We start from the raw sequence: 109,838 nt of genomic DNA on the forward strand, positions 1-109,838 counted from the left end.
ATTGCGAAATATGATGTCTTAAAGAAAAAGAAGGATAGCCTATTCAGAGAAGGAGCTACTGTTTTGGAAGATGCATTAAAATTAAACCCTGATAACCAAGGGATTTTAACGCAGTTGAAGAACATCTACGGCGCCTTGGGTGACAATGAAAACTTCATGAGACTTAAGAAGTTGTTGGGAGAATAGTTCCAATAACACAAAACATAAAAAAAGCCTTCGAATTTTCGAAGGCTTTTTTATTTATATAATTTTCTTGATGACCCGGAGTTGATGGGTATAGCTTCTGGTTTCCGTATTAAAAATTCCCGTATGGTCTATGCGATCTATTCTTACCTTGCCCTGCGCGTGGATTACATAGTTGTTTTGCATAATGATACCTACGTGGTCAATAACCCCATCATTATTGTCAAAAAATGCCAGATCCCCTGCTTCGCTTTCTTCTATAAAACTCAGGGGCTCTCCTTGAGTGGACTGTTGGGCCGCTGTGCGTAGGAGTTGGTGCCCATTTATTTTATAGACCATCTGGGTAAGTCCAGAAGCGTCGATGCCAAATGGTGTTTTACCGCCCCATAAATAAGGGGTGTTCAAATAAAGAAGGGCCGTATCCAATAACGTGCTCTTTTCTTTGATGCCTCCTATAAAGTTACCCTCAAAATGGTGGGAAACCAAATCTATATTTTGGATAGTGGATCCAAGGACTATGGGAATGAGAATGTCAGATTCCGTACTTACAAAGGAAACGAGATCCGCGGTGTTTTTAATATCCGGATTGGTATGCGCCTGTTGGTAAACTTCCTCTGAAATAAACAGGAATTGATTGTTGCTGACCCAGCCTTCGGTAGCATCAAAGGCAATGCGGATCCTGCTCCAATGTTTGCGATGTTCCAATACCTTAAAATGGTCCCCATACAAAAGTTGGGTGACCATTTCACTGACATCGTCGGCAATTGCTCTTACAGGAACAATACTAAGGTGGCAAATACCGTATTGCATAGATTTGCTTTACAGGAATATATTATTTTTTCTCCAATACAATTGCAGAAGCACCACCACCACCGTTACAAATAGCTGCTGCACCTATCTTACCATTGTTCTGTTGCATTACACTTAAAAGGGTGATGATAATCCTTGCACCGGAACATCCCAACGGATGTCCTAAGGAAACAGCACCGCCGTTTACATTTACGTTTGCATCCGTTAACCCAAGTATCTTCATATTGGCCAATCCAACTACTGCAAATGCCTCGTTGAATTCAAAATAATCTACTTGGTCCTGGGAAATACCTGCCTTGGCCAAGGCCTTTGGTAGGGCTTTGGATGGCGCTGTTGTGAACCACTTTGGTTCCTGAGCAGCATCGGCATAACTTTTTATGGTCGCAAGTGGCTTTAGATTTAATTCTTTTGCCTTATCGGCACTCATTAGAACCAATGCTGCTGCTCCATCATTAATGGTAGAGGCATTGGCGGCGGTTACGGTACCGTCTTTTGAGAAGGCGGGACGCAAGGTTGGTATTTTATCCAATCGAACGTTTTTGTACTCTTCGTCTTCACTTACTATAATAGGTTCCCCTCTTCGTTGTGGTACTTCTACCGGAACTACTTCATCATTGAACTTCCCAGCCTTCCAAGCCGCTGCCGATCTCTCGTAGGACTGTACAGCAAAGGCATCCTGGTCTTCCCTTGTAAATTTATATTCAGTAGCACATGCGTCGGCACATGTGCCCATCGCGTTTTGATCATAGGCATCTACCAAGCCGTCTTTTTGCATGCCATCAATCAAAGTGGCAGGTCCAAATTTATGTCCATTTCTCATATGCACATAATGCGGTATGGAACTCATGTTTTCCATTCCTCCCGCTACTATGATAGAAGCATCTCCCAAAGCGATACTTTGAGCCGCTTGCATTACGGTCTTCATCCCGGAGGCACATACCTTATTGATGGTAGTACACGGCACGGTATCTGGAATTCCGGCAAAAATAGCTGCTTGTCTGGCAGGAGCTTGTCCTGTACCTGCCTGCACTACATTACCCATTAAAACCTCTTCGACCAGTTTGGGGTCTAAATTGATTTTATCTAAAGCCCCTTTGATGGCTATGGCGCCTAATTTAGGAGCTGGAATACTGGATAAGGCCCCCATAAAACTGCCTATGGGAGTTCTCGCAACAGATACAATAACTACTTCTTTCATGACTATTTTTATAAATGATATTGCGAAATTAATAAATTAAAGTGCAAAGAACATGGTTCTCTTGGTAAAAGCCTTTTATAAATATATATTTTTCTATTTTTGGTGGAGATACCAAGATATATGAGGAAATTTTTAGATCGGCTTTATAAAAATCAATCACTCATATATAAGTATATTTTATATGCTGTCTCAATTTTTTTGGTCGTATTCTTTTTCCCTAAGGGAGGCAAGTTTAAGTATGAATTCCAAAAAGGCAAACCATGGCAGTATGATAATTTGTACGCTCCATTTGATTTTTCGATCAAAAAAACGGACGAGGAGATCGCCATGGAAAAGCTGAATATCCAGAATAACCTCATTGATTATTATGCTTTTGATGAAGACTTGGAAAAAGAAGTCTATTATGCTTTTGAAAGAAAGTTCGATACCATCTTTGCGGGATATAAGTTAAAAATGGGTCAATTTACCTCCTTGAAAAAGGTGGGTTATGAAATTCTTGATGAAATCTACGCAAACGGGGTTCTTAAGTCCAACGGCATAACTACTAAAAAGACCCTTTATTTGGTTAAGGGCAATGAAGCCCGTCGGGTTAATATGGACGACTTCTATAGGCTTCAGGATATATCGGGCCTCGTTGATCGCGATTTAAGCAAAAGAGGACTTAGTAATTATACATCCGAATATCAAGAACTATTTTTCAATATCATAAAGCCCAACGTTTTTTATGATGAAAATCTATCCCAAAAGGAGCTGGAGAATGAGTTTTCGGAGCTCTCTACTACCCGTGGCAATGTAGATGAAGGGAAGCTCATTATTGTTAAGGGGGAAGTTGTAGAGGCTGATAATTTTAAGATTCTCAACTCTTTAAAGGAGGAGTATGAATCTGAGTTATGGGCAGCCAATAATTATTATTTTATTCTCTTTGGATATACGGTCCTGGTAGCTCTGGTCTTGTTGATGCTCCTATTGTTCCTAAAAAAATACAGACCTATAACTTTTAAAAACAATACCAAGGTCACATTTATTTTCTTTAATATATTATTGATGGTGTTTGTGACCACCTTAGTGGTCAAGTACGATGAAACCTATGTCTTTGTGGTTCCGTTGTGTATTCTTCCATTGATCATAAAGACCTTTTTTGATGCGCGCTTGGGTTTGTTTGTGCATGTACTTACGGTACTTATATTGGGATTTGTAGTTCCCAATAGCTTCGAATATATATTTCTTCAGATTATGGCGGGTATCGTGACCATTCTAACGGTGTCTGAGCTATATAAGAGGGCCAATCTATTTATTTCCGTAACAGAGATTACCCTTATCTATATGGTTGGCTATTTTGCCTTCCATATTATCCACGAAGGCAATTTAGAGGATATCCATTGGTTGGTATTTGGGTTGTTTTTATTGAATGGAATGATTACGCTTTTTGTGCAACCCTTGATCTATATCTATGAAAAAATCTTTGGATTGGTCTCCGATGTTTCCCTTCTAGAGTTGTCAGACACCAATTCCAAGCTTTTAAAGGAGCTTTCCAATAAAGCTCCCGGCACCTTCCATCATTCCCTTCAGGTCGCTAATTTGGCCGAGGCTGCTGCCAATGAGATTGGGGCGAATGCCATGTTGGTTAGGGTAGGGGCCTTGTACCATGATATTGGGAAAATGAACAATCCCACTTATTTTACGGAAAACCAGATCACCAATGTGAACCCCCATAATGAATTGCAGCCTTTGGACAGCGCAAAGATTATTATAGACCATGTTATAGAAGGAGTGGAGATTGCAAGGAAAAACAACCTTCCTGACCGTGTCATAGACTTTATAAGGGTACACCATGGAACCACCTTGGTCTATTATTTTTATAAAAAACAAATGGAATTGGAAGAAGGGGCGGACGAAAAGGATTTTAGATATCCGGGGCCTATACCTTTTTCCAAAGAGACCGCAATTTTAATGATGGCCGATTCTATAGAAGCGGCATCCAAAAGTCTTAAAAATCCGACATTCTTGATCATCGATGAGTTCGTGGATAAGATAATTTCGGGCCAAATGAATGCAAATCAGTTTTTAAATGCCAATATTACCTTCAAAGAAATAGAGACCATAAAGAAGGTATTGAAACAGAAACTCATTAATATCTACCACCTTAGGGTTGAGTACCCCGAATAGATTTTAAGGGCGAAAAATATTCCGATAAAAAAAATCAAAAAATAGTTGCGTTCTAGGATATGAAAAAGTACATTTGCAACCGCATTTTTATATGCGCGATCTTAAAGATTATTGGAGAGGTGCCGGAGTGGTAACGGAGCAGATTGCTAATCTGTCGACGGGTAACTGTCGCCAGGGTTCGAGTCCCTGTCTCTCCGCTTTTTTTCTTTTTGATTTGACATATTGACATATCCACATTGTCGGTTTTCGGGGTGTAGCGTAGCCCGGTTATCGCGCCTGCTTTGGGAGCAGGAGGCCGCAGGTTCGAATCCTGCCACCCCGACAATGGTCGCGTAGCTCAGCTGGATAGAGCATCTGCCTTCTAAGCAGACGGTCCCACGTTCGAATCGTGGCGCGATCACAAGAATATCAAGGCTTTCAGGAAACTGGAAGCCTTTCTTGTTTTAGGTCATCAACCATCTAAATTGGATTTTCATACCGAACTATTATTGATTATTTCTAGATATTTCTCTAATAAGTCACCTTTACTTTTTTTCTTTTTGATACATCCTCCATGTTCTTCAGTGAATTATCGATGATGTAAAGTCAGATTCTTCAGACTACATCGGTCTAATTATGGCAAACGCGGACAAACAAATATCTAAAGGCCGACAATAATTTAGTTTTATATACTTTTACCTGAACTGCTAAGTGAAATACTAAGTCGACATGAAATTGAGATTATTGTTTCTACTTCTTGTAATAAATTTTCCCATTTTATTAAGTGGGCAGGAATTGCTGCCACCAATCCATAACTATCCAATTTTTGAGTACAATGCCGCAAGTCAGAATTGGGGACTTGCAGTTAATGAAGATGGAGAGTTGTTTGCGGGTAATAACAAAGGCTTGCTTCATTTTAATGGGGAACAATGGAATTTATATAAACTACCAAATAAGACTGTTATTCGTTCCGTAGTCATTATTGGGGACAGAATATATACTGGTTCCTATGAAGAATTTGGATATTGGAAGAAAAACGATAAGGGCTCATTGCAATATTATTCACTTACCCATTTAATCAAGGGTCATACCTTTAATAGTGAGGAATTTTGGCAGATAGTCCCAAGTGGTAAAAACGTATATTTTAGATCTTTTTCCAGAATTTATAAGTACCATGAAGGTGAAATACAAGTAATAAACCCACAAACAGTTGTTACCAATATAGTTGCTTTTAAAGATGAATTATTAGTAGCTGACAATTATAGTAGAATTTATAGGCTAGATCAAAATGAGTTAATCCCAATAATTGATAAGGAACAGTTGGAAAATGGTAATATCGTAGATCTGGTTCAAATTAAAGACGGTCTTCTCATTGGCACAAAACAAAAAGGCTGTTTTCTTTGGAAGAACAATGAGCTTGTCCCTTGGGGCAGTCAGTTGACTCCTCTGTTAAACCAACATCAACTTAATAAGATCTTTGAGCTCTCCAGTGGTAAGATTGTTTTTGGCACGATTAAGCGAGGGATCTACATATACGATAGCACTACAGATAGGGTAGATAATATAAACAGGGAGACAGGACTGCAAAATAATACAGTCCTATCTATGATTGGCTACAAGGATCAATTATGGCTAGGGCTGGATAATGGGATAGATCGACTACAGTTAGATACTCCTATAACATATTATACCGATGATACAGGAGTCTTGGGGACGGTGTATGATATGGCTTTTTATAAGGGTACTTTATTTTTGGGTAGTAATACTGGGGTTTACTATTTTTTGAATGATGAACTCAAATTTGTAAAGGGCTCCCAAGGTCATGTTTGGGATTTGCAAGTTATAGGTGATGAACTTTTTTGTGGGCATAATTCCGGTACGTTTAAAGTAGGTAAAGATAAATTTGAAGCAGTTGTCGGGTATTCTGGAGGGTATACCATGGTAAGAATCCCTGAAAGGTCAACTACCTATTTACAAGGCACCTATAATGGAATAGTGCTTTATGAAAAGGAGGATAGTGGCAACTGGAAAGTTAACCGTGTTACAGGATTAAATTTCCCTATAAAACAGCTATGTTTTGAAAATCCTAATACGATATGGGTGGCTCACCCATACAAAGGACTTTATAGAGTTAAGTTTGGCAAGGACTACGCCAGTATAAATAAGGAGGATATTCAGCAAATAGATCAAAAGGAGATTCCAAATAATTATAACGTTAAGTTATTCAACATAAAAAATCAAATCGTAATTCGAAGTGATGGTCATTGGTTTAAATACGATCCTATTCCAGGTAAAATTGTCGAGTTTACAGAATTTGAACCATATGCAAACAAGGACCTTGTAAGCTTTGATGAAAACCATTTTTGGTTTGTAGACAATGACGATGACAAGGAAATAATGCATACCGATCTGAAAAACGAAAAGTTAGTGATCGCTGGAAATCAAATGGTAAGAAGATTGGTTCCAGATTCTGAAAATGTCTTTAAATTAAATGATTCCATCCATTATTTTACCCTTGCAGATGGTTTCGGCAAAATAAACCTTACCAAATTAAAAGGGCAACTAGGCCGCAATGAAATACCTTCCCCAAGGTTAAGCTTTTTTAAGGCCCAAGATTCCTTACTTCCCATTTTTGATCAGCCTATTTCAATTAATTTTAAATCATCCAGAGAAATAACAATTCAGGTAGCTTCGTCTATTTTGGTTCAACCTCGATATTATTATGAATTAAAGGGAGCCGAACAACAAGCAAAATATACGGATAATGGCACCCTTAGTTTTCAAAACCTCCCTTTTGGAAGTTATACCCTTAAGGTTTATACCGTAAACATTAATAATGAAAAATCATTACCCTTAATGATTTCCTTCGACATAGCACCACCTTGGTATTGGTCAGATTTCAGCATTGTTGGCTATGTGTTATTGATTTTTTTGATGTTGTTCTTAATAAGGAAATACAACCGTAGGAAATTAAAGAAAGAACAAGATAAGTTAATGGACCGGATGCATAAAGAGCAAGAGGAGCGGTTGCAGGAACTGGAAAAGGAAAAATTGGCCAAGGGGATTAGGCAAAAGCAGAAGGAACTGGCCGGAAGTATATTAAATGTCACCAAAAAGAACGAATTAATATTAGAGCTAAAGAGTATCCTATTGTTGAATAAGGAAAAATTCAGCAATCAAAAAAGGTATAAATCATTCATCAAAAAATTGGATGATTCTATTAATAATGATGATGATTGGAAGAGGTTCGAAATAAATTTCAAAGAATTGCACGAAGACTTTTTTGAAAGACTGTTGGTATCTTATCCGGATTTGACCCCTAAGGATCTTAAACTTTGTGCTTATTTGAAAATGAACCATTCATCAAAGGAAATTGCACCATTAATGGGGATTTCAACTAGAGGGGTGGAGATACATCGTTATAGATTGCGCAAAAAACTAAACATGGATGGGGACCAAAACATAACAAACTTCCTAATTACCTTTAAATAAGTGTCATAGGCCTTAGGTGCAACTCCTGCCCAGAATCTTCAAGCCTTAACTTTTACACTACATCATTACTACATCATTTTGGTATTTCTTAACATAAAATTTAATTTTTAACTACAACAATCCTAGTGGATATGGGTGTTTTTGAGGCTTACACGGCTTTGATGTAGTTTTTATGTATGCTTATAAATTTTGTAAGCACATCATTTTATTAATTTAGCATTAAACCAACACAATTATTATAATATTATGAAAATAAGAGGTTTAATTTTGTTAATCGCATTTCTAATGTTCCAAGCAGGAACCTATGCACAAAACAATATTTCTGTTTCAGGAAGTGTTGGGGATGTAGATGGGATACCATTGCCTGGGGCTAGTATAGTTGTGAAAGGATCACAACGAGGAACACAAACAGATTTTGACGGAAACTTTGTCTTGGACAATGTTTCACCAGAAGCAACTTTGGTCATTAGTTATATAGGATTTATAACCAAAGAGATCTCAATTGCTGGGAGGACTTCCTTAAATATCATTCTTGAGGCGGATGCCCAAGCATTGGATGAGGTAGTATTAATAGGTTATGGTGCCATGAAATCCAAGGATTTAACCTCAGCTATTACCACGATTAAGTCGGAAGAACTTTCTGCTACACCAACCGGACAAGCCATGCAGGCATTACAAGGTAAGGTCGCAGGGCTACAGGTAATCAGTAGTGGTGGACCAGGACAATCCCCAACTATTAGAGTTAGGGGTATTGGTTCGTATGACTCTGGAGCTTCGGGTCCATTATACGTTGTTGATGGGATGTTCTTCGACAACATCGATTTTTTAAACACCTCGGATATTACTTCCATTTCTATATTAAAGGATGCATCTGCAGCGGCCATTTATGGTGTTAGGGCAGCAAATGGCGTTGTTTTGATTGAAACTAAATCGGGCAGTTATAATAAAAAGGCCGAAATTACATATGATGGTTATACGGGATATCAAGTGGCCCAAAATGTTCTGAAAGTGGCAAATGCCGAGCAGTTCACCACCATTGCCCTGGAATCTGGATCTGCTCCCGATGCCCAGTTTATTTTGAACGCCATGCAACGATACGGTCGTAGCAGGGTTAATCCAAATATACCGGATGTCAATACAGATTGGTACAATGAAATAATGAGAACTGCTCCAATCCAAAACCACAGTTTTGGTGTCACGGGAGGAAGTGAAGATGCCTCTTATGCCATAGGAGCAAATTACTTTGGTCAAGAAGGTATTCTTAAAATGCGCAATGAATATGAACGTTTTAACCTTAGGAGTAAGATAGATTTTAAAGCCAATGACTGGTTAACTGTTGGTGCAAATACGGTTATTAGTAATGCTACAAGGTATGATGCAGAGGATTCTGCATGGAGACAAGCGTATTTTGCGGTTCCAATTTTACCCGTTTTTGATCCATTAAATACAAATGCAACCCCTACGGCATATGCTAACGCCCAGGATTTAGGGTATAGAGGGGGGCAAAATCCATTTCCAACATTGGATTTTAGCGAGAACCGTTCAAAAATCAGGAACGTATTGGCCAATTTTTATGCCCAAATTGAGTTGGTGCCCGACAAATTAACCTTTAAAACTGCGTATAACCACAATTTCGAAACTAGGGAGAAAAGGGAAGTTCGTTTGCCGTTCTTTATAGGTAATAACTTTCAGAGAGAAGATGCTTCTTTATTTAAAGGCAATGAAACATACTCCAATCAAATTTGGGACAATACTTTGACCTATACGGATACTTTCGGGAAACATAATTTAAGCATATTGACCGGAGGATCTTTTAGGGACGAGGCTTTTGAACAATTGAGGGCAAGAGGATTAAACTTCCCTTTATCTGGAGAAGAGGCATATTACTTAGACCTTGCACAAACAATTATTCAGGAAGACGTAGGCGATGATGGAAGAAGGGAATATGGCTTGTCTTATTTCAGTAGGGTATCCTACAACTACGACAACCGCTATTTGCTCTACGGAACTTTTCGTGCAGATGGTACTAACAAATACCAAGAAAAGTGGGGTTATTTCCCAACTGTTGGGGTAGGATGGGTATTGTCAGAAGAATCTTTTATGGATAACAACGGAGTTTTCGATTTTCTTAAGTTAAGGGGAAGTTGGGGGCAACTAGGTAATGATAATGTACCGGGAAGTGAAGGTTCCATTACATCACAAGTGGTAACAACTGCGCTTGGAGACACCTTATTTAGTGGGGTAAGCACCAGTAGTGATTTTACTTCCTTAAAATGGGAGGTCACAGAGGAGATCAATGGTGGTATTTCTGCTAATTTATTTGACAGTCAATTATCCTTGGAAGCAGATTATTATGTAAGGGACACTAGGGATGCCATTATACCAGTGCAACGCCCATTAATTCCAGGAAGTATAAGAAAAAATGTAGGGGAAATTAGAAATTCAGGATTTGAGATTGCCCTAAATTGGAATAAAACGGTCAATGATAATTTTACCTATAGCATTGGAGGTAATTTCTCTTCCCTTAAAAATGAAGTACTAGACCTTGGAGGGCAACCTTTTATTGATGCTGGAACCGCAGAATTTCGCCAAAGGTCAATAATAGGAGAATCTATCTTTGCCTTTTATGGTCGTGAAATAAATGGAGTTTACCAAAATGATGCAGAAATCCAAGCAGATCCGATAGCTGTGGCAAATAATCTGGTACCTGGAGATTTCAAGTACAAGGATTTAGATGGCAATGGAGAAATTAATGATGATGACAGAACCGTTTTGGGCTCATTTTTACCTTCCTATTCTTTCGGATTAAACTTTGGACTTGCTTATAAAGGCTTCGATGTGTCTGCCAGTGCAATTGGTCAAGGTGGGAATAAAATATTGAACCGTAAAAGAGGTGAGGTGATTTTTACCAATGACACCAATATTGACAGGGATTTTGCAATCAATCGTTGGCACGGGGAAGGAACATCCAATAGTTACCCATCCGCAGCGGGAATTAGAAAAGGATGGAATCAAAAATTAAATGATTATTTTATAGAGGATGGGGACTTTTTTAGAATCCAGAATATCACCTTCGGATATACCATCAACAAAGATGGATCAAAACCTGGCTTACCGAATATAAGGCTCTATGTAACGGCAGAAAAGCCATTGACAGTCTTTAGATACAACGGGTTTAATCCTGAAGTGGCCAATGGAGTAGACAATCAGACCTATCCTATTCCTTCTGTATACACTTTTGGAGTTAACATTAAAATTTAAAAAAATACACGTATGAAACTGTTTACTAAAAATATCATTTTAACCCTTATGGCAGCCGCAGGATTTGCCATGGTTGGGTGTACTGACAAGTTGGATGAACCGGAATTGAACAATAATTTTGCGGGAGGTACAGATTTTACCAAGACGGCAGATATGAAGCTTTCCATTATTGGGGTGTATGAAGCGTTTCAATCCAGGGGATGGGAACAGCCGTTATTGATCTCTGTTAGGGGCGATGATGTAAATGCCGGAGGCCTTGGGGATCAACAAGATTTTGCAGAGACAGATCTCTTCAATTACAATAAGGATTACTGGATGTACAATTCCCTGTGGGAAAATATCTACGTGGATGTTATTTCGGCACACACGGCGATGGAACAAATAGAACGGTATCAAGAATTTGCTGATGAATCTGGGGTTGCCCTAGGGAATCAGTACATCGCTGAAGCAAAGGTTTTGCGGGCGATGATGCTTTTCAATATTTCTCAGGTTTGGGGAGATGTATTCATTACTGAATCGTCTGATACTGGAGCGCTTTTATCTCTAACAAGTGTGCCAACACAGCAAGAGGTAATGCAGCATATTTCTGATCAAATGGATGAGGCTATTCCTTTCTTAACGAATATGAGGCCCAATGAACGTACGGATCTGCCAGGTGGAGCAACCATTTATACAGCATATGCTATCAAGGCCTTGGCGAACCAAGAATTGAAAAATTACCAAGCCGTAGCCGAGGCTGCTGGCAAAATTATCAATTCAGGAGTTTTTAGTCTTTACCCAGATTATTACGAGCTGTTTAAAACACCTGGAAAATTGAGCAATGAGAGTATTCTGGATTTGCAGTATTCCGATTTTGGTCAAGGTGAGGGAGATAGTGAAAGTCATCTTTATGCGCCTTATGGTCCACAAAACTGGACTCCGGCCGTTGAAGGTGCTTCCAGCGGATGGGGCTTTTTTGAACCAAGTATGAAGTTCATTAAATTTATGTTGGACAGGGGTGAAACTACCCGTCTGGAAACCAGTGTGCTTTTTACAGATCGCGGGATAGCGGAACTACAGGCTGATCCCAATTACAGCAACCTTCCAAACTTTGTATCCAATACTACAAGGGATGGGGATATAATCAATGATTATGCCAGGGCACTTTTCGCCAGTGGGAAGCATTATATGCCTTCTAATCAATTGATCCCAGGAAGAACTGGGTATGGCAGCAATAAAAATTATTCCATAATCCGATATTCCGAAATATTGTTAATGTATGCTGAAGCTCTTGCTCAGGGTGCCAGTGGAAACGTAATGAGCGCGGATCAAGCAGTAAACCAGGTTAGGGCACGTGCTAACATGCCTGCATTATCAGGAGTTACTCTAGATCAGGTTTTGGACGAGAAATTCGCCGAATTGAGTATGGAATGGGGGAAAAGGTATTTTGATATGGTTCGTTTAAAACGATTTGATGAGTTGAGCTATGACGGTAGGACCTTTACAGAAGGTAAGATATTCCTGCCTTATCCTCAGGCTCAAGTTGACCAGTTCCCAATATTAGGTAATTAATCAAAGATTTAATTTAGACCAGATGAAAAATATAAAACAACTAATTACCATTGTTACCGTACTTTTTCTTGCTTACTCATGTGATCAGGGAATAGACGGAATAACAGAAGTTGAACCGGGAATAGATGCATCTGCCCCCGCAGTGAAAATCATATCCCCAACAGAAGGTACTAAGATAAAAGTACCCCAGGCCATCACATCCGTAACTATTGAAATTGAGGTGACCGATGATATTGAAGTAGCCAATGTGCAAGTGTTGATTGACGATGTGAATATTGGTCAATTCAACGATTTCAAGGACTATAGAAGGGTATTGATAAAGGATCTTGTTTATGATAAGGTCACCGATGGGACACATGTTTTAACAGTAAACGCTACAGATATAGAGGGAAAAACTACCGTATCTACGGTTACCTTTGAAAAGGAACCCGCGTATACCCCATTGTTTGCAGGAGAAGTCCTTTATATGCCTTTTGATGGCGACTATGTTGATTTAGTAGGTCTTAAAGCTGCAACCAAAGTAGGGACACCAACATTTGCCGGCCAGTCCGTTATTGGTGCCAACGCTTATAAAGGAGCTGAAAATGCCTATTTAACCTATCCAACAGCTGGCCTTTTGGGTACAGAATTTACAGCTGCCTTTTGGTATAAGGTAAATGCAAGCCCAGATAGGGCAGGTATATTGGTTATTGGCGACAATGCAGACGACCGTAATCAAGGATTTAGATTGTTTAGGGAAGGTAGTGGCGCCTCACAAACCATTAAGTTGAATGTGGGTACAGGAAATGGAGAGAGCTGGAATGATGGAGGTGTATTGGATGTAGCCGCAGGAGAATGGGTTCACATTGCCTTTGCAATTTCGGCCACACAGAGTACTGTTTTCTTTAATGGGGTTGAAATGCGTACAGCATCATTATCTGCTCCAATTGATTGGACAGGTTGTGAAAACATGACCATAGGTGCTGGAGGTGAAACTTTTAGTTATTGGGATCATTTGTCAGACAGAAGTCCTATGGATGAGTTGAGGGTGTTTAATAAAGCCCTAACGGCAGCGGACATTCAGAATATGATCAATGTGACCAATCCATATACCGGTAAATACGATGGGGAGATGTTCTATTTGCCATTTAATGGCGATAATAAAAACTTGTTCACCGGGCAAGAGGCTACAATTGTAGGTACGCCTGGTTTTGCAGGGGAAGGGGTAAGTGGTTCCGAAGCATACGCAGGAGCAGTGGATTCCTATCTGACCTTTCCTACAGATGGACTAACTACAGAAGATTTCAGTGCCAGTTTCTGGTACAAGGTAAATGCAGCTCCAGATAGAGCTGGTATATTGGTCATGGGACCTCCTGATACGGAAAGGCCTGAATATCCTACTGTCCAGAACCTAAGAACAAATGGATTCAGATTCTTCCGGGAAGGAAGCCCAACGAACCAAATATTTAAATTGAACGTGGGTAACGGTACTGCGGATACTTGGATCGATGGAGGGGCAGCCGCTTCTTTGGATCCAGCTACGGCAGGATGGCAACATATTGCGTTCACCATTTCTGGTACTAAAGCTATTGTTTATATCGATGGGGTTCAGGTTGCGACAGCTGATATTACGGGAGTAGATTGGACCGGTTGCGACATTCTGTCCATTGGATCAGGTGCCCCGAGATTTTCAGAATGGGGACACAAATCGGATGCAAGTTTTATTGACGAGCTACGATTGTTCAATAAAGCCTTATCCCCTGAAGAAGTCCTTACTATTAGAAACGACAATTAAAAGTAGTTCTTAAAAACGTAACACAAATTTTATGAAATTTCAAGTATTGATAATGGCCCTGGCAACCTTGTTTGTCGGGTGCAAGGGCCATAATACACCCAAAAATGAACAGGAATCTGAGACCAAAAGTTCCCAGATGACCAATCTTTCGGACCTTGCTTTACTGGATACGGTTCAGAAGCAAACCTTTGAATATTTTTGGAGCGGTGCGGAGCCTACTTCAGGATTGGCAAGGGAACGCATACATTTGGATGGTATATATCCTTCACATGACCAGGATATAATTACCATTGGCGGTTCTGGTTTTGGAGTGATGGCATTATTGGTTGGGGTTGAGCGTGGCTTTATAACCAAGGAACAGCTTACAGAACGAATGGTCAGAATCCTTGATTTTTTGGAAAAGGCAGATCGTTTTCATGGCGTATGGCCGCATTGGTTAAACCCAGATGGATCCACATCTCCATTTTCTAAAATGGACGATGGTGGCGATCTGGTAGAATCTGCATTTATGATCCAAGGTCTACTTACCGTAAAAGAATATTTTGATCAAAATCAGAATGATCCCAAAGCAAAAGAAATTAGTGACAGAATACAACGTCTTTGGGAGGAGGTAGAATGGGATTGGTATACCAAAGGAGGAGAAAATGTATTGTATTGGCATTGGTCACCAAAACATGGTTGGGATATGAATTTTCCTGTAGGGGGTTATAACGAAGCCCTTATTATGTATGTTTTGGCCGCTTCTTCACCTACTCATCCAATTAAGAAGGATGTTTATGAGCAAGGATGGGCTAGAAACGGGGCTATTGCAAAAGATACGGTGTATTATGGACTTGAAACGGAACTGGATCATTATGAACATGACGCAGCACCGGTAGGGCCATTATTCTGGGCTCATTATTCCTATTTAGGATTAAACCCTAATGGGTTAAAAGATCAGTACGGGGACTATTGGAAATTGAACCAAAACCATGCCTTAATTCATTATAAGCATGCCGTTGCCAATCCAAATAAATTTAAGGGTTATGGGGAAGATTGCTGGGGACTTACCTCTAGTTATTCCATGAAGGGTTATGCCGGACATAGACCTGATCAAGATCTTGGGGTAATTTCACCTACTGCGGCACTTTCTTCTATGCCATATACTCCATTTCAAAGCTTGAATTTTTTGAGATATATGTATAAGGAACAAGATTCCTTAATCGGTAAATATGGACCATATGATGCTTTTAGCCTGGAAGAAAACTGGTCGTTACCGAGATATTTAGCGATTGACCAAGGTCCTATCCCTGTTATGATAGAAAATTACAGGACAGGACTCCTGTGGAAACTCTTTATGAAGAACGAAGAGGTTCAGGAGGGATTGTCAAAACTAGGGTTTACATATACAGAGACCAATGAGTAAGTTTTTTTACATAGTATCTATAGTACTTTTTTTAACCTCTTGCACATCTCAAGATGATTCAAGCCCTGTTGGTGTTTCCGAGTTGCCGGATAAACCTGAAGAGCCTACTGTTGTTATTTCTGATGTGGAGCTTATGGATATTGTCCAAAGAGAAACCTTTAAATATTTCTGGGATTATGCAGATGCAGATTCCGGAGGAGCAAGGGAACGATATCATCCCTCGGAACCTAATTTAGGAAAATCAGTTGTAACCTCAGGGGGCACTGGTTTTGGGTTGATGAGTATTTTAGTGGGAATCGAAAGAAGTTATATATCCAGGGATGAGGCCGTAGTAAGGTTGTCCAAAATTTTAGCTTTTTTAGAAAATGCTGATAGATTTCATGGAGCCTGGCCACATTGGATAAATGGGACAAATGGGAGTGTGATACCCTTTAGTAGCTTGGACAATGGTGGGGATTTGGTAGAAACCGCTTTTTTGGTGCAAGGTTTGATCTGCATCAAAGAATATTTTAAAACCGGCTCTACGGAAGAAAAGGCATTGTCACAAAAGGCTGATGTCTTATGGAAAGGGGTAGATTGGCAATGGTATACCAAAAATGAAAATACCTTGTATTGGCACTGGAGTCCGTCCAATCAATTCGCAATGAATATGCAGTTGAAAGGGTATAATGAAACCTTAATTCCTTATGTTTTGGCAGCAGCTTCACCAGATTATTCCATTACTCCAGAGGTTTATTCCAATGGGTGGGCCTCTAACGGAGCCATAAAATCAAATAATACACAATTTGGATTCCCATTATTGGTCAAACATTCGGGCAATGAGCAATTTGGAGGCCCGCTCTTTTGGGCTCATTATTCATATTTGGGATTAAATCCAAATGGGCTAACGGACCAATATGTCAATTATTGGGATACCAATGTCAATCATTCCAAGATCAATTACAGCTATTGTGTTTCAAATCCAAATGGGTATAGAGATTATGGTAAGGATTGTTGGGGGTTAACCGCAAGTTATACCAGAAACTCTGATGGAGGGATTGGATACAATGCACATAGTCCAAATAATGACACAGGTATTATTTCACCCACTGCGGCAATAAGTTCCATCCCATATACCCCAACAGAATCGTTGGCGGCTATGCATTTTTTCTATGGGAAAAAAGATAAACTCATGGGTCCGGCCGGTTTTTATGATGCTTTTAGCCCTTCCAATGATTATTGGGTAGCCAAAGCATATTTGGCAATTGATCAAGGACCAATTGTAATTATGATAGAGAATTATAGGTCCGGTTTGTTGTGGAACCTTTTTATGCAGAATGAAGAGGTGCAAAATGGGTTGGTTAAATTAGGGTTTAACACAGCCCCATAAGGGACAGAGCTATTAATTGAGATATTAAAATTTCAATTGCTGTCGCACATATTAAAGTAGCGTAAATAGCTGTCGTTTTCACTTTTAGAAATTGGCCAAGGGCCTATTTCTGGGCAGCCCTTTTTTAGAAATCAACATAATAATAGAAACACTATATCACAAGAATGATATATCGTTTTTAAATCCTTATTTGAGATGAGAAAGTTTTATAATTCATTGAAAGTGTTTCCTTATTTGTTTTTGGTACTAGTTTTTTCAGGAAAATCATATGCCCAATCCAATTCACAAAAAACCTATTGCAATCCAGTTAATATAGATTACGGATATACTCCCTTCGAATCTTTTTCCCAAGAAGGGAAACATAGGGCTACCGCAGACCCCGTTATTGTCAATTTTAGGGAGAAGTATTTTTTATTTTCCACAAACCAAGAGGGGTATTGGTGGAGTGATAATATGCTCAATTGGAATTTTGTTTATAGGAAGTTCCTATTGGATGATAAATACATCCACGATCTAAATGCACCTGGGGTATTTGTGATGAAGGACACTTTATATGTACACGGGTCTACACATCAAAAAGATTTTCCCATTTGGAAAAGCGGTAATCCAACCCTTGATGATTGGAGCATTGCTACAGATACCTTAAAAGTTGGCGCTTGGGATCCTGCCTTTTTCTATGATAAAGAAAAGGACAAGCTCTTTTTGTACTGGGGATCGAGCAATGAATTTCCATTAATGGGCACAGAACTGAACACAAAGACTTTTCAATCAGATGGCTATGTAAAACCAATGATATCCTTAAAACCGGAAGATCATGGGTGGGAGAGGTTTGGAGAGTATAACGATAATACCTTTTTAAGGCCATTTTTGGAAGGGGCATCGGTCACAAAGTATAACGACAAATATTATTTGCAATATGGCGCGCCCGCTACAGAATTCAGTGGATATGCGGATGGGGTATACGTAAGTGACAATCCCCTTGATGGTTTTCAATATCAATCACATAATCCCTTTTCCTATAAGCCAGGTGGATTTGCCAGAGGCTCTGGACATGGTTCTACCTATCAAGATAATTATGGCAATTGGTGGCATACTTCAACCCTGATTTTAGGCGTCAAAAATAATTTTGAGCGCAGATTGGGAATCTGGCCAGCGGGCTTTGATAATGACGGAATATTGTATTCCAATACGGCCTACGGGGATTACCCAACTTATTTGCCACAACATAATGCCGACCATCTCAATGGCATGTTTGCTGAGTGGATGCTCTTAAATTATAACAAACCCGTACAGGTATCATCAACTTTGGGAGGGTATCAACCAAATTACAGCGTAGACGAGGATATGAAAACCTATTGGTCAGCAAAAACAGGGAATATGGGCGAATGGATTCAGACAGATTTGGGGGAAGTCTCAACGATCAATTCCATTCAAATTAATTATGCAGACCAAGATGTGGAATATAGGGGTAAAACCAGGGGCAAATTTCACCAATATAAAATATACAGCTCAACGGATGGTAAAAGCTGGAAAATTCTGGTGGATAAGAGCAACAATACTACCGATGTCCCCCATGACTATATAGAGCTTACAAAACCAGATAAAGCGAGGTATCTTAAATTGGAAAACATAGCTATGCCAACTGGTAAATTTGCAATTAGCGGTTTTCGAATATTCGGTAAAGGGTCTTCACAAAAACCGGAAATGGTACAAAGGTTTATAGGTTTAAGGGCCGATCCGAATAAGGATGGTGAGAGAAGGAGTGCTTGGTTAAAATGGCAGCAAAATCCATCTGCAGATGGTTATGTCATTTATTTTGGGAAGGAAAAGGACAAATTGTACGGTAGTATTATGGTTTATGGTCAAAACGATTATTTTTTCACAGGAATGGATAGAACGGATTCCTACTATTTCCAGATAGAAGCTTTTAATAATAATGGTATCTCGGAAAGGACGGCAGCCATTTTTGTGAAGTAGCGTTTTCATATGGTCGACCCCAACCAATGTCGCCCATCAAAATCGAAAATTAAAGTAAGATTTATAATGAAATACAAAGATAGTTTAGTTGCTTTTTTAATTCTCATGGCTCCATTTTTTGCGGTGGCACAAGTATCTGCTTTATATGAAAGTGAAATTTTCATAGATCAGCAAGACACCTTACGTTACCGCATTATGTGGCCTGAAAATTTTGAGCCAACCAAAGAATACCCAGTAGTTCTTTTTCTGCATGGTGCAGGGGAACGAGGTAAGGACAATGCAAGTCAATTGGCACATGGTAGCTCATTATTTGCAGATGTTGCCAATAGACAGGATTATCCTGCAATCGTTATTTTTCCACAGTGTCCCAAAGATGACTATTGGTCCAATGTTAAGGTAGATAGGAGTCAATCTGGGTTAAAGAAATTCAAGTTTAGAAATGAAGGCACACCAACAAAAGCCATGGGTATGTTATTGAAATATTTGGATGATTTTACGGGTAAACCTTTTGTGAAAGAAGAGCAGATATATGTTGTCGGGCTGTCGATGGGAGGAATGGGATCCTTTGAAATTATAGCAAGAAGACCACATCTTTTTGCTGCTGCAATACCTATTTGTGGGGGAGGCAATCCCAAAAGTGTAACCAAATTTGCCGCTTCCGTTCCCATTTGGGCATTTCATGGTGCCAAAGATGATGTGGTATCCCCAATTTTTTCTATAAAAATGATAGAAGAAATAGTAAGTCAAGGCGGAACACCAAAATTTACCTTGTATGATAATGCCAACCACAATAGTTGGGATCCGGCATTTAAAGAGCCTGCCTTTTTGCCGTGGCTCTTTTCCAAACAGAGGAATACAAATATTCAAGAATAACAGTATCGGAGTATTTGCTGAATATGGTGAATTGCCGAAAGTATATAATTAAAGGACCATAAGACAAGAACTAAGAAAAACATCTTTATTATACCCTATTTCTTCTTCTCTCTATTGAAAGGATCAATTAATAGATGTTAAAATAAATAAGCCAAATGAACAAGAACATTATTACCGAGAAAAATTCAATTCTTTCTGTATGTGCCATCCTATTGGCCTTCGCAACTTACGCTCAAACGAGCGGAGGGGGGACAGAAAGGTTACTTCCCAAATTGGAGATTGATTATGATTCGTGGGGATCAAACGAAAGTGCTATTCAGAAAAAGGTAGACTCCTTACTTTCTATCATGAGCTTGGAAGAGAAAATAGGTCAGACAGTTCTTTATTCCAGTGGGTGGACAGTTACTGGTCCTACCTTGGACGAGAACTACACGGATTATTTAAAAAAGGGAATGGTTGGAGCTCTATTTAATGCAAAATCTGCTAACTATACCAGGGAGATGCAAAAAATTGCAGTTGAAAATACTAGGCTCGGAATACCGCTTCTTTTTGGTTATGATGTTATCCATGGCTATAAGACCATATTCCCAATTCCTTTAGGGGAGGCGGCATCATGGGATCTAGAACTTATGGAAAAAACTGCCGCGATAGCCGCTGCAGAGGCTTCAGCAGCTGGTTTGCACTGGACGTATGCCCCAATGGTGGATGTTGCGCGTGACGCACGATGGGGACGGATTTCTGAAGGGTCTGGTGAGGATGTTTTTCTGGGAAGTGCCATTGCAAAAGCACGTGTTAAGGGATTGCAAGGGAAAGACCTTTTCGACGTAAATACAATCCTTGCATGTGTAAAACACTATGCCGCCTATGGCGCAGCTCAGGCAGGAAGGGACTACCATAGTGTAGATATGTCGGAACGTGAGCTTAGAGATTCCTATTTACCACCATTTATTGCAGCCACCGAAGCAGGTGTAGCGACTTTTATGACCTCCTTCAATGAAATTTCAGGAATACCTTCTTCAGGAAACGACTTTTTATTGGATGATGTATTACGCGGAGAATGGGGTTTTGATGGTTTTGTCGTGACAGATTATACCTCTATTAATGAAATGGTGGCCCATGGCTTTTCCACAGATGATAAGCATGCGGGAGAACAGGCAATGAATGCAGGAGTGGATATGGATATGCAAGGGGGTATTTTTCTGAACCACCTAAAACCACTTGTAGAGGAAGCAAAGGTTTCTGAGGAAAGAATAAATGAAGCGGCCAGAAAAATATTGTTGATGAAATACAGATTGGGATTGTTTGAAGATCCTTATCGGTATAGTGATGAGGTCAGGGAAGAAGAAACAATATACAAAGATGAATATTTGGTTGTTGCAAAAGAAGCAGCTTCTAAGTCGATGGTATTGCTGAAGAATGAGAACAAGACCTTGCCACTCAAAAAGACCGCAAAAATTGCATTAATTGGACCGTTGGCAAAGGATGAGGCACATATTTTGGGCTCTTGGGCAGCAGAAGGCGACAGACAGGGAAAAGCTATCAGCGTTTATGAAGGATTGGAAAATATGGGCATTTTGGGCAATATTACCTATGCCAAAGGATGTGAGATAGATTCTGATTCAAAGGAAGGATTTAAAGAAGCTCTGGAAGTAGCCAAGAAATCTGATGTTGTAGTAATGGTGCTAGGGGAAAGTGAGCATATGAGCGGGGAAGCAGCCAGCAGGACAAATATTGATCTACCTGGTGTTCAAAGGGACCTGATTACCGAAATTAAGAAATCGGGGAAACCAATTATTTTAGTGTTAATGAATGGAAGACCTCTTACCCTTGAATATGAATCGAGGACAGTAGATGCTATTTTAGAAGCGTGGCAACCAGGAACCATGGGCGGTGCGGCTATAGTGGATAATTTATTTGGAGTTCATAATCCTAGTGGAAAATTACCGGTAACCTTCCCAAGAAATGTCGGCCAGATTCCCATCTACTACAACATGAAGAATACCGGGAGACCTATAGACCCGAACAGTCCAAACCAAGATTATAGATCAAACTATATTGATGCGCCCAATACCCCTTTGTACCCTTTTGGTTACGGACTTAGCTATACAGAATTTTCTTATTCAAAAGTTTCATTGGATAAAAACAAGATTGGGTTTGATGAATCGCTAAAGGCATCAGTTACCGTTAAAAATACTGGTAGAGTGGCGGGAGAGGAAATTGTACAATTGTATATCCGTGATTTGGTTGGTTCGGTGACACGACCTGTTAAAGAATTAAAAGGATTCAAAAAAATTAGGTTGGAACCAGGTCAAGAACAAACTGTGGAATTCGCCATTTCATCCAAGGACCTTCGTTTTTACAATCGTCAGATGGACTTTACTGCAGAGCCTGGGGATTTTGAATTATTTATTGGAACAAATTCTGATACGGGAAATAAAACTTCCTTTGAACTTATCAAATAAATTAATGAAAGCCCGAGCTTTTAATTTATTTTGAAGCTTGGGCTTTTACAATTACTTGTCGCTTTCCATATCGCTCCGCTATAAATGCGATGATCAAAAGCTGTGACATATGATAGATCATGACCGGTAAAATATAGATACTTGCATTGATGCTATGGCCGAACATGATTTTGGCCATTACAGATCCATGGACCAAAGATTTTTTAGATCCGCAGAACAAGGCGGTAACACGATCTTCTGTGGAAAAACCCAATTTTTTGGAAATGAGATTCACCACTAACATTACCAAAAGGAAAAGTGTCAATATAGCTGCATACAGTAATAAAAGCACTTCTAATTGCATTCCAGAAAATAGGTTGGCATTGAAGGAGAGGCAAAAACTTGAATAAACAATAAGAACGATGACTGTTTTGTCAAAATAGCCAATCAAAGTACTCTTCTTGACCGCAATATGACCTATTTTATGATGTAGCAAGATTCCCAAGGTCAACGGCAAGACAATCTGTAGGAGCAATTTCGTTATTACTGTTAGTACAGAAACACCTTGTGCATCATCTACAACCAGTCCTAACCAGAGAGGTGTCAAAACTACCCCTAGTAGACCTGATAGGCTGGCATTGAAAATGGCAGCAGGAATATTTCCCTTCGCAATGGAGACCATTACCACGGAGGAGGAAACTGTAGAGGGCAACACGGCCAAAAAGAACATGCCCACCCATAATAGTTGAGCGGTTTCTCCGGCCATTAGGCTCTTGAACGGTAATACTAATAGAGGGAAAAGAACGAAGGTGCTCAGGTGAATTAGCAAGTGCAATTTATAATTGCGTACGCCACTTTTAAAAGTACTCATCGATAATTTTAAACCATAAAAGAAAAAAATAAGTCCGATCCCCACATCGGTAACCTCGTTTAAATGAAGAATAGCAGATCCTTTAGGGAATAGATAGGCTACAGGGATAGCCATTAACAAGGCTATTATAAAGCCATTTACCTTAAATTTATTCAGTAGCACAATACTATTTTTCAGCAGTTGACAAATGGGATAAACTAATTGGCCAAAAGTAACGTATTTATACCAATCCAGTAAAAATGTAAATAGAGCAGGATAAATAAGTGGACTTTAGGAATGTTTTTTGTTGTAAAAGGTACATTCTGTGTTTAATCCATTGAAACAGAATACTGTAGTAAAATATAGTCTATTGTTTAAAGGTCCAAAAAATAGTTTATGATCCGATGATTTTTAATTACAACCAAAGCATCTATTTAATACTTTTGTCGAAATTTTAGAGAACTAATAATCAATGAGTTTACGCCCCATTTTATTCCTAACCCTACTAATGGTATTGTCCCTTTTGCAAGGCTGTAGTGCCCAATCTCAGCTACTTGAAGACGAGCAACAAACCATTACCATTGAAAACCTAAAATACTATTTATATTATCCACCTGGCTACGAGGCCGAAAGCTCGGAAAAGTTTTCATTGCTTTTGTTCTTGCATGGAGGAGGTGATTCTGGAGATAGCATTGCCCGTGTAAAAGCTAGTGGTCCGCCAAAATTAATTGCTGATGGAAAGGATTTTCCATTTTTGATCCTAGCGCCCCAAAACCCACATAAAAAGGAATGGTGGAATACAAAAGCGGTAGTCCAATTGTTGGATACAGTAGTAGCGAATAATAATGTAGATACCAAAAGAATATATTTAACTGGCTTAAGCAGGGGAGGCGGAGCAGCTTGGCAATTAGCGGTGCAGTATCCCGAAAAATTTGCCGCCATGGCAGTAGTCTGTGGAATGACCCCGGTACCCTATGCAGCTTGGATAGATAAAAAAATGCCCATTTGGGTATTCCACGGGGAAGAGGATAAGTCAATTCCTTTCTCAGAATCTGTGCAAATGGTAGATAGGCTCAAAGAAATGGGCTATGATGTGAAGTTTACAAGATACAAGGGGGTAGGACATAATTCTTGGACAAGAGCCTACAATACGCCTGAACTTTATGATTGGTTCATTGAGCAAAAGAGGAAATAACGACAAATTCCTTAACGTTTCAACTTATCCTAATCTATTTACATTGAATCACTATAAAAATGACTCTTAGTCGGGACGAGCTCTTCTTTACCCAATTACATTTTGGTGATATATCTATTTAGGCTTAGTCCTTTATATCATTGCCATTTCTCCATATTTTTAGTTAAATTCTTGTGATTATGAGCATTTGATAATGTTTTAAGTGGTTGATTGTTTTAATAAAAAGAGTAACTTAATGCTCTTAAAGAAACAATCAACCAACTAAATTCTACACATGCAAATAATTGAATCATCTACTGTTTATGATGTAATCATTGTAGGCTCAGGTGCTGGTGGTGGCATGGCAACAAAAGTCCTGTCAGAAGCCGGACTTAAAGTGGCTGTGGTGGAAGCCGGACCTTATTTTGATCCTGCGGCCCCAGAACAACAGACCCAATTAAAATGGCCCTATGAATCTCCGCGAAGGGGCGCAAATACTGTGAGACCATTCGGGGAATTTGATAGTGCTTACGGAGGATGGGAGATAGAAGGGGAGCCTTATACCCATAAAAATGGAACAAAATTCGACTGGTTTCGATCCCAAATGCTGGGAGGGCGTACCAACCACTGGGGAAGAATTTCCTTGCGCTTTGGAGAACGGGATTTTAAACATAAAAGTTACGATGGTTTGGGGGATGATTGGCCTATAGGATATGAGGATGTGAAACCTTATTACGATAAGGTAGATAAATTGATAGGTGTTTTTGGAAGCAAAGAGAACATGCCTAACGAGCCCGACGGTTTTTATCTGCCAGCTCCTAAGCCCAGGCTTCACGAGTTGTTTTATATCAATGGTGCCAAAAAATCGAACATTCCTGTGATTCCTTCAAGGATGTCGATGCTCACCAAAAAAATCAATAAAGATAGAGGGGTTTGCTTTTATTGCGGACAATGCTCAAGGGGTTGTTCCGTATATGCCGATTTCTCTGCTGGGACCTGTTTGATTTTTCCCGCTCAAAAGAATGGAGGGCAAATTGACCTGTTTGTTAACTGTATGGTCAGGGAAGTGACCACTAATGAGGAAGGAAAAGCAACAGGAGTTTCCTATATCAATAAAGAAGATAGAAAGGAATACAGATTAAAAGGCAAAATTGTGGTATTGGCCGCTTCCGCCTGCAGTAGTGCAAGGATTCTGCTAAATTCCAAGAGCAAACAACATCCCAATGGCTTGGGCAATAGTGGGGATACTGTTGGTAAGTATCTTCACGATTCCACCGGAGCCAGTAGGTCTGCTTTTGTTCCCGGACTCATGAACCGTAAAAAATACAATGAGGATGGGGTAGGAGGCATGCATGTTTATACCCCTTGGTGGCTCGATAATAAGAAGCTTGACTTCCCCCGTGGGTACCATATAGAAGTATGGGGAGGAATGGGTATGCCAAGCTATGGCTTTGGGTTCAATCCAAATGATTTTAATAGGTTCTTCAATCAAAGTGTAGGGGGGTATGGAAATAGTCTTCGTGCAGATGTTCAAAAGTATTACGGGTCTGTCGTAGGCTTCGGAGGTCGAGGAGAATCGATACCTATGAAGGACAATTACTGCGAAATTGACCCTACAACAGTTGATGAGTTTGGGATTCCCGTTCTAAGATTCCATTATAAATGGTCCGATTTTGAGCGAAAACAAGCCAAACACATGAATGAGACCTTTGAGGAGTTGTTTCATAATATGGGTGCTGAACCTTTACAGTCCAGACCATCAAAAGAACAAGATTATGGTTTGTTAACGCCAGGAAGGATTATCCATGAAGTGGGTACTACCCGTATGGGAAATGATCCAAAAACATCAGTAGTGAACAGTTACCAACAATTGCATGACGCAGATAATGTTTTCATAGTGGACGGTGGTCCCTTTGTTTCCCAAGCTGATAAAAACCCTACTTGGACCATTTTGGCATTATCATGGCGAACTTCTGACTTTATTGTAGAACAATTGAAAAAGCAAAACATCTAATGTTATGGATAGGAGAAAAAGTATAAAATCAATCTTTCTTGGATCGGTGGCCGGTGGCCTGGCATTTACCGGATGCCAACCGGGAACTGAGCGGGAAGCGGAGGAAGCAATAGCCCAGTCTGCAGAGAAATATTTTGGCCGTACGCCCGAAGAAAAAGAACTCATTGACGAATTGAACGCAGAACAATTTTTTAATGAGCATGAAATGGACACCATTAAAGTGCTCTGTGCCGTCATATTACCTGCCAATGAGAAATTTGGAAGTGCCACTGATGCGGGAGCCCCAGATTTTATAGAATTCATGTCGAAAGATTATCCGCCATTTCAAACCCCCCTTAGGGGAGGACTGATGTGGTTGGACCATAAATTCAATACAGAATTCAATACAGAATTTATCGCTTCTACTCCAGAACAACAAAAACAAATTCTGGATACCATCGCATACCCGGATATTACTATTCCAGATGCTGAACAGCCCTTAGAAATTCAATTTTTCTCATTGATGCGAAATCTAAGCCTTACCGGGTATTATACCTCCAAAATGGGGATAGAAGATTTGGGTTACAAAGGTAATATGCCCAATGTTTGGGATGGGGTACCCGCCGATGTTCTTGAACAACATGGGGTAGCCTATGATGAGGCCTGGTTGGCGAAATGTGTTGATCAGAGCAAAAGGGGAGATATAGCGGAATGGGATGAGAATGGAAACTTGTTGACATAACGATTAAAGAGCAATTTTAATTATGAAAAGGGTATTCGCTTCTAGTTCATGGGTTGTAATCTTATTTTTTTCACTTTTCAATGTTGCCCCAATAGAAGCCCAGGAGATCGGATTACAACTCTATAGTCTTAGGAAGCAATTTAAGAAAGATGTACCTGGGACCTTAAAATTGATCAGCGATTGGGGTATAAGATCTGTGGAAGGGGGGGATTCTTATGGAATGCCCGTTGATGATTTTAAAGACCTATTGAAAAAAAACAATCTTAAGGTTGTCAGTATAGGGGCATCCTTCGAAGAACTTAGGGATAATCCAAAAGTTGTAGTAGACCGCGCCAAAACCTATGGGGCAACCTATGTGATGTGTGCATGGATCCCTCATTCTGGCAATAAATTCGGGATCGAAGAAACCAAAAATGCGGTAACTGTATTTAATGCGGCCGGAAAGGTGCTGATGGCAAATGGATTGCAATTGGCCTATCACGCACATGGGTACGAATTTCGTCCCTATAAAGCTGGAACTTTGTTTGATTATATGGCAGAAAATGCTGTTGATTTCAAATTTGAAATGGACGTCTATTGGGTGCAGCACGCTGGTGAAGACCCTTTGAAACTGCTAAAGAAGTATCCGGAGAAATTTGTGTTGATGCATTTAAAGGATATGGCAAAAGGAACGCGAAAGGATGATACCGGATCTGCCGATGTGGAGTCAAATGTGGTATTGGGAACCGGGGAGGTAGATATAGCGGCCCTTGTTGCCGAGGCTAAAAAGATTGGCTTGCCATATTTATTTATTGAGGACGAATCTTCACGAGTGGTAGATCAGATACCCCAAAGTTTAAAGTATCTTAAAAGCCTTTAAGGCTGGATGTAAAATATAAAAGGGCTTCAAATGAAGCCCTTTTATTATGTTTATTTTGATGTATTTTAGGTTTATGCTATCAGATTAATTCTCTTTTATGGCCAAACCTACCATGGAATCCGCTGTGCCATAATAGAGGAACCACTTTCCTTTAAAATAGACCAATCCTTCTATAAAAGTAGTACCGGCTGCATATTGCCCAGAAGTTTCATGCGGTAGGTCAGGACATATGAAAGGTGTTTCCAAACGATCGAGCATTTTGGTAGGGTCAGTCTTGTCAAATAAGACCTGCCCGCCACAGTAAGTGCTGGGTGCTACTTTGGTGCTGGCTCCTTCTCCTTGTAGGTTTTTGCCATTGTACAACAGTAAAATACCATTCTCTGTATATAAAGCTGGTGGTCCCGGTTCGGTAAGGTGACTATCGAATTCTCCAAGGGTAGGCTCAAAGACCTTTAAAAGTTCCCCTTGGTCATCCACCATAGGCTCCCAGTCGACTAGGTTATCCGATTGTGCTAGGTTCACAAAGAGTTCTCCCCAATACATCAAATATTTCCCATTCACCTTCTTGGCGATAATTCTACCATCTTTCAGTTCTGTGACAATAGATCCAGATTTGCTCCAAACGTTCAGAAATTTACCATCATATGCATTTTCAAAGGCAGGACCGTGTTTGGTCCAGGTTTTTAAGTCTTTTGAGGTAGCACTGGAAAGTCGGGCCACATCCTTGTTCCAGCTGGTATAGAGGATAACATAGGTGCCATCTTCCTTTTCTACTATTCGCGGGTCTTCGCATCCACCCGGAAATTCATATTTTAAATTATCATCCTTGGAAGGATAAAGCACAGGTTCTGGATATTTTGTAAACGCTATTCCGTCCGTACTGTAAGCCAGACCAATTCTAGAGGTTCTGCCCCCTAAAATGGCTTCAGGATTATCCTCTGCCCTAAAAAGAACAAAAACGGTATCGTTTCTTACGATGGCTGCAGGATTAAAGACATCGGCTTTCTGCCACTGTACCAGTTTTTCCTCCATTGGGCAATTGAAAACAAAACTCGAATCAGCTTGCATAACCGGATTTTGTGCAGGTTTTTCAAAACCCAACATCCACTTGTCTTGGGCTTTGGTTTTACATTGGATAAAAAATGTGCATGCCAACAGGATAAATGAGGTTGTTTTTATCATTTTCATAATTATATATCTTAAGGTGATTTTTTTATTGATTCAAATGATTGGTGTATTTTGCCAACGGTTGTTTTTATAAAAGGATATGATAAGCAAGTTAAGTTATTTCAGGATACTCTGGGTGGTTGTCCCATTAATTTTAATGGCTTGTAAGGACGTTACGCCCAAAAAGAAGGAAACTATAAAGGCAAAGCAGGAAACGATGGTAAAGGATACTGTAGCCGCTTCTAAGCCGTTGAGAAAAACGACACCCTTACATCTGTTGGCGGATACCACCTTTGTTAGATTAGCCGATTACAGTGAGGATTTTTATTATGATTTGCGATATGCCACAACCAATAATTTTTTAAAGTCCAAGGTCTATGATTGCCCTGAGTGCTATACTAGGGTAAAAACAGCAAAAGCATTGCTTAAGGCCAATGAAGAATTGATGGAAAAAGGCTTTAAAATTAAATTCTTTGACTGCTACAGACCCAATTCGGTGCAATACAAAATGTGGGAAATAGTTCCCAACCCCCAATATGTTGCCAATCCGGTTAAGGGATCCATTCATAACAAAGGAGGTGCCGTGGACATCACCTTGGCCACACTGGAAGGGCGGGAATTGGATATGGGGACCGATTTTGATTTCTTTGGTAAAAGGGCCTATCATGACAATTATGATCTGCCACAAGAGATTTTGGAAAATAGAAAGCTTCTGAAAGAAACGATGGAAGCCCATGGCTTTTGGTCCATTCGTACAGAATGGTGGCATTACAACCTTTCTGCGGCCACAAACGATAAGATTGCCAATTTTAAATGGGAGTGCACTGATTAGCTTAGTGGAGTTTTGAACATTGCAGTACGCAATAGTTGCCGTCATTGTTTGTGGTGAAGAACAAATAAACATCCCCTCCATCTTTTAATTTGTGCTTCTTTCGAATACTCGCAACACTTTCTGGAAAGTTCCTGGTGGTTATATTGGCCTTCCTGATTCCTAGCTGTTGGATGGCTTTTTTGTTGTAGGGAATCACTTTTCCGATCTTAAAAGACCTACCAGGGAAATCAATTAAGGTATCGGAAGTATACAAATGCGAATGCTCATGGAGTTTTTTGAGTCCGAATAAATTCCCAACCGATTTGAAGGCTCCAGATTTTAATATGGCGGCATTGGGTTCGTATAGATAGGTTTGTGGAGCGCCGAAATGGGATATGTTTCTTTTTTCATCTACCCAATCAAATTGGAATTTCTCATCCCTCTCCGTATTAAAATTGACGGTCTTAATGTTTATCTCTCCGTTGTAACCTTTTTCCAAAATCCAGAGTAATTCCTTGACCTCATTTTTAACCGCGACCACATGAATTTCTTTAACAGAATCCAGTTCGTTTTTCCCAATGGTAAAATCTAAAAGGGGAGAGGTTTTGATTAAAATATTGGAGGCTTTATCAAATAAAAGGGACAGATTGTTGGGTACATCTGGAAGGCAATCGGAAAGCATAAAAACTTTTCCCTTGGCATCATTTCGTCGAGATGGGTCAATATAGATCCAATCAAATTTTTGTGTCGATCCTTCCAAAAAATGAAGTCCGTTTTCAGGGATACATTGAATGTTTTTAGCCCCTAATATTACATAATTATGAGCGGCAATTTCAGAAAGGTTTTTATTGATTTCACAATGGATAACCTGTTCAATTTTTTTGCTAAAAAAATAGTCGTCCACACCGTACCCACCAGTGAGGTCTATCATTGATTTTCCATTAACCAGATTAGCCTTATATTGAGCTGTGGTTTCGGACGATGTCTGTTCAATGTTCAACTTGTCCGGATAGTAGATGCCGGTGGTTTGGAACCACGTAGGGAGCTTTGACTCGCACTTTTTCTTGGCTTCTATCTGTTGCACCAATTCTTTGGTACTAACCCCTTCAAATGTTACTTTTTTTAGTAATACTGACACGATGTCAGTATTCATATTTTTATTTATAAATTCCTGTACACCAGTATGTAATATATTTTTATTCAAAGTAAAACTATAAGTTTTTAGTGAGAGACATCACAATCTTGTTATCGGCCAAAAACTCCTTTAAAATCACCTTTATTGCGGTGTAACCAGGGACTGCAATGATCATACCGACAACCCCAAAAAGGAGTCCGGCAATTATAATGATCAGGAATATTTCAAGGGGGTGCGACTTCACGCTACTGGAAAAAATGAAAGGCTGTGAAAAGAAATTGTCAACCAATTGACCAATCACAAGACCCAAAAATACCCACCCTGTTTTAGGTAGAATTACTGCGCTAAAATCTGCGCCCAAATTACTGGTCATGGTCAAAATAATCATGATGCTGCCGCCTATGATCGGACCCAGATATGGGATGATATTGAACAGCGCACAGAGGAAGGCAATGACGACCGCATTTTCAATTCCAACTATGAGTAATACCACCGTGTAAATAACAAAGAGAATGAAGATTTGTAACAGGAGTCCAACAAAGTATCTGGACAGCAAGTTTTTGATTTTGTCAATAGAACTGATCATCCCACCTTCTTTATCATTTGGAATAAAAATAAGAATCCCTTTTTGGAATAATTTACTGTCCTTTAAAAAGAAGAAGGAGATAAATAGAACGGAAAATAGACCTATGCTAACGGTACTTAAAACATCTACAAAGGAGTTTAGGATTTTGGGAATGAATCCCATATTAAAATCTTTTAAAATAGTAGTTTCAATATCGGCTTCCTCTATCATCTCATTGACCACTCTTGGTGATGCTCCAAAATACTCTGTTGCTTCCCAGTATAAAGAATCGAGGCTTTTCTGTAAGTTGTCAATATCCAAAAGGGAGAGGTTTTTGCTCTGTTCTGTGATCAAGGGCACAAAAAGAGCTACTATCCCAGCAAAAATGGACACCATTAATAACATAGTCATAATTACGGCTATAATATTTGGTAGCTTTAACCTTTTTCTCAAAAATATGACAATGGGTCTCCCGATCAAGGCTACCACCGCTGCAATAGCGAGATATGCAATGACAGATTGGATGGTGTAAAGAAAATAAAGCAATAATAGGACACCTGTAATGATGGCCACTGCCCTTATTATGCCATAGGCAATTGTATTTGATGTCATAGCTTTAACTTTTAAATACGTAAGAAATAATATTGGCGCCCATCTGTAGTGCTTTAAGCCTCACCTCTGAAGGGTCATTGTGGACGGCTTCATCCTCCCAGCCATCACTGAGGTCGCTTTCAAAGGTAAACAACAGTACCAAGCGTCCTTCGTGGAAAATTCCAAGGGCTTGAGGTCGCTTGCCATCATGTTCGTGAATTTTAGGCAGGCCATCCGGGAATTTATAGTGTACCTGGAAAATTGGGTGGTCTTTTCCCAATTCCTCCAATTCCTTGTCCGGAAATACTTTGATAAGCTCTTTTCTTAGATAAGGCTCCATCCCGTAATTATCATCAATATGTAAAAACCCGCCGGCAAGTAAATAGGTTCTGAGATTTTCTGCCTCTTCTTGGGAAAAGAATACATTCCCATGTCCGGTCATATGTAAAAAGGGATATTGAAATAAATTGATATCGCCAACCTCCACGGTTTGTGCTTTGGAATTTATCCGTGTTCCTATTTTGTCATTGCAAAATTTTATGAGATTGGGTAAGGCTGTAGGATTGGCGTACCAATCTCCACCTCCGTTGTATTTTAAAACTGCAATTTCCTGAGCCTCAATGTTAAAACTCACAAAAAAAGTTAAAATTACAGCAAAACAAGCAAGTTTTTTCATTGAGTTATGTACCTTTAAGTACTTCAAATTTACTAATAAAAGAGGCTCAAAAAAATCATTATACCCCAATACTTTTTAAGTGGGTTGTGATTCACAAATTTGATGGGATAAAAAGCATTTGGTAGCAGTATTCCACTTTTGGAAATAAGCTATCATCAATATAGGTAATGAAAGTATTTTGCTGGTCGATTATTGCCTGTATATAAAGAGATTATTCGGTGTTCATCTTACTGGATAAGTTAGTAAGTGTTTATTGTGGTTCCGCATTTCCAATTATGTATAGTTGGAAGTGCGGAATTTTTTTACTGGTTAATTAAGGCTACCGTGGCACAGGCAAAAATAGCTGCAGTTTCGGTGCGTAGCCTGGTTTGGCCAAGGGCAACGGGGAGGAATCCCTTTTCTATGGCCAAGGCTATTTCATTGGTGGAAAAATCCCCTTCAGGGCCTATAAGAATAGTGGTTTGTGATTTTGGTCTCATCCGTTCTTTTAGCTCGGTTTTCCCATTTTCTTCACAATGGGCTATAAATAGATCCCCTTGCATGGAGGATGCTAAAAATTCTTTAAACGTAATGGCCTCATTTAGTGTTGGCAAATACGTTTGTAGTGACTGTTTCATTGCAGCTTGGATCACCTTATTCATTCTGTCCTTTTTGATTACCTTTCTTTCTGAATGTTCACAAATCAGTGGGGTAATTTCATCAACACCTATTTCCGTAGCCTTTTCCAAAAACCACTCAAAACGGTCGTTGAGTTTTGTTGGGGCCACTACCATATGTAATTTGTTGTCTTTGGGCTCGTAATGCTTCTTTTCAATAATCTTAGCCGTACATTTTTTGTGATCTGGAAACAAAATTTCTGCTTGGAACATATCTCCTTGGCCATTGGTTATCTGAAGAATGTCCCCTGTTTTTTTACGTAATACTTTAACAATATGCTTGCTTTCATCAGTTGGGAAAGTAAACTGCTCGGTTTCTAAATTAAGATCTGGATTATAAAAGAGTTGCATGAATTATCTTAAAAATTATAAAGCGGGCCAATTAATTGTGATATCTGAAGAACCCTCAAAAAGAGCTAAATATAATTTTAATAACTAACAAAATCAAACTCCACCATCTGAAGACCTAAAATAGTCATTATTTCTAATTTTAAGGTGCATGTTGTGGTCATGTATAGGTGAAATAATTGTAAGAAATAAATTGTAGGGCTACTTTGTGAGGAATTAACAATTTAACCGCCAAATTATGAAGAATTTTACAATTAAAGCGCTTAGGAATTATTTATTTCTCATAGGCCTTCTTTCGAATCTGCCGATGGTTTTTTCGCAATGTCCAACAGTAGTTTGGGCCGATGAATTTTCTGGAACTTCCCTGGATGTTACCAAATGGAATTATCAGACCGGGGATGGGTGTGCAGAAGGAATATGTGGATGGGGAAATTCTGAACTCCAATCCTACCAAGAAGGTAATGTTACCGTGAGCAACGGTACTTTAAAGATCACTGCTAAAAAGGAAAGGACCCGTGGATCAAAGTATACCTCTGGAAGGATCAATTCCAAGGCAAAGGGAGATTTTACCTATGGGAGATTCGAGGCGTCAATTAAGTTGCCTTTGGGGGATGGACTTTGGCCGGCCTTTTGGATGTTGTCGACCAATGAGGTGTATGGAGGATGGCCTCAGAGCGGGGAAATAGATATCATGGAATTTGTGGCTTCAGATCCCGCCAGAATATTAGGGTATATACATTATGGCGATCTCTATCCCAACAATCAATCCCAGGGTAATACGTATACGCTTCAAAATGGAGTTTTCCCAGATGCATTTCACGAATTTGCTATTGAATGGGAGCCAGGTGAAATAAGATGGTTTATGGACGGAACATTGTATTCGGTAAAAAAGACCTCAGATGTTGATCCCTTTTTCTGGCCCTTTGATCAGGATTTTCATTTTCTGCTGAATGTGGCTGTTGGAGGTAATCTTGGGGGTACTGTGAATGATAATATGCTACCTGCAACCATGGAGGTGGACTATGTTCGGGTTTATGATGGTTTTAAAGCCTTTGTTAATGGAGAAAGGGTTGTTGCTAACCAGGCTCAAGGGGTTACCTACAGTTTGGCCAATGTTCCGGCCAACACAAATGTGTCATGGTCGGTGCCACAAGGGGCTACTATAGTATCAGGGCAGGGATCCTCCTCTGTTGTGGTGGATTTTGGTACTGAAAGTGGCGCTATATCAGCCTCGTTCAACGATGGATGTGGAGCCCAACTTTTAAACCTTTATGTTGAAGTGGAGCAACCGTATGTTAAAGCTTTTTCTTTTGAAAATTTTGATGAACCCTCTACTGCGAGCTATTCTTCGGCTACAGGCACATTGTCAGAGGTTGCCAATCCTGCGCCTAATGCCCTTAATGGAAGTGCTCTTAGCGGAAAATATGATCGTAATGCCCAAGAGCAATATGATATTTTGGTGTATGATGTGAATAACATTACAGATGCGTCCCAATATGTATCCAAGGAAAAGAAATTTTTTATGGATGTATATACATCTGCTCCCATAGGAACAGATATTATCTTACAGTTGGAAACTTCAGTAGCAACACCTTCAAATTACCCCAGTGGGCGTCATAGTCGCTATATAGCCACCATTGAAGAGACCAATACCTGGCAACGTTTGGTTTTTACATTGTTGGACAAACCAGACGGCACTGCCTCATCAACAGATGTGGGTAATATGATCTTGTTGTTCGCCTCAAATAGCTTTACCTCAGATACCTATTATTTTGATAATTTGGATAGTTATAATGTTGATAACGGAGGAGGGGGAAATCAAGCTCCAGTAGTAAGCGTTACTAGCCCAACTGATGGAGCAATATTATCACAAGGTGAGAGTATTATCATAACTGCCGATGCTTCAGATGCCGACGGATCCATAGCTCAGGTTGAATTTTATATAAATGGAAATTCAATTGGAGTTGACACAACACAGCCTTACAGTGTCAACTGGCAGGTAGTAGCAGGTAATTCAACCATTACCGCAGTAGCTACAGACAACGAGCTGACTTCTACCACCTCACTGAGTGTTGGTATAACCGGCCAAAGTACGGGTGATCCTGTGAGTGTTCATGTTGCCTCAATAACTACGGGGACCGTGGACATGGGAAAAGGCAGTAAGTCCGGCTCAGCTACGGTCACTATTTTGGACGATCAAGGAGGTGCTATTTTAAATGCCAACGTTACAGGGACTTTTTCAGGTACGTTCAGTGAACAGGTAAGTGCGGTTACCGATAGCAATGGTGTGGCTGTCTTACAGACCCTAGCCAGTTCCAAAGGGGGCATTGTGGTCAACCTTTGTGTGGATAATGTGGTTTATGCATCATTACCTTATGATTCTGCTCAAAATGTTGTTACCTGTTCAAGTGCTTCTGCAAAGTCAGGGACTGTTTCCACCCTTCCCGGTGAAGGTGATATAAGTATTGTGCAGGACACGAATATCAATTTCATGATCTATCCAAATCCGGCTAAAGATATCGTTAAGGTTACTTTTGGAGACTTAAAAAATGCAAAAGTAGCGCAAGTCTATAATTTAAGTGGCAAGGTATTGATGACCAAGCAAATGAATGGAGTTGAAGGTGAAATGGATATATCCTCATTGCCAAAAGGATTATACATTATTAAAATCATAGATAGTTCCAATACGATTAAAACGATCAGATTGGTTAAGTAATGATTTATTTTGATAGGCCGTTGGATTTTAGAATCTAACGGCTTATTTTTTTTGGTGAATCTGAATAATAGGTAGTTACGTCTTTAGGTTATATAACTTACCATGGAATTAGCCTTACCCTCTCTGAATTTTGTGCTTTGCGTGCTCCAACCCCAATTCTATCCAGGATAAAAGCTCTTCTTCTGTCTGAATAGCCTCCTTCATGACGAATACAAATTCCTTCATGGGCCGATTTGTGAAATCCATGGGCCGGGCATGTGGATTTTCTAAAACCATTTCCATTTTATCACCTATGACCCTAACAGCTAGTTCGTCTTTTACAACACCAACCGTCATTTTTCCTTGGTAGAGAAAGGAAAGTCCGCCAAACATTTTCTTTTCGGTAAACTCTTCCGGAAACAATTTTAAGGTTTCCCTTATTCTATTTGCCAAGTCCTCATTGAAAGCCATGCCGAAGTGTTTATATTACATAACGGGCCTTTGCGGTAATACTTTGGTCGCTAAAGTTACCTTCTAAATATTTTAAGTATCCTACGATTCCTATCATTGCGGCATTGTCCGTACAATATTCAAATTTGGGAACATAGGTAGTCCACCCATACTTGTTTTCCGCATCTTTGAGTGCTTGCCGAATTCCTGAATTTGCGGATACCCCACCACCAATTGCGATTTGTTTGATTCCTGTTTGCTTGGCGGCCTTTTTAAGTTTGCTCATCAGAATGTCTATAATGGTATACTGTATGGAAGCACAAATATCATTAAGGTTTTCTTCAACAAAATTTGGGTTTTCCTTCACCTGCTTTTGTATAAAGTAGAGGATACTGGTTTTTAACCCACTGAAACTAAAATTGAGATCCTTCACTTTTGGTTTTGGGAAAGGAAAGGCCTTCGGGTTGCCCAATTGGGCATATTTGTCAACCAGTGGCCCTCCGGGATAAGGCAATCCTAAAATTTTAGCACTCTTATCAAAGGCTTCACCAACAGCATCGTCCAAGGTTTCTCCCAAGATTTCAAGATCAAAATAGCCCTTGACCAATACTATTTGGGTATGTCCACCACTTATAGTGAGCGCTAAAAAAGGGAACTGCGGTTTTGGGTTATTTTCTTCATCTATGAAGTGCGCCAAAATATGGGCCTGCATATGATTAACCTCTATTAAAGGGATGTCCAAACCCAGTGCGAGCGACTTGGCAAATGAGGTGCCAACCAATAAAGATCCCATAAGTCCAGGACCACGTGTAAAAGCTATGGCGGATAACTGTTTTTTATCGATATTTGCTTTGGCCAATGCTTGGTGGACCACAGGAACAATATTTTGTTGGTGGGCCCTAGAGGCAAGTTCGGGTACAACACCCCCGTATTCCTCATGGATATGCTGCGTTGCCACAACATTGCTCAGTTTCTTGTTGTTGTGTAAAACGGCCGCTGAAGTATCGTCACATGAAGATTCTATAGCAAGAATATATATATTTTGATGTTCCACTTAGTTTTGGAATAAAATTTGAAAACAACAAAGGTAAAACAATAAAGCCCTATCAAAAAATTAAGAAAAATACTCCTTAGGATACTATTGGTGATCTTGCTGATATCAGTTCTAGGTACGGCTATCTTGTCTTTGCCCATAGTTCAAACGAGATTGGCAAAATTTGCCACGAATACAATCAACACAGAATTTGGGACAAATATTAATATAGACCGATTAAAATTTTCTCTCATATCCTGGGATACATCCTTAAGGGGAGTTTTTGTGCAGGACTATCAAAAGGACACCCTTTTTTATATCGACAGGCTTTCTACTTCTATTCTTAATATTAGAAACCTAGTGAATGGAAAATTGGAGTTTGGGGATATAAAAGTTGAAAAGCTCAATTTTAAATTGAAGACCTATAAAGGGGAGGGCAGTAGTAACCTCGAGGTATTTATTGATAAATTGGATGATAAGAAACCTAGGGATCCAGGAACACCACCATTTTATTTTTCATCTTCGGATGTGAAAATATCCAATAGTAAATTTAGGCTGATTGATGAGAACAGGGAGACATATGAGGTCCTTGATTTTAAGGATCTGAACATAAATGCCAACAATTTCTTGATATTGGGTCCAGAAGTGACCTCAGAGATCCAAAAATTAACATTTTCCAGTCAAAAAGGGCTAAAAGTGGAAAATATGGGGACTTCCTTCAAATATTCCAAACAACAGATGAGGTTTGATTCCCTTCGGATAAAAACGCCGAAATCCAATATCAAAGGTAATTTGGTCTTCAACTATAACAGGGAAGATTTTGCAGACTTTCTGAACAAGGTGAATATTATCGCGAATTTTGAAGAGTCTACAGTGTCCTTTGACGAGGTGAATTTATTGTACAGCGAATTTGGCAAGGGTAAGGAGGCTTATTTTTCCGCTACCGTAAATGGCGTACTGAACGATCTAAATACGACCGATCTTTTTTTGCAATCGGATAATACCGGGGTAAGGGGCGATTTTCATTTTAAAAATCTATTTACCAAAGCGGATCCCTTTGTGATCAATGCGCAAATGAGGAACGTGTCAACCAGCTATTACGAACTTAGATCTTTGATGCCTAAAATGCTCGGAGATAATATCCCTTCTATATTTGAAAAATTGGGCCAATTTACCATTAGGGGAACGGCAGGGATCACCCAAAAGGTCATTGAGGCAAAAGTGAACATAAATACACTTATTGGTAGTAGTTATGCCGATCTGACCCTAACCGACATAGATGATATAGACAATGCATCCTACCAGGGATTTGTTTCCTTGATAGATTTTGATCTGGGTGAAATAGTCAATAATGAGAAATTGGGTAAAACTAATTTGGATGTCAATGTAGAAGGAAAGGGATTTGTTCAGGAAACTTTGAATACTAAGGTCACTGGGGAAGTATACAACTTGGAATTTAATGATTACAACTATCAAAATTTAAATGTATCGGGGATACTAAAAGACCAGTTGTTTGATGGGTCTTTGGTATCTGCAGATGAGAATTTCAAATTTGAGTTTAAAGGGCTGGCCGATTTAAAAGAGAGGCGCAACAATTTTAACTTTGTGGCATCAGTGGCATATGCCGACTTTAAGAAGCTGAATTTTATAAAAGACAGCGTTTCTATTTTTAAAGGGAATATCGCCATGGACGTTTCCGGAAATAGCGTGGACAACTTTATAGGGGACATCAATTTTACCAAGACCAGCTATCAAAATAAGAATGAGATCTATTATTTCGATGATTTTAAAATCTCATCAACGTTTGAAAAAGATACCGTAAGGGTCATAGATATAAACTCTCCAGATATCATTACCGGCTACCTAAGAGGGAACTTTAAAGTAAATGAACTGGGCAAATTGGTCCAAAATGCTATTGGAAGCATTTACACCAATTACAAACCCTATCAGATTTCAGACGGGCAACGCTTGGCTTTTAATTTTAAAATTTACAATAAGATCGTAGAGGTCTTTTTTCCCGAGGTGGAGTTTGGTCCCAATACTTTTATCAAGGGAAGCGTTATTGCTGATGAGGGCGATTTCAAACTTACCTTTAAATCGCCCAGTATTACGGCTTTTGGGAATGTGCTGGACAGTATTGATGTGAAGGTGGATAACAAAAACCCCCTTTTCAACACCTTCGTTTCGGTGGCTGATGTCTCAACAAAGTACTACGATGTAAAAGATTTCAACCTGATCAATACGACCATTAACGATACCCTGTTCTTTAGGACGGAATTTAAAGGGGGCAGTGAATACAATGATAGTTATAACCTAAACTTTTATCACACCTTCAATAATCAAAAGAAATCCGTAATTGGTCTAAAAAGGTCCGACCTTAGTTTTAAGGGCAATACTTGGGTGCTGAATAATGAAGGTAACAATAAGAACAAGGTCATACTAAATAGTAAGTTGGATAGTATTACGATTGAGGAAATCGTAATGAACAATGAGGAAAATGAACAGATAAGGCTTAAGGGGCAATTGGCAGATTCTACCTATAAGGACCTGGAGCTTCAGTTTAAGATTGTTTCCTTGGATAAAATAACGCCCAATATAGATAGCCTAAACTTAAAAGGAGAGGTGAATGGGGTTTTAAATGTTCGCCAAAAAGACGGAATCTACCTACCGTCCTCCAACCTGGATATCCGTGATTTTACCGTTAATGACATCCGACAAGGGGATCTTTCAATAGGCATTGTTGGAAATCAGGACTTGACAGATTTTGTGGTCAACGCCCAATTATCCGATAGAGGGGTGGATAGGATGAGTGTGTTTGGTAAAATATCCAATAGGACCGAAATTCCGCAGGCAGATCTTTTGGCAAACTTTAATGACTTTAGTTTGGAACCTTTCAGTCCCCTGGGAGAAGGGGTTATTGATCGCATTCGGGGAGATGTTTCCGGGAATGCACGAATTACGGGAGATTTAAATAATTTGGATATCAATGGGCAGCTCTCATTGAACAATGCAGGCATTGCCATCCCATACTTAAATGTGGATTATGCCTTTGCCCAAAATTCCCAAGTGCGCCTCTATGACCAGACCTTTTATTTTGAGAACATTGGATTAACAGATATATCACAAAACACCCAAGCCAGCATTGATGGTAGTATTACGCATCAAGCTTTTAAAGAATGGAATCTGGATCTAAAGGTGGATACCAAAAATGATCGGTTTATGATCATGGATAAGCCATATAGCGAGGACGAATTGTACTATGGGACTGGATTTCTGAACGGGACAGGGGAGATCTATGGGTCTACCAAGGCTTTGACGATAAAGGTAAATGGAAGCACTGCTAGGGGTACCTCTTTGAAGATTCCTTTGAGCGATGTGGCCAGTGTGGGCGATTTTTCTTTCATAACCTTCATTGAAAAAAACAGTAAAAAAACGATAGAGGCCCAACGTACCATTAAAACAACGGAAGGTTTGGAGCTGGAGTTCGATCTCTTGGTTACCCCAGAGGCTGAAGTGGAGATTGTGGTGGATCAAAAAACGGGGAGTTCTCTTAAAGGAACAGGGGAAGGGATCTTGTTGATAGAGATCAATACCTTGGGTAAGTTCAATATGTATGGGGATTTTGTGGTTGTAACAGGGGAATACCACCATAAATTCGGGGGAGTAATCGATAAAAGATTTAAAGTGAGACCTGGTGGAAGTGTGGTTTGGGAAAGGGATCCTTTGGCGGCTACTTTAAATTTAGAAGCCGTTTATTCCTTGAATGCCAATCCGGCGCCCCTTTTGGACGATCCCGGATATACCAGAAGAATCCCTACGGATGTTGTAGTGAGATTAAATGGTAGATTGGAAAGTCCTGAAATCAATTTTGATATTGAATTCCCAGGAACCAATTCTGTAGTAAAATCAGAGCTGCAGTACCGTCTACAGGATCCAACGGTGATGGAGAGAAACGCCTTTTTCTTGATGGCTCAGGGCACATTTGTAAATGAGGTCTCGGGCATTAACCAACAGGCAGTAACCGGAAACCTGATACAGACTGCCTCCGGATTGTTGAACCAAGTGTTTGATGGGAACAGTGATAAGTTCGATTTTGGACTCTCCTATGAGCAAGGACAGCTGGCCAAGAGTGCGGACATACAGACAGAAAATAGGATAGGAGTGACCGTTTCCACCCAGATCAGTGATAAGGTGCTGATCAATGGTAGGCTGGGAGTGCCGGTTGGCGGGGTAAGTGAAACCGTGGTGGCCGGAGATGTTGAGGTGCAGGTATTGTTGAATGAAGAGGGGACCCTTAGTCTTAAAATATTCAATAGGGAGAACGAAATACAGCAGTTTTTGTCTAATAATCAGGGATATACGCAAGGAGTGGGCTTGTCTTATGAGGTAGATTTTAATACCTTTGAACAATTGCTTGGCAGATTATTTGGGAAAGACAAAAGGAAGGAAAAGAAAAAGGCACTACAACCAAATTCCACAGCTATAATAGAAAAAGATAGTATTATCCGATTTACAGAAAAAAACGGGGATAACTAAATCCTTAAAATTCTAAATTTTCTGTTGCTTAATTACCCAAATAGCTAAAAATTGTTAACGAAAACGTTTGAGGTTTAGTCAGTTCGTAAAATAACCTTTACTTCAATTAGTTTATTGGAATAAGTTTCCTAGTTTTACTTTTTTAAAGATTTTAATGGGTTCAAATATAAAGAAAATAGGGGTTTTTACCTCTGGTGGAGACTCTCCAGGAATGAACGCTGCCATTCGATCGGTTGTGCGTACTTGTGCGTATATGAAAATTGAATGCATGGGTATTTACAGGGGGTATGAAGGGATGATAGAAGGCGATTTCAAAGCCATGGATGCCCGTAGTGTAAACAACATCATAAATAAAGGGGGTACTATCCTAAAGTCGGCTCGTTCTTTGGCATTTAGAACCAAGGAAGGACGTCAGCAAGCATATGATAAGTTAACGGAAGCAGGTATTGATGCTTTAGTGGTTATTGGTGGTGATGGTAGTTTTACCGGAGCTTTGATCTTCAACCAGGAGTTTAACTTTCCAATAATAGGAATTCCAGGAACCATAGATAATGATATTTTCGGAACTACCTATACATTAGGATATGATACGGCTTTAAATACGGTTGTAGAGGTAATCGATAAAATTAGGGATACGGCCAGTTCCCACAACAGATTGTTCTTTGTTGAGGTAATGGGTAGGGATGTTGGTCATATTGCATTGAATGCCGGTGTTGGTGCAGGTGCAGAGGAAATTTTGATACCTGAGGAAAACTTGGGATTGGAACGTTTATTGGAATCCCTTAAGAGAAGTAAGGCATCAGGCAAATCATCGAGTATAGTGGTGGTTGCTGAAGGTGATAAAACAGGTAAGAATGTTTTTGAGCTTAAGGAATATGTAGAAACCCACCTACCGATCTACGATGTTAGGGTTTCTGTATTGGGACACATGCAAAGAGGAGGTTCGCCTTCTTGTTTCGATAGGGTATTGGCAAGTAGAATGGGAGTAAGGGCAGTAGAAGCCTTATTGGAGGGAAAGACCAATCTTATGGTAGGCATCCAAGATAATAAAATTACAATGACCCCAATAAGTAAAGCCATTAAAGGGCATACTAAAATAGATTTGGAGCTCATGAGAGTATCCGAAATAATGACAACATAAAAATTTAAAATTAGAGAAATGTCAAATTTGAGAATAGGAATTAACGGATTCGGTAGAATAGGAAGATTGGTCTTCAGAGCTACTGTGAAAAGAGATAATGTGGATATAGTAGCGATCAATGACTTGTTGGATGTAGACCATCTTGCATATTTATTGGAGTACGATTCTGTTCACGGAAGATTCGATGGAACTATTGAAGTTAAAGATGGAAATCTTATAGTAAACGGTAAAACTATCCGTATTACTGCAGAAAGAGATCCTAAAAACTTGAAATGGGATGAAGTTGGTGCTGATGTAGTTGCAGAATGTACCGGTATTTTCACCACTTTGGAAACTGCACAATATCATATTGATGGTGGTGCCAAGAAAGTAGTTATTTCAGCTCCTTCTTCTGATGCGCCAATGTTTGTAATGGGTGTTAACCATAAATCAGCTAAAGCATCTGATAAGATTGTTTCCAATGCATCTTGTACAACCAACTGTTTGGCTCCTTTGGCCAAAGTATTGCACGATAACTTTGGAATAGAAGAAGGTTTAATGACTACGGTTCACGCTACAACCGCTACACAAATGACTGTTGATGGTCCTTCTAGAAAAGACTGGAGAGGTGGACGTAGTGCTTTATTGAACATTATACCATCTTCTACAGGTGCCGCTAAGGCAGTAGGAAAGGTAATTCCTGAATTGAATGGTAAATTAACAGGTATGGCATTTAGAGTGCCTACAGCAGATGTGTCTGTGGTTGATTTAACAGTGAAATTGGAAAAAGCAACTTCTTACGAAGAGATCAAAAAAGTAATGAAAGCAGCTTCTGAAGGGCCACTAAAAGGAATTTTGGGCTACACGGAAGAGGCAGTAGTTTCTCAAGATTTTATCGGTGATACGCGTACAAGTATCTTTGATGCCGGTGCTGGAATCGAATTGAGCTCTAAATTTGTTAAAGTAGTATCTTGGTATGATAACGAAACAGGATATTCTCACAAATTGGTAGACTTGGCAGAGTACGTTTCTAGCCTTTAAGAATAATTTTTAATTGAAAGAATTCCTGAAGGTGGACATTAGTCCGTTTTCAGGTTTCTTTTTAAATATGGGCCTATGATATTAATTGTTGATAGTGGAGCTACAAAATCGGATTGGATCGCCCTAAATGATAAGGGGGAACAGTTGTTTACAACCCAAACATTGGGGTTGAGTCCAGAAGTGCTGACCAGGCAGGTGATTGAGGACCGTATGGCCAATAACTTTGAAATTTCAAAGAATAAGGATAGCGTAACCGGACTTTACTTTTACGGTGCGGGATGTGGTACAGAGCGCATGAAATTATTTTTGAAAGGCATTTTCAAGGATTTCTTTCCCAATGCCAAAATTCAAGTAAAGGAAGATACATATGCCGCCATTTATGCTACTACCAAAATAGGGCACCAAGGGATCGTTTGTATTTTGGGAACCGGATCTAACTGTAGTTATTATGACGGTCACCAACTGATACAAAAAGTAACTTCCTTGGGGTATATCCTAATGGATGACGGTAGTGGAAATTTCTTTGGACGAAAGCTTTTGAGAGATTACTACTTTCATAAAATGCCACAGGATTTGGGGATAAAATTCGCCAAAGAATATGATCTGGATGCAGATGTGATCAAGGATAACTTATACAAACAGCCGAACCCTAATACCTATTTAGCCAAGTTTGCCCGCTTTATCATCGAGAACAAGGAACATCCATATTGTCGTGGGGTTATAGACAAAGGCCTGCAACAATTTGTGAACAACTACATTATGCAGTTTGAATTGGCCACAAAAGTCCCTGTGAATTTCGTAGGCAGTATTGCACACTTCCTTAGGGATGAATTGGCCACGGTTTTAGACCGTAATGATTTAATCCTAGGGGTCATTCGCCAAAGACCTATTGAGGGTCTCATGGAATTCCATAAGGATACTATTTAATGGCGATCATGGAGATTTCCACATTTACAAACTTAGGTAAATTGGCAACTTCCACTGTTTCACGGGCAGGTGCAGTTTCTGCATCGAAATATGCACCGTAAACCTCGTTTATTGCCGCAAATTGATGCATATCTTTCACAAATATGGAAGATTTCACAACATTTTCAAAGGTCATTCCTGCTTCGGTAAGAATGGCCTTTAAATTTTCCATGGATTGTGCCGTTTCTTTTTTAATATCCCCTTCTATTAATTTCCCGGTGGCTGGATCCATGGGTATTTGTCCAGAGATATACAGTGTATTGCCAGTTAAAATTGCTTGGTTGTAGGGTCCAATGGGTGCCGGCGCATTTGGGGTAGTGATTACTTTTTTCATCTTTGATTTTTTTAGTTGTTAATACTACGTTGTGCTAACGTCTCTGACTTCTATTTTCCCATTTCAGATCCTTAAGCAGGGAGCTCTTTATCCCAATAAAGAAGTACCAACGCTCATAGGTCCCAAATGGCGTCCAGTTGAAATTCAATCTAAAACTCTCTAAATCCCTTTCAAACCTAAAAGAAGTTAAGGTGAAGCCCTTGTTTGCAAAGTCGTATCCCGAGGATACCCCAACGTTCCACATAGGGGTTAGGGAGATGTCCCCAGAAAACATTAGGGAGTTATTGGTGATTTGGTTCTGCCTATTGTTATTGTTGTACGTTACGGCATAGGCGAGATTAAGGTTCCATGGAAGTTTGTTGCCATAGCTAGTCGTTTCCTCAGGCTCTTTATTGTCATCTTCTCTAAAACTTCGTTGATTGCCAAAGTCATCTGCCCTACCAAAAAGATCATCGGTCCGTCCTCCACTGGCAGCAACATAGTCGTCCGTAGGCTCCTCTTCATCGTCCTTTTTGTTTTTACCAAAACTGGTGCTGCTGATACGATAGCTTACATTGGCATTTGCCCTGGTCAATCTAAATAGGCTTCCTCCGTTATCCTTGTTCCATGTATCTATACGTATCCCATTGTTGTCTATGGCGTAGGGATCCAAGCTGGAAGAAAAATTGATGGACATTTTATTGTTGAGGATGGTGGTTCCTCCAGTGATGTTCAAGGGGCTTAATTTTAAGGAATCCGCTTCAAAATTGTAGGCCGTGGATAGGTTAAAGCTATTGAGGAGGGAAACTTTTTTGGGTTCCAGAGCTGTTGAATCCTTATCCCGCACCTTTGCTTCTAATGTATTGGCCAAATTAAAGCTCATGGCGCTCGTTTTGTTCAGTCCGGGGGCTCCATTCAAGGTGTTTTCAAATTTACTATACCGTTGGATGTCTCCATTGGCGTTAAGAATCTGGTCCCCATTCTCATCTAAATAGTCTTGGTAATATTGATCAAAGGCTGGGGTGTACCCATAGCTCATAGATGGTCTCATAGTGTGCCTAATGGCCTGTATTTTTTTATCCTCCCCAAAATTGAAAGTTCCATATAGGGTGGTTCCAAGGCTAGCGGTCAAATTGTACTCACCATATCTCGCGAACTCAGAGACTGTATCAGTGACCACGCCACGTCTAGCATCTTCATCATATTCCCTTTCATAGGTTTGAAGGGTCCACACGTCATTGTAATTTCCCCCTACAGTAACACTAAAGTGCTTGGCAACTTTGAAGTTGGTGCTGATGGGGATGGTATGTATTGCTCCCACTTTGGCGCCCTCGAACATTTTGGAAGTGAAGAACAGTGAATCTGTGGTGGTAATTCTATTTTCTGCCCTTAGGTTGTACTGAAAGTTGATGTTCTGTATAATTCCCTTCTTTATCCCGTCCCGTTTGGCAAATGGATAGATACGCTCCACACTGGTGGTCAGTGTTGGTAAGGTAAGGTTTACTGCCTCCGTATTGGTGTTTTGGTTATGTGTGGCCGTTAAGCTCATGTTTACCGAAGGATATTCTGGAAACGTCTTGGAATAGGAAATGGAAGATGAAAGGTTATTGTTCTGTGTATTGGGAACGTTGAACTGGTTCAATGAGTTTCTATAATACTGGCTACTACCAAAGTTTACCGATGCTGAGAACCTGGAATTGGGACTCGCCTTGGTGTCCTGGGAGTGGGACCATTGGATGTTGTAATTAGTGGATCTGGAGTAATCATCAAAGCCTTTTTGACTGTTAATGATGTTTTCGTACCTGATATTTACATTTCCCCTAAACTTGTAGCGCTGTATATATTGTGATTCCCCTCTAAGACCGTAACTACCGTTGGTATACACGTCTCCTTGAACACTCAGATCCACATAATCGTTGATGGGGAAATAATACCCACCATCCTGTAAAAAATATCCCCTCGTTGGATCGTTTCCTATGTTAGGAAACAATAATCCTGCGCTGCGACCTTCCGTCAATGGAAAATAAGCAAAGGGCAATGCAATGGGGGTAGGGACATCGGCAATATACATATTGCTATAACCAGCAATAATTTTCTTTTTGGGAACGAACTTTGCTTTTCTCACCCTAATGTAATAGTCTGGATCTACAGTGTCCTTGGACGTGGTGAGTTTGCCTTCGTATAGGAAGTAAACGGAGTCGTTCTCCTTTTTGGTGATCTGTGCATATACCTTCATGGCATCGCTTCCCAGTGCTCCTACATCTGCCTGTTGTTCCGATCGGGAATTGAAGATCAATGCTTTTTGGGTATCAAAATTGAAGCGGATGGAATCGGGTCTTACCTCATTGGTACCTTGCTTAAAATACGGGATCTGGGAATAAGCACCTGTTGAATCTTTAATTCTTCCTGCGTATACCTCATTCTTTTCGTAATCCATGACGATGACACCAGCTTTTAGCTCCGTATCCTGATAATAGATTTCGGCCTCATTATAAAGGTATATTTTATGGTCTTTCTGACTGAGTTTTGCGTAATCCTTGGCCTTGTACTTAATTTTGTCCAACAAAAGGGGCTCTTTTTTGGGTAAAGAATCTTTTTGAACAGAATCTACAGCAATTGTATCCTGTCTTATGATCTTCGGTAGAGGAGAAGCCACAATGGTGTCTTGCTCAGCTTTGATGGGCACGGGGGGTACTGGGATATCTTGTGCAAACAAGGAAGTTGCTGTCAGCAACAACAGGAAATATAAAAGTAAATGATGTTTGTTTGATTGCAAGACTATAAATCCTATTTTTGTAATAGTTTGGCTTAATTTTTGGAATCCAAACTTACATATATTTTTTGTTCCCCCTGTACCTGATTGCAATAAATTTAACCATATTACGTACGCATGTGCGCAAATGGTTAAAGGAATCAGGAATGGCCAAAAATACCACCTAATTCTGGAGGAATTGAAAAAATAATGTATAAAAATTCAAAACAAGTATAACAGCATTATGGTTAAATATATTGGATACAAGCTTTTTTATGCAATCACTTTTTTGGTGCTAGCTGTATTATTGTCGGCTTTCAGTGATCCCGGAGATAAGACGCCCAAGGAGAAAACGTTTGTAGTGGTTTTGGATGCAGGCCATGGCGGTCATGATCCAGGTAACTTGGGTAATGGATATCTTGAAAAAAACATAGCCCTTAACATCGTTTTGAATATTGGTAAATGGTTGGAGAAGAATCCCAATGTTAAAGTGGTTTATACCAGAAAGGACGACACCTTTGTTGATCTTTATGTTAGGGGTCAAATAGCCAATAAGGCCGATGCGGATCTCTTCGTTTCCGTTCATTGTGATTCCCACAACTCTGATGCCCATGGAGCTGGAACCTTTGTTCTTGGGCTTCATGCCAACAAGCAGAATTTTGAAATAGCAAAAAAGGAAAACTCGGCTATCTATTTGGAGGACGATTATGAGACCAGATATGCAGGATACGATATAAATTCCCCTGAATCTGTCATAGGGTTCACCATTATGCAAGAAGAATTTCTCGATCAGAGTATTGCCTTGGCTAAATTGATACAGGATAACTTCACCAATAAATTAAGACGGGTGGATAGAAAAGTGAAGCAGGCCGGCTTTATTGTACTCCATCAGACTTTTATGCCAAGCGTTTTGGTGGAAACAGGATTCCTGACCAATAAAACGGAAGGAGCTTATTTGAATTCCAACAAGGGACAGACCGAAATGGGGAGCGCCATTGCTGCTGCCATATTGGATTATAAGAACACCCTTAACGGGAATACGGCAATGGAATATGTTAAAAAGGAAACGGCCAATGTTGCCGTTGCATCCAAGGAAGAGGTAAAGAAGCCAATAGAGGTGCCCAAAAAAGACCTGCCCAAAGAAAAGATGGTAAGGGTGAAACAAGTGGTTAACACGCCTGAAAAGCCCAAAGAATTACCTAAGGAAACGGTGGTTAAAAGTAAAGAAACCAAAAATGAGCCTCAAGAAGTAGCTGCAGCAGATTCAAAAGAGGAAGGCACGGATCCCATAGAATTTAAAAAGAAAAGCAACCTTATTTATAAGGTGCAACTTTTTGCCAGCTCTAGAGAAATACCGTTAAATTCGGAAAATTTCAAAGGGTTGAACAAACTTACGAAAGAACCTGTAGGCAAACTTTATAGATATATGTATGGCAATGCCGAGTCTTATTTTGATGCCAAGCTATTGAAGTCCAATGCAGATGCTAAAGGGTATGACACGTCTTATGTGGTGGCATATAAGGATGGAAAGCGGATATCATTGGACGAAGCTTTGAAATACGTCTCTGAATAATAGCACCTCTTCTAAAAATTATTTCTAATTTTGTTAAGAACAGTAAATCGATCTCTTTGAAAATATCTAGGGAAATTAAGACAGGAATTATCGTTTTAGGCGGTATCTTGTTGTTTGTTTTAGGTTTTAGTTATCTGAAATCTTCACCAATATTTGACAATAGTAAAACATTTTACGCGGTATATAAACATGTTGGCGGACTCCAACCTGGTACCCAGGTATCCATCAACGGTTTTGCGGTAGGAAAGGTCAATGACATCAGGTTTAAAGATGATACTGGAATGTTGTTGGTCACTTTTTCGGTGGAGAATAAATTCCAATTTTCTAAAAATAGCAAGGCCGAACTTTATGATACAGGAATTATTGGAGGTAAGGGGATACAGATAAAACCTGTTTTCGATAATGCTCCAATGGCAAAATCGGGAGATACGCTCCAAACAGAAACCAAACCGGGACTCACAGAATTGGTACAACAACGATTAACGCCTTTACAATTAAAAGTAGAGGATGCAGTTTCCAACGCAGATTCCTTATTGATTAATTTTAATGAAATCCTCGATGACAAGACCAAAAAGGATCTACGGGAGAGCATCAGTGGGTTGAATGCCTTGGTCAACAGTTTTCAAGGGAGTGCAAATACTATGAATGCATTACTGGTGGGCAATAAGGATAAATTGAACGGATCTATTGAGGATTTGAGCAATATAACCGGGAATTTCTCAAAATTATCGGACTCCATTGCTAATTCAGGTATTGTGGAAACCATGGAAAGTCTTCAATCTACCCTTAAAAATTTAGATGGTCTTATGGCCAAAATGGAAAAAGGAGAAGGTACCTTGGGTAAATTGATGAAAGACGAAGCCCTTTACGCTAATTTGTCCAGTGCTTCTAAAGAGCTGGACCTATTGTTACAAGATTTCAGATTAAATCCTAAACGATATGTGAATGTATCGGTTTTCGGTAAAAAGCAAAAAGAGTATACATTACCGGAAAACGATCCGGCAGAAAAAAGCAACGATTAGGATATGGAATACCTTCCCAATATTTTATTTGCAATAATACTAGTAGGTGCACTAACTTTTTTTACCAAAAATGTAAAAAGGTTGTCCCGTAACATTAAGTTGGGTAGAGATGTGGATGTTAGTGATAACAAACCGCTCCGATGGAAAAACATGGCCAAAATTGCCTTGGGACAAACCAAAATGGTAGTAAGGCCCATAGCTGGGATAATGCACGTAATTGTCTATGTTGGTTTTATTATCATTAACATAGAGGTGCTCGAAATTATAATAGATGGACTCTTGGGGACCCACCGTATTTTTGCCCCTTTGGGTAGTGTTTATGATTTTTTGATTGCTTCCTTTGAAATCTTGGCATTCTTGGTTATCGTCGCAGTTGTTGTTTTCTGGTTGAGACGAAATGTGACTCGAATTAAAAGATTTTTGAATCCAGAAATGAAGGGTTGGCCTAAGAATGATGCCAATTTGATCCTTTATATAGAATTGGTTTTGATGATCTTGTTCCTGACAATGAACGGCGCCGATTATCAATTACAACAGTTGGGAGCTGATCACTATACCCAAGCGGGATCCTTTCCTATAAGTCAATTTTTGGCGCCTATTTTAGATGGCATGAACATACCATCCTTGGTTCTGGTAGAAAGGAGTGCATGGTGGCTTCATATTGTAGGTATCCTGTTCTTCCTTAATTATCTGTACTATTCAAAGCACTTACATATCCTCTTGGCATTCCCGAACACTTATTTTGGTAAAATAAGACCAAAAGGGCAGTTCGATAATTTAGAAGCTGTGACTAAAGAGGTGAAATTGATGATGGATCCTTCAGCTGATCCGTTTGCCGCGCCTGTGGAAGGAGCAGAGCCTCCAGCAAAATTTGGGGCTTCTGATGTGATGGATCTCAATTGGGTGCAATTATTGAACGCCTATACCTGTACAGAATGTGGAAGGTGTACAAGTGAGTGCCCGGCGAACCAGACAGGAAAGAAGCTTTCTCCCAGAAAGATCATGATGGACACCAGGGACCGTTTGGAAGAAGTAGGGAAAAATATAGACGCCAATAATGGGGAGTTCAAAATGGACGGCAAGGAGTTGTTGGGTGATTATATTACCCATGAAGAACTATGGGCCTGTACCACTTGTAATGCCTGTGTGGAAGCATGTCCGGTAAGTATAGATCCTTTATCGATCATTATGGATATGAGGCAATATCTCGTAATGGAGCAATCCGCCGCCCCATCAGATTTGAACAATATGATGGGCAATATTGAAAACAATGGAGCACCGTGGCCATTCAATCAAATGGATAGGCTTAACTGGGAAAAAGAATTATAAAAAACAGCTTGAAGATATGAGTAATGAACTAAAAGTGCCAACCATGGCAGAACTGTTTGCAGCTGGTCAACAACCGGAAGTATTGTTTTGGGTGGGATGCGCAGGAAGTTTTGATGATAGGGCAAAAAAGATCACAAAAGCATTCGTTAAAATCCTGAACAAGGCAAAAGTGAGTTTTGCTGTTTTGGGTACTGAGGAAAGCTGTACTGGTGACCCGGCCAAAAGGGCGGGAAACGAATTTTTGTTCCAAATGCAGGCTGTGACCAATATTGAAGTATTGAACGGTTATGGTATTAAGAAGGTCGTAACTGCATGTCCCCATTGTTTTAATACGATAAAGAATGAATATCCAGGATTGGGTGGTGATTACGAAGTTGTGCACCATACCCAATTTTTAAAGCAGTTATTGGATGAAGGACGAATCACCATGGAAGGTGGTCAGTTCAAAGGAAAGCGCATCACATTTCATGACCCTTGCTATTTGGGAAGGGCGAACAATGTGTATGAGGCTCCAAGGGATCTGATAAGAAAGCTCGATGCCGAACTGGTAGAAATGAAGAACTGCAAGAAAAAAGGCTTGTGTTGCGGTGCAGGAGGAGCTCAGATGTTCAAGGAACCAGAAAAAGGAGATAAGGATATCAACATAGAAAGAACAGAACAGGCTCTGGATACTAGACCTGAAATTATTGCAGCCGGTTGCCCATTTTGCAATACGATGATGACCGATGGGGTAAAGAACAAAGAGCAAGAAGGAGCTGTGGCGGTAATGGATATTGCAGAACTGATTGCCACTGCCGAAGATTTATAAAAAAAGAACAAATGTTAGTAGAATTCAATTCATTATCAGAGACTTCAAGGGTATGGATCTATCAAGCCAGTAGAAGCTTCAATGCAGAGGAATTGGAAGAAGTGAAAGCTGGACTGGACCAATTTATCAAAGAATGGACGGCCCATGGAAGCGAATTGAAAGCGGGATATGAGATACGCTATAACCGATTTATCGTAATAGCCCTGGATCAAACAAATACCACGGCCTCTGGATGCTCCATTGATGCATCCGTGCGGTTTATACAGGCTTTGGAAAAGAAATACGATATAGATCTATTGGACAAAATGAACGTTTCCTATAAGCAAGGGGAGTTTGTAGCCTATAAGACCCTTATCGATTTTAAAAAGATGGCCAAAAATAAATCGGTCTCTAAAAACACCATCGTGTTCAATAATTTAGTAACCAATAAGTTGGAATACGAAAATCATTGGGAGGTGCCTGCCGAAGAAAGCTGGCACGGTCGTTTTATGTAATCCTTGTCGCTAAATTGAAGTCATAAATGTCTCTTAAGTTTATGACCCCCAGTGTGTTTATTAGTATCTTTTTACTTAAGTTAGTACCTTAGAATACATGTTTTTATGAGGTTAAAATTCGTATTCCACATTCTCTTTATATTTTTTTTCATTGGAAGTTCAGTCCGGGGTCAACAGGACCCTCTGGTTTCCAAGGATAGTCTGGATCAGGCCCAATGGGTCAATGATGTGTACCAGTCCATGACCTTGGATGAAAAAATGGGGCAGCTCTTTATGATGAGCGTGGCATCGGACCAAGCTAAATCTGGCACCGATCAGATTAAAAAAATGATTGAGGAGCATAAAATAGGCGGGGTCATATTTTCCACAGGCGGTCTTGTCCGGCAGGCAAAATTGACCAATGAATATCAGGCGGCCTCCAAAATTCCCTTACTTATTGGAATGGATGCCGAATGGGGCCTAGCAATGCGGTTGGATTCAACTTATGCTTTCCCATGGAACATGACCTTGGGAGCCATTAAAGATACCGCGGTTGTGGCCAAGGTAGGTCGACAGATTGGATTACATGCCAAACGAATGGGAGTGCATATCAATTTTGCCCCTGATATAGACATCAATATAAATCCCAATAATCCCATTATAGGAAATAGATCCTTTGGGGAGGATAGGGACAACGTTGCCCTAAAAGGAATTGCCTTTATGAAAGGCATGGAAAGTGTTGGGGTTTTGGCAAGTGGGAAACATTTTCCGGGGCATGGAGATACTGCCACAGATTCCCACAAGGCACTGCCTATCCTAGAGTTCACTGCAGAAAGATTGGACAGTATAGAGTTGTACCCTTTTAAAAAATTGATCAATAACGGTCTTAGCAGTGTGATGGTGGCACATTTAAGTATTCCCAGCTTAGAGAAAAGAAAGGAATATCCTTCTTCCCTTTCCAGTCGCATCATTACTAATTTACTGAAAGATGAATTGCAGTTCAAAGGCTTAATTTTAACAGATGCCCTAAACATGAAAGGCGTTGCGGATATAAAGGGACGTTCCAACTTCAAAGAGGCAGGGGATGTGGAGCTCACGGCCTTTTTAGCGGGCAATGATATTTTATTGATGCCCAAAGAAGTTGAGCCGGCCAAAAAGAAGCTAATTGAAGCCTATGAATACGGTATTATTTCGGAAAGGCGATTGGCTACCTCCGTTAAAAAGATCCTTAAGGCAAAATATAGGGTTGGACTTAATACCTACCAGCCAATAAAAATGAATGGCCTTTATCAAGATTTAAATTCATTGGAAAATGATCTGGTCTATGAGGAAGCCATTGAAAACGCACTGACAGTTGCCAAAAATGATGTAAATCTATTACCCATAAAAAATTTAGAGAACAAAAAAATCGCCTATGTCAAATTCGGTGATGCCGATGGGAGTGTGTTTTTGACTGAGTTAAAAAAATACGCAAGTGTTACCGAGGTTAGTGGTAATGACATTAATAGCCTGAAAAAGAATTTGGAAGGTTACAATATAGTAATTGTCGGTTTTCATAAAAGCGATGAGAGTCCTTGGAAACCTTACAAATTCTCTTCAAAAGAAATAGCGTGGTTACAAGAAATAGGAGACTTAAGAACCTCCAACCTTGTACTTGCCACTTTTGCCAAGCCCTATTCCTTGTTGGAGTTGCCATCTTTGGATAATATTAATGCCATTATGGTAGGCTATCAAAATAGTGTTTTGGCTCAGGAGAGGGGAGCTCAGTTAATTTTCGGGGCAATTCCTGCAAAGGGGGTACTGCCGGTTTCTGCGCATCCTGAACTACCAGTAAATACCGGAGTAATATTGAGTGATATATCTAGGTTAGGTTATAGTTTCCCTGAAAGGGTAGGGATGAGCACCTCCAAGTTGGCTTTGGTGGATAAGATGGTGAAAAATGGTCTAGATTCCCTTATGTTTCCTGGAGCACAGGTATTGGTTGCAAGAAGGGGGAAAGTAATTTACAACAAAGGGTTTGGTAAACCTACTTATGATTCCGATCAACAAATAACAACAGATTATCTATATGATTTGGCATCCCTCACCAAAATTTTGGCTACCCTTCCAATTCTAATGAAAATGGAAGAAGACGGGAAGGTAGATTTAATAGACACATTTGATAAACTGAACCCCGACTATGCCAATACAGAACTCAAGGATGTAACTGTATTAAAAGCATTATCGCACTATGGCAGGCTGCCGGCTTGGATTGCATTTTATTTAGATACCCTGGATAAGAATAGAAAACCATCCCCACAATTGTATATGAGTTCTCCTGTTCCAGGTTATACAACCCATGTGGCGGATGATATGTATCTGGCAGACATGTATCAGGATTCGATTTACAACAGAATTGGAAGACAAAGTTTAAAATCCAATAGGTATCGATATAGCGACCTTTCCTATTATGTGTTTAAGAAGTTTATTGAGGGCAATTATAAAACAGGATTGGATAAGATCACCAATGATAATATCTACAGTCATTTAGGGGCTGATCATACCAGTTACAATCCCTTGGGAAAATTCGCCAAAAATAAAATAGTACCTTCTGAGGAAGATGATTATTACCGATACGGTACAGTTCAAGGTTACGTTCATGATATGGGTGCCGCAATGCAAGGTGGGGTAGGAGGTCATGCGGGCTTGTTCAGCAACTCCAATGATGTGGCCAAAATAATGCAGATGTACTTACAGGGAGGCTATTATGGGGGAGAACGTTTTATGGAGGCAAGGACAGTAAAAAAATTCAACACCTGTTACTTTTGTGATCAGAATGTCCGCAGGGGCGTAGGTTTTGATAAACCAGAACTGAAGAATGGCGGTTCAACCTTTAAAGGAATTTCACGAAAAAGTTTTGGACATAGCGGCTTTACGGGAACCTTGGCATGGGCAGACCCAGATGAAGATCTGGTTTATGTCTTCTTGTCCAATCGTACTTATCCTTCAGCTTCCAATACACTTCTTATTAAATCTGGATTGAGAACTAGGATCCAAAAGGTAATTTACGACGCCATATTAAATTAATTGGTAGTTTTGTAATAGAGGAATTAACAGGAAATCAGAGCCTTATGAATTTGATGGGTTCTTTTTCCTCTTAAAAGGAAACAAAACGGATATTTCATTGAAATGTTACGGATGTTATATCGACTGAATAAGGAGATAAAGTAAGGAAATGATTCTTTTTAAGGAGGAATCAACTACGTTAAAAGCCAAGATAATAGAATGAAGATAGCGATTGTTTGTTACCCAACGTTTGGAGGAAGTGGTGTTGTTGCCACAGAATTGGGTATTGCCCTTGCCAATAGAGGGCACGAAATTCATTTTGTTACCTATAAGCAACCGGTTCGATTGGAATTGTTGAACAATAGGATACATTTTCATGAAGTACACGTTCCGGAGTACGCATTGTTCCATTACCAGCCCTATGAACTCGCTCTTTCCAGTAAATTGGTGGATACTGTTAAATTATATGGAATAGAACTTTTACACGTTCATTATGCCATTCCCCATGCCTATGCTGGATATATGGCCAAAAAGATGTTGGAGGAAGATGGGATATATCTGCCCATGATTACTACCCTTCACGGAACTGATATTACCTTGGTGGGGAAACATCCCTTTTACAAGCCAGCGGTAACCTTCAGCATCAATAAGTCCGATGTGGTAACCTCTGTCTCCTCTAGTTTAAAGAAAAACACCTTGGATTTGTTTGATATCAAGCAGGATATTGAGGTAATCCCCAATTTTATAGATAAAAGAAAATACAGTACCAAGTTCACGGACTGTCAGCGTTCCTTAATGGCGACGGATGAGGAGCGTATCATAACCCATATCAGTAATTTTAGAAAAGTAAAAAGAATCCCCGATATCATCCACATTTTTGATAAGATCCAAAAGGAAATTCCTGCCAAGTTGATTATGGTAGGGGAAGGGCCAGAAAAGGAAGGTGCTGAGTTATTGGTAGAAAAATTAGGGCTTTCGGACAGGGTAGTATTTTTGGGGAATAGCAACCAGATTGATAAAATCCTTTGTTTCTCAGATCTGTTTTTATTGCCATCGGAATCTGAAAGTTTTGGTTTGGCTGCTTTGGAGGCCATGATCAATAAGGTGCCGGTCATTTCCAGTAATGCCGGAGGTATAGCAGAAGTGAACCAGCACGGAGTAACAGGATTCCTTAGTGATATTGGTAATATTGATGAAATGGCAGCCAATGCCCTGAGAATTCTGAGGGATGATAATGAATTGGAGAAATTTAAGGCAAATGCAGTCAAGGTTGCCGAAACCTTTGATATTGCCAATGTCTTGCCCTTATATGAAGCGGTCTATGAAAAAGCATATAAGGCCCGTTTTAAAACTTCCTATTGATATGAGAATATTCCTTGTTAGTTTGTTATTGGTTTGTTTATCCTGTAAAAGTCAGAAAAAGGGTAATCAAAATAATTCAGAAAACGTTCAAATGGAAAAACCCATCTTGGTACTGGAAGATAACTACTCCAATATTGATAGTTCACAGATTAGCATAATAACAGATCAAAAAGCGCTACAAAAGTTTTTTGTGCAAGTGAACAAAACAAGAAAGCCGGGATTGCCAGTTCCTGATATAGATTTTTCAAAGGAAATGTTGATTTTGATTTGTGCAGGGGAACAACATGGCAAATATGAACCGAATGTTACCATTTTAGAGCCAGATGCTGAGAACTTGACCGTTGATGTAGAGCGAAAACTGCCTTCTGATTCTGTAGAAACGGCCATGTCCACTCCTTTTTTCTTATATAAATTACCTCTTACAGAAAAGAAAATTACCATTAAGAAAAGAGATAATTAATTGAAAGAAAATTCCTAAACCGTCCTACACCGAGTATTATTACATTTCATAGCACTTTATTTGAACCATATCCATTTCGCAGTAATTTCACCTCTTAATTATCCCAAATTTTACGGTAATGAAAAATTTTAACTTTAATTTATTTGTCGCGTTTTCTCTTGTTGTAACCTTAGTTTCCGCTCAGGAAAGTATGGAATTGACCGCTAAGGACAGTATAGTCAAAAGTTCCTGGGTTGCTGGTATTGGCATTAATATAGTAGATGACACCGCTTCACCTTTTGATGGCAATTTATTGGATATAAAGGATAGCTGGAACGCTGTACCTTACCCTTCCTCATTAAGTATAGCAAGAAATTTCAGTAACGGAATAGGCCTAAAAGCTGTTGGTTCTTACAATAAATATAAGGTTGGAAAACTGATTGATGGAGCAATCAATATGGCCGAAAGGGATTACTATGCCATTGATGGGATGGTAAGCTATGATCTAAATAAACTATTTGGTGAAACAGGCTGGTTTGATCCATTTCTTCAAGCTGGTGCAGGTTATAGTTCTATAGGGAATATAGGAAGAACAACAGGGAACGCAGGTTTTGGGTTTAATACTTGGTTCAGTGATACTTGGGGCCTTAATTTCAATACCATGGGAAAATGGGGTATAGAAGAAGGGTCTACAAAACAAGTACAACATTCCGCTGGGGTAGTATATCGCTTTGGTGTTGAAAAAGAATTGTCCAAAAAAGGAATGGAGCATTTGGCTTTAATAGACGCCATCAAAAAAGAACAGCAACGGGTTCAAGATTCCACGGATGCAGCTGACAGAGCTAAAGAATTGGCCAAACGTATGGCCGAGGAACAAGAAGCTGCCAGACTCGCTGCAGCTGAGAAGGCTAGAATAGATGCTGAAAATAAAAGAAAGGCACAAATAGAAAATGATATTAAGAATCTAGGTAAGATTTACTTCGCTTTCAATTCCAGTGCATTAAATACCGAATCTAAGGCAACATTGACCCAATTGGCGACATTAATGGAAGCCACACCATCCATTACCTTAGAAGTAGCCTCATATACAGATAGTAGAGGCCCAGCCAATTACAACCTTATGCTATCGGAAAAAAGGGTGAAGTCGACCATTGATTATTTATTGGGTCAGGGTCTTTCGTCTGATAGATTGGTTCCTAAAGCCTATGGTGAGACCAATTTGGTCAACGAGTGTGATGATAACACGCCTTGTTCTGCTGCCAAACACAAGTTGAATAGAAGGTCTGAATTTTTGGTAATCCGTTTTTAATTTAGTTTAAATTCTTATTGAATTGATAAATTCACCTAGTTAATTAAGCTCATATCAACCCCCGATTTTGATTTGATTATATGATAATACTTGGCCTTAACTATTATTTCCACGATTCTACAGCATGTATCGTCAAAGATGGAAAACTTATAGCTGCTATTGAAGAAGAACGTTTGAATAGGGATAAGCATACCCAGGCATTTCCTGAGCTTGCGATCAAAAGATGTTTAAAATTAGCAGGATTAACTTTTGATGACATTGATCATATAGCAGTGTCCATTAAGCCAACCACACATTGGTTTAAGAAGTCAATTTATGTTTTAAGACATCTAAAGAGTTTTGTGCCTTTTATGGGACATCATGTGGTCAATTCATATGCCAAACAAAGAAGATTTTGGATATGGTATAATGGGAATTGGAATAAGGATAAAGGACCTAAAGTTCACTTTATTGAACACCACCTTACCCATGTGGCCGGTACATTTTTTGTTTCTCCCTATAAGGAAGCAGCCCTACTAGGTATAGATGGATCTGGAGAATGGGCAACTACTTGGCTAGGGTATGGTAAAGAAAATACTATTGAAAAATATGGTGAAAGCTTTTTTCCACATTCTTTTGGGTCATTTTATGAGGCCGTTACCGAGTTTTGTGGATTCAAGCCTAATTACGATGAAGGTAAAACTATGGGTCTTGCGCCCATGGGGAATTCTGAAATCTTCATAAAGCAAGTTAGGGATATTGTTAAGGTAACTCCGGAAGGGCAGGTAAGAATTGATTTGAGCTATTTTAACTATCAACATATCGTAGGAAAGAGATGCTCAAATAAATTCTATAAAACTTTTGGGGAACCAAGGATGCCTGATGGTCCATTTATGCAATATCATATGGATGTTGCAGCCGCATTTCAAAGGGTGTTGGAAGAACGAGTATTGGAAATCTGTTCGATTCTACATTCAAAAACAAAAGCTGACTATTTAGTGATCTCTGGGGGCGTTTCTTTAAATAGCGTTATGAACGGAAAGATTGTTAGAGAAAGTCCGTTCAAAGATGTCTATGTGATGCCAGCGGCAGGAGACAATGGGACGGCAATAGGTGCAGCGTATTATTTGTACAACGGAATATTTAAGAAAACTAGGAACTATGTACACGATAATCCATATCTAAGTACAAGTTATACCAATGAGGAAATCAAGGCGGCCATAGACAGAGCCAAATTGAAGGCAGAATACGTAGAGGATATTGGGGAGGTAGCAGCACAATTATTAGAACAAGGGAAAATAATAGGATGGTTCCAAGGGACCATGGAAATTGGTCCAAGGGCATTGGGCAGTAGGAGTATTTTAGCCAACCCAGCCTTTCCACAGATGAAGGACAAGATAAATGCTCAGGTAAAATTTAGGGAAGCGTATAGGCCATTTGCTCCATCGGCCACATTGGAATCCTACAAGGAATATTTTGACCTTGAGGTAGAAGATCCATTTATGCTCAAAGTTTGTAATGTATTAAAAGACAAGCAACATATTTTACCAGCCATTACCCATGTGGACGGTAGTGCACGTTTGCAAACTGTAGATAAAAATATACATCCTTTATATCATGATGTAATTACCAAGTTGGGTTTAAAAACGGGGGTCCCTGTTGTTTTGAACACTAGTTTTAACGTGCAAGGAGAGCCCGTGGTGGAGTCGCCATTTGATGCATTAAGATGCTTTTATTCCAACGGATTGGATGCGTTATGTATTGGGAATTATGTAATTGAAAAATAGAATTGGCAATAGTGCTAAGGAAAACAAAAGTCTGAGTTTGGATGCAACACCTTTTGTTGCCAAACTCAAATACTTTTAAGGCCAATAATATATTCCTATTGTCCTAGGTGATCCATTGTTTTCGGGCTTAAGAAGGACTGCTCGACTTTGTGGTCTTGGGATTGGGTTAATATTAATCCTGGTACCCTTACCTTTTAAAGACGATTTTCTGAATGTTTTTTTGCCCTTTGATGATATATGAGCTGTTGTCTTGTATTTCATATACCTCCACCTTTTCAATGTGCTCTAAATTCGTATACAAATAATCATATACTGGTTTTTTCAGAAAGGAATAGCTGTCATTGTTTATAAAATCTATACGTTTTTGATTTTTATCATCAGACAGATCTTCAGGTGTTCCGTCAATATAATATTCAATTTCATCACTTTCAGGTTTCTTACTAAATTTGGACCTGAAATTATGATAATGTTTATTCACTCCTTTGGATACCAAAAAATTGACCAATTTGGTCTTTAAGGAAATAAAACTGACCATGATTGGGACCATGAACGAATTTTGTTCATAAAATAAATGGTGTTCAAAATTATAGGTATGATTGCACCATTTTAATTTATAATCGAAGGCTCCATACCCCATGTCGAGCATTTGGTAACCGTTGTTGATGCACCATTCCAATAATTTCTGTACAGCAATGTTTCCCAAACCAAATTTGGCATAATCTATGTCGTAGGATGGGATCGCTAAAAACACAATCTTATCACAATGGTAGTTCAAAGAAATTTGTATAGGTCTCTGATTATCATAAATGACATAAAGTGATGCTTTTTTCTCATTGATGAGTTCAAAAACACTAGTTACATAAGAATCCCAACGCTTTAAAGAGTCATGTTGATCATCTCGCTGGTTAAATCTGCGTACAAGCATATGATGTAGGGACTGCATCAGAAAATCATAGTCTTCCTTGCTAATTTGTCCATAAAAAAGCCTATATCGGATATCAAAACTAGTCTCTAACCCTTTTATTTTTCGTTTTAGTACGGTCCGTAAATTACTCTTGATATTGGCTCTGATATAACTATTAATATCCTTATGATCATTGATTTTGATACAGAAGCCATTGATCCGAAAAATCTTTTTGACTTTAACCCCTTTAGGGACTTCAATATTTGCATCAAAATAAGATGGGAAGAGCTCAATGCATATTATTGGAGTTCTATCTGAAAGTTTATAGTTGTTGTGGTATTCAGATACGGGCAATACATTGCCATTATAAGAAAGCGCTTTATATTGCAAAGGCACTACTTGTTTTTCAAAAAAAGTAAAATAAAAATTCTTTTTAATTATGAATTTTGATACCATCATTTTAATTACAATGCAGGCGATGAATTAACATACTTAATATAGAAAATAAAGCGTAAAGTAAGGCTACCTTAAGTTAGTAACCAAATATTAATTTCTATAAGTTATCTGCTGCGCATTGTTTTTTCCTCTGATCAAAAATGATTTTGGGCTATCAGAAATCATAAAAATAAAGGTATTGTCCTTATGCTCAACTGTAGAGTATAAAAACTCGTATAACAAGGTACGCAGAAACTTGTATTGTTCTATCTCGGGATCAATTTTCACCATATTTTTAAATTTATCTGGTTCCGTAATAGTTCTTTTTTCAAGTGAGGATTCAGAACCATCAATTGGTTTAGAACTATTTATTGAAAATTTTTCCCTGATGTTGTTGTAGATTAGATTGACCTGTTTCTCTTTTAAAAATTCCTTAATGGATAATTTAAAAAGCTCAATCTTGGCCAAAATTGGAATTATACGGGACTGTTGGTTATAAACTACCTGATATTTAAATTGATAAATATGGTTACACCATCTTCGTTTATATTCCAAATCACCGTATCCCAATTCTAAATACTCAAATTGGTCTTTTAGGCACCATTCTACCAATTTGATCATTTCTACATGTCCAACCCCAAATTTATGATAGTCGATATCATAGGAGGATAAAGCACTAAAAACTATCTTGTCAAAATGATAATTTAAAGAAATATCAATGGGCTTCTTAGCATCATAAATTATAAATAATGATGCTTCTTTACGGTTGATTTGATCAAAGGTTTTATCAAGAATAATGTTCCATTCTCTCAATTTCTTGTGCTCATCATTGCGTTGGGTGAATCTTCTAACCAGCATTTCCTTTAATGTAGACATTAAAAAGCTATACTCCTCTTTGGAAATACTGCCAAAGAATGTTTTATAATTGATGTTGAAACAAGATTCGAGTCGGTTAAGACTCCGCTTAATGACCTTATGGTTGGATTTGAACTGGGATTTTAGATAACTGTCTATATTGTTCACATCCTTCATACGGATGGCATATCCAAGATTGTTCTGATAGTATGTTTTTTGGACAAACTGATTGTCCTTTTTTAGGACAGTATTCAAATATTCCGGGATCAAGGCCACTGTATACAAATGATACTTTTCTTGTCCAAACTGGTCCTCGGTATCAGCCTCATAAAGGGATTTGTTATTATCTACGTATTCTATTTTTTGATAGATATCGGGTATTTCTCTTTTTTCAAAGAGGGTCATAAAAAAATTAGTTTTAAAATTTCCTTTTAAATCCATCACAAAAATTAATTAGAACAATTGATTTTAAGGTCCCGTTTTACGGAATTTATTTGAATATCCACAACGTAGGTATGATTCTTCCTTTGTACTTAACATAAATGCTCGAAAAAACCAGTTTATTATGAACGCGTTATGGAAGTGATTGTTGCTTTTCGGTTAATAGTTTTCCCACTGATGATATAAACTTCTTTTTGATTTTTAACCTGATGTACTTTTATGTCTTTCAATTCTTCATTATTTAGATATAAAAAATCAAAGACTGCAGTTTTCAATACGCTATATTGAGGCATCTTAAAATCAATATTAATTAACTCCAATTCCTTCATTTCCTGAATTAGTTCAGAAAATTCATAGGTTAGATTTGAAGAACTTTCAACTTTATCGCTTTTTAGTAGGAATCTAAGCTTATGGAGCTTTTCGTTTACCTTTTTATCGCGCAGCTTCTGCTTTAAGGAGAAAAATGCTATTATGATCCAAGCGATAATTTTGGCAGTAAATGAATTAGAATCGTGATAAACATGGTAATCAAAATGATATTCTTCATTGGCCCATCGTTTTTTATAATCAAAGTACCCTTTGGAGAAATCAAAAACTTTGATATTATGCTCCAAACTCCACTCAATTAGTTTCATAATGGTAACGGAGCCCAGATGAAATTTTTCGTAATCAATATCAAAAACGGTAATGGCATCAAAAAGAATATTTTCAGAAAAATAGCAAAGAGTAACTCCTATTGGAGTGTTTCCTTCATAAATAACAAAAAGGCTTGCTTTCTTTTCATGGATCAAAGGATAGGCAACCTCATGGTAGAAATTCCATTCTTTCGGATCAAGGTTGTTATTGGTTATCCCTTTGTCCAAAAAGCGTTTTTCCAATAAAATTTTAAAATGCTCAAAAACACTTTCATATTCATCTCTTGAAATATCACCAAGGAACATTTTATAAGAGATTTCAAATGAATCTTCCAGTCTTTTTTTGTATTTGTTGAGCTTATACCTAGAACTTTTACTAAAACTCAAAGACATATAATGCCCCAGATCGGTATACTGGTCCAAACGAATCAAAAAACCGGGATATTGCTTAATTTTTCGTAATTGTAACGAACTATTTGATTTTGAAAGGTCTATGTCAAAAAAAGTGGGAACATCATAGATTAACAGTACCTTATTGTTTAAATCCACTTGTTCATTTTGATTGATAGAATATGACACCCCTTTAGTATGTGTCCGTCCAATGTTAACATATACTAATGGCAGCCAGCTTTTCACAAAAGAAATTCCTTCTATGCTTTTAAAACCAATAGGCATACACTTCTTGCCAAAATGCCTAAGCCATATATATGAAAAGGTCTTTGAGGTAAAGGGATTTGACGTAATATGCACAACAGTTTAATTTAGATCTAAAGAACGGTATAATGGAAAATAATTGGTTTGTGAATCGATGCTTTTTTCCAAAGTCAATTGATCATAAACTTCTTGGTTTACTATGACCTTCCAAAGGTTAAAATCCTTAAAATCTTTAGAAAATCCCGATTTAAAGTGAAATAGCGAATCTTCTTGGTTACCAACCCCCCCTCCAAGGTTAAAAAACCTACAGTTTTCTTGGGTAGCAATGATTCTCATTTCATCAATTAACAATTTATTAGGGTAGAGGTCTAGTTTTTCTTCATCCGTTCCGGATAAATGATATTGCACAATTTCGTTAGTTGTTATGAACATTGCTCCGGACACAATTGCATTGGTTTCGTTTTCAATAGCCAATAATATTCTGGTATTATAATCCTTGGAATTTAATAGGTCAAAGAAGTATTTCTCGTCAAAAAAATAATATTTTTTAGCGTTTACGCGTTCCATAGTTTTGTAATATAGGTCTATAAAGGCCTTCACCTCTTCCTTGGATTCTGCAATTTTAATGGAACAAAGCCTTCTTGCTTTATTTATATGGGTTCTTAGTCTTTTATGATAGGCTCTTAGCTGCTCTTCAAGATCCAACGTAAGGTCTATATTGACCACTTTGCTCAAACTAGTAATTTCTCCCAGACCTTGAATGCATAAACGTTGGTTAGCGATAAATGGATTGAGCCTAGAAAAAATAGAAATAATATTTTGAGAAGTAAGATATATTTTGAAATCCTTTATATAGTCACCGTTGTCGAATTGTGTATTAATGTTTTTTGTAATAGGTCCAGAATAACCATATACGGAAGTAAGATCGTAATAGGGAGTACCATAAATTGGGCGCATTAAAAAAGGAATGGCAATAATGTAGTCCTTTTCTGTGTATTTCACCAATATGGGCTCGTCTAATTTATTTTTGATAATATGATGATAATCATAGGTGTGATAAAAATCGTAGATATCTACCATTTTTAATACGGCATCCCATTTTTTTTTGCTTCTAATAATATCGATCATCTATCTTATTATTTTTTAATACAAAATTTAGAAATCCTACAACAGTAGTTATTATTTTTAAAAACCGTGGTGAAATTCAATTTGGTTAAACAAAATTCTTTTCAAAGCCCTTCAGCTACAAATTTCACCCATGCGCTTAGAATAACTGCTTTAAGCAGGTAGCAATCTCAAAAGTTTTAGAACTAACAATAGAAATGTCTTATTGTTGAAAAATGGGATGAATATTGTTTTGGAGAAAACACGTTTCATACCACTTCCTACTACTCCTTTCCTATAATTAATAGGGTATGCTTCAAACATAGTTAACTTCATCAATATTTTTTTAAAATCTTCGGTACTAAGAAGACGGTACTTTATCGTCCTTATTATTAGCGCAAGACCAAAGGCTTGCTGTCTACTTTTTAATTGCTTAACCACTTTGTGATAATTCACATGTGAACCGTCTAATCCTTTGATCAATTCATGAAAATGTTCTACCGCAGTAACCATTCCGTGGATAAATTTTAGGTTATGTGCCGGATCCTTGCTGGTCACTATAGAATTTTCAACCACAGCATATCTATGAACATCCAAGTTTACTTTAGCAAGCTTATTTGCTTTTAAAAAAATACTCGCCGTAAAAATGGCATCTTCAAACAAAGTGCCTTCCATAAACCTTATTCCAGTAGCCACTAATTTTTTTTTCTTAATGATATAACGCCACGCTTCGTTTTTGAAACCATGTTCTGAGACATAAGACATACCGTCCAAGATTTTTACGGATACGTCTTGGTGATTCTGAGATGACTTTTCGGGTATTGAACCCTCTACTATTTGTTTGGTATTAAACTCCAATATATCGAGTTCATTTTGCAAAGCTAATTCAAGAATAGTATGTAAAACATAGGTAACCAAATAATCATCAGCATCCAAAAAATACACGTAATCTCCCTTTGCTGCCTCCAGGCACCTATTTCGGGCAGCACTTGGCCCCTGGTTTTCTTGACCTATCAACCTAATGTTTGCGTGTTTTTCAGTATAGTTTTTTGCGATTAGGGGGCCGGAATCTTTTGAGCCGTCATCAACAATTATAATTTCATAATCATTTGGTGATAGATCTTGAGCCAGTAGACTTTCCAAGCAACGTTCAATATATTTTTCCTTGTTATATAAAGGAATAAGTATGCTTAATTTCATTGCCATCTCGATTAACTTATAAGGTTATATTTTAAATATATTTATCGAAAAACTATGTTGGATGAATGTGCTCAAAGACTATAAAAATTTCGATTTTTAAGTCTTAATCTACATTGAAATATATAAATCCAATTAAAATTATTGAATCACCCCTATTACAACTAATAAAATTGTTTTTATGTCAGGTTTATGCGGTAAGACACTCCTGACTGATTGGAGCCAAACCAAAGTTTTTCTAATTAGAAAAAAATATCATCTAAAATTATCGTTTATAATCATCGTCATTAAAGGGTTTTAACCATTCTAGAATCATATTTTCTCCTTTGGAGTCAGCAATTTTTAATAAATTTTTAAATTTATCGATTTTAGTGTTGACAGCAACAATTGACGGAGCTACGAGATAAATTCTAGCAAAAACTTGCTTTTCAGTTCCTAACATTTCAGGCGCTATAATATCACCAACTTCAAATCGTTCTAAAATAAAGATAACAGTTTCGTCAGCTTTTATCTCATTTAATCCTTGTATCGAATCAATCTTTCCTCCTGTTAAAAGTACCCAAATGGTACAGGCAATTTTTCCTTTGAACATGTAATCGTTCTTCTCGGCAAAATTATCATCACCTAAGACCCCTGTAAACGCATAATTTATAAGCATTTCACGATGGTCAAACCTGTTGATATGGGCCAAATGAATATGAGGTGCCTCACCTTGCAATCTAAATCCCGGATCGTAAGCATAAACAATATTGTTCTCTACAAAGAACTGAATATTGAGTACTCCGTTCTTAATCTTCAGCCCTTTGAATAGTTCACACAATTTTGGATGAACATCCCTTACAAACAACTCTGTATGTTTGGAAGGATATATGGCACCAATACAAACCGGACTAGCATCTCCTTGCTTTTTAGTGGTGACTCTATCTGAAATGGCTGAAATATAGGGAATACCATTTCTAAAGGTATAATATGCGGCCATATCATCGCAATCCATATATTTTTCAACCAGAACCACGCCCATTTTTGAAAACTTTAAGGCCGTTTTTATAGATTCTTGATAATCCTGGTCGTCTCTACATATTTTCATGCCAACACCACCACCGCTATCAACGGGCTTTATCATTAAAGGATAGGCTATATTTTTTGGTTTCTCGATGCTAGATGTCTTGTCAAGATAGATGCCCGGTATGTCTTGTATGTTATATTCTTGGCAATATCTTTTGAAACCATCTTTACTACAAAAAGCTTCTACAGCCTCAGGGGTAGCATAACAAGGCATGTTTAGTTTTTCACAAATCTCTCTATAAGGTTTTACCAAGATATCTGCAACTCCCACTAAGACAGCATCGACCTTAAGGTCCTTGGCCAGTTGTACAATTTTATCGACTTCAAAACCATCTATATCGTGAGATTCGGACGCGTTTTTTTTTGCGGGAGCATCAGGATTTGGATCAATGACAATGGTGTAAATACCCATTTTTATTGAGGTATTCACCAAAATTGCCGTCTCTGGATTTCCACCTAGAATGATGAGTTTTTTCATAAATAAAACCGTATTTATATTTTATAGAATTGCAACTATGTGTTGCCTATATTTAGAATTAAATCCTATTTGTTCTAAATAAAATTTAATTCTTTTGATATTTAAAGTCAGCATCAAACCCCAATTGAAATAATAGTTTGCTGATTTCGTTTACATCTGTGTTAATTTTCACAATCTTTTTTTCGTCAGCACCCATTAGAATCAACTCTTTTTTGATCCAATCATAATAGGATGGGTTTATGGTCGCTATGATTAAATAGTCATATTCAGCGTTATTAAAAGAACTGATCGGTTTGACAAAATTTTTACCAATATTCAATTTATGATAATCTAAATCTATCCATTTTATAATCTCAAAAAAAGGGCTTTTGATATTTGTTGATAGTATATGTTGCCCAAAAGACCCAGAGCTATAGACAACTACCTTTGATTTGGGTGCTACATTTAAAAAAGGGTTAAAAATCATATCCCCTTTTTCATCGTAAATCAAACCGCCGGATCGAACCAAAATTTGTGAGTATAAATAATACGTAATCTGTTTATTTAAGTTGTGTTCATCTAATATATGACTCAATTTTAATTTTAAAAAATTCATCAGTAATCCTAATCTGTAATATTCAGTTTTCGGATTTTCAATGGATTTTACAATGGAATCATGTCGCTGCCTATAATAATAAAGTGGAATTCTACTTATAACTAGACTTTTTGAAATGGATAGGTAGGCGTAGGTAATTGCCGCATCCTCTCCCATAACAATTTCGTCAGGTACATCAAAAAGAATCTTACAAAGCAATTCTCTTTTGAAAAGTTTATTCCATACATAGGTCGATATCCCATGTGCACAAAATTCGCCATTGTAAATGGCATTGGGGAGTATTAAAGATTTTAATTCTTTCTCATTGTATATTCCTGCCATTTGTGGCTTAACGGTTTCAATTTTTCCGTTAAATTCCCTAAAACGACCGGTCACCACAAGGTCAGCATCATTCGCCTCCGCAAGTTTGAATAAAATATCTAAATAAAATTCGTCTACCCAATCATCACCGTCAACAAAAGAAATATATTTTCCTTGAGCATTTTTTAAACCTTCTTTCCGTGCACTTACAAGGCCTCCGTTTTTTTTATGGACAACTTTTATCCGATCGTCTAATTTAGCATAATCATCACAGATTTTCGGACAATTATCAGGACTACCATCATCTACCAAAATTAACTCGAAGTCTAAAAAAGACTGATTTAAAAGGCTATCAATACATTTAGGTAAATACTTTTCTATTCGAAAAATAGGAACTATTACACTAATTTTAACAGTATTCATAGATTTAAATTTTATTTAATTCAATGTAAAACAACCCACCGCCGAAACTGTCTTTTTTAGATTCGGACTTAGCCGTAGTAATATATAAATTCGAATGATTATCAAAACAACACGAGGTGACGTTACTGCAAGGTAATTTAAGTTCGTTTAATTTGAAACCATTTAAAGGATTCCATTGAGATACACAACCACCTCCCCATTCCGCAATCCATAACATACCCTCGTCATCAATACACATTCCATCAGGACTTCCTTCACCTTTAAATTCTATTACGTTTAATTCAAACTCCACATCGCCAGTGCTTAAATCATAGGAATACCTTGCTACTTTTTTTGTTGGTGTATCAATAAAATAGAGAAATTTATTATCTAGTGAGAAAGCCAAACCATTAGAAATTGTTGTATTGCTAATAATGATTTTATATTCACCTTCAAAATATGAAAATACCTTTCCTATATTTTTCTTAATCTCAGGGAACCCCATGGTACCTATAATATATCTTCCTAATGGATCTTTGATTCCATCATTATATCGAACTGAATTATCTATATCAATTTGAAAAACAAACTTCTTTTGTAATGTATTAAAGTCAACTTCAAAAAACCCATTTTTTGATGCTGCTATGATTTTCTTTCGTTCCAATATAAAAATACAACTGACAGGGGAATCAAGTTTTAAACTTAGAATTTCTTTGGTTGTTGGATCATAAAAATAAATTAAATAGTCTAAGATTGATACAAAATAGAGGCAATTATTTACTTTATCAAATACAGGTCCTTCTAAAAGTTCGGAATTAGAATGAAATATTAAAGTAGGAATCATAAATGTTTATTATATATATTCTCCCCCTGTGATTCTTAATAGGGAACCTGTGGTCATTGCAGATTGATCTGAAATAAAATAGAGTACCGCGGGTATAGGATCAAAACAATTAAGCATCCTGCCCATTGGAATAATGCTAGAGGCTTTGCTTTTCAATTCTGTTTCACTCATTCCCTCTTTGGTTCTCAATTCAATTTCCCCTTCAGTGTTTGTCCAGCCCATTACCAAATAATTGGATCTGATACCATGCTTGGCATAATGATGTGCAATATGATTTGATAGTGTGTATAGTGCATTCTTAGTAAGTGCATAGGAAGCTCTATCAATTTCACCATAATCCATATGGGCCGACCCAAAGAAAATAATTGAACCGGAATTCTGTTTGATCATACTTTTTAAAACATGTTTTAATAAGAAAAATGGCGCCTTGAGGTTCACATTAAATACGCTATCATAGGTAGCTTCTTCTGTATCTAGTATCGAGGCTACAGGTGTAATACCGGCATACAAAATCAAGGCATCAATCTTATTAAATCGTTTAATCGTTCCAAGATAAAAATTCTCGATTTCTTCTATACTATTAAGGTCGAGTTCATGAAAATAGAGCTGGTCATCTGCTTTTAGTGATCTTATAATTTCATTACCCTCAGCAGCTTTTCGTCCACAAAAAGCTACATTGTAACCTTTATCTAAACAAGACTTCAGTATTTCTTTACCAACCCCCGTTGTCCCTCCTAAAATTAATACTGTTTTCATTGTTACTTTTTAAATTGATAAAACATAACGTACCCCACATTATTTTTATTGTTACTTTTCCAGATTAGACCAGTGGTTATGCCCTATGTTCGCATAGCACCGTGAAGTTTGCCCCATATATTATTATCTAACGAAAGTTAGTTATTTTTTATGAACACAGCTAGAGGTCTAGATCCCATTTTCTATTCCTATATGTTTGAGATGAAAGTCCAATGAAGAAATCAATGATTGTGCCGTTCATTACCCATAAATGCTTCCATGGTAGCGTGATTCGCTGCTGAGATGTCTGCTCCCTTAAATACTTTTTGAAGGGTCATAAAAATTATTTTGACATCAAGAGCGAAAGACATATGATTTACATACCAAACATCGTACTCAAATTTTTTGTCCCATGAAATCGCGTTTCGTCCATTTACCTGTGCCCAACCAGTGATTCCCGGTCTTACTTTGTGTCGTAAACGTTGTTCTTCATTATATCTTGGAAGATAGGCAGTGAGAAGGGGCCGAGGTCCAATCAAGGACATATCTCCTTTAAGTACATTTAATAATTGGGGTATCTCGTCCAAAGAAGTTTTTCGCACAAACAACCCTACTTTGGTAAGACGTTTCTCGTCAGGTAATAACTGCCCATTCCTATCCTTCTTATCGTTCATGGACTTGAACTTGATAATTTTAAAGAGTTTTTCATCTTTACCCGGTCTTGACTGGTAAAAAAATGGTTTGCCATTGTTGGTTATAAATAGCATTATTGTAATAATAATAAAAATAGGGGAAAATGCTATAAACGCTACCAGTGATAAGGTGAAATCTAATATTCTTTTAAAAATCCTAGTGTACATACTACTTTTCTTGGGATAAATTTAATTTATAAAAAGAATGTCTTATTTATTTATGGATTAAGAGCAAATAAATAGGTTAAAGTCTACTATAAACAAACAAATAAATTGACATCTATTTAATATCCTTTATTTCCATTGACTTATACTCTTTAAGCAACGCTTCCCAAACAATTTGTTGTTCAAACTTATCTACTATTATTTGGCGATAGGAATCGTTAGGAGCGGCATAATTAGTTTTGTGTTCTAAACAATATTTCATTTGCTCCATTAAAGCAAAACTGTTTTTAACCGGAATAATAGCACCATTTTCACCATTTTTAATAATTTCATTAGAACCATTAATATCAGTGACTATACAATACTTACCCATGGCTCCAGCCTGGAGAATTACATTGGGGAACCCTTCCCTATAACTTGGTAAAACTAATATGTTGGATAAGGCAAAGAATGGACGAACATCATTTTGATGTCCAACATGTAATATATTGGGGTTGCTCTGAATTTCATTTTCAATGTGCGAAGGAATTGGATCAAGATCACTTTCAAATGTGCCCACCAATAGCAATTTAATATTGGGTTTTATTGTCTCTAATTGGGTAAAGGCATTGATAAGTTCAATGATACCCTTATCATTAACAATCCTGCCTACAAATAAAAAAACAAAATCATCGAGTGTATACTTATATTTTGTTCTTAACTCAACTATAGAATTTTGAGGAAATAGGGATGGATCAAAATATTGAACGTCAACACCGTTTACATTCCCATTGGCAATAATTTTAAGTGGTTTACCAGTTATATTATAATTAATAAGATCATTTTTCACACCCTGACCTTCAGGATAAATGGTTGTAGCACAAAAACAGATTATTTTGTCAAAGAAAATAAGGATCTTTTTCATGAAGCCTTCTTTTGTTGGAAAAATAAGTCCGGTAAAAGTATGGGCTCTGTGGGGAACTCTTGCCAAATATGCAGCAACCATGCTTAGAAGTCCAGCTTTGGGGGTAATTGAATGGACTAAAAAAGGTTTTTCTTTCCTGAAAATAATATAAAGTTTATAGAGACTTACCAAGTCCTGGAATGGGCTAATTCTTCTGCTGATATTTACAGGAATAGTCCTAATATTTTCGTTCTCCCTAATGTCCTTATGTCGTTTTCCTTCTGAAGCTAGTCCTATCACCTCATAATATTGATTGAGGTATTTCAGTTGACCATTTAGCAACCCGGCTAAAGAGCCAGGTATGGCAGCAACTCTTAAAACTTTTTTTTTCATTTCAGTAGTTTCTCGTTCTTATATGGGGATAGAATCTTATGAACCAAATTTAGCTATCAAATATTGACTTTTCATAGGTGAGTAGTATTTTATTAAGTTCAAAATCTTTAATTCTTTTCAGGGAATACTTTTTACATGAATTCAAGTATTCTGGATTTTGTAGAAAGTAATTTAATCCTTTTTTCATTAACTCAACATTCCCTACTGGGCTTAAGATACCACTTTTGGTAATCATAATGTCATCATCTAATTCCTGTTCCAATTCTAACATTTCACTAGGTCCGGATTTGCAATTGGTACTTAAAATGGGTAATCCACAACAAATAGCTTCCAATAAAACATTTGGAAACCCTTCATGGTTAGATCCAAACATAAAAAGGTCAGCTTTTTTTAGGTATTTATATGGGTTATTGTCAAAGCCCAACAAAAATACATTATCCTGTAGTCCTTTCTCAGATATTATGCTTATCAATTCTTCTTCTAATGGTCCTTGACCTAATATATAAAGTCTAACATTTTTAAAATCCTGCACAACCTCCAATAACATCTTGTGATTTTTGACGATTTCTAAACGGCCCACAGATATAAGATTAAAATAATTTGGGTCAAAAAAATTGTTTAAGGCAGGTATTTCGTCTATTTTCTGCTTATCGATCGGATTATAAATAGTCTTTATTTTATGAGCATCTACATTGTAATTTTCAACTAGATCCTTACCACTTTCTTTGGCATTACAAATAAGCTGATCAGCTTTTGGATATAATTTTCTTACAAGTATCCTATTAATTTTACTTTGGAGGTCTCCATAGCCATATTGTTCACTAATGTAATTACGCTCACTGATTATTAATTTATAACTGTGATTGGTGAACCACCTAGACATTACATTAATATAATTGGGACGTGTTAAAAGACTAAACGAATGGGTAATCTCAAGTTTTTTGAGTAATCTAGCATATTTATAGGCAAGAAGAGGTAGTTTAACTAGTTTAAGGCTACCATGTTCCTTGGCTTTTGAGGTCTCCAAATAGTGAATGGGAATATCTTTTGGAAGGTCATAAGCAATGGTGCTGTTCATTAAAACAAGTACAACATCAATACCTTTATTTTTTATATAGGGCAGGAGATAGGACACCACTCTTTCGGCCCCACCCCCAGCCATAGAATAAATGAATATGGCAATTTTGGTATTTTTAGCATTCATTATTATTGCTTATCAACTATTTTTTGAAAAAAGGTTTCATATTCATTAAGGATAATTTCCTTGGCAAATTTCTTATATACCGATTCGGAGACCTTCTGAGGATCAAAGAATTCCAAATTGTTCAAGCGATCCAAAAATTCTTCTTGATCTTTGACTATAAATCCATTGATGCCATTTTCAACAATTTCCCCTGTTCCCCCTGGAGCATTAAAGGCTATTACCGGGGTGCCTACGGCACAGCTTTCTAAAAGTGCATTAGGAAACCCTTCCGAGAAGGATCCCTGAAGAAAAAAATCACTTTGGGAAAGATATTTAGATACTTCTCTAGTGAATGTGATAAACGTGACCTTGTCTTTTAGGCCCAAAAAATCCACTTTTTCTAAAATGGCATTTTTTTTGGGTCCATCCCCTATGATGGTGTAGGTAAAAGGCAATTCAAATTTTGATAAAACCTCTAGAATTCTTTCATGTCCCTTTATTTGTGAAAGTCTACCTACTGTAATGAATTTATGAATATTAGTAGTATCAATATTATTTGTAGTTTTAACCTTAAAACTATCGGTTATAGGGTTACGAATTATTTTCAAATTTTCTTCCTTGATTCCAAATTCGTCCTTACAATCCTGAAGCATATCAGCTGATTGGCAAATAATATAATCCAATTTACGCAAAGCGGTTTTTAGCAAAAAAGAGAACAAATAATTTTTATTGCCACTACTATGATAAGAGCTAATTTTACTAATTGCAGCCTGTCTACCTAAAAAATGTATGTTAGGAAATATATAAGAAATCAATCCAATTGCAAGATTTAAGTGGGAGACTGTACCCATTACGATTTGCGGTTTTTCTTTCTTGATACAGCGAATTAAACTTGGAATAGAATATAATACTCTACTTCTGTTTAAGAATATTATTCGCAAATTTGCGGTATCATAAGCAATCTCTTGTTGCGATCCTATAACTATCAAGGTGCAGTCAAAAATGGTGTTATCCAGATTTTTTGTGAGAAAGGTCATTATCCTTTCGGCACCGCCCGCCATTAATGTGGGTAGGACAAAAAGAATTTTAATATTATCTTTGGCCATTAGAATTAAATAGGAAGGTTTAACAGGCTGCCAAAATGTTTGTCATAGAATTCTGGTTCAAATTTCCCTAAACCGGTTTCAGAATGAAAGGTAAGTTCTCCGAAAAATATAGTTTTTTCCATAACATAGAAATCTACCCTGACATAGATAAAATCTTGTGCTATAATTTCTGCCAGATTTTGCATCTGCGCATAAGTGACTGGTTTTTCAATTTGTTTACCATTATTATAAATCCATTGGCAGGGTATAAATTCCCAGTTGACATCATAAAGGTTTCGAGTGTGATTGGTTTGTCTATCTAAATCTACTTGAGTGAAAACGAGTTTTCCATTAAAACAATGCATTTTATAGTCATATGGAATAGCACCATTTTTATCGGTCAACAGTTTTTCTACTACAATCCTTGGTTCAATATTTTTGTATTGCCATTCGCGGGAACTGTAAAAATAGTTCTCCTTCAAATTTTTCTTTAGGTGAAATCGGCTCCTTTTCCAATTAATATCATTTTTATTTTTCACAATTATGCCTCCTGAACTATTGTGGTTTGTTTTAATGATTACAGGGAAATCCGGTAAATTTTCCGGAACGATGTCTTTGGTAGTCTTGGTTTGAAGGACAAGAGGAATTAAATATTCATCCCCAATTTTTCGTGCTATATATTCTCTAACTTTAAATTTATCAGCTGCTTGGGTATGTAACTTAGAGCGGTCATTCAACTTCAACCAATTTATTTTTTCATTAAATGTTTGTGGATAATTAAGGTTTAAACGGTAACCCATGTGTTTTCGGAATTTTAGCTTTATAAATAACTTATCAGGAGTTATTTTTAGAAAAAATTCATAAACCACATAGAAGGGGTGTATTAGATAATAACCAAGTACAGTATTTCTATATAATTTCCCTAAAGTATTTTTCATGTTGAATTAATAACAATGTTTAACTTATTAAATTATAACCTATCTTCATCAGATAGTTTTAAATATTTGTATAAAGTCAATTGGTGTAAATCTAATTTTAATTTTTATAAAAAGATATAATTATTTTATGGAATATCCCTTTCCGTTATTATCCAACCATTGTTTTAAAACCAACAACTTCCAAATAACTGGATAATGATTCCAAGTTCCATTCATATGTTCTTGAATAATTTTTTGCGCCATTTTGGGTTTTATGCCCGGGATATCCTTAAGGTTTTCCAAAGAAAGTTCCGAAAGGACCATATCCTTTAAATCGTTACGAAACCAAACTACAAATGGCATTCCAAAACCTGCCTTGGGACGGTCAAAATAAGACGCTGGCACATGATCATATAAAATATCTTTAAGAATACGTTTTTGATTGCCCTGTTGGTATTTGAAAGTCGTGGGTAGACTTCGCGCCATTTCCACCACCCGGTAATCCAAAAAAGGGGAACGGGCCTCCAAAGAGTAGGCCATAGTGGCGCGGTCTACCTTGGTATTGATATCCCAACTTAAGTAGGTCTTCAGGTCAAAATCTCCAGCTCTTTCATGTAAGTTATTTTGGTCATGCATAAGATATTTTAGTTCCGTAAAATCCATAGGATTATCCCTTCCTTGCAGCCAGATTTCATTTGGTCTATAAAGCGCAGTCAAATAAGCATAGCTATCATTTTTTGAACCAAGAATTTCACCTATGGCTTTATGTCTAGTCTTTGGGGATAATTTCAATAGTTTTGAAATTAGTAATCTAGTTGCATACGAAGCTCTGAAATATTTATGCATTTCATCTATACGAGCATATCTGTGATAGCCTAAAAACGCCTCATCAGCCCCATCGCCCGATAAGGCTACGGTAACTTTTTTTTTGGTGTGTTTGGCCAATAACATAGAAGGGATTGCGGAGGCATCCGCAAAAGGTTCGTCATAATAATGGCTAAAATTAGTAATCAGGTCCATGCCTTCTTTATAATCGCAGTCTATGACGTGGTGGTCCGTTCGCAAATGATCCGCTACTTTTTGGGCATACAGGCTTTCATCAAAGCCCTTTTCATTAAATTTTACGGAAAAGGTCTTTACCTTTTTCTCCGAACTTTTAACCGCAAGCGCGGCAATTAGGGAGGAATCCACACCACCTGATAAAAAGACTCCTAAAGGTACATCGGCAATCATGCGATGCTGCACGGCGTCTGTCAGTAGTGATTCTAGTTGGATCTTGGCCTCTTCATAGGTACCTCCAAAAGCCGGGGCAGTAGGGTGAGCAATGTCCCAATAGGCCCATTGGTTAAAATCTTGGGTCTGAATGTCATAAGTGAAGGCATGGCCGTCCTCCAATTTCTTTACCTCGTTAAAAATGGAATAGGGGTGGGGTATGGTGTTCCAAGCTAAATACTGTTCTATGGCATTTTTGTTAATGGACAAATTTGTATTGCCCAATTGTATGGATGAAATTTGACTGGCAAATTCTATCCCTTTTTTGCTTAACTGATAATAGAATGGTTTTTGCCCCAATCGGTCTTTAGCCCCAAACAAAACCTGTTTTTTTATGTCATAAATCACAAAGGCAAACATGCCGTTAAAATGTTGTACACAGTCTTTTCCATATTCCAAATAGGCCGCACATATCACCTCTGTATCACTGCTGGTGGTAAAACCATAGCCCTTTTTCTTTAGAACATCCCTTATTTCTCCAAAATTGTAAATCTCACCATTAAATACAAGATGTACTTTATTTTGGTAGGCAAAAGGTTGATTAGATCTTGCGTCTAAATCAATTATAGATAAACGGTTATGTCCAAAAGTCACTAATCCTTTGGAAGTGTCATAACTAGCCACACCCATTTGATCTGGACCTCTAAATTGGGTACGTTCTAGCTTTTGTCTTACCAGTTCCTGGCTATAAGGTAAGGTTGTTCCGTATATTCCGCACATAATTGTTTATTATTGTTAGTTCTATATATATTTATTTCCTTCTCAAAAGTCTAAATAATCAATTCATTGTATATAAACCCTTTAATATCAAAATACTAATTGGGCTGTTTAAAGTTATTAACTTGGTAAAACAGATTTTATAACGACCATCCATTTTTTTGCAATATTTTCTATTTCGTATTGACTACTTTGTTCTATAGCTTTTTTACTAAAAGATTTTTGTAATTCTTGATCTTCAATGAGAGTATCAATTTTACGAACTAGGGCTTCATGATCACCCACATGGATCAAAAACCCATTGACTCCATCGGTAATCAAATCTGCTGGACCGTGCGGGCAATCGGTGGAAATAGATGGTATTCCAAAATATAGCGCTTCCAATAGTGCATTAGGAAAACCTTCATGCTCTGAAGTGAACACAAACATTGATGCTTTGTTATAATAATAGGAAACATCTTTTTGCTCACCTTTAAATTCAATGCGTTCAGATACACCCAATTCAACAGCTAAAGCTTTATACAAATCAATATCAGTTCCACTGCCTATAAAAACTAAACGCCATGAAGTATTTGATAGTTTTGCAAATGCCCTTATTAGAACATCTTGAGCTTTACCTTTTCGAAAAGCCCCTACATTTAAGATTGTTTTTTCGCTAAAATTCTTAAGTAACTGTCTTTTTGATTTTAGGTCAAAGGATACCGCGTTTGGGATAATTTCGATTTGGTTTGATGGTATGATTTTTTGGTAATACTTTCTATTACCCTCTGTTTGCACTATAAGACGGGAACTATAAGGATAACTAAAATTGCGCAATAGCTCTTGTATTTTAGGTAAAGATGCGACGTCATGGTTTGCACGCTCACTTATTACACATGCCAAATTTAACCATTTAGCAGCCCAAATCGTATAAATATTTGAAGTGTGCATAAAGCTTATAGCCACCTCTGCTTCTTCCGTTTTTAGTAATTTAACCAATCTATGGATTCGCACCATTCCATTTGTAATAGATTGAATGGGATTTGTTCGTTCTTTTGGCTGCTCTAAGCAGTAATGCAGCCTTACCTTGGGATCCAATTCAAAAAAAGGTGTGGTCTTGACCAAGGTTATGATTGAGACTTGATGTTGATTTACAAAATAATTCGCCAAACCAGTGACGGAACGTTCTGCCCCCCCGGAACCCAAGCCATAAATAACAAATGCAATTTTCATAATTGTACCACGTGTAATTTGAGATGATGAATTTTCGTAATCGTTCTGAAATTCATAGATTCAAAAACGATAATTTAGCCAAATATTTACTTATTCTATTGTAATATCCTTTTCTAGCACTGTTTCCACTGTCTTGGTTAAAATTTGATATTGCAACCACATAGAAAAGAACAATAGATAACCATTGTCCCAATAATTGTGATTGGTGGCCATATATAAACAAAGTGCGAATAGCATTAAAAATAGGTGTGGATGCTGTTTAAAATTGGCCCAGGCCGTTTTTAACAGGAAACCATAGAGTGCTAGCATAATCAGCAAGGTTAATATACCCCCTTCTCCCATAGTTTTTATATAGGCATTGTGCGGTCCCATTACGGACACCTTGGCACCACCCTCAAATGCACCCCAGCCGTGGCCAAAAATTGGTTTGTCCATTAACGCTGGATAGTAAATGGCCCATGTGTGGGTGCGACTATCTTCTTCAAGCTTATTGGTGTTTTGCGATTTGCCTTCTAAGATGTTGCTCATAGCTTCCAAACGCGGATTTTTTTTAGGTAAAAATGCGTTATAGGTCAAGAAACCAATAAAAAGACCTACACCCGCTGCCAAGATGCGTATATTCTTTATTGAAACCCGAATTGATAGTATATTGATAAAAAGCCAGACTACAATAAAGGTTCGGGAAAAGGTTAAAAAACCAATGATGGTAAAGGCAATTTGACCTATGGTTCGATATTTTTTTTCTACGCCAAAGCTAAGGGCATAACCCATCATGCAAATAAATCCAAGGGAATTGGGATTTAAATAAAAACCGCTATACCGCCCACCGTCTTTCAAAGGATTGTAATAGACAAACATTTGAAGAAAAACGGTCAAAGCTCCTATTAACAAGAACAAAATTAATTCCTTTTTCGAAGTCGCCTTCACCACTTCATAGCCTCCAATGACAATAATAAAATATTTAATAATAACGAAGAGATAATCAATAATATCCTCAGGAATATAGGCTTGTCCCGACAAACTTCCAATCAAAAAATACAAAGTGCCCATCAATAACATCCATCGATTTAAAGATCTTTTTTTTGTCAAAAAAAAATACATCACCATCAAGCCAAAGGATAAATAACTTAACATGCTGGAATAGGTAGGATTTTCATTTGCTAAAACAAAATCCGGAATGTTCAACATGATTAAAAAAAGCGTAGCATATTTTATTAAGGTTAACAACAAGTCGTCATGTATTATTATTTACGGACCAAAATTAAGTATAAGTCAGGCAATTTGTGGCAGAAAAAAGATATAATGTAATATTAAACCTTTTAAAGGCAGTTTTACAATAATAAAATATATTAAACAGGGGTTGTAGTTTTTAAAGTTTGACCCTTTTCCATAGATTGGGATTTGATTTAAAACTATTCCCAAATCCTTACAGGCATGGTCAACATTTTGGTCCCTCCCTTACGGCAAAATATACGGATTTTATCATTTCATCCTCTGTAAGGAAGGAATGTTCTTGGTATTCTTTCTGATCTTCCCTTTCGGGTTCGCCATAATGTGAGTAGTAAAGATTATTTTCCTGATTTCTTTCGAGAACTCAAAGAATACCTTGAGCTCTTCACAATTGTCGCTTCAGTTCTTTATAACATAGGAATTATCTTCGTCCCATTTTCTGGGCAAAAACTTCCAGGGCCATCTAGGTGGCCTCTTGCTTGGGGGCGTTGCATTAAATGCACCATATCGCTCTTGCCCAACGCTACCTTTTTTTCGTTACTGTGCAGTCCAGCGGCATTTGGACCTTTTTGTTGATAACCTTGTAGTTCTCACGTACCTTGATAAGACGATGTCGTGTATCTTGATACGAAGATAGACAGGCTTCAAAGGCGTTGTTGCAGGGCAACAATATCACCTGCTATTTCTGCGATAATCAAGTGGTAGTCAAGTTTACCTTCGAGCATTTTTTAATATAGAACTTTTAGATTTCCATGAGAAAACTGGTAGGCTCATCACCGATCTTGAACTGTTTAAAGTCATCATCGACAGATTAAACTACTTTTTCCTAAAGGGCAAAAAATAAAATTAAACAAAAAAATTGCGGAGGTCATACCCCCGCAATTTTCCTATGTACACATTTCATGAGATAGTCTCATAAGGCTCTATATCAATTTACTGCAGGAGAGAATGTAAAAACACTTCCAAATTGGTATAATCGGCGTTCAGATCTTTTCCTGTTGCTGTTTTAGATAGGTCTCCGAACGTAGCAATTTCCCAACTGTCTGCCATACCATCCTTATCTGTATCATAATTATCTGGTCTTGATGTAGCTGTTTTTGATGGTACAGAAATATTACTTAAACCTCCCCCCCCTGTTGCATAGTCCGCTAATAACTGTTTGTCTAAAGCATCCCTGTGGATAGAGTTTCCAACGTTTGAATTAAATACTAGATTTTCTATTCCTCTCTGTGTACTTTCCCATGAAGATATTGAGCTACTTGTAATGACTCTACTAGTTTTTAAGTATGCGCTTATACCAGAATCATAAGTTCCTGCTGGCATTGGGTTGACAAAATAATTATTTTCCACATACAAACCACCGTCGGTTTCAGTAGCATTAGGATTATTGGTCTTATTTGCCTGATAACTTATAACATTCCACCTTGGTGTAGTATTAGCAAATGCTTTATAAACATTACCTATAAGGTCAACCACGCTACCGTAAGCGATATTTGTTGCCCCTTGAAAACCATAAATAACATTATTAATCATCTCAGCATTTTCCTTATCCAAACCATATCCAAAGAATACACTTCTATCATTTTCATGGGAGAAGTAATTGCCGTATATGGTGGCGTTGTAGGCATAATCACCAATTAACATATTATAGGCGCTATTGCCTTTTCCTATCATAGAATTTTGTAATGTAAAATCTGTAACCCTTGTGGCGAAACTTGATCCTCCATTATATTCTATATTTTCATCCGTTGCATGTGAAAGGGTTACGTGGTCAAGAATAATGTTCGATTGTACATAGCCGCCTGTCCCCCAATTCCGTACCCTTATAGCATCCTCCCCATCTCCGCTATTATTCGGTCTTATAGTTAGGTACCTTATAATTACATTTGACGTATATATATTTAGGCCGTGTCCGGTTATAGTAATGCCTGGAAAGGGCGCGGTTTGCCCAGCAATAGTTATGTTTTCCTCTGCTTTGTTTTGTGTAAAATTAGAACTTCCTAAAAGTAAAGGGGATTTTAGAACTATATTTCCGCCAACATCAAAAACAACAGTCCGAGTCCCTTTTGATTTTAAGGCATCCCTAAGACTCCCAGGGCCATTGTCATTAAGATTTGTGACGTGAATAACTTTACCACCGCGTCCGCCTGTAGCATTCTTTCCAAAACCTACGGCAGTTGGAAATGCTTTTAATTCATAAGCAAAGGGCTCAGTAGAGGAGGTTTGGGAATCATTAGGATTTGCTTCTTCTTCCTGAGGTTCACCTTTTGTTGTTCTATATGTAACCGCTAATTTGGGACCCATTTTATTGGGATTTTCCTTAGAGGTAATAGAAAAATCATTACCATTCTCTTGTTCCAGAACAAGGCTGATTTTTTCATTGGTGATTAAATTTTTATTGATGACAATATTTTCGGTGACTCCTGTGTTGAATACTTTTGAAAATGCAGCTATTTCGCTGTCTTTACCCGGAGCAGAAGTTGCAGATAATTTGTTTTCTGACCAATCATTATGGGTTCCCTTGAATATTTTAATTGTACCGTCTCCCGCATCACTGTCAATGGTGAGTTGTAGTTCAACATTTTCCAATTCGCCTTCAATAACACTTAGATCAAACATAAGATAACTGGTACGGTCATTGGTCTGTACTCTTATAATTTGATCGTCATATCCTTTTCCCTCTTGAACATAAGCATCATTAATTGGCGAGAGCATTACCGTTTTGGAAACAAGACTATCTTTAGCTTCCTCATCAGCCGAACCATTCTCCAATTCAGTTGGGTTTTCTGGTAGAAGTATCGCTTCTGCAAATAAATCGGAGTCTTTTTCACAAGAAATTTGAAAGAAAACGACAAAAATAAGTAGGATCAAAGATTTGATTTTCGTGGGGTGGGGCATCATCATAAACTAGGTTAAAGGGTTAACAGTAAAACTATTTGGGTGAAACAATATTACTTTATATTTTGAAATTATCGTTAAAAGGCCAGTTATTTTCGATGAAATACAGTTCTTTTTAACAGAAATAAAAGTTATGTAATAGCTTCTCACTCTTTAGGTTATAGTTTTACCTTTTTCTTTTGAGGTATTTTTTTAATCGTTAGAGCAACTTTTGCCCAACAGAGGGTTTTACGTTTATAAAGAAGGTATTGGATCTGAGAGATGTCGTTTTTAACGTTTTGTTAACTAAAAAATCGATAAACTGCACAAATATTTGTTGTACTTCGAGTTTTAGAGTAATCTAGGAAATTAGAACAAACGTATATAAGGTTTGATCGAAAAGTGGGAGCGTGAAAATAAATGATACTTCTGAAATCTAAAATCTAAAAGTGGTAAAGACTAAAGCTGTCCGTTGTTCGGAAAGGTAAGAACACCCATTACATCATTAATTATTCCGTTTTCTGTTAAGAATAAGGCCATATCTTCGACTAAAAACTGTTCATGAGCAACAGTTAATACAATTGCATTAAATTTTTTTTTGGTATATTTTTAAGGGCAAGTATACCATGCTCTTTTAGTACATCTTCTAATGTGTCGGCAAAGGCATCTATTTTCTTATAATATTGATAATATTATTTTAAAGCATTGGAAAGCGCGCAATAGAATTGATGAATTAATTGGTACGGAATAATATTTTAGACTTAAATAAGTAAAAAGGTAGCATTACAAAAAGGTGTCGCCAATGCATTTAGGAATTAAATAAAGGGACCAAATTTTTATTATTGCACAACTAATAGTAATATGAAGAAGTAATAAAAAAGTAGCTAGAAGAACCAAGGGCATACAAAATATACTGAGTTACACCGAAAATGAACTCAAATTATTTTAGTACTACTTTGACTCTGCCTCGCGATAGTTCATTAATTAATTTCTTCATTTTAAAGGAGTTTGGGATCTAGTAATGATTTGATTAAATTGACTTTTATCAATGATTAACATTATTTCTTTTGTTAAATACAGTAGCAAGCAAAAACAGTTCAAAGAAGTTATTTTCGTTGTTTTTATTGGGCGCTTATTTTAATTCACTCCATATTTGATTTAAACTCCATTCTGAAATTTTACGCTCCGTATGTATAGTATCAGAAAGTACTTGAAATCTGTCATTTTCGAATTCTTTAACCAAATTGGATATAAATGTATCGTATTGTAAATAACCATCACTGACATAACAACAAGGGTCGTATTTATTCAAAATTTGGGTTTGTGAACGATTTTCCCCTGAAGCTCCAAAAATATATAAATTCAAATAGTTTATTTTGGTGGATACCTCGGGAAATGTTTGTTAGAAATCTCCATAGTTCCTGGATTGTTCTTGGTAACGGAGAAACATAGGTGATGTTCTGGCTACAAGAAAACTGGTTTTAATCCTCGTATCCATGGTCGCAGCCAAGGTGGTCGTCCAGCGCCCGCCGCCTACACCTACCATGGTTATATCCTTAAATTTTTTACCATCAGCATAATTGAGCATGGTGATTACTGGAGCAATAAAGTATTACAGTGGGTGGTCTAAATACTTAAACTCCTCATGATTGGATAATTGAATTTTCCGGATTTTTGGTATTTCTACTACTGGCCAATTGTTTCCACCTTTTAAGAGCATAGAAAATGCGCACATTGTGAAGCCTTTATCTACTAAATAAGCAATGGTCTTTATTCTGATTAGAAAACCCCCGTCATGACCTTGATGATATAACACTAATCAGTTGTTTCCTTCTTTTGGATGAAAGAAATAACCAATGGATGGGATATTATATTTTTGAGTGATTTGAGACTTTTCTAATCGATTTATATTGGCGAGGTCCTTAAAGGAATTATCCTTTACAGTGAATATGGTATCATATTTCAATTCCATAAAGTTTTATTCACCGAATAATAATAATAATAATAATACCTTTAACACAGTCCGCTAAGAATCACTGTTTGCCGCTGTTACAGAAACCAGCATTTCTAGGTCTTTTTAGTCATAAGCAACATTCTCTAGGGCATTTTCAAGTTGTATTTCTGTATTATCTTACATGCCTTTAAGTAATCTGTAAAGGAATACTTGGTTTTTGCCTATTAATATACCATACAATAAAGCCATAAGAATTAATATAATGATCATTACTAAGCGTAATATTGATCTTGTACTCATTTTATTAATTTTTTTGGCAATTTAGAAAGTAAAACATTTTGGATGAATAGTAAAAAAGGGTACTTCAACGAGCTATTAATTTGAGTAACGCTTTTTTAGGAGCACACCATAAGAAAATTAGCCAGGCACTTAATAATTTATTTCCCTTTAGCTTTAACTGCTTGTCTTTATAATAAAGGGAAGATCTAGTGTAATCGAAAGCGATATCCCTATAATGGCCTGTGAAGAGAATTTCTTTTAAATTGCTTTTTTTAAGATGATAGTATGCCGTATAGTAATTCACTTTTTGAACATCTTTATATGATTTTTTTTTATGGATGAGGCCATCTTCCGAAAGCCAATACCGCCTATGGATCATATTTACACATAAAAAGTCATATTGGGTATTAATATTATTCCAAGTGGCTGATTCACTAATAAAGGAATTGAAATGCACGTACATTTTAAATTCTCTTAAAACAGCGGTACGCCAACAATGCCATTTTTCACCTATAATGGGCTGCTTCCTGTCCAATACCCGTTCCTTAAAACCTACCTGCCAAAAATTTTTGGGCCATGGTTCACCCACTAAATTACCTATCTCGTCTTGTACCAATGTCCATACTGCCCCAATTTTATTGGCATTTTCTGTAGTTTCTATACCTTCCCAAATAATTTTTAGGTCTGCCAAGGTATTTGCGTCAAAGGTGTCATCACTATCAGCTATAATGGTATACGGGTGATTACAAAGAGCCAAACCTTCATTTACGGCATAAGATTTTCCTTGGTTTTTGGACATTTTATGGTAGATAATATCAAAGTTGCTTTTACTTTTCCAGCCATTAACAATTTCTTCGGTATCGTCCGAACTACCATCGTCAGAAATAATCCATTCGAAATCGGTATATGTTTGATTCAATAAGGACTTATATACTCTTGGTAGTTCTTTGACCCTATTATAAGTTGGTGTAAGAATACTAAACATATGTTGTTATTTTAAAATAGATGATTTTAATCGTTTCACAAGATCCCTGCAATAAGAGTTACTGGCATAAAGTAAAAAACCATAGCTAACTGCGCTAATTAAACTCACCAATAAAACGTTCAAAATCCATTGATAAAAATTAATGGGTTTTGTAATTATATTGGACAAAATAAAATGCGTAATTATCAGACTAACTACATAAGTGAGGAGTAGTTTCAAAACTCCTAATACATAGGTCATGTGGCTACTTTTAAAACCCCATTTATATACATAATAGGGTCTCCATAATCCCTCTATGCTAAGTACGCTACAGAAAGTACCAATCAATAGGCCTACTATACCTAATTGTTGTACTAAAATTATAGAGAGCGTTAGATTAATTATACTTTTTACAATTGGTGCCCAAACGTCATCGTAAAGGCCATAAGCCTGTTTAAAAACTTCGGTAGGCTGCACCACTTGTCGCAGGAAAAAGATGGCTGCAAAAACAATCACCGTATTTTCTGATAGCATGTATTTTTGGCCCAACCACAGGCCAATGAACGGGTTGATCAGATAAAAAATATTAATAGCGCCGAACCCTCCAATAAAATAGCGTAGGACCATCATTTCCCAAAACACTTGTTTAATGTTGTCAGGTTTATTTTCTGCTACCAAATTGCCAACACTAGCATTAGAACCGGCAAACGCCTTTGTGACCAAGGTGCCCAAATTTACCAAAACCATTTGGTAGTTGGCAAAATAAGCTACCAATTCTGCGCTCAAGAAAAAGAAAATAAGAATATTATCCAGGCCACCGGCAAAAAATTCCCCTATTTTGTGAATACTTATTTGCTTAATCTTTTTCACCAACATGGTATAACTCTCAAACTTACGCTCATCTTTACTAAGCTTTTTTGAAAGTAAAAGCCAGGGGTATTCCGTGAAAATTTTTTTCCGAATAAGTATGGTGTACAAAAGCCCGGATAATACCTCCAAAGAAATCCATAAAACAAAGCTTTGCAAATAATAGACTGAGAATGCCTGCAATACAATCTTGGAAATATTGAAAGATTGATAATACTTTGCTACTATATAATCTTTCTGATCGGCTTGTAGGAGAATAACATGATAATTAAAAAAATATCCTAGTAAAGAGGCAGATAGTAATCCAAAGAAGGTCAAGTAAACCAACCATAAATTTATTTCCACGTCCTTGAAGATTAATGGAAAAAAGAGAGAGAGTATGAAGCTGCCCACCAATATGAACAAGCCTATTTTCTTATAGATATGTCCAAAAAAATTAATAATGTGGTTAATCTCCTTATGATTCCCTTGGTGCAAGGGTTTGTATAAGGTATAACCAATGGCAGTGCCAATACCCAAATCTGCAAGATTAATAAAGGTTAGAAAACTACCTAAGGTAGAAACTATACCCATATATTCATCACCTAAGCCATCCAGAAAAATTTTTCGGGAGATAAATTGCGAAGTAATAAATAGGAAGTGGAAAAATAAACCAACCTTTGCGTTCCTAATGGTATTGGCCAATCTAGACATATGATTGTCTTAAAAATAATTGTTGTTCGATAGGGCGTACGTAATCATCGTTTGGAACATTATTTGGACGTAATTTATGTATTATCATTTTAGGCAAACCTTACAAACGTGCATCCACCCGCTCTTTTACAATCCCCTTTACGTCATATAGCACCCCGTTCTCCGAGAGCATGTCTCTAAGTCCCATTTTAAGGAATTCCTTATGTGCAACAGTTAAAACAACCGCATCATATTTTTTTGTAGGCGTTTCTTTGGTAGTATCTAAATTATATTCATGTTTAACTTCCTTCGGCGAAGCCCAAGGATCATATACTGTCACCTCTGCACCATAACTCAATAAGTTGTTTATTACATCAACGGCCTTGGTGTTCCGAACGTCAGGACAGTTTTCCTTAAATGTGATACCCAATACCAGTATTTTAGATCCTTTCACTTTAATGTCCCTTTGAACCATTAGTTTTACAACTTCTGAAGCGACATATTTGCCCATCCCATCATTCATGCGTCTCCCGGTCAGTATAATCTCAGGGTGATACCCATACTCTTGTGCTTTTTGTGCCAAGTAATAAGGGTCCACACCAATACAATGTCCGCCTACAAGGCCTGGTTTAAAAGGTAGGAAATTCCATTTGGTGCCTGCAGCTTCCAATACTTCATGGGTGTCAATGTCCATAAGGTTAAATATCTTGGCCAATTCGTTTACAAAGGCAATGTTGATATCGCGTTGTGAATTTTCTATGACCTTTGCCGCTTCTGCCACTTTAATACTGGGGGCTAAATGTGTACCTGCCGAAATAATGGAGGCGTATAAATCGTTTACTCTCTTCCCAATTTCTGGAGTGGAGCCAGAGGTTACCTTCAGAATCTTCTCTACGGTATGTTCCTTGTCGCCCGGGTTGATCCGTTCCGGAGAGTAACCAGCAAAAAAATCCTGATTAAATTTAAGGCCACTTATCCGTTCCAGCACAGGTACGCATTCATCTTCGGTGGCCCCAGGGTATACAGTAGATTCATAGACTACTATGTCTCCTTTCTTCAAAACCTTGCCTACGGTCTCACTGGCCTTGTATAGCGGCGTTAGAATAGGCCTATTGGTAGAATCCACTGGGGTGGGCACAGTTACTATATAATAAGTGCAATCTGCTATATCATCCATGTTATCGGTACAAAACAGACCGGTGTTCATCTGTGGCGTTTCACATAAAACAGCTTGTAATACTTCGTCTTCCACTTCCAGGGTGCTATCTGTCCCTGTCTTCAGTTCTTTAATCCTATCTTGGTTAATATCAAAGCCTATGGTTGCGTATTTGGTTGCGAACAAACGGGCCAAGGGAAGGCCTACATAGCCCAACCCTATTACTGCAATCTTAATTTTATTCATTTTCTTAATTTATATATATTATTTTAAATTTTTCCAATACCACTTTACGGCTTCCTTAAGACCCTTTTCAATATTAAATTGGGGATCGTACCCTAATAAGGTTTTGGCTTTATCTATTGAGGCAAGGGAGTGTGGGACATCTCCTTGGCGGTTTGGACCATAATTCACCTCTACTTCGGCTATTCTTGGGTCAAATTCGCTTAGGTATTCTTTTAAAAGACCTACCAACTGTTTTAAATCCGTACGTTCCCCATAGGCCACATTATATACTGTATTGATTGCGTCTTTGTTAGTGGTGTGGATTGCCCTAAGGTTCATTTGTACTACGTTGTCTATGTATGTAAAATCCCTGGAATAACTTCCATCGCCATTGATAATCGGTGACTCATGGCTCATAAGTTGCATTACAAATTTTGGAATTACGGCGGCGTAGGCCCCATTGGGATCTTGTTTCCGTCCAAAAACATTAAAATAACGCAACCCAATGGTCTCCAAACCATAGGTCTTACTAAAAATTTCGGCGTATAATTCGTTTACATATTTAGTAATAGCGTAGGGGGAGAGGGGTTTGCCAATTACGTCTTCCACCTTGGGAAGGCCTTTGCTATCCCCATATGTAGAGGAGCTTGCGGCATATACAAAGCGTTTAACCTTGGCATCCCGCGCAGCTACCAGCATGTTTAAAAATCCGGAAACATTTACCGCATTGGAGGTAATGGGGTCGTTGATCGACCTGGGTACGGATCCCAAAGCCGCCTGGTGCAATATAAAATCCACTCCTTCACAAGCCTTTTGGCAATCCTCCAGATTTCTAATATCGCCTTCTATTAATTTAAACTTCGGATTAGGCAGTAAATGGGCAATATTCTCTCGTTTCCCGGTAGCAAAATTATCCAAACAAGTTACAACGTTGCCATTTTTTAAAAGTGATTCACAAAGGTTGGAGCCAATAAAACCTGCACCACCTGTTATAAGTATAGATTTATTTGGGTCTAAATTTATATCCATTATCGACATTTATTATTTTAATTTTAACTTAAGTTAAATAACTAAACTATTTTAAATCTTTTCGGTCATCATCAAATAGTTGTCAAATATTGTAATAGCCTTTATACCAATCAATAAATTTTGAAACTCCTTCTTTTATTGGGGTGTTGGGACTATAATTATAATCATTGATTAGATCATCCACATTTGCCCACGTTCTGGAAACATCCCCAGGTTGCATAGGGAGCATGTTTTTCTGTGCTGTAATACCCAGCTTTGATTCAATGGATTCTATGAAATCGGTCAGTTTTACAGTGTTATTGTTCCCTATGTTATAGATTTTGTATAACGATCTTTCCTTGCGCTTAGCAATAGGTTCTACCAATATTCGTTCTACGCCTTCAACAATATCGTCAATATAGGTGAAATCCCTTTCCATGTTCCCATGATTGAATACATCTATGGATTTGTTTTTTATAATCGCGTCTGTAAACAGGAAAAGGGCCATGTCCGGTCTTCCCCAAGGGCCGTAAACTGTAAAAAAACGAAGTCCCGTAGTTGGAATTCCAAACAAATGGCTGTAGGTGTGCGCCATGAGCTCATTGCTTTTCTTGCTGGCGGCGTATAAACTTATCGGATGGTCCACATTGTCATTCGTAGAAAAAGGAACCTTTTTATTAAGACCGTATACACTAGAGCTGCTGGCATACACCAAATGTTCAATTTGGTGATGTCTGCAACATTCCAATAAGTTGACAAAACCCACTATGTTGCTGTCCACATAGGCCGATGGGTTCTCTAGGCTGTACCGCACCCCTGCCTGGGCCGCAAGATTACAGACCACATTAAATTTTTCCTTTTCAAAGAGATTTGATAAGTTCTCCTTGTCTTCCAAATTTAAGCGGACAAAACTAAATTTGGACCCATGCTTACTACTAAGGCACTTTTTTAAAGGTGTCTCAGCCTCAGCTTTTGCAACGCCTAATTCTTGTAACCTGCCAAACTTAAGGCCCTGGTCATAATAATCATTAATGCTATCAATACCAATAACGGTAAATCCTTTGTTTAAAAGTGATTCGCATAGGTGATAGCCAATAAATCCGGCAGCTCCTGTAACTAGAATTTTCAAGATTGCCCTATTTTATAAAATTCAAATCCCTTGGCAGTCATTGTTTCTGAATCCAGAAGTCTTCGTCCGTCAAAAACAAAAGCTGGTTTCAACATATTGTTATATATCTTGTCCCAGTCATACGTTTTAAACTCATCCCATTCCGTTAGAATAGCGATGGCATGGGCTTCTTCTGTAGCTTTGATAGGGTCCTTTACCACTTTTAACAACCTTCTGTTCTCTTCAGGAGTTCTGGTGTTCAGGTAATCCATATCAGCATAAATAGTTTTTTCTGAAACTTTTGGATCATATACAATAATCTCGGCTCTTTCTTCCAATAAGGCATCTGCTACATATATGGCAGCTGATTCCCTGGTATCGTTGGTATCCTTTTTAAATGCCCAACCATAGAACACTATTTTTTTGCCGGATACTGTGTTGTAAAGTGTTGATATAATGTTTTCTGCAAAGCGTCTTTTTTGATAATCATTCATAATAATGACCTGTTCCCAATAATCAGCAACCTCTTGAAGGCCAAAACTACTAGCAATATAGACGAGGTTCAAAATATCCTTTTGAAAACATGAACCTCCAAAGCCTACAGAAGAATTAAGGAATTTGGACCCAATTCTGCTATCATAACCTATGGCCCTTGCAACCTCTGCTACGTTGGCATCGGTACGTTCACATAGTGCTGAAATAGAGTTGATGGAAGATACCCTTTGCGCCAAAAAGGCATTAGCAACTAGCTTGGAAAGTTCTGAGGACCACACATTGGTCTGAAGTATACGATCTTTTGGTAACCAATGTTCGTAAATAGCACTTAAAGTATCTTTGGCTTTCTGGCCAGTAGGGGTGTCATCACCACCAATCAATACACGATCTGCATTTAATAAATCATCTACAGCTGTTCCTTCGGCTAGGAACTCAGGATTGGAAAGGATTTCAAAATTCACGCCATTTCCGGTGTTTTCCAAAATACTCTTAATAGCCCCCGCTGTTCTTACGGGAAGGGTAGATTTTTCTACCACTATCTTATCAGTTTTGGCAACCTTGGCAATATTTCTAGCACAAAGCTCTATAAATTTTAAATCGGCAGCCTGTCCTTTTCCTTTGCCATAGGTTTTTGTGGGGGTATTAACAGAGATAAATATAATATCCGCTTCTTCTATGGCCTTATCCACTTCAGTGGAGAAGAAAAGGTTCTTATTACGGTTAGAGGCAATGATCTCTTTTAGGCCTGGTTCATATACCGGAAGCTTATCCAAATCTTCATCATTCCATTGGTTAATTCTATCCTGATTGATATCCACCACGGTAACCTGTATTTCTGGACATTGGTTTGCAATCACGGACATGGTTGGACCTCCGACATATCCGGCTCCAATACAACATATTTTTGTAGTCTTTTTCATTTGGCTTTGTACTTTTCTAAAAAGGGTTCAAAGATGACAAATATAATTCTTTAGTAGTGAATATTGTCGTTAAAGGGCGTATTTATAGGTTTTTGGTAATTGACTCAAAGGGTGTAGGTATTTTATCGATTAAGGTATTTTGGTTTAATCGTTCGTTGACCGATTATTTTTATGCTTGAACGAATTATGGAAGCATTTTGGTCCATTCCTGATGCCAATGGTTATTTTTGAAGAACCAAATATTACTAAATAATAATTAAGGACTTTGATGACCCAGACAAAAATATGGCTTTCTTCCCCTCACATGGGAACTAATGAACAACGCTATGTACAAGAAGCGTTCGATACTAATTGGGTGGCACCTTTGGGGCCTAATGTGGATCGATTTGAAGAAGCAATTCAAAATTTTGTAGGTAATGATATACAGGTTGCGGCCTTAAGTTCAGGCACGGCTGCCATACACTTGGCGTTGGAAATACTTGGTGTTTCTCAGGGTGACGAGGTAATATGCCAAAGTTTTACTTTTTCAGCATCCGCCAACCCAATTAAATACTTGGGTGCCAATCCTATTTTTGTGGATAGTGAAAGGGATACCTGGAACATCTCTCCGGTATTGTTGGAAGAGGCTATCAAGGATCGATTAAAAAATGGTGTGAAACCTAAGGCTATTGTCGCTGTACATTTATATGGCATGCCATACAAGGTTGAAGAAATTAGAAAAGTTGCAGACTCCTACGGTATCCCTATTGTAGAGGATAGTGCTGAAGCATTGGGGAGCATGTATAAAGGTAAAAACTGTAGCTCTTTTGGGGATATTGGTATCCTCTCGTTTAATGGTAATAAAATCATTACGACTTCTGGAGGTGGCGCAATGACTACTAAAAGTCTGGAAATCAAGAAAAAAGCAGTATTTTTGGCAACTCAAGCCAGGGATGATGCACCTCATTATCAGCATTCCAATGTGGGATATAATTATAGGATGAGTAATATACTTGCCGGAATTGGTCGTGGACAAATGGAAGTGTTACCTAATAGGGTAGCGGCTAGAAGAGCAAATCATGAATTTTATAAATCCCGTTTGGGAGATATGAGCGAAATTGAATTTTTAGACGAACCGAACGGTTTTTATTCCAATCGTTGGTTGACCTGCATTTTAACACCTTCCTTTGAGAAAAGGGAAATGATACGTTTGGCATTGTTGGAAGAAGATATAGAGTCAAGACCATTATGGAAGCCAATGCACTTGCAGCCCGTTTTTAAAAATGCCTTACATTTTAGTGATGGAACTTCTGAAGATTTGTTTGAAAGAGGATTGTGCTTGCCAAGTGGATCCAATTTGGAAACTTCCGATTTAGAGCGTATAGTTCATTTGATAATAAAAAAACTAGCCAAATGATAAAAAATTACCTGGTCAATAATGCACATAGATACGCATCCAAATGGTTGGTGCTTGCTATTGATGTTTTTTTAATATCGGTGGCTTTTATTATGTCTTATTTTATTCGATTTAACTTGACCTTCGAGTTTGATATCGAAAAATTGATAATGCAATTTCCTGTTGTCGTAGTTATTTCATTAATTTCTTTCTTAGCTATAGGCTCCTATAAAGGTGTGGTAAGACATACAGGTGTTAGGGATGTTTATAACATTTTCAATGCCATTTGTCTCTCAAGTATTTTTACCATTTTTATGGTAATTTTGAACAGGCAATATAATATATTGGAGGATTTTACTATTCCTTTGTCCATAATCATTATCCATAGCCTTATTGGTTTTATTTTGTTGGTCGCATCACGTTATGTATTTAAAACCAGCTATGATAATTTGGTAAAAAAGTTTAAAATCACCAAAAATGTATTGATTTTTGGTGCTGGTGAATCAGGCATACTTACCTATAATGCACTTACTACAACCACAAACAGTAAAGCCAGAGTTGTTGGCTATGTGGATGAAGATGTAAAGAAAATCGGAAAAAGCATCAATGGGGTTACCGTTTATGGGCCACAAGATCTAACTGAGTTTTTTATAGGTAAAAGGGATATTTCTGAAATCATTTTTTCGATTCATAATATATCCAATAACAAATTAAGGGAGCTTGTGCAGAGTTTGGTAGACTTACCGGTACAGGTGAAAATTGTACCTCCTGTGGAGGACTGGATCAACGGGGAATTGAATGTCTCCCAGATTAAACAAGTACAAATTGAAGATTTATTGAATAGGGTGCCAATTGACATCAAAAAGTCGAAGGTTTCCAATGAGTTAAAAGAGCAGGTTATTTTAGTCACTGGTGGTGCAGGATCCATTGGAAGTGAAATAGCAAGACAAATAGCTCATTACGAATACAAATCACTTATTATAATAGATCAAGCAGAATCAGCGCTTTACGATCTTCAACAAGAACTAAAACAGAATGGCTTTCATAATTTTGTTCCTATTGTTGGCGATATTCGGGATAAAAATAGAATGAATGAATATTTTCAGGAATTCAAGCCTACTATGGTGTTTCATGCCGCCGCCTATAAGCATGTGCCGTTAATGGAGTATAATTCTTATGAGGCCATTAAAATAAATGTAGCAGGAACGAAGAATATTGTGGATCTATCAATGACCCACAATGTGGATAAATTTGTTTTTGTATCTACGGATAAAGCGGTAAACCCGACAAATGTCATGGGTGCAACCAAGCGTATTGCCGAAATGTACATCAGTTGCATGCAACAGGAAAATAAGACCAAATTTATTACAACCAGATTTGGAAATGTTCTTGGCTCTAATGGCTCGGTCATTCCTTTGTTCAAAAAGCAGATTGAAAAGGGTGGGCCATTAACGGTGACCCATAAGGATGTTACACGATTTTTTATGACCATTCCAGAAGCTTCCCAATTGGTATTGGAGGCAGCTGCCATGGGTAGCGGTGGGGAAATTTTCATATTTGATATGGGGGATTCGGTAAAAATATTTGATCTGGCAAAGAATATGATCAAGTTATCCGGTTTAAAATACCCTGACGATATCGATATCAAAATAACAGGATTGCGCCCAGGTGAAAAGTTATATGAGGAATTATTGGCCAATGGTGAAAATACCCTTCCAACCTACCACAAAAAAATAATGATAGGCAAAGTAAGGGAATTGGATTACACTAAAATTAGATCTAAAATTGAAGAGTTATGTGTCACCAATATGTTTTTTAATGCCAATACGGTACCTCTGATGAAGGAAATTGTTCCTGAATTTGTATCCAACAATTCTGATCTTTGTAAGTTGGACCAAAAAAAAGATTCTAATAAAGGGGATGAAGGAACCAAGAAAATTTTGCAGTCCTAATTTTTCAAATTACTTTTATTGCTTAATCACTACTATATCCATGAAAAACCATTCTAGATTTTCAATTATTTCATTAGTGCTTCTTGTTTTTATAATCTCATCTTGTGCTTCTAAAAAGGAAGTGGTGTATTTTCAAAATGCAAGTAGTTTTGAAACCCTGGTCAACAAGAACGACTTTAGTCCAAAGTTTAAAGTAGATGATTTGGTCAGTATTTATATCTCAACTTTAGATAATGAGGCCAGTGTTCCGTTTAATTTGTTTAGAGGAGCTTCTGAAGGGGGAATCAGGCCTGAGCAAGTAGATTATCTAATTGATCAGAATGGAGAAATCGACTTTCCCGTAATTGGGAAACTAAAAATTGCTGGATTATCCCCAGAGGAGGTAAGAGTGTATTTAAGGAAAAAACTCTCGGATTATCTTAAAGATCCTATAATTAATATTCGACTTAGAAACTTTACCGTAACTATTCTCGGCGAAGTGAATAGACCTGGAACATATCCAGTGAATGGGGAACGTATAACTATATTTGAAGCCTTAGGGTTAGCATCGGATTTGACCATAAAAGGGATGCGAAAAAATGTAATGGTTATACGAGATTTTGATGGCACCAAAGTATATACAAGAATAGATTTAACAAAGAAAGAAGCCATGAGCTCTCCAGTATATTATTTAACCCAAAATGATGTTGTTTATGTAGAGCCCAATCAATCTGCTGTTACGGAATCCTCTTTGGATAATAGGGCGTCCATAGCAATTTCAATTGCATCCTTATTAATAACTTCTTCGGTTATACTACTTACAAGAAATTAATTTCTATCCCTAATAACCTTTACGTCCCGACATAATAGTATGGAAAAATATGATTTGAATGAAATTTTACAGACCTATACCAAACATTGGAAATGGTTTGTTCTATCTATAATAGTTGCTATTGCCTTTGCTTATGTTCATTTAAGGTATCAAGTTCCCGAGTATGAGGCTGTAGCCAAAATACAAATTCTTGAGGATAAGAATTCAGGCTCTGGAATTGATTTGTTCCAGGAATTGGATATATTCTCTGGAGGTAAGAATAATGTACATGATGAAATTGAACTTTTAAATTCCAGGTCCAATTTTATTGAAGTGGTGAAGGAATTGGGTTTAAACACAAAAGTGGAGCTTTTGGGTAATATTAGAAACTCAGAGTTATATAATAATCCACCAATAAAACTGAATTTTATTATTCCAGATTCAACGTTTTATAATTCGAATTTTAGCTTTTATATTACAATAACATCTCCAACTACCTTTGGTTATAGTTTGGAAGAAGATGAACCGGAAAGAGTATTGGGTTTTGGGAAAAATATACCTTCACCCGTAGGCGATATGATCATAACCCCAAATGGTGAAAATTTTGAAGGGTTTACGAATAAAAGAATGAAGGTTTCAGTTAACCCCATTTTTTTAGTGGCAAATGGTTATCGGAAAAAAATTAATGTAGCAGTTGCGGATGAATTTTCCAACATACTTAATATTTCATTGGAAGATCCCATTAAAGAAAAAGCTAGAGATATAGTTGATGGCTTGATAAGGATATATAACAGAAACGCTATAGAGGATAAAAAAATCATAGCAGACCGTACTTCTGAGTTTATTAATGATAGAATCGCAGATATTTCCACAAATTTATCCAGTGTAGACCAGTCGGCAGAAGATTTTAAAACGGATAGAGGAGTTACTGATATTGCTTCTGAAGCTAATATTAACCTTAATGTAGGCGTTGTTAATCAGCAAGAATTGGCAAATGTCAGGACAGAGTTGAATATTGCCGCATCAATGATGGATATTGTGGAGCAGCAGGATCGTTTCGAGGTTCTCCCCTCCAACTTGGGGCTTTCTGATCCTACTGTGAATAGTACCACTGCCAAGTACAATGAGATGGTAATGGAACGAAATAGATTGTTGAAGAGTTCCAATGAAAAAAACCCGGTTATTGTAAATTTGGACCAACAAATCAAAGGATTGAAACAAAGTATGCAATCCAGTTTAAAGAGTACTGTGAATAACTTGGGGATGCAGGTGAATACCCTGAGCAGCCAACAAGCTATTTTTAATTCAAAAATTTATTCTGCTCCTAAAAACGAGAGGGCATTACGGGACATAACAAGAAAGCAACAGACAACGGAATCCTTATATCTGTATCTATTGCAAAAGAGGGAAGAATCCCAAATTGCGGTTGCCTCATCAGCTCCTAAGTCCAAAGTTGTCGATTTTGCATATAATTCGAGTGAGTATCCTGTTTCACCTAGAAAAAACATTGTCTACTTAGCATCATTCTTTCTAGGTTTTTTGATTCCCTTCTCTATCATCTATGTGAGGGATCTATTGGATAATAAAGTGCATAATATGCATAGTTTGGAAAAAAAGGCCAAGGAAATTCCTGTTCTTGGGGAGCTTCCTAAATTATCCAAGAAAGATCAAAAACTTGTTATTAAGGAGGATCGATCAATTTTAGCAGAGTCTTTGCGTATAATTAGAACCAATTTGGATTATTTGATTAAGACAAAAAGAGCCCAATCTGGAAATAATAACATCATTTTTATTACTTCTAGTGTGCCTGGTGAAGGAAAGACCTTCTTGTCTTCTAACTTATCCATGATATTGGCCAGTACCAATAAAAAAGTTTTGCTGGTAGGGGCAGATATTCGAAACCCTAAGTTGTATTCCTTTTTTACATCAAACGAGATAGATAGTCTTAAAAAAGATAAGCAAAAAAGAGATTTGGGACTTACAGAATTTTTGTTTGATGAAACAGTATCCATACCAGACATCATAAATCCCATGTTGGTGTATAAAAACACAATTGATGTTATTTATTCAGGTAAAATTCCTCCAAACCCTTCAGAATTACTTATGAGTACCCGTTTAAAAGAGCTTTTTTCCAGAGTTTCTGAAGATTATGACTATGTAATTGTTGATACCGCTCCTTTGATGGTTGTTTCAGACACCTTGTTGATCAGCGAATATGCCAATCATTTGATCTATGTTACCAGAGCAGGAGTTACCGAAGAAAAGGCTATAGAATTTCCTTTAAAACTTCAAGAAGAAGGTAAAATAAAGGGCCTTTGTTTTGTTGTCAATGACGTTAAAGCTTCTAACTTGGGCTATGGTGGTAAGTATGGGTATGGTTATGGCAAAAGCCTTAAAAAGTGGTGGAAAATATAAACCCTACTTTTTGAAGGATTCAAATTGTTGTTTCAGGCGTTTTATTTTTTACTATAACCTTTAAATTTTAGGTTCACATACATTGATCCCTCCAGAATATAGTATAAAATCTATATTTTGGAGGGATTTCTTATTGGGTATTTTAACGAGAATCCTACCTATTTAAACGAGTTTTAAATCCTATGATCGTATGTTAACCGCTATTGCAATATCTTTGTATTTAGTGAGAAATTTTTCTTGACAAAAAAATGGATAACGCTATATACCAGGGAATTATGAATAAAAATTACTTTAATGGTTGGAATAGTATATTAATTATTCTGTTGTTGCTTACAACTTCAAATACGTTGGCACAAAGTTTTAATGCCTCCGGTCTTATAGGGGAAAACCTAGCCAACCCAACCTCACTGGATTTTGGGCCCAATGGAAATCTTTTTGTGTCTCAACAAGATGGTACCATCCTTGAATATACAGTAGCAAGGGATAATGCCCCTGCAGGAAGTGGCACATATAATATCACCAATACTGCCACTATAAATATAATTAAAACAGGTGTGCCTAATCATAACGATGACGGTACTGTAAATACTGCTAATACAAGACAGGTAACAGGTATTATGACAGCAGGAACTGCTACCCAACCAATCTTATATGTCAGTTCATCAGATTCTAGAATTGGAGGAGGCCCATCAACGGGTGATGTAAATCTTGATACCAATTCGGGAGTTCTTTCCAGATTGACATGGAACGGTAGTACTTGGGATAAGGTAGATCTGGTTCGTGGTTTGCCGCGTTGTGAGGAGAATCACTCAACCAATGGAATGGATATGTTCCAATTAAATGGTAATACCTATTTGTTGCTGCAACAGGGAGGTAACGCAAATAGAGGTGCGCCAAGTAATAATTTTGCCGGTACCTCGGAAACTTATTTATCGGGAGCTTTGCTTATAGTAAATTTAACTCAATTGGAGCAAATGGAAGCTGCCAATGGTGGACCATACGTTGATACTAGACAGGGATCTACCAAATACATTTATGATCTCCCTACGTTAAACGACCCTACTAAGGCTGATATTACAAATACCAGTCCTAATTTTCCTTATCCGTCTGGGCATCCTTTATATAATGCAACTATTGATATAGGTGATCCTTTTGGAGGTAATGATGGTCTTAACCAGGCATTTACAGAGCCAGGAGGGCCTGTGCAGATTTTTTCTCCTGGGTATCGTAATGCCTATGATGTTGTAATTACTGCAGATGGTAGGATTTATTCCGGAGATAATGGTCCCAACACAACTTGGGGTGGACTTCCTGTAATATATACCAGTGCCGGTAATAAAAAAGGGGACCAATCAACAACCACTTATAATCCTGAAAATGGGGATTATGTGACCAATGATTTTAATGAATCCGGAAGTACCGGTCATGGGGATGCTTTGCACTTTGTGGGAAATATAAATGATGCCAACGGCACCTATTATGGAGGACATACCGTCCCTTTAAGGGCCTTTCCCTCTAGAGCTGGTGTAATTACTCATAAATACAATGGTTCCTCCTGGGTTGTGGAGAATTCATTTAATTTCGGAACCCTTCTAAATGGGGTAACAGGATACTTTAATTCGAGTTTTTCTATCACCGACTTTCCCGATGATCCAAGACAAGGTGAAAACTTGGCTGCTGCCATTTCCAGCCCCAAGGTTAATATATTGGACATTGTAAATTCTTCCACCAATGGGATGTGTGAATATACAGCGAGTAATTTTGGAGGCGCCATGTTGGGAGATCTATTAACGGCATCTTTTAATGGGAATATTAATAGGTATGAGCTAAATGCAGCTGGAGATGCTCTTTTAGCTAAAAACAATACTTTTTTAAATGGTTTTGGTTCTATCCCATTGGATATAATTGCACAAGGGGACAATGATCCATTTCCAGGAACGATATGGGCGGCAACTTATGGTGGAGATAATATAACTGTTTTTGAACCCACGGATTTTGGGGCCTGTCCACAACCAGGTGATGCGGGCTATGATCCCTTGGCAGATAACGATTCTGATGGATATACCAATCAGGATGAAATTGACAACGGAACCAATATTTGTTCCGGAGGAAGCAAGCCCACGGATAATGATGGAGATTTTATATCAGATTTGAATGACCCTGACGATGATAATGATGGTATTTTAGATGTGGCTGATGCCTTTGCAATAGATGCAACGAATGGAACTGGTTTAAATTTACCTGTAAGTTATCCTTTTTGGAACAATGATCCTGGGACAGGGCTCTTTGGACTCGGTTTTACAGGGTTAATGTTAGATCCTGCAGGAGCAACAGATTATTTAAACCAGTTTGATCCGGAAAATCTATCCTTTGGTGGAGCTGGAGGAAAGGCTACCATTGATGGTGTTGACGAAGGTGATGCCCTTGGTAGTACCAATACACAAAATAATGGATTTCAATTTGGTGTAAATGTTGATGCTAATTCAGCTCCATTTACGGTACATGCAAAAATTGAAACCCCTTTCTCTGGAATTCCTCCAACAGACTTTCAGTCCTATGGAATTTATATAGGAAATGGTGATCAAGACAACTATCTGAAAATCACGCTGATGGATGGTACGGTTAATGGGGATGGCATTGATGGTTTTGAAGTATTACTGGAGGATGCAGGAACAGTAACATCACAGAATACCTTTGATGCTCCAGGTCTAATACAAGCATCATCTGCTGATATTTATTTTAGTGTGGATCCTGCTTCCAATACAGCTCAACCCTATTACTCTATGGACGGAGGGGAAACTATTGTTGCGTTAGGGACTCCAATTAATTTACCATTAAGCTTTTTGGACGCCAATGATTCAAAAGGATTGGCTGTTGGGTTGATTTCAACCTCCTCGGGACCCGGTGATGAGTTTACTGCAACCTGGGATTTTATTAATATCACAGAAAATGGTCCTGCTAATCTTACAATGACTCCTGATCCTCTGGATTTTGGAACTTTGGCTTCAGATTCTGGCCAAGTACAATTGATACCAGTACTTAAAAATGAAGGCGCACCAGCAACGGGTAGCATTCAAGTCACCAATATAACTTTTACAGGCCCAGATGCAGCCCTTTTTACCAATACAACCAATCTGCCCCTAAGCGTTGGTGCAGGAGGAAGTAAGACTTTGCCCATAAACTTTTTTCCTGATGGCACCGTAGGAGCTAAATCTGCCAATATTATCATTACACATACAGGTGTAAATTCTCCTTTAACCGTTTCGCTGACAGCCGTGTTAACGGACATTGTGGTGGTGACTCGTGTCAATGCAGGAGGTGCAGAAGTTACGGCAAATGATGGAAACCCTAATTGGGAATTTAATGGTACGACGGGAGCTTACACGGGACAGTCATATACAGTGAACACGGGGTCTATTACAACGGGGAATTTAGTGTACGCCAACAGGGATATTTCTATTCCTAGTTATATCACTGAAACTACCTTTAATTCTCTATTTCAAAATGAAAGATTTGATGTAGCTGCAGATCCCGAAATGCTATTCACTTTTCCAATAGGGAACGGACTTTACCAAGTGAATTTATATATGGGGAATAGTTTTTCTGGTACCAGTTCTGTTGGACAACGTATTTTCGATGTTCATATGGAAGGTGTAGCAGTTCAAGAAAATATTGATCTGATCAGTGAATTTGGCCATCAAGTAGGAGGAATGCTTTCCTTTATTGTGCCTGTTTCTGATGGAACCCTGAACCTCGAATTTTTACATCAATTGAATAAAGATAATCCCTTGGTCAATGCGATTGAAATTTTGGATGTGTCCAATAAAGACATTGCATTTGGGATTTTCCCCGTAAAGGATCAAGTAACTGTTGTCGGAAAATCAGTTTCTGTAGAGGTCAATGCTTACGGAGGTGATTCAAATGAGCCAGTGGTTTATAGTATATCTGGTCAACCCTCAGGCTTGTCAATAGATAGCGCTACTGGAATAATATCTGGAATAGCAGATGCAAGCGGAATTACTGGCGGGCCTAACAGTGATGGGATTCATATGGTCACCGTAATTGCAAGTAAAAATGGATCCTCTGATGTGCAGACCCAATTTACGTGGACTGTTACTCCCTTCTCAAGTTATAGAATAAATTCGGGAGGTAATCTGGTGGTTGCCACCGACGGAGAAACCAATTGGGAGTCCAATAATGTTTCTGGGGCTTCTTCCTCAGAAAACTACTCTGTGAATACAGGAATAATTACCACTTCGGGGCTTCAATACACAAATAGACACGCCTCTATACCTACATATATTTCTCAATCTGTATTTAACGCCCTTTTTGCACAGGAACGATATGATATTGCCAGTGGTCCAGAGATGGAATATCAGATTCCGTTGGAGAATGGGAATTATAAGGTGAACCTATATTTAGGAAATAGTTTTTCTGGTACAAGTCAAATTGGCCAACGAGTTTTTGATGTGCTAATAGAAAATGCCGTAGTAAAGGACAATTTGGATTTAATTGCTGAGTTTGGTCATGCTTCAGGGGGAATGTTAAGTTTCGAAATAGTATTGACAGATGGCCTTCTAAATATTGGTTTCGGTCATGTAGTAGAGAATCCATTAATTAATGCGATAGAGATTTTAAGTTCTACGGGAGAGGTAGTTGATTTTGAAATTACCCCGATAGCAGATCAATCCAATGTTGTGGGCCAAACAGTGTCGGTTTCTACAAGTACTACCGGAGGGGATCCCAATGAAAGTGTGTCGTATGCTTTAACAGGTCAGCCACAAGGAATCAGTATAAATACATCTACCGGATTAATTACAGGGACCTTACCAGCAACAGCTGCTTTAGAAGGACCTAATGGTGATGGAATATATAATGTTACAGTAAGTGCAAGTAAAACAGGTTCTCAAGATGTACAGACACAGTTTATTTGGACTGTATCCAGCTTTAATACTTATAGGATAAATGCAGCAGGTGCGTTGGTAGTATCAACAGATGGAGATACAAATTGGGAAGACAATAGTACTTCGGGTAATTTTACAAGTAATAATTACTCAGTGAATACAGGTATTATTTTAAATGCGAACTTGCAATATGCCAATAGGGATGCTAGTATTCCTGCTTATATAGACCAATCTACATTTAACGCTTTATTTGCCCAAGAACGATACGACACTCCAAGCGGGGACGAGATGGAATTTGTGATACCATTGCTCAATGGAAATTACGAAGTGAATATTTATTTAGGCAATAGTTTTGCTGGAACAAATACAGTGGGAGATCGAATTTTTGATATTGAATTGGAAGGGACTATCGTTAGAGATGATTTGGATTTGATATCAGAGTTTGGACATCAGGCAGGAGGAATGCTCTCTTTTCCAGTTTCTGTGCAAGATGGTAACCTTAATATTAGATTTTTACATGAAGTGGAAAACCCACTTGTAAATGCTATTGAAATTAGGGTAGACAACTCTTTATACCCACCAATTTTTATTGATCCTATTGCCGATCAGGATAATCAAGTGGGAGAATCCAGTACCATTTCAGTTGGAGCCAGTGGGGGTGATCCTAATGCAAATTTCACTTACAGCATTAGTGGACAACCATCTGGAATTAATATAGAACCTACCAATGGTCAAATATTTGGAACAATTACTGCCGATGCCTCTGAAGGAGGGCCAAATGGCGATGGAATTCATCAGGTTACCGTTGTGGTGACCAAACCAGGTTCACAGGCAGTAAGTGTAAGCTTTAATTGGACAATAGGGTATCAATGGATAAATAAAGATGAGGATGAGAATTATACCGCTAGACATGAGAATTCTTTTGTACAGGCTGGGAATAAATTCTATTTAATGGGAGGTCGTGAAAATGCCAAAACCATTGATATCTATGATTACAATAACAATACATGGACCTCTCTACAGGATTCTGCGCCTTTTGAATTCAATCACTTTCAAGCAACAGAATATCAAGGATTGATTTGGGTTATTGGAGCATTTAAAAGTAATAACTACCCGAATGAAGTTCCCACAGATTTCATATGGGCTTTTGATCCTTCTACGAATGAATGGATACAGGGACCCGAAATACCTGCAGGAAGAAAACGTGGTTCAACTGGTTTGGTGGTGCACAATAATAAATTCTACATCATTGCTGGAAACACTAATGGACACAACCCGGGATATATTCCTTGGTTTGATGAATACGATCCTGCAACGGGAGTTTGGACGCCATTAGGTGATGCGCCAAGAGCAAGAGATCATTTCTTTGCTTCTGTCATTAATAATAAACTTTATATCGCCGGAGGACGTTTATCGGCATTTCCAAATAATGTGTTTAACCAAACCATACCGGAAGTAGATGTATATGATTTTGCTAGTGGAACATGGAGCACCCTACCTACAGGCCAAAACTTGCCAACGCCTCGTGGGGGTGCTGCTGTAGCCAATATTAATAATAAACTTTTGGTGATAGGTGGAGAAGTTCAGAACCAAGATGTGTATGGTGTAAATACAACTGATGCCTTAAAGATTACTGAACAGTATAATCCAGTTAACGGTACTTGGACCCGTTTGGCTGATCTCAATAACGAAAGACACGGGACACAAGCCATCGTTTCTGGAGATGGGGTCTATATATTAGGTGGTTCACCTAACCTTGCCGGCGGCAATCAGAAGAATATGGAGTATCTGGGAGCAGATAATGCAACAGGTGTTGCCAGTCTTGCCAGTGCATTGATTGCTCCATCCCTTGTTGATATTTCGGAAGCGTCACAAAGGGACATCATATTAAATGCTGAAGATGGTAATATTGGTATTTTTATACGTTCCATGGAACTTTCTGGACCGGATGCTGCCGATTTCAGTATTGATGCGGGAAATTTGACAAACTTTTTAATCGCTGCACAAGGTCAACATACAATCACTGTTGGACTGACCGGAACAGGAACTGGTAGAAGCGCAACGCTTACCATAAATTATGGAACTACCTCAACCTTAGAAATTCAATTGACAACGGATAATACGGCACCTGTGGTCAACAATCCTGGTACTCAATATAATAATGAAGGGGATTCCGTTGCTCTACAGATCGTAGCCAATGATGCTAGTAGCAACCTAAGCTATAGTGCCACAGGCCTGCCACCAACCCTTACTATCGATCCAATAACAGGGCTTATTTCAGGAACGGTATCAGAAGGAGGTACAGGAAATGGAGCTTTTCAGGAAGAGAATGGTTTGGTTGTGATAGAAGCGGAATCTGCAACATTAGACCCTACCTGGAGTATAACAACTTTAGGTGGAGCAACTGGAATCATCGCAGGCTCTAATCATTTTAGTAATCAGAATGGAGGGACCTTGACCTATGATATAAATATTACAACCCCAGGGGTGTACCGTTTTAATTGGAGAAGCTTTTATAGTGGCGGTAGTCCAACCGATGAAAATGACAATTGGCTCCGTTTTCCAAATAATAATGATGTATGGTTTTTTGGATTTAAAGGTACACCAGCGAATGAAGCTAGTTTAATATCAAACTTACAGGGAAGTCAAACGAATATCGTATTCCCAGGGGGTAGTTCTAGAGTTACACCTGCAACTACGCCAGAAGGAAGCTCAAGTAATGGATTTTTAAAAATATATAGAAGTGGTGGCGCCTCACAAGTTTATGATTGGCAAGCATATACAAGTGATAATGATGCGCATAATATTTACGTTTATTTTGTCAACCCAGGAACTTATCAAATGGAAGTGTCCGAGCGTTCTGCTGGACACGCTATTGATAAAATGGCGTTGTATAAGCTTGATGGACCAGCCTATACTAAGGCTCAATTAACAGCAGCACCAGAATCACCGATATCTCAAGGCACTAATGGAGCCGCTGACAATAGCCCATACAATGTGCAAGTAGTTGTGGAAGATGATGCAAATCCTGCAGGATCTTCAACGATCGATTTTCAATGGATAATAGGGGAGGTAGGAAATCCTTTGGCTGTAGCCAATGCCATTCCATTAAGTGGAGATGTACCCTTAGAAGTTAGTTTTACAGGAAGTGATTCCACAGACGATATAGGCATTGTAAGTTATGCTTGGGATTTCAAGGATGGTAATACCTCCTCCCAAGCAGACCCTATCCATATTTTTACAACTGTTGGATCCTATGATGTTAGTTTAACTGTTACCGACGCTGATGGGAATACGGGCACGACCACTATAACGATTCAGGTGAACGACCCAACAAACGAGGCACCAGTGGCCATTGCAACCTCTGATGTTTCCAGTGGGGATGCACCATTGACGGTAGTCTTCA

74 protein-coding genes and 3 tRNA genes (1 of these 77 cut by a window edge) are annotated in these 109,838 nt (G+C 38.0%); 39 read left to right on the forward strand and 38 right to left on the reverse strand.

The window, feature by feature from the left end; translation table 11 throughout:
• Positions 1 to 186, forward strand: partial view of a tetratricopeptide repeat protein gene (locus ABXZ32_RS12410; RefSeq protein WP_354618996.1) — the end only. 1,077 nt of this gene lie to the left of the window's left edge; the window shows 186 of its 1,263 coding nt (coding positions 1,078-1,263); its start codon lies off the left edge, out of view; the stop codon is at positions 184 to 186.
• Between the two features lie 54 nt (positions 187 to 240).
• Here the strand turns inward: ABXZ32_RS12410 and ABXZ32_RS12415 are convergent, their stop codons facing one another.
• Both ABXZ32_RS12415 and ABXZ32_RS12420 read right to left on the reverse strand, forming a co-directional pair.
• Positions 241 to 993 (reverse strand): C40 family peptidase, encoded by a 753-nt coding sequence (locus ABXZ32_RS12415; protein ID WP_354618997.1) that lies wholly within the window; start codon positions 991 to 993, stop codon positions 241 to 243.
• Positions 994 to 1,015: 22 nt separating this feature from the next.
• The gene (locus ABXZ32_RS12420; protein ID WP_354618998.1) at positions 1,016 to 2,191 is read right to left on the reverse strand and encodes an acetyl-CoA C-acyltransferase; all 1,176 of its coding nucleotides are present in this window, start codon (positions 2,189 to 2,191) and stop codon (positions 1,016 to 1,018) included.
• Positions 2,192 to 2,311: 120 nt separating this feature from the next.
• On the opposite strand from ABXZ32_RS12420, the gene ABXZ32_RS12425 reads away from it, so the two are divergent.
• From ABXZ32_RS12425 to bglX, 13 genes are all read left to right on the forward strand, one after another.
• Positions 2,312 to 4,357 (forward strand): HD family phosphohydrolase, encoded by a 2,046-nt coding sequence (locus ABXZ32_RS12425; RefSeq protein ID WP_354618999.1) that lies wholly within the window; start codon positions 2,312 to 2,314, stop codon positions 4,355 to 4,357.
• 113 nt (positions 4,358 to 4,470) lie between these two features.
• Positions 4,471 to 4,554: transfer RNA gene (locus ABXZ32_RS12430), tRNA-Ser, on the forward strand.
• Positions 4,555 to 4,604: 50 nt separating this feature from the next.
• Positions 4,605 to 4,679 (forward strand) — tRNA-Pro (locus ABXZ32_RS12435).
• Positions 4,680 to 4,683: 4 nt separating this feature from the next.
• Positions 4,684 to 4,757: transfer RNA gene (locus ABXZ32_RS12440), tRNA-Arg, on the forward strand.
• A gap of 308 nt (positions 4,758 to 5,065) precedes the next feature.
• Positions 5,066 to 7,828: a helix-turn-helix and ligand-binding sensor domain-containing protein gene (locus ABXZ32_RS12445; RefSeq protein WP_354619000.1), complete on the forward strand. Its 2,763-nt coding sequence runs from the start codon at positions 5,066 to 5,068 to the stop codon at positions 7,826 to 7,828.
• Between the two features lie 285 nt (positions 7,829 to 8,113).
• Positions 8,114 to 11,089 carry a SusC/RagA family TonB-linked outer membrane protein gene (locus tag ABXZ32_RS12450; protein WP_354619001.1) on the forward strand — a complete coding sequence of 992 codons (2,976 nt, stop codon included), beginning with the start codon at positions 8,114 to 8,116 and terminating at the stop codon, positions 11,087 to 11,089.
• 12 nt (positions 11,090 to 11,101) lie between these two features.
• A complete protein-coding gene (locus ABXZ32_RS12455) occupies positions 11,102 to 12,640 on the forward strand; it encodes a RagB/SusD family nutrient uptake outer membrane protein (RefSeq protein ID WP_354619002.1) in 1,539 nt (512 codons plus the stop codon).
• Positions 12,641 to 12,662: 22 nt separating this feature from the next.
• Positions 12,663 to 14,414 carry a LamG-like jellyroll fold domain-containing protein gene (locus ABXZ32_RS12460; RefSeq protein ID WP_354619003.1) on the forward strand — a complete coding sequence of 584 codons (1,752 nt, stop codon included), beginning with the start codon at positions 12,663 to 12,665 and terminating at the stop codon, positions 14,412 to 14,414.
• A 31-nt stretch (positions 14,415 to 14,445) separates the two neighbouring features.
• Positions 14,446 to 15,819 (forward strand): glucoamylase family protein, encoded by a 1,374-nt coding sequence (locus ABXZ32_RS12465; protein ID WP_354619004.1) that lies wholly within the window; start codon positions 14,446 to 14,448, stop codon positions 15,817 to 15,819.
• Positions 15,812 to 17,188, forward strand: coding sequence for a glucoamylase family protein (locus ABXZ32_RS12470; RefSeq protein WP_354619005.1), 1,377 nt, complete (start codon positions 15,812 to 15,814; stop codon positions 17,186 to 17,188). Before ABXZ32_RS12465 ends, ABXZ32_RS12470 begins: the two co-directional genes overlap by 8 nt.
• A gap of 195 nt (positions 17,189 to 17,383) precedes the next feature.
• Positions 17,384 to 19,165, forward strand: a complete 1,782-nt coding sequence (locus tag ABXZ32_RS12475; protein ID WP_354619006.1) for a discoidin domain-containing protein — start codon at positions 17,384 to 17,386, stop codon at positions 19,163 to 19,165.
• Between the two features lie 66 nt (positions 19,166 to 19,231).
• Positions 19,232 to 20,038, forward strand: a complete 807-nt coding sequence (locus ABXZ32_RS12480) for a carboxylesterase family protein (protein WP_354619007.1) — start codon at positions 19,232 to 19,234, stop codon at positions 20,036 to 20,038.
• Between the two features lie 155 nt (positions 20,039 to 20,193).
• Positions 20,194 to 22,500: a beta-glucosidase BglX gene (bglX, locus tag ABXZ32_RS12485; RefSeq protein WP_354619008.1), complete on the forward strand. Its 2,307-nt coding sequence runs from the start codon at positions 20,194 to 20,196 to the stop codon at positions 22,498 to 22,500.
• Positions 22,501 to 22,525: 25 nt separating this feature from the next.
• On the opposite strand, the gene ABXZ32_RS12490 is transcribed toward bglX, so the two are convergent.
• A complete protein-coding gene (locus ABXZ32_RS12490; RefSeq protein ID WP_354619009.1) occupies positions 22,526 to 23,512 on the reverse strand; it encodes a bile acid:sodium symporter family protein in 987 nt (328 codons plus the stop codon).
• A gap of 289 nt (positions 23,513 to 23,801) precedes the next feature.
• On the opposite strand from ABXZ32_RS12490, the gene ABXZ32_RS12495 reads away from it, so the two are divergent.
• The 4 genes from ABXZ32_RS12495 (at position 23,802) to ABXZ32_RS12510 (ending at position 28,097) form a co-directional block, all read left to right on the forward strand.
• Entirely contained in the window at positions 23,802 to 24,524 is a 723-nt protein-coding gene (locus ABXZ32_RS12495; protein WP_354619010.1) for a carboxylesterase family protein, read from the forward strand.
• Between the two features lie 274 nt (positions 24,525 to 24,798).
• Positions 24,799 to 26,517, forward strand: a complete 1,719-nt coding sequence (locus ABXZ32_RS12500; protein ID WP_354619011.1) for a GMC family oxidoreductase — start codon at positions 24,799 to 24,801, stop codon at positions 26,515 to 26,517.
• Between the two features lie 4 nt (positions 26,518 to 26,521).
• Positions 26,522 to 27,238 carry a gluconate 2-dehydrogenase subunit 3 family protein gene (locus tag ABXZ32_RS12505; protein WP_354619012.1) on the forward strand — a complete coding sequence of 239 codons (717 nt, stop codon included), beginning with the start codon at positions 26,522 to 26,524 and terminating at the stop codon, positions 27,236 to 27,238.
• Between the two features lie 22 nt (positions 27,239 to 27,260).
• Positions 27,261 to 28,097 carry a sugar phosphate isomerase/epimerase family protein gene (locus tag ABXZ32_RS12510; RefSeq protein ID WP_354619013.1) on the forward strand — a complete coding sequence of 279 codons (837 nt, stop codon included), beginning with the start codon at positions 27,261 to 27,263 and terminating at the stop codon, positions 28,095 to 28,097.
• 84 nt (positions 28,098 to 28,181) lie between these two features.
• Here the strand turns inward: ABXZ32_RS12510 and ABXZ32_RS12515 are convergent, their stop codons facing one another.
• Positions 28,182 to 29,285, reverse strand: coding sequence for a glycoside hydrolase family 130 protein (locus tag ABXZ32_RS12515; RefSeq protein ID WP_354619014.1), 1,104 nt, complete (start codon positions 29,283 to 29,285; stop codon positions 28,182 to 28,184).
• 79 nt (positions 29,286 to 29,364) lie between these two features.
• Between ABXZ32_RS12515 and ABXZ32_RS12520 the strand changes: the two genes are divergently transcribed.
• Positions 29,365 to 30,096: a M15 family metallopeptidase gene (locus ABXZ32_RS12520; RefSeq protein ID WP_354619015.1), complete on the forward strand. Its 732-nt coding sequence runs from the start codon at positions 29,365 to 29,367 to the stop codon at positions 30,094 to 30,096.
• A gap of 1 nt (position 30,097) precedes the next feature.
• Here ABXZ32_RS12520 and ABXZ32_RS12525 read toward each other — a convergent pair whose 3' ends face one another.
• The 4 genes from ABXZ32_RS12525 to ABXZ32_RS12540 form a co-directional block, all read right to left on the reverse strand.
• The gene (locus tag ABXZ32_RS12525) at positions 30,098 to 31,279 is read right to left on the reverse strand and encodes a THUMP-like domain-containing protein (protein ID WP_354619016.1); all 1,182 of its coding nucleotides are present in this window, start codon (positions 31,277 to 31,279) and stop codon (positions 30,098 to 30,100) included.
• 7 nt (positions 31,280 to 31,286) lie between these two features.
• A complete protein-coding gene (locus ABXZ32_RS12530; protein WP_354619017.1) occupies positions 31,287 to 32,387 on the reverse strand; it encodes an AI-2E family transporter in 1,101 nt (366 codons plus the stop codon).
• Positions 32,388 to 32,391: 4 nt separating this feature from the next.
• Positions 32,392 to 33,042: a DUF4159 domain-containing protein gene (locus tag ABXZ32_RS12535; protein ID WP_354619018.1), complete on the reverse strand. Its 651-nt coding sequence runs from the start codon at positions 33,040 to 33,042 to the stop codon at positions 32,392 to 32,394.
• Positions 33,043 to 33,344: 302 nt separating this feature from the next.
• Positions 33,345 to 34,049, reverse strand: coding sequence for a 16S rRNA (uracil(1498)-N(3))-methyltransferase (locus tag ABXZ32_RS12540; protein WP_354619019.1), 705 nt, complete (start codon positions 34,047 to 34,049; stop codon positions 33,345 to 33,347).
• A gap of 235 nt (positions 34,050 to 34,284) precedes the next feature.
• Between ABXZ32_RS12540 and ABXZ32_RS12545 the strand changes: the two genes are divergently transcribed.
• Positions 34,285 to 36,762, forward strand: coding sequence for a family 16 glycosylhydrolase (locus ABXZ32_RS12545; protein WP_354619020.1), 2,478 nt, complete (start codon positions 34,285 to 34,287; stop codon positions 36,760 to 36,762).
• Between the two features lie 114 nt (positions 36,763 to 36,876).
• Here the strand turns inward: ABXZ32_RS12545 and ABXZ32_RS12550 are convergent, their stop codons facing one another.
• Entirely contained in the window at positions 36,877 to 37,212 is a 336-nt protein-coding gene (locus ABXZ32_RS12550; RefSeq protein WP_354619021.1) for a TfoX/Sxy family protein, read from the reverse strand.
• A gap of 10 nt (positions 37,213 to 37,222) precedes the next feature.
• Entirely contained in the window at positions 37,223 to 38,245 is a 1,023-nt protein-coding gene (gene tsaD / locus ABXZ32_RS12555) for a tRNA (adenosine(37)-N6)-threonylcarbamoyltransferase complex transferase subunit TsaD (protein WP_354619022.1), read from the reverse strand.
• A 90-nt stretch (positions 38,246 to 38,335) separates the two neighbouring features.
• Here tsaD and ABXZ32_RS12560 point away from each other — a divergent pair, with 90 nt between their 5' ends.
• From ABXZ32_RS12560 to ABXZ32_RS12575, 4 genes are all read left to right on the forward strand, one after another.
• Entirely contained in the window at positions 38,336 to 42,760 is a 4,425-nt protein-coding gene (locus ABXZ32_RS12560) for a translocation/assembly module TamB domain-containing protein (RefSeq protein ID WP_354619023.1), read from the forward strand.
• A gap of 154 nt (positions 42,761 to 42,914) precedes the next feature.
• Positions 42,915 to 43,901 carry a 6-phosphofructokinase gene (gene pfkA / locus ABXZ32_RS12565; protein WP_354619024.1) on the forward strand — a complete coding sequence of 329 codons (987 nt, stop codon included), beginning with the start codon at positions 42,915 to 42,917 and terminating at the stop codon, positions 43,899 to 43,901.
• A gap of 18 nt (positions 43,902 to 43,919) precedes the next feature.
• Positions 43,920 to 44,921, forward strand: coding sequence for a type I glyceraldehyde-3-phosphate dehydrogenase (gene gap / locus ABXZ32_RS12570; RefSeq protein ID WP_354619025.1), 1,002 nt, complete (start codon positions 43,920 to 43,922; stop codon positions 44,919 to 44,921).
• Positions 44,922 to 44,996: 75 nt separating this feature from the next.
• Positions 44,997 to 45,848 carry an N-acetylglucosamine kinase gene (locus ABXZ32_RS12575; protein ID WP_354619026.1) on the forward strand — a complete coding sequence of 284 codons (852 nt, stop codon included), beginning with the start codon at positions 44,997 to 44,999 and terminating at the stop codon, positions 45,846 to 45,848.
• Here the strand turns inward: ABXZ32_RS12575 and ABXZ32_RS12580 are convergent.
• Together ABXZ32_RS12580 and ABXZ32_RS12585 are read right to left on the reverse strand one after the other, a co-directional pair.
• Positions 45,841 to 46,221, reverse strand: coding sequence for a RidA family protein (locus ABXZ32_RS12580; protein ID WP_354619027.1), 381 nt, complete (start codon positions 46,219 to 46,221; stop codon positions 45,841 to 45,843). The two genes, ABXZ32_RS12575 and ABXZ32_RS12580, sit on opposite strands and share 8 nt — an antisense overlap.
• A 34-nt stretch (positions 46,222 to 46,255) precedes the next feature.
• Complete coding sequence (locus tag ABXZ32_RS12585) at positions 46,256 to 48,976, reverse strand: putative LPS assembly protein LptD (protein WP_354619028.1); 2,721 nt, start codon at positions 48,974 to 48,976, stop codon at positions 46,256 to 46,258.
• Positions 48,977 to 49,196: 220 nt separating this feature from the next.
• Here ABXZ32_RS12585 and ABXZ32_RS12590 point away from each other — a divergent pair, with 220 nt between their 5' ends.
• The 10 genes from ABXZ32_RS12590 to ABXZ32_RS12635 all read left to right on the forward strand — a co-directional run bounded on the left by ABXZ32_RS12590 (position 49,197) and on the right by ABXZ32_RS12635 (position 62,078).
• The gene (locus tag ABXZ32_RS12590) at positions 49,197 to 50,525 is read left to right on the forward strand and encodes an N-acetylmuramoyl-L-alanine amidase family protein (RefSeq protein WP_354619029.1); all 1,329 of its coding nucleotides are present in this window, start codon (positions 49,197 to 49,199) and stop codon (positions 50,523 to 50,525) included.
• Positions 50,526 to 50,581: 56 nt separating this feature from the next.
• Positions 50,582 to 51,547, forward strand: a complete 966-nt coding sequence (locus ABXZ32_RS12595) for an MlaD family protein (protein WP_354619030.1) — start codon at positions 50,582 to 50,584, stop codon at positions 51,545 to 51,547.
• A 3-nt stretch (positions 51,548 to 51,550) separates the two neighbouring features.
• On the forward strand, positions 51,551 to 52,876 hold the full coding sequence (locus ABXZ32_RS12600) for a (Fe-S)-binding protein (RefSeq protein WP_354619031.1): 1,326 nt from the start codon (positions 51,551 to 51,553) through the stop codon (positions 52,874 to 52,876).
• A gap of 16 nt (positions 52,877 to 52,892) precedes the next feature.
• Positions 52,893 to 53,684, forward strand: coding sequence for a (Fe-S)-binding protein (locus tag ABXZ32_RS12605; protein ID WP_354619032.1), 792 nt, complete (start codon positions 52,893 to 52,895; stop codon positions 53,682 to 53,684).
• Between the two features lie 11 nt (positions 53,685 to 53,695).
• Complete coding sequence (locus tag ABXZ32_RS12610) at positions 53,696 to 54,178, forward strand: ABC transporter ATPase (RefSeq protein WP_354619033.1); 483 nt, start codon at positions 53,696 to 53,698, stop codon at positions 54,176 to 54,178.
• 105 nt (positions 54,179 to 54,283) lie between these two features.
• Positions 54,284 to 57,223 carry a glycoside hydrolase family 3 N-terminal domain-containing protein gene (locus tag ABXZ32_RS12615; RefSeq protein ID WP_354619034.1) on the forward strand — a complete coding sequence of 980 codons (2,940 nt, stop codon included), beginning with the start codon at positions 54,284 to 54,286 and terminating at the stop codon, positions 57,221 to 57,223.
• Positions 57,224 to 57,421: 198 nt separating this feature from the next.
• Positions 57,422 to 58,564, forward strand: coding sequence for an N-acetyl-alpha-D-glucosaminyl L-malate synthase BshA (gene bshA, locus ABXZ32_RS12620; protein ID WP_354619035.1), 1,143 nt, complete (start codon positions 57,422 to 57,424; stop codon positions 58,562 to 58,564).
• A gap of 91 nt (positions 58,565 to 58,655) precedes the next feature.
• Positions 58,656 to 59,024, forward strand: coding sequence for a hypothetical protein (locus ABXZ32_RS12625; RefSeq protein ID WP_354619036.1), 369 nt, complete (start codon positions 58,656 to 58,658; stop codon positions 59,022 to 59,024).
• 118 nt (positions 59,025 to 59,142) lie between these two features.
• Positions 59,143 to 60,312, forward strand: coding sequence for an OmpA family protein (locus ABXZ32_RS12630; protein ID WP_354619037.1), 1,170 nt, complete (start codon positions 59,143 to 59,145; stop codon positions 60,310 to 60,312).
• Between the two features lie 80 nt (positions 60,313 to 60,392).
• The gene (locus ABXZ32_RS12635; RefSeq protein WP_354619038.1) at positions 60,393 to 62,078 is read left to right on the forward strand and encodes a carbamoyltransferase family protein; all 1,686 of its coding nucleotides are present in this window, start codon (positions 60,393 to 60,395) and stop codon (positions 62,076 to 62,078) included.
• Positions 62,079 to 62,265: 187 nt separating this feature from the next.
• Here ABXZ32_RS12635 and ABXZ32_RS12640 read toward each other — a convergent pair whose 3' ends face one another.
• From ABXZ32_RS12640 to ABXZ32_RS12765, 26 genes are all read right to left on the reverse strand, one after another.
• Entirely contained in the window at positions 62,266 to 63,372 is a 1,107-nt protein-coding gene (locus ABXZ32_RS12640) for a GNAT family N-acetyltransferase (RefSeq protein WP_354619039.1), read from the reverse strand.
• 156 nt (positions 63,373 to 63,528) lie between these two features.
• Positions 63,529 to 64,677, reverse strand: a complete 1,149-nt coding sequence (locus ABXZ32_RS12645; protein ID WP_354619040.1) for a GNAT family N-acetyltransferase — start codon at positions 64,675 to 64,677, stop codon at positions 63,529 to 63,531.
• Positions 64,678 to 64,835: 158 nt separating this feature from the next.
• Complete coding sequence (locus ABXZ32_RS12650; RefSeq protein ID WP_354619041.1) at positions 64,836 to 65,897, reverse strand: GNAT family N-acetyltransferase; 1,062 nt, start codon at positions 65,895 to 65,897, stop codon at positions 64,836 to 64,838.
• A 207-nt stretch (positions 65,898 to 66,104) separates the two neighbouring features.
• Positions 66,105 to 67,130: a peptidoglycan bridge formation glycyltransferase FemA/FemB family protein gene (locus ABXZ32_RS12655; protein WP_354619042.1), complete on the reverse strand. Its 1,026-nt coding sequence runs from the start codon at positions 67,128 to 67,130 to the stop codon at positions 66,105 to 66,107.
• Positions 67,131 to 67,280: 150 nt separating this feature from the next.
• Entirely contained in the window at positions 67,281 to 68,306 is a 1,026-nt protein-coding gene (locus ABXZ32_RS12660; RefSeq protein ID WP_354619043.1) for a glycosyltransferase, read from the reverse strand.
• 262 nt (positions 68,307 to 68,568) lie between these two features.
• A complete protein-coding gene (locus tag ABXZ32_RS12665; RefSeq protein ID WP_354619044.1) occupies positions 68,569 to 69,846 on the reverse strand; it encodes an ATP-grasp domain-containing protein in 1,278 nt (425 codons plus the stop codon).
• A gap of 85 nt (positions 69,847 to 69,931) precedes the next feature.
• The gene (locus ABXZ32_RS12670; protein ID WP_354619045.1) at positions 69,932 to 71,164 is read right to left on the reverse strand and encodes a glycosyltransferase family 2 protein; all 1,233 of its coding nucleotides are present in this window, start codon (positions 71,162 to 71,164) and stop codon (positions 69,932 to 69,934) included.
• A gap of 4 nt (positions 71,165 to 71,168) precedes the next feature.
• Positions 71,169 to 71,987, reverse strand: a complete 819-nt coding sequence (locus tag ABXZ32_RS12675; RefSeq protein WP_354619046.1) for an SMP-30/gluconolactonase/LRE family protein — start codon at positions 71,985 to 71,987, stop codon at positions 71,169 to 71,171.
• A 9-nt stretch (positions 71,988 to 71,996) separates the two neighbouring features.
• Entirely contained in the window at positions 71,997 to 72,743 is a 747-nt protein-coding gene (locus ABXZ32_RS12680; protein ID WP_354619047.1) for an SDR family NAD(P)-dependent oxidoreductase, read from the reverse strand.
• 221 nt (positions 72,744 to 72,964) lie between these two features.
• Positions 72,965 to 73,582: a sugar transferase gene (locus ABXZ32_RS12685; RefSeq protein WP_354619048.1), complete on the reverse strand. Its 618-nt coding sequence runs from the start codon at positions 73,580 to 73,582 to the stop codon at positions 72,965 to 72,967.
• 112 nt (positions 73,583 to 73,694) lie between these two features.
• A complete protein-coding gene (locus ABXZ32_RS12690; RefSeq protein ID WP_354619049.1) occupies positions 73,695 to 74,855 on the reverse strand; it encodes a glycosyltransferase family 4 protein in 1,161 nt (386 codons plus the stop codon).
• A gap of 49 nt (positions 74,856 to 74,904) precedes the next feature.
• Positions 74,905 to 76,059, reverse strand: a complete 1,155-nt coding sequence (locus ABXZ32_RS12695; RefSeq protein WP_354619050.1) for a glycosyltransferase — start codon at positions 76,057 to 76,059, stop codon at positions 74,905 to 74,907.
• Positions 76,060 to 76,061: 2 nt separating this feature from the next.
• Complete coding sequence (locus ABXZ32_RS12700) at positions 76,062 to 77,144, reverse strand: glycosyltransferase (protein ID WP_354619051.1); 1,083 nt, start codon at positions 77,142 to 77,144, stop codon at positions 76,062 to 76,064.
• A 5-nt stretch (positions 77,145 to 77,149) separates the two neighbouring features.
• The gene (locus tag ABXZ32_RS12705) at positions 77,150 to 78,061 is read right to left on the reverse strand and encodes an ATP-grasp fold amidoligase family protein (protein WP_354619052.1); all 912 of its coding nucleotides are present in this window, start codon (positions 78,059 to 78,061) and stop codon (positions 77,150 to 77,152) included.
• Positions 78,062 to 78,181: 120 nt separating this feature from the next.
• Complete coding sequence (gene asnB, locus ABXZ32_RS12710) at positions 78,182 to 80,032, reverse strand: asparagine synthase (glutamine-hydrolyzing) (protein ID WP_354619053.1); 1,851 nt, start codon at positions 80,030 to 80,032, stop codon at positions 78,182 to 78,184.
• A gap of 117 nt (positions 80,033 to 80,149) precedes the next feature.
• Complete coding sequence (locus tag ABXZ32_RS12715; protein WP_354619054.1) at positions 80,150 to 81,241, reverse strand: glycosyltransferase family 4 protein; 1,092 nt, start codon at positions 81,239 to 81,241, stop codon at positions 80,150 to 80,152.
• A gap of 90 nt (positions 81,242 to 81,331) precedes the next feature.
• Positions 81,332 to 82,291 carry an O-antigen ligase family protein gene (locus ABXZ32_RS12720; protein ID WP_354619055.1) on the reverse strand — a complete coding sequence of 320 codons (960 nt, stop codon included), beginning with the start codon at positions 82,289 to 82,291 and terminating at the stop codon, positions 81,332 to 81,334.
• A gap of 1,113 nt (positions 82,292 to 83,404) precedes the next feature.
• Positions 83,405 to 85,342, reverse strand: a complete 1,938-nt coding sequence (locus tag ABXZ32_RS12725; RefSeq protein ID WP_354619056.1) for a CBM96 family carbohydrate-binding protein — start codon at positions 85,340 to 85,342, stop codon at positions 83,405 to 83,407.
• Positions 85,343 to 86,750: 1,408 nt separating this feature from the next.
• Positions 86,751 to 86,936, reverse strand: a complete 186-nt coding sequence (locus ABXZ32_RS12730; RefSeq protein ID WP_354619057.1) for a hypothetical protein — start codon at positions 86,934 to 86,936, stop codon at positions 86,751 to 86,753.
• A gap of 231 nt (positions 86,937 to 87,167) precedes the next feature.
• A complete protein-coding gene (locus ABXZ32_RS12735; RefSeq protein ID WP_354619058.1) occupies positions 87,168 to 87,320 on the reverse strand; it encodes a hypothetical protein in 153 nt (50 codons plus the stop codon).
• Between the two features lie 346 nt (positions 87,321 to 87,666).
• A complete protein-coding gene (locus ABXZ32_RS12740; protein ID WP_354619060.1) occupies positions 87,667 to 88,566 on the reverse strand; it encodes a glycosyltransferase family 2 protein in 900 nt (299 codons plus the stop codon).
• Positions 88,567 to 88,572: 6 nt separating this feature from the next.
• Entirely contained in the window at positions 88,573 to 90,105 is a 1,533-nt protein-coding gene (locus tag ABXZ32_RS12745; RefSeq protein ID WP_354619061.1) for a lipopolysaccharide biosynthesis protein, read from the reverse strand.
• Between the two features lie 100 nt (positions 90,106 to 90,205).
• Positions 90,206 to 91,486 (reverse strand): nucleotide sugar dehydrogenase, encoded by a 1,281-nt coding sequence (locus ABXZ32_RS12750; RefSeq protein ID WP_354619062.1) that lies wholly within the window; start codon positions 91,484 to 91,486, stop codon positions 90,206 to 90,208.
• An 18-nt stretch (positions 91,487 to 91,504) separates the two neighbouring features.
• The gene (locus tag ABXZ32_RS12755; protein ID WP_354619063.1) at positions 91,505 to 92,503 is read right to left on the reverse strand and encodes an SDR family oxidoreductase; all 999 of its coding nucleotides are present in this window, start codon (positions 92,501 to 92,503) and stop codon (positions 91,505 to 91,507) included.
• A gap of 73 nt (positions 92,504 to 92,576) precedes the next feature.
• The gene (locus ABXZ32_RS12760; RefSeq protein ID WP_354619064.1) at positions 92,577 to 93,602 is read right to left on the reverse strand and encodes an NAD-dependent epimerase; all 1,026 of its coding nucleotides are present in this window, start codon (positions 93,600 to 93,602) and stop codon (positions 92,577 to 92,579) included.
• Positions 93,599 to 94,996 (reverse strand): nucleotide sugar dehydrogenase, encoded by a 1,398-nt coding sequence (locus ABXZ32_RS12765; protein WP_354619065.1) that lies wholly within the window; start codon positions 94,994 to 94,996, stop codon positions 93,599 to 93,601. The genes ABXZ32_RS12760 and ABXZ32_RS12765 overlap by 4 nt, the downstream gene beginning before the upstream one ends.
• Positions 94,997 to 95,264: 268 nt before the next feature.
• Here ABXZ32_RS12765 and ABXZ32_RS12770 point away from each other — a divergent pair, with 268 nt between their 5' ends.
• From ABXZ32_RS12770 to ABXZ32_RS12790, 5 genes are all read left to right on the forward strand, one after another.
• A complete protein-coding gene (locus ABXZ32_RS12770) occupies positions 95,265 to 96,392 on the forward strand; it encodes an aminotransferase class I/II-fold pyridoxal phosphate-dependent enzyme (protein WP_354619066.1) in 1,128 nt (375 codons plus the stop codon).
• Complete coding sequence (locus tag ABXZ32_RS12775) at positions 96,389 to 98,323, forward strand: polysaccharide biosynthesis protein (RefSeq protein ID WP_354619067.1); 1,935 nt, start codon at positions 96,389 to 96,391, stop codon at positions 98,321 to 98,323. Before ABXZ32_RS12770 ends, ABXZ32_RS12775 begins: the two co-directional genes overlap by 4 nt.
• A 40-nt stretch (positions 98,324 to 98,363) precedes the next feature.
• Positions 98,364 to 99,134, forward strand: coding sequence for a polysaccharide biosynthesis/export family protein (locus ABXZ32_RS12780; protein ID WP_354619068.1), 771 nt, complete (start codon positions 98,364 to 98,366; stop codon positions 99,132 to 99,134).
• 39 nt (positions 99,135 to 99,173) lie between these two features.
• Complete coding sequence (locus ABXZ32_RS12785; RefSeq protein WP_354619069.1) at positions 99,174 to 101,528, forward strand: GumC family protein; 2,355 nt, start codon at positions 99,174 to 99,176, stop codon at positions 101,526 to 101,528.
• A gap of 275 nt (positions 101,529 to 101,803) precedes the next feature.
• The coding region (locus ABXZ32_RS12790; protein ID WP_354619070.1) for a malectin domain-containing carbohydrate-binding protein at positions 101,804 to 109,838 on the forward strand (8,035 nt) is incomplete at its 3' end.

The sequence above is a fragment of the Sediminicola luteus genome, assembly GCF_040566555.1.
Classification (GTDB): domain Bacteria; phylum Bacteroidota; class Bacteroidia; order Flavobacteriales; family Flavobacteriaceae; genus Sediminicola.

What these genes read in the sequence shown, in the direction of transcription:
- ABXZ32_RS12610 (WP_354619033.1), top strand. Translation starts at nt 53,696, where the DNA reads ATGTTAGTAGAATTCAATTCATTATCAGAGACTTCAAGGGTATGGATC.
- ABXZ32_RS12735 (WP_354619058.1), bottom strand. Translation starts at nt 87,320, where the DNA reads ATGGAATTGAAATATGATACCATATTCACTGTAAAGGATAATTCCTTT.
- ABXZ32_RS12705 (WP_354619052.1), bottom strand. Translation starts at nt 78,061, where the DNA reads ATGAAAAATACTTTAGGGAAATTATATAGAAATACTGTACTTGGTTAT.
- ABXZ32_RS12575 (WP_354619026.1), top strand. Translation starts at nt 44,997, where the DNA reads ATGATATTAATTGTTGATAGTGGAGCTACAAAATCGGATTGGATCGCC.
- ABXZ32_RS12450 (WP_354619001.1), top strand. Translation starts at nt 8,114, where the DNA reads ATGTTCCAAGCAGGAACCTATGCACAAAACAATATTTCTGTTTCAGGA.
- ABXZ32_RS12505 (WP_354619012.1), top strand. Translation starts at nt 26,522, where the DNA reads ATGGATAGGAGAAAAAGTATAAAATCAATCTTTCTTGGATCGGTGGCC.
- ABXZ32_RS12600 (WP_354619031.1), top strand. Translation starts at nt 51,551, where the DNA reads ATGGAATACCTTCCCAATATTTTATTTGCAATAATACTAGTAGGTGCA.
- ABXZ32_RS12455 (WP_354619002.1), top strand. Translation starts at nt 11,102, where the DNA reads ATGAAACTGTTTACTAAAAATATCATTTTAACCCTTATGGCAGCCGCA.
- ABXZ32_RS12755 (WP_354619063.1), bottom strand. Translation starts at nt 92,503, where the DNA reads ATGTCGATAATGGATATAAATTTAGACCCAAATAAATCTATACTTATA.
- ABXZ32_RS12660 (WP_354619043.1), bottom strand. Translation starts at nt 68,306, where the DNA reads ATGAAATTAAGCATACTTATTCCTTTATATAACAAGGAAAAATATATT.
- bshA (WP_354619035.1), top strand. Translation starts at nt 57,422, where the DNA reads ATGAAGATAGCGATTGTTTGTTACCCAACGTTTGGAGGAAGTGGTGTT.
- ABXZ32_RS12685 (WP_354619048.1), bottom strand. Translation starts at nt 73,582, where the DNA reads ATGTACACTAGGATTTTTAAAAGAATATTAGATTTCACCTTATCACTG.
- ABXZ32_RS12520 (WP_354619015.1), top strand. Translation starts at nt 29,365, where the DNA reads ATGATAAGCAAGTTAAGTTATTTCAGGATACTCTGGGTGGTTGTCCCA.
- ABXZ32_RS12745 (WP_354619061.1), bottom strand. Translation starts at nt 90,105, where the DNA reads ATGTCTAGATTGGCCAATACCATTAGGAACGCAAAGGTTGGTTTATTT.
- asnB (WP_354619053.1), bottom strand. Translation starts at nt 80,032, where the DNA reads ATGTGCGGAATATACGGAACAACCTTACCTTATAGCCAGGAACTGGTA.
- ABXZ32_RS12680 (WP_354619047.1), bottom strand. Translation starts at nt 72,743, where the DNA reads ATGAAAACAGTATTAATTTTAGGAGGGACAACGGGGGTTGGTAAAGAA.
- ABXZ32_RS12480 (WP_354619007.1), top strand. Translation starts at nt 19,232, where the DNA reads ATGAAATACAAAGATAGTTTAGTTGCTTTTTTAATTCTCATGGCTCCA.
- ABXZ32_RS12415 (WP_354618997.1), bottom strand. Translation starts at nt 993, where the DNA reads ATGCAATACGGTATTTGCCACCTTAGTATTGTTCCTGTAAGAGCAATT.
- ABXZ32_RS12465 (WP_354619004.1), top strand. Translation starts at nt 14,446, where the DNA reads ATGAAATTTCAAGTATTGATAATGGCCCTGGCAACCTTGTTTGTCGGG.
- gap (WP_354619025.1), top strand. Translation starts at nt 43,920, where the DNA reads ATGTCAAATTTGAGAATAGGAATTAACGGATTCGGTAGAATAGGAAGA.
- pfkA (WP_354619024.1), top strand. Translation starts at nt 42,915, where the DNA reads ATGGGTTCAAATATAAAGAAAATAGGGGTTTTTACCTCTGGTGGAGAC.
- ABXZ32_RS12730 (WP_354619057.1), bottom strand. Translation starts at nt 86,936, where the DNA reads ATGCTCAATTATGCTGATGGTAAAAAATTTAAGGATATAACCATGGTA.
- ABXZ32_RS12535 (WP_354619018.1), bottom strand. Translation starts at nt 33,042, where the DNA reads ATGAAAAAACTTGCTTGTTTTGCTGTAATTTTAACTTTTTTTGTGAGT.
- ABXZ32_RS12550 (WP_354619021.1), bottom strand. Translation starts at nt 37,212, where the DNA reads ATGGCTTTCAATGAGGACTTGGCAAATAGAATAAGGGAAACCTTAAAA.
- ABXZ32_RS12630 (WP_354619037.1), top strand. Translation starts at nt 59,143, where the DNA reads ATGAAAAATTTTAACTTTAATTTATTTGTCGCGTTTTCTCTTGTTGTA.
- ABXZ32_RS12770 (WP_354619066.1), top strand. Translation starts at nt 95,265, where the DNA reads ATGACCCAGACAAAAATATGGCTTTCTTCCCCTCACATGGGAACTAAT.
- ABXZ32_RS12420 (WP_354618998.1), bottom strand. Translation starts at nt 2,191, where the DNA reads ATGAAAGAAGTAGTTATTGTATCTGTTGCGAGAACTCCCATAGGCAGT.
- ABXZ32_RS12655 (WP_354619042.1), bottom strand. Translation starts at nt 67,130, where the DNA reads ATGATCGATATTATTAGAAGCAAAAAAAAATGGGATGCCGTATTAAAA.
- ABXZ32_RS12605 (WP_354619032.1), top strand. Translation starts at nt 52,893, where the DNA reads ATGAGTAATGAACTAAAAGTGCCAACCATGGCAGAACTGTTTGCAGCT.
- ABXZ32_RS12715 (WP_354619054.1), bottom strand. Translation starts at nt 81,241, where the DNA reads ATGAAAATTGCATTTGTTATTTATGGCTTGGGTTCCGGGGGGGCAGAA.
- ABXZ32_RS12425 (WP_354618999.1), top strand. Translation starts at nt 2,312, where the DNA reads ATGAGGAAATTTTTAGATCGGCTTTATAAAAATCAATCACTCATATAT.
- ABXZ32_RS12675 (WP_354619046.1), bottom strand. Translation starts at nt 71,987, where the DNA reads ATGATTCCTACTTTAATATTTCATTCTAATTCCGAACTTTTAGAAGGA.
- ABXZ32_RS12530 (WP_354619017.1), bottom strand. Translation starts at nt 32,387, where the DNA reads ATGACATCAAATACAATTGCCTATGGCATAATAAGGGCAGTGGCCATC.
- ABXZ32_RS12645 (WP_354619040.1), bottom strand. Translation starts at nt 64,677, where the DNA reads ATGACCCTCTTTGAAAAAAGAGAAATACCCGATATCTATCAAAAAATA.
- ABXZ32_RS12615 (WP_354619034.1), top strand. Translation starts at nt 54,284, where the DNA reads ATGAGGTTAAAATTCGTATTCCACATTCTCTTTATATTTTTTTTCATT.
- ABXZ32_RS12625 (WP_354619036.1), top strand. Translation starts at nt 58,656, where the DNA reads ATGGAAAAACCCATCTTGGTACTGGAAGATAACTACTCCAATATTGAT.
- ABXZ32_RS12690 (WP_354619049.1), bottom strand. Translation starts at nt 74,855, where the DNA reads ATGAAAAAAAAAGTTTTAAGAGTTGCTGCCATACCTGGCTCTTTAGCC.
- ABXZ32_RS12500 (WP_354619011.1), top strand. Translation starts at nt 24,799, where the DNA reads ATGCAAATAATTGAATCATCTACTGTTTATGATGTAATCATTGTAGGC.
- ABXZ32_RS12670 (WP_354619045.1), bottom strand. Translation starts at nt 71,164, where the DNA reads ATGAATACTGTTAAAATTAGTGTAATAGTTCCTATTTTTCGAATAGAA.
- ABXZ32_RS12775 (WP_354619067.1), top strand. Translation starts at nt 96,389, where the DNA reads ATGATAAAAAATTACCTGGTCAATAATGCACATAGATACGCATCCAAA.
- ABXZ32_RS12785 (WP_354619069.1), top strand. Translation starts at nt 99,174, where the DNA reads ATGGAAAAATATGATTTGAATGAAATTTTACAGACCTATACCAAACAT.
- ABXZ32_RS12700 (WP_354619051.1), bottom strand. Translation starts at nt 77,144, where the DNA reads ATGGCCAAAGATAATATTAAAATTCTTTTTGTCCTACCCACATTAATG.
- ABXZ32_RS12740 (WP_354619060.1), bottom strand. Translation starts at nt 88,566, where the DNA reads ATGTTTAGTATTCTTACACCAACTTATAATAGGGTCAAAGAACTACCA.
- ABXZ32_RS12580 (WP_354619027.1), bottom strand. Translation starts at nt 46,221, where the DNA reads ATGAAAAAAGTAATCACTACCCCAAATGCGCCGGCACCCATTGGACCC.
- ABXZ32_RS12780 (WP_354619068.1), top strand. Translation starts at nt 98,364, where the DNA reads ATGAAAAACCATTCTAGATTTTCAATTATTTCATTAGTGCTTCTTGTT.
- ABXZ32_RS12475 (WP_354619006.1), top strand. Translation starts at nt 17,384, where the DNA reads ATGAGAAAGTTTTATAATTCATTGAAAGTGTTTCCTTATTTGTTTTTG.
- ABXZ32_RS12445 (WP_354619000.1), top strand. Translation starts at nt 5,066, where the DNA reads ATGAAATTGAGATTATTGTTTCTACTTCTTGTAATAAATTTTCCCATT.
- ABXZ32_RS12665 (WP_354619044.1), bottom strand. Translation starts at nt 69,846, where the DNA reads ATGAAAAAACTCATCATTCTAGGTGGAAATCCAGAGACGGCAATTTTG.
- ABXZ32_RS12720 (WP_354619055.1), bottom strand. Translation starts at nt 82,291, where the DNA reads ATGGGCACTTTGTATTTTTTGATTGGAAGTTTGTCGGGACAAGCCTAT.
- ABXZ32_RS12495 (WP_354619010.1), top strand. Translation starts at nt 23,802, where the DNA reads ATGAGTTTACGCCCCATTTTATTCCTAACCCTACTAATGGTATTGTCC.
- ABXZ32_RS12470 (WP_354619005.1), top strand. Translation starts at nt 15,812, where the DNA reads ATGAGTAAGTTTTTTTACATAGTATCTATAGTACTTTTTTTAACCTCT.
- ABXZ32_RS12510 (WP_354619013.1), top strand. Translation starts at nt 27,261, where the DNA reads ATGAAAAGGGTATTCGCTTCTAGTTCATGGGTTGTAATCTTATTTTTT.
- ABXZ32_RS12635 (WP_354619038.1), top strand. Translation starts at nt 60,393, where the DNA reads ATGATAATACTTGGCCTTAACTATTATTTCCACGATTCTACAGCATGT.
- ABXZ32_RS12460 (WP_354619003.1), top strand. Translation starts at nt 12,663, where the DNA reads ATGAAAAATATAAAACAACTAATTACCATTGTTACCGTACTTTTTCTT.
- ABXZ32_RS12515 (WP_354619014.1), bottom strand. Translation starts at nt 29,285, where the DNA reads ATGAAAATGATAAAAACAACCTCATTTATCCTGTTGGCATGCACATTT.
- ABXZ32_RS12590 (WP_354619029.1), top strand. Translation starts at nt 49,197, where the DNA reads ATGGTTAAATATATTGGATACAAGCTTTTTTATGCAATCACTTTTTTG.
- ABXZ32_RS12695 (WP_354619050.1), bottom strand. Translation starts at nt 76,059, where the DNA reads ATGAATGCTAAAAATACCAAAATTGCCATATTCATTTATTCTATGGCT.
- ABXZ32_RS12545 (WP_354619020.1), top strand. Translation starts at nt 34,285, where the DNA reads ATGAAGAATTTTACAATTAAAGCGCTTAGGAATTATTTATTTCTCATA.
- ABXZ32_RS12750 (WP_354619062.1), bottom strand. Translation starts at nt 91,486, where the DNA reads ATGAATAAAATTAAGATTGCAGTAATAGGGTTGGGCTATGTAGGCCTT.
- ABXZ32_RS12765 (WP_354619065.1), bottom strand. Translation starts at nt 94,996, where the DNA reads ATGAAAAAGACTACAAAAATATGTTGTATTGGAGCCGGATATGTCGGA.
- ABXZ32_RS12540 (WP_354619019.1), bottom strand. Translation starts at nt 34,049, where the DNA reads ATGCAACTCTTTTATAATCCAGATCTTAATTTAGAAACCGAGCAGTTT.
- bglX (WP_354619008.1), top strand. Translation starts at nt 20,194, where the DNA reads ATGAACAAGAACATTATTACCGAGAAAAATTCAATTCTTTCTGTATGT.